This window comes from Vibrio sp. 10N.239.311.G01 (assembly GCF_041465805.1).
Classification (GTDB): Bacteria; Pseudomonadota; Gammaproteobacteria; order Enterobacterales; family Vibrionaceae; genus Vibrio; species Vibrio crassostreae_C.
In genome coordinates this window covers 13,785-129,127 of the sequence record NZ_JBFSRM010000010.1, presented here as the reverse complement: position 1 = coordinate 129,127, position 115,343 = coordinate 13,785, and the positions used below count along the sequence as shown (strand labels likewise).

The 115,343-nt window shown below is 44.6% G+C and carries 99 protein-coding genes and 2 pseudogenes (1 of these 101 only partly in view); 42 read left to right on the top strand and 59 right to left on the bottom strand.

Annotated features, from left to right (window positions below; all coding sequences use genetic code 11):
* Positions 1 to 727, top strand: the 3' portion of a protein-coding gene (locus AB6D06_RS10485) for a LysR family transcriptional regulator (RefSeq protein WP_017066099.1). It extends 164 nt beyond the left edge of the window; 727 of the gene's 891 nt are visible here — the last part of the coding sequence; the start codon falls outside the window, past its left edge; it ends in the stop codon at positions 725 to 727.
* Between the two features lie 89 nt (positions 728 to 816).
* On the opposite strand, the gene arsB is transcribed toward AB6D06_RS10485, so the two are convergent.
* The 5 genes from arsB to AB6D06_RS10460 form a co-directional block, all read right to left on the bottom strand.
* A complete protein-coding gene (gene arsB, locus AB6D06_RS10480) occupies positions 817 to 1,872 on the bottom strand; it encodes an ACR3 family arsenite efflux transporter (protein ID WP_372110178.1) in 1,056 nt (351 codons plus the stop codon).
* Positions 1,873 to 1,974: 102 nt separating this feature from the next.
* Positions 1,975 to 2,316 carry an ArsR/SmtB family transcription factor gene (locus AB6D06_RS10475; protein WP_372101106.1) on the bottom strand — a complete coding sequence of 114 codons (342 nt, stop codon included), beginning with the start codon at positions 2,314 to 2,316 and terminating at the stop codon, positions 1,975 to 1,977.
* A gap of 192 nt (positions 2,317 to 2,508) precedes the next feature.
* The gene (locus AB6D06_RS10470; protein ID WP_029235181.1) at positions 2,509 to 2,916 is read right to left on the bottom strand and encodes a glycine zipper family protein; all 408 of its coding nucleotides are present in this window, start codon (positions 2,914 to 2,916) and stop codon (positions 2,509 to 2,511) included.
* 31 nt (positions 2,917 to 2,947) lie between these two features.
* Entirely contained in the window at positions 2,948 to 3,610 is a 663-nt protein-coding gene (locus tag AB6D06_RS10465; protein ID WP_065583761.1) for an START domain-containing protein, read from the bottom strand.
* Entirely contained in the window at positions 3,607 to 4,770 is a 1,164-nt protein-coding gene (locus AB6D06_RS10460; RefSeq protein ID WP_017064013.1) for a glycosyltransferase family 2 protein, read from the bottom strand. The genes AB6D06_RS10465 and AB6D06_RS10460 overlap by 4 nt, the downstream gene beginning before the upstream one ends.
* 262 nt (positions 4,771 to 5,032) lie before the next feature.
* Between AB6D06_RS10460 and AB6D06_RS10455 the strand changes: the two genes are divergently transcribed.
* From AB6D06_RS10455 to AB6D06_RS10445, 3 genes are all read left to right on the top strand, one after another.
* Positions 5,033 to 5,830 (top strand): Cof-type HAD-IIB family hydrolase, encoded by a 798-nt coding sequence (locus AB6D06_RS10455; RefSeq protein ID WP_017069716.1) that lies wholly within the window; start codon positions 5,033 to 5,035, stop codon positions 5,828 to 5,830.
* A 180-nt stretch (positions 5,831 to 6,010) separates the two neighbouring features.
* Positions 6,011 to 6,658 (top strand): DsbA family oxidoreductase, encoded by a 648-nt coding sequence (locus tag AB6D06_RS10450; RefSeq protein WP_017060931.1) that lies wholly within the window; start codon positions 6,011 to 6,013, stop codon positions 6,656 to 6,658.
* A 34-nt stretch (positions 6,659 to 6,692) separates the two neighbouring features.
* Positions 6,693 to 7,901: a winged helix-turn-helix domain-containing protein gene (locus AB6D06_RS10445; RefSeq protein WP_017072304.1), complete on the top strand. Its 1,209-nt coding sequence runs from the start codon at positions 6,693 to 6,695 to the stop codon at positions 7,899 to 7,901.
* A gap of 28 nt (positions 7,902 to 7,929) precedes the next feature.
* Here the strand turns inward: AB6D06_RS10445 and AB6D06_RS10440 are convergent, their stop codons facing one another.
* Positions 7,930 to 8,787 (bottom strand): LysR substrate-binding domain-containing protein, encoded by an 858-nt coding sequence (locus AB6D06_RS10440; protein WP_372110177.1) that lies wholly within the window; start codon positions 8,785 to 8,787, stop codon positions 7,930 to 7,932.
* A gap of 106 nt (positions 8,788 to 8,893) precedes the next feature.
* On the opposite strand from AB6D06_RS10440, the gene AB6D06_RS10435 reads away from it, so the two are divergent.
* The 4 genes from AB6D06_RS10435 (at position 8,894) to AB6D06_RS10420 (ending at position 13,345) form a co-directional block, all read left to right on the top strand.
* Positions 8,894 to 9,217, top strand: a complete 324-nt coding sequence (locus AB6D06_RS10435; RefSeq protein WP_017060928.1) for a putative quinol monooxygenase — start codon at positions 8,894 to 8,896, stop codon at positions 9,215 to 9,217.
* A 3-nt stretch (positions 9,218 to 9,220) separates the two neighbouring features.
* Positions 9,221 to 10,144 (top strand): Gfo/Idh/MocA family protein, encoded by a 924-nt coding sequence (locus tag AB6D06_RS10430; protein WP_372110176.1) that lies wholly within the window; start codon positions 9,221 to 9,223, stop codon positions 10,142 to 10,144.
* A gap of 199 nt (positions 10,145 to 10,343) precedes the next feature.
* Complete coding sequence (locus AB6D06_RS10425) at positions 10,344 to 10,682, top strand: Fis family transcriptional regulator (protein ID WP_372110175.1); 339 nt, start codon at positions 10,344 to 10,346, stop codon at positions 10,680 to 10,682.
* 431 nt (positions 10,683 to 11,113) lie between these two features.
* Entirely contained in the window at positions 11,114 to 13,345 is a 2,232-nt protein-coding gene (locus AB6D06_RS10420) for a hypothetical protein (RefSeq protein WP_372110174.1), read from the top strand.
* Positions 13,346 to 13,388: 43 nt separating this feature from the next.
* On the opposite strand, the gene AB6D06_RS10415 is transcribed toward AB6D06_RS10420, so the two are convergent.
* The 4 genes from AB6D06_RS10415 to ulaR all read right to left on the bottom strand — a co-directional run bounded on the left by AB6D06_RS10415 (position 13,389) and on the right by ulaR (position 16,311).
* On the bottom strand, positions 13,389 to 13,850 hold the full coding sequence (locus tag AB6D06_RS10415; protein WP_017064007.1) for a hypothetical protein: 462 nt from the start codon (positions 13,848 to 13,850) through the stop codon (positions 13,389 to 13,391).
* Between the two features lie 206 nt (positions 13,851 to 14,056).
* A complete protein-coding gene (locus AB6D06_RS10410) occupies positions 14,057 to 14,299 on the bottom strand; it encodes a hypothetical protein (protein WP_017065673.1) in 243 nt (80 codons plus the stop codon).
* 68 nt (positions 14,300 to 14,367) lie between these two features.
* Positions 14,368 to 15,435 (bottom strand): L-ascorbate 6-phosphate lactonase, encoded by a 1,068-nt coding sequence (ulaG, locus tag AB6D06_RS10405; RefSeq protein WP_017060922.1) that lies wholly within the window; start codon positions 15,433 to 15,435, stop codon positions 14,368 to 14,370.
* A 120-nt stretch (positions 15,436 to 15,555) separates the two neighbouring features.
* Positions 15,556 to 16,311 (bottom strand): HTH-type transcriptional regulator UlaR, encoded by a 756-nt coding sequence (gene ulaR / locus AB6D06_RS10400; RefSeq protein WP_017064005.1) that lies wholly within the window; start codon positions 16,309 to 16,311, stop codon positions 15,556 to 15,558.
* A 339-nt stretch (positions 16,312 to 16,650) separates the two neighbouring features.
* Here ulaR and AB6D06_RS10395 point away from each other — a divergent pair, with 339 nt between their 5' ends.
* The 6 genes from AB6D06_RS10395 (at position 16,651) to AB6D06_RS10370 (ending at position 22,183) form a co-directional block, all read left to right on the top strand.
* A complete protein-coding gene (locus tag AB6D06_RS10395; protein ID WP_017060920.1) occupies positions 16,651 to 18,489 on the top strand; it encodes a PTS ascorbate-specific subunit IIBC in 1,839 nt (612 codons plus the stop codon).
* Positions 18,490 to 18,555: 66 nt separating this feature from the next.
* Positions 18,556 to 19,023, top strand: coding sequence for a PTS sugar transporter subunit IIA (locus tag AB6D06_RS10390; RefSeq protein ID WP_017064004.1), 468 nt, complete (start codon positions 18,556 to 18,558; stop codon positions 19,021 to 19,023).
* Between the two features lie 10 nt (positions 19,024 to 19,033).
* Positions 19,034 to 19,732, top strand: coding sequence for an L-ribulose-5-phosphate 4-epimerase (locus AB6D06_RS10385; RefSeq protein WP_017064003.1), 699 nt, complete (start codon positions 19,034 to 19,036; stop codon positions 19,730 to 19,732).
* An 87-nt stretch (positions 19,733 to 19,819) separates the two neighbouring features.
* Positions 19,820 to 20,641: a pyridoxal phosphatase gene (locus AB6D06_RS10380; RefSeq protein WP_372100609.1), complete on the top strand. Its 822-nt coding sequence runs from the start codon at positions 19,820 to 19,822 to the stop codon at positions 20,639 to 20,641.
* A gap of 4 nt (positions 20,642 to 20,645) precedes the next feature.
* Positions 20,646 to 21,293 (top strand): 3-keto-L-gulonate-6-phosphate decarboxylase UlaD, encoded by a 648-nt coding sequence (locus AB6D06_RS10375; RefSeq protein WP_017064001.1) that lies wholly within the window; start codon positions 20,646 to 20,648, stop codon positions 21,291 to 21,293.
* A gap of 8 nt (positions 21,294 to 21,301) precedes the next feature.
* On the top strand, positions 21,302 to 22,183 hold the full coding sequence (locus AB6D06_RS10370) for an L-ribulose-5-phosphate 3-epimerase (RefSeq protein ID WP_017065671.1): 882 nt from the start codon (positions 21,302 to 21,304) through the stop codon (positions 22,181 to 22,183).
* 163 nt (positions 22,184 to 22,346) lie between these two features.
* Here the strand turns inward: AB6D06_RS10370 and AB6D06_RS10365 are convergent, their stop codons facing one another.
* Positions 22,347 to 22,556: a hypothetical protein gene (locus AB6D06_RS10365; RefSeq protein ID WP_009845895.1), complete on the bottom strand. Its 210-nt coding sequence runs from the start codon at positions 22,554 to 22,556 to the stop codon at positions 22,347 to 22,349.
* A gap of 245 nt (positions 22,557 to 22,801) precedes the next feature.
* On the opposite strand from AB6D06_RS10365, the gene AB6D06_RS10360 reads away from it, so the two are divergent.
* The 3 genes from AB6D06_RS10360 to AB6D06_RS10350 all read left to right on the top strand — a co-directional run bounded on the left by AB6D06_RS10360 (position 22,802) and on the right by AB6D06_RS10350 (position 24,498).
* Complete coding sequence (locus tag AB6D06_RS10360) at positions 22,802 to 23,401, top strand: HAD family phosphatase (RefSeq protein WP_017060914.1); 600 nt, start codon at positions 22,802 to 22,804, stop codon at positions 23,399 to 23,401.
* A 36-nt stretch (positions 23,402 to 23,437) separates the two neighbouring features.
* Positions 23,438 to 24,109 carry a ribulose-phosphate 3-epimerase gene (gene rpe / locus AB6D06_RS10355; RefSeq protein WP_102332372.1) on the top strand — a complete coding sequence of 224 codons (672 nt, stop codon included), beginning with the start codon at positions 23,438 to 23,440 and terminating at the stop codon, positions 24,107 to 24,109.
* A gap of 251 nt (positions 24,110 to 24,360) precedes the next feature.
* Positions 24,361 to 24,498: a hypothetical protein gene (locus AB6D06_RS10350; RefSeq protein WP_009845892.1), complete on the top strand. Its 138-nt coding sequence runs from the start codon at positions 24,361 to 24,363 to the stop codon at positions 24,496 to 24,498.
* A gap of 199 nt (positions 24,499 to 24,697) precedes the next feature.
* Here AB6D06_RS10350 and AB6D06_RS10345 read toward each other — a convergent pair whose 3' ends face one another.
* From AB6D06_RS10345 to yiaK, 13 genes are all read right to left on the bottom strand, one after another.
* The gene (locus AB6D06_RS10345) at positions 24,698 to 25,897 is read right to left on the bottom strand and encodes an MFS transporter (RefSeq protein WP_102332373.1); all 1,200 of its coding nucleotides are present in this window, start codon (positions 25,895 to 25,897) and stop codon (positions 24,698 to 24,700) included.
* 89 nt (positions 25,898 to 25,986) lie between these two features.
* Positions 25,987 to 26,310 carry a hypothetical protein gene (locus AB6D06_RS10340; RefSeq protein WP_108155357.1) on the bottom strand — a complete coding sequence of 108 codons (324 nt, stop codon included), beginning with the start codon at positions 26,308 to 26,310 and terminating at the stop codon, positions 25,987 to 25,989.
* Between the two features lie 10 nt (positions 26,311 to 26,320).
* Positions 26,321 to 27,190, bottom strand: coding sequence for an L-ribulose-5-phosphate 3-epimerase (locus AB6D06_RS10335; RefSeq protein ID WP_372100607.1), 870 nt, complete (start codon positions 27,188 to 27,190; stop codon positions 26,321 to 26,323).
* Positions 27,191 to 27,199: 9 nt separating this feature from the next.
* Positions 27,200 to 27,958 (bottom strand): IclR family transcriptional regulator, encoded by a 759-nt coding sequence (locus AB6D06_RS10330; protein ID WP_017058872.1) that lies wholly within the window; start codon positions 27,956 to 27,958, stop codon positions 27,200 to 27,202.
* Between the two features lie 7 nt (positions 27,959 to 27,965).
* Positions 27,966 to 28,610, bottom strand: coding sequence for a 3-keto-L-gulonate-6-phosphate decarboxylase UlaD (locus tag AB6D06_RS10325; RefSeq protein ID WP_017058871.1), 645 nt, complete (start codon positions 28,608 to 28,610; stop codon positions 27,966 to 27,968).
* On the bottom strand, positions 28,603 to 30,096 hold the full coding sequence (locus AB6D06_RS10320) for an FGGY-family carbohydrate kinase (RefSeq protein ID WP_017058870.1): 1,494 nt from the start codon (positions 30,094 to 30,096) through the stop codon (positions 28,603 to 28,605). The genes AB6D06_RS10325 and AB6D06_RS10320 overlap by 8 nt, the downstream gene beginning before the upstream one ends.
* Positions 30,096 to 30,584 carry a YhcH/YjgK/YiaL family protein gene (locus AB6D06_RS10315; RefSeq protein ID WP_017058869.1) on the bottom strand — a complete coding sequence of 163 codons (489 nt, stop codon included), beginning with the start codon at positions 30,582 to 30,584 and terminating at the stop codon, positions 30,096 to 30,098. The genes AB6D06_RS10320 and AB6D06_RS10315 overlap by 1 nt, the downstream gene beginning before the upstream one ends.
* A gap of 44 nt (positions 30,585 to 30,628) precedes the next feature.
* Positions 30,629 to 31,471: a Cof-type HAD-IIB family hydrolase gene (locus tag AB6D06_RS10310; RefSeq protein ID WP_372100604.1), complete on the bottom strand. Its 843-nt coding sequence runs from the start codon at positions 31,469 to 31,471 to the stop codon at positions 30,629 to 30,631.
* Positions 31,472 to 31,481: 10 nt separating this feature from the next.
* Positions 31,482 to 32,192, bottom strand: coding sequence for an L-ribulose-5-phosphate 4-epimerase (locus AB6D06_RS10305; protein ID WP_017058867.1), 711 nt, complete (start codon positions 32,190 to 32,192; stop codon positions 31,482 to 31,484).
* A 94-nt stretch (positions 32,193 to 32,286) separates the two neighbouring features.
* Complete coding sequence (locus AB6D06_RS10300) at positions 32,287 to 33,261, bottom strand: DctP family TRAP transporter solute-binding subunit (RefSeq protein ID WP_017058866.1); 975 nt, start codon at positions 33,259 to 33,261, stop codon at positions 32,287 to 32,289.
* A 21-nt stretch (positions 33,262 to 33,282) separates the two neighbouring features.
* A complete protein-coding gene (locus AB6D06_RS10295; RefSeq protein WP_372100602.1) occupies positions 33,283 to 34,563 on the bottom strand; it encodes a TRAP transporter large permease subunit in 1,281 nt (426 codons plus the stop codon).
* Positions 34,563 to 35,051 carry a TRAP transporter small permease gene (locus tag AB6D06_RS10290; RefSeq protein ID WP_017058864.1) on the bottom strand — a complete coding sequence of 163 codons (489 nt, stop codon included), beginning with the start codon at positions 35,049 to 35,051 and terminating at the stop codon, positions 34,563 to 34,565. Before AB6D06_RS10290 ends, AB6D06_RS10295 begins: the two co-directional genes overlap by 1 nt.
* A 24-nt stretch (positions 35,052 to 35,075) precedes the next feature.
* A complete protein-coding gene (gene yiaK, locus AB6D06_RS10285) occupies positions 35,076 to 36,077 on the bottom strand; it encodes a 3-dehydro-L-gulonate 2-dehydrogenase (RefSeq protein ID WP_017058863.1) in 1,002 nt (333 codons plus the stop codon).
* A 427-nt stretch (positions 36,078 to 36,504) separates the two neighbouring features.
* Here yiaK and AB6D06_RS10280 point away from each other — a divergent pair, with 427 nt between their 5' ends.
* The 3 genes from AB6D06_RS10280 (at position 36,505) to AB6D06_RS10270 (ending at position 40,522) form a co-directional block, all read left to right on the top strand.
* Entirely contained in the window at positions 36,505 to 37,707 is a 1,203-nt protein-coding gene (locus AB6D06_RS10280) for a glycerate kinase (RefSeq protein WP_372100600.1), read from the top strand.
* Positions 37,708 to 37,993: 286 nt separating this feature from the next.
* Positions 37,994 to 39,445 (top strand): catalase, encoded by a 1,452-nt coding sequence (locus AB6D06_RS10275; protein ID WP_372100599.1) that lies wholly within the window; start codon positions 37,994 to 37,996, stop codon positions 39,443 to 39,445.
* Between the two features lie 204 nt (positions 39,446 to 39,649).
* Complete coding sequence (locus AB6D06_RS10270) at positions 39,650 to 40,522, top strand: patatin family protein (protein ID WP_065583767.1); 873 nt, start codon at positions 39,650 to 39,652, stop codon at positions 40,520 to 40,522.
* Positions 40,523 to 40,642: 120 nt separating this feature from the next.
* On the opposite strand, the gene AB6D06_RS10265 is transcribed toward AB6D06_RS10270, so the two are convergent.
* From AB6D06_RS10265 to AB6D06_RS10255, 3 genes and pseudogenes are all read right to left on the bottom strand, one after another.
* Entirely contained in the window at positions 40,643 to 41,635 is a 993-nt protein-coding gene (locus tag AB6D06_RS10265; protein ID WP_372057839.1) for a 2-hydroxyacid dehydrogenase, read from the bottom strand.
* A gap of 201 nt (positions 41,636 to 41,836) precedes the next feature.
* Positions 41,837 to 41,917: pseudogene (locus AB6D06_RS10260) on the bottom strand (cytoplasmic protein); the annotation flags it as partial.
* A gap of 65 nt (positions 41,918 to 41,982) precedes the next feature.
* Complete coding sequence (locus AB6D06_RS10255; RefSeq protein WP_017063994.1) at positions 41,983 to 42,783, bottom strand: ferredoxin--NADP reductase; 801 nt, start codon at positions 42,781 to 42,783, stop codon at positions 41,983 to 41,985.
* 334 nt (positions 42,784 to 43,117) lie between these two features.
* On the opposite strand from AB6D06_RS10255, the gene AB6D06_RS10250 reads away from it, so the two are divergent.
* The gene (locus tag AB6D06_RS10250) at positions 43,118 to 44,062 is read left to right on the top strand and encodes an acyltransferase (protein ID WP_372100597.1); all 945 of its coding nucleotides are present in this window, start codon (positions 43,118 to 43,120) and stop codon (positions 44,060 to 44,062) included.
* Positions 44,063 to 44,167: 105 nt separating this feature from the next.
* On the opposite strand, the gene AB6D06_RS10245 is transcribed toward AB6D06_RS10250, so the two are convergent.
* The 3 genes from AB6D06_RS10245 to glgX all read right to left on the bottom strand — a co-directional run bounded on the left by AB6D06_RS10245 (position 44,168) and on the right by glgX (position 49,019).
* On the bottom strand, positions 44,168 to 44,896 hold the full coding sequence (locus tag AB6D06_RS10245; protein WP_372100595.1) for a tRNA (adenine(22)-N(1))-methyltransferase TrmK: 729 nt from the start codon (positions 44,894 to 44,896) through the stop codon (positions 44,168 to 44,170).
* 154 nt (positions 44,897 to 45,050) lie between these two features.
* Positions 45,051 to 46,793: a diguanylate cyclase gene (locus AB6D06_RS10240; protein WP_372100594.1), complete on the bottom strand. Its 1,743-nt coding sequence runs from the start codon at positions 46,791 to 46,793 to the stop codon at positions 45,051 to 45,053.
* Between the two features lie 231 nt (positions 46,794 to 47,024).
* Complete coding sequence (glgX, locus tag AB6D06_RS10235) at positions 47,025 to 49,019, bottom strand: glycogen debranching protein GlgX (protein ID WP_102332380.1); 1,995 nt, start codon at positions 49,017 to 49,019, stop codon at positions 47,025 to 47,027.
* 433 nt (positions 49,020 to 49,452) lie between these two features.
* On the opposite strand from glgX, the gene AB6D06_RS10230 reads away from it, so the two are divergent.
* Together AB6D06_RS10230 and AB6D06_RS10225 are read left to right on the top strand one after the other, a co-directional pair.
* Positions 49,453 to 50,796: a carbohydrate porin gene (locus tag AB6D06_RS10230; RefSeq protein WP_372100593.1), complete on the top strand. Its 1,344-nt coding sequence runs from the start codon at positions 49,453 to 49,455 to the stop codon at positions 50,794 to 50,796.
* A 76-nt stretch (positions 50,797 to 50,872) separates the two neighbouring features.
* Positions 50,873 to 51,709 carry a MalM family protein gene (locus AB6D06_RS10225; RefSeq protein WP_372100591.1) on the top strand — a complete coding sequence of 279 codons (837 nt, stop codon included), beginning with the start codon at positions 50,873 to 50,875 and terminating at the stop codon, positions 51,707 to 51,709.
* Positions 51,710 to 51,775: 66 nt separating this feature from the next.
* Here AB6D06_RS10225 and AB6D06_RS10220 read toward each other — a convergent pair whose 3' ends face one another.
* Positions 51,776 to 53,545 (bottom strand): alpha-amylase family glycosyl hydrolase, encoded by a 1,770-nt coding sequence (locus AB6D06_RS10220; RefSeq protein WP_372110173.1) that lies wholly within the window; start codon positions 53,543 to 53,545, stop codon positions 51,776 to 51,778.
* A gap of 156 nt (positions 53,546 to 53,701) precedes the next feature.
* On the opposite strand from AB6D06_RS10220, the gene AB6D06_RS10215 reads away from it, so the two are divergent.
* Positions 53,702 to 54,091, top strand: coding sequence for a DUF1294 domain-containing protein (locus AB6D06_RS10215; RefSeq protein ID WP_017064222.1), 390 nt, complete (start codon positions 53,702 to 53,704; stop codon positions 54,089 to 54,091).
* 55 nt (positions 54,092 to 54,146) lie between these two features.
* Here the strand turns inward: AB6D06_RS10215 and AB6D06_RS10210 are convergent, their stop codons facing one another.
* Positions 54,147 to 54,731: a LysE family translocator gene (locus AB6D06_RS10210; RefSeq protein WP_017058847.1), complete on the bottom strand. Its 585-nt coding sequence runs from the start codon at positions 54,729 to 54,731 to the stop codon at positions 54,147 to 54,149.
* Positions 54,732 to 54,872: 141 nt separating this feature from the next.
* Here AB6D06_RS10210 and AB6D06_RS10205 point away from each other — a divergent pair, with 141 nt between their 5' ends.
* Both AB6D06_RS10205 and AB6D06_RS10200 read left to right on the top strand, forming a co-directional pair.
* Positions 54,873 to 55,313, top strand: coding sequence for an Lrp/AsnC family transcriptional regulator (locus AB6D06_RS10205; protein WP_372110172.1), 441 nt, complete (start codon positions 54,873 to 54,875; stop codon positions 55,311 to 55,313).
* 26 nt (positions 55,314 to 55,339) lie between these two features.
* On the top strand, positions 55,340 to 56,269 hold the full coding sequence (locus AB6D06_RS10200) for a LysR family transcriptional regulator (protein WP_017064224.1): 930 nt from the start codon (positions 55,340 to 55,342) through the stop codon (positions 56,267 to 56,269).
* A 142-nt stretch (positions 56,270 to 56,411) separates the two neighbouring features.
* Here AB6D06_RS10200 and AB6D06_RS10195 read toward each other — a convergent pair whose 3' ends face one another.
* The 5 genes from AB6D06_RS10195 to dsrO all read right to left on the bottom strand — a co-directional run bounded on the left by AB6D06_RS10195 (position 56,412) and on the right by dsrO (position 63,739).
* Positions 56,412 to 57,473, bottom strand: a complete 1,062-nt coding sequence (locus tag AB6D06_RS10195; protein ID WP_102320676.1) for a c-type cytochrome — start codon at positions 57,471 to 57,473, stop codon at positions 56,412 to 56,414.
* Positions 57,474 to 57,482: 9 nt separating this feature from the next.
* Positions 57,483 to 58,124, bottom strand: coding sequence for a c-type cytochrome (locus AB6D06_RS10190; protein ID WP_017064226.1), 642 nt, complete (start codon positions 58,122 to 58,124; stop codon positions 57,483 to 57,485).
* Positions 58,125 to 58,650: 526 nt separating this feature from the next.
* Entirely contained in the window at positions 58,651 to 61,743 is a 3,093-nt protein-coding gene (locus AB6D06_RS10185) for a tetrathionate reductase subunit A (protein ID WP_372110171.1), read from the bottom strand.
* Between the two features lie 14 nt (positions 61,744 to 61,757).
* Positions 61,758 to 62,906 (bottom strand): NrfD/PsrC family molybdoenzyme membrane anchor subunit, encoded by a 1,149-nt coding sequence (nrfD, locus tag AB6D06_RS10180; RefSeq protein ID WP_372057825.1) that lies wholly within the window; start codon positions 62,904 to 62,906, stop codon positions 61,758 to 61,760.
* A complete protein-coding gene (gene dsrO, locus AB6D06_RS10175) occupies positions 62,903 to 63,739 on the bottom strand; it encodes a sulfate reduction electron transfer complex DsrMKJOP subunit DsrO (protein ID WP_229648270.1) in 837 nt (278 codons plus the stop codon). Before dsrO ends, nrfD begins: the two co-directional genes overlap by 4 nt.
* Positions 63,740 to 63,960: 221 nt before the next feature.
* Between dsrO and AB6D06_RS10170 the strand changes: the two genes are divergently transcribed.
* From AB6D06_RS10170 to AB6D06_RS10160, 3 genes are all read left to right on the top strand, one after another.
* On the top strand, positions 63,961 to 65,823 hold the full coding sequence (locus tag AB6D06_RS10170; RefSeq protein ID WP_372110170.1) for a PhnD/SsuA/transferrin family substrate-binding protein: 1,863 nt from the start codon (positions 63,961 to 63,963) through the stop codon (positions 65,821 to 65,823).
* Between the two features lie 11 nt (positions 65,824 to 65,834).
* Entirely contained in the window at positions 65,835 to 66,437 is a 603-nt protein-coding gene (locus AB6D06_RS10165; RefSeq protein WP_372110169.1) for a response regulator transcription factor, read from the top strand.
* A 321-nt stretch (positions 66,438 to 66,758) separates the two neighbouring features.
* Complete coding sequence (locus tag AB6D06_RS10160) at positions 66,759 to 68,003, top strand: tetratricopeptide repeat protein (protein WP_372110195.1); 1,245 nt, start codon at positions 66,759 to 66,761, stop codon at positions 68,001 to 68,003.
* A gap of 192 nt (positions 68,004 to 68,195) precedes the next feature.
* On the opposite strand, the gene sstT is transcribed toward AB6D06_RS10160, so the two are convergent.
* The 7 genes from sstT to malT form a co-directional block, all read right to left on the bottom strand.
* Positions 68,196 to 69,410, bottom strand: coding sequence for a serine/threonine transporter SstT (gene sstT, locus AB6D06_RS10155; RefSeq protein WP_017068938.1), 1,215 nt, complete (start codon positions 69,408 to 69,410; stop codon positions 68,196 to 68,198).
* A 391-nt stretch (positions 69,411 to 69,801) separates the two neighbouring features.
* Positions 69,802 to 70,866 (bottom strand): ribosome small subunit-dependent GTPase A, encoded by a 1,065-nt coding sequence (rsgA, locus tag AB6D06_RS10150; RefSeq protein WP_372110168.1) that lies wholly within the window; start codon positions 70,864 to 70,866, stop codon positions 69,802 to 69,804.
* Between the two features lie 507 nt (positions 70,867 to 71,373).
* Positions 71,374 to 71,832, bottom strand: coding sequence for a copper chaperone PCu(A)C (locus AB6D06_RS10145; RefSeq protein ID WP_372110167.1), 459 nt, complete (start codon positions 71,830 to 71,832; stop codon positions 71,374 to 71,376).
* Between the two features lie 83 nt (positions 71,833 to 71,915).
* Positions 71,916 to 72,512 (bottom strand): SCO family protein, encoded by a 597-nt coding sequence (locus AB6D06_RS10140; protein WP_004732104.1) that lies wholly within the window; start codon positions 72,510 to 72,512, stop codon positions 71,916 to 71,918.
* Positions 72,509 to 72,949, bottom strand: coding sequence for a hypothetical protein (locus tag AB6D06_RS10135; RefSeq protein ID WP_102448285.1), 441 nt, complete (start codon positions 72,947 to 72,949; stop codon positions 72,509 to 72,511). The genes AB6D06_RS10140 and AB6D06_RS10135 overlap by 4 nt, the downstream gene beginning before the upstream one ends.
* Before the next feature lie 203 nt (positions 72,950 to 73,152).
* On the bottom strand, positions 73,153 to 74,073 hold the full coding sequence (locus tag AB6D06_RS10130; RefSeq protein ID WP_017064236.1) for a DUF368 domain-containing protein: 921 nt from the start codon (positions 74,071 to 74,073) through the stop codon (positions 73,153 to 73,155).
* A gap of 573 nt (positions 74,074 to 74,646) precedes the next feature.
* On the bottom strand, positions 74,647 to 77,355 hold the full coding sequence (gene malT, locus AB6D06_RS10125) for an HTH-type transcriptional regulator MalT (protein ID WP_017067440.1): 2,709 nt from the start codon (positions 77,353 to 77,355) through the stop codon (positions 74,647 to 74,649).
* A 567-nt stretch (positions 77,356 to 77,922) separates the two neighbouring features.
* On the opposite strand from malT, the gene AB6D06_RS10120 reads away from it, so the two are divergent.
* The 3 genes from AB6D06_RS10120 to glgB all read left to right on the top strand — a co-directional run bounded on the left by AB6D06_RS10120 (position 77,923) and on the right by glgB (position 85,097).
* Positions 77,923 to 80,376: a glycogen/starch/alpha-glucan phosphorylase gene (locus AB6D06_RS10120; protein WP_136981738.1), complete on the top strand. Its 2,454-nt coding sequence runs from the start codon at positions 77,923 to 77,925 to the stop codon at positions 80,374 to 80,376.
* A 185-nt stretch (positions 80,377 to 80,561) separates the two neighbouring features.
* A complete protein-coding gene (gene malQ, locus AB6D06_RS10115) occupies positions 80,562 to 82,742 on the top strand; it encodes a 4-alpha-glucanotransferase (protein ID WP_372100576.1) in 2,181 nt (726 codons plus the stop codon).
* Positions 82,743 to 82,916: 174 nt separating this feature from the next.
* Entirely contained in the window at positions 82,917 to 85,097 is a 2,181-nt protein-coding gene (gene glgB / locus AB6D06_RS10110) for a 1,4-alpha-glucan branching protein GlgB (protein WP_017064240.1), read from the top strand.
* 98 nt (positions 85,098 to 85,195) lie between these two features.
* On the opposite strand, the gene AB6D06_RS10105 is transcribed toward glgB, so the two are convergent.
* The 6 genes from AB6D06_RS10105 to AB6D06_RS10080 form a co-directional block, all read right to left on the bottom strand.
* Positions 85,196 to 85,660: a TetR/AcrR family transcriptional regulator gene (locus tag AB6D06_RS10105; RefSeq protein ID WP_017061871.1), complete on the bottom strand. Its 465-nt coding sequence runs from the start codon at positions 85,658 to 85,660 to the stop codon at positions 85,196 to 85,198.
* Positions 85,661 to 85,883: 223 nt separating this feature from the next.
* Positions 85,884 to 86,723, bottom strand: coding sequence for an energy-coupling factor transporter transmembrane protein EcfT (locus AB6D06_RS10100; protein ID WP_372098644.1), 840 nt, complete (start codon positions 86,721 to 86,723; stop codon positions 85,884 to 85,886).
* On the bottom strand, positions 86,720 to 88,414 hold the full coding sequence (locus AB6D06_RS10095) for an ABC transporter ATP-binding protein (protein ID WP_372110166.1): 1,695 nt from the start codon (positions 88,412 to 88,414) through the stop codon (positions 86,720 to 86,722). The genes AB6D06_RS10100 and AB6D06_RS10095 overlap by 4 nt, the downstream gene beginning before the upstream one ends.
* Positions 88,415 to 88,420: 6 nt before the next feature.
* Complete coding sequence (locus tag AB6D06_RS10090) at positions 88,421 to 88,969, bottom strand: ECF-type riboflavin transporter substrate-binding protein (RefSeq protein WP_081229355.1); 549 nt, start codon at positions 88,967 to 88,969, stop codon at positions 88,421 to 88,423.
* Between the two features lie 302 nt (positions 88,970 to 89,271).
* Positions 89,272 to 90,402: an HlyD family secretion protein gene (locus AB6D06_RS10085; RefSeq protein WP_108151803.1), complete on the bottom strand. Its 1,131-nt coding sequence runs from the start codon at positions 90,400 to 90,402 to the stop codon at positions 89,272 to 89,274.
* Positions 90,402 to 90,797, bottom strand: coding sequence for a DUF3302 domain-containing protein (locus tag AB6D06_RS10080; RefSeq protein WP_372110165.1), 396 nt, complete (start codon positions 90,795 to 90,797; stop codon positions 90,402 to 90,404). The genes AB6D06_RS10085 and AB6D06_RS10080 overlap by 1 nt, the downstream gene beginning before the upstream one ends.
* Positions 90,798 to 91,047: 250 nt before the next feature.
* Here AB6D06_RS10080 and AB6D06_RS10075 point away from each other — a divergent pair, with 250 nt between their 5' ends.
* A complete protein-coding gene (locus AB6D06_RS10075; RefSeq protein WP_372110164.1) occupies positions 91,048 to 91,950 on the top strand; it encodes a DMT family transporter in 903 nt (300 codons plus the stop codon).
* 63 nt (positions 91,951 to 92,013) lie between these two features.
* On the opposite strand, the gene AB6D06_RS10070 is transcribed toward AB6D06_RS10075, so the two are convergent.
* From AB6D06_RS10070 to deoD, 4 genes are all read right to left on the bottom strand, one after another.
* A complete protein-coding gene (locus AB6D06_RS10070) occupies positions 92,014 to 93,594 on the bottom strand; it encodes a diguanylate cyclase domain-containing protein (RefSeq protein ID WP_372110163.1) in 1,581 nt (526 codons plus the stop codon).
* Entirely contained in the window at positions 93,594 to 95,063 is a 1,470-nt protein-coding gene (locus tag AB6D06_RS10065) for a hypothetical protein (protein WP_017072414.1), read from the bottom strand. The genes AB6D06_RS10070 and AB6D06_RS10065 overlap by 1 nt, the downstream gene beginning before the upstream one ends.
* Positions 95,064 to 95,249: 186 nt before the next feature.
* The gene (locus AB6D06_RS10060) at positions 95,250 to 96,719 is read right to left on the bottom strand and encodes a lactate dehydrogenase (protein WP_372110162.1); all 1,470 of its coding nucleotides are present in this window, start codon (positions 96,717 to 96,719) and stop codon (positions 95,250 to 95,252) included.
* Between the two features lie 82 nt (positions 96,720 to 96,801).
* Positions 96,802 to 97,512: a purine-nucleoside phosphorylase gene (deoD, locus tag AB6D06_RS10055; RefSeq protein ID WP_017061880.1), complete on the bottom strand. Its 711-nt coding sequence runs from the start codon at positions 97,510 to 97,512 to the stop codon at positions 96,802 to 96,804.
* Positions 97,513 to 97,858: 346 nt separating this feature from the next.
* Between deoD and AB6D06_RS10050 the strand changes: the two genes are divergently transcribed.
* The gene (locus tag AB6D06_RS10050) at positions 97,859 to 98,833 is read left to right on the top strand and encodes a L,D-transpeptidase family protein (protein ID WP_372110161.1); all 975 of its coding nucleotides are present in this window, start codon (positions 97,859 to 97,861) and stop codon (positions 98,831 to 98,833) included.
* Positions 98,834 to 98,990: 157 nt separating this feature from the next.
* Here the strand turns inward: AB6D06_RS10050 and AB6D06_RS10045 are convergent, their stop codons facing one another.
* Positions 98,991 to 99,257 carry an Lpp/OprI family alanine-zipper lipoprotein gene (locus AB6D06_RS10045; RefSeq protein ID WP_017064250.1) on the bottom strand — a complete coding sequence of 89 codons (267 nt, stop codon included), beginning with the start codon at positions 99,255 to 99,257 and terminating at the stop codon, positions 98,991 to 98,993.
* 361 nt (positions 99,258 to 99,618) lie between these two features.
* On the opposite strand from AB6D06_RS10045, the gene AB6D06_RS10040 reads away from it, so the two are divergent.
* Positions 99,619 to 100,950 (top strand): DEAD/DEAH box helicase, encoded by a 1,332-nt coding sequence (locus tag AB6D06_RS10040; RefSeq protein ID WP_017061883.1) that lies wholly within the window; start codon positions 99,619 to 99,621, stop codon positions 100,948 to 100,950.
* 115 nt (positions 100,951 to 101,065) lie between these two features.
* Here the strand turns inward: AB6D06_RS10040 and AB6D06_RS10035 are convergent, their stop codons facing one another.
* A complete protein-coding gene (locus AB6D06_RS10035) occupies positions 101,066 to 102,313 on the bottom strand; it encodes an SGNH/GDSL hydrolase family protein (protein ID WP_372110194.1) in 1,248 nt (415 codons plus the stop codon).
* A gap of 557 nt (positions 102,314 to 102,870) precedes the next feature.
* On the opposite strand from AB6D06_RS10035, the gene AB6D06_RS10030 reads away from it, so the two are divergent.
* Positions 102,871 to 103,812, top strand: coding sequence for a lipase family alpha/beta hydrolase (locus AB6D06_RS10030; RefSeq protein WP_372110160.1), 942 nt, complete (start codon positions 102,871 to 102,873; stop codon positions 103,810 to 103,812).
* 38 nt (positions 103,813 to 103,850) lie between these two features.
* Positions 103,851 to 104,738: a lipase secretion chaperone gene (locus AB6D06_RS10025; protein WP_065583797.1), complete on the top strand. Its 888-nt coding sequence runs from the start codon at positions 103,851 to 103,853 to the stop codon at positions 104,736 to 104,738.
* A gap of 107 nt (positions 104,739 to 104,845) precedes the next feature.
* On the opposite strand, the gene AB6D06_RS10020 is transcribed toward AB6D06_RS10025, so the two are convergent.
* A complete protein-coding gene (locus AB6D06_RS10020) occupies positions 104,846 to 106,489 on the bottom strand; it encodes a methyl-accepting chemotaxis protein (RefSeq protein WP_372110159.1) in 1,644 nt (547 codons plus the stop codon).
* 465 nt (positions 106,490 to 106,954) lie between these two features.
* Between AB6D06_RS10020 and AB6D06_RS10015 the strand changes: the two genes are divergently transcribed.
* The 5 genes from AB6D06_RS10015 (at position 106,955) to AB6D06_RS09995 (ending at position 113,017) form a co-directional block, all read left to right on the top strand.
* Complete coding sequence (locus AB6D06_RS10015; protein WP_017064254.1) at positions 106,955 to 107,776, top strand: phosphate ABC transporter substrate-binding protein; 822 nt, start codon at positions 106,955 to 106,957, stop codon at positions 107,774 to 107,776.
* A gap of 111 nt (positions 107,777 to 107,887) precedes the next feature.
* Positions 107,888 to 108,817 carry a phosphate ABC transporter permease subunit PstC gene (gene pstC, locus AB6D06_RS10010; protein WP_050643356.1) on the top strand — a complete coding sequence of 310 codons (930 nt, stop codon included), beginning with the start codon at positions 107,888 to 107,890 and terminating at the stop codon, positions 108,815 to 108,817.
* 15 nt (positions 108,818 to 108,832) lie between these two features.
* Positions 108,833 to 109,696, top strand: coding sequence for a phosphate ABC transporter permease PstA (pstA, locus tag AB6D06_RS10005; protein WP_017064256.1), 864 nt, complete (start codon positions 108,833 to 108,835; stop codon positions 109,694 to 109,696).
* Positions 109,697 to 109,786: 90 nt separating this feature from the next.
* A complete protein-coding gene (gene pstB / locus AB6D06_RS10000; RefSeq protein ID WP_004737715.1) occupies positions 109,787 to 110,536 on the top strand; it encodes a phosphate ABC transporter ATP-binding protein PstB in 750 nt (249 codons plus the stop codon).
* Between the two features lie 336 nt (positions 110,537 to 110,872).
* Positions 110,873 to 113,017, top strand: a complete 2,145-nt coding sequence (locus tag AB6D06_RS09995; RefSeq protein ID WP_372074476.1) for a GGDEF domain-containing protein — start codon at positions 110,873 to 110,875, stop codon at positions 113,015 to 113,017.
* Positions 113,018 to 113,086: 69 nt separating this feature from the next.
* Here the strand turns inward: AB6D06_RS09995 and AB6D06_RS09990 are convergent, their stop codons facing one another.
* Together AB6D06_RS09990 and AB6D06_RS09985 are read right to left on the bottom strand one after the other, a co-directional pair.
* The gene (locus AB6D06_RS09990; RefSeq protein WP_372103930.1) at positions 113,087 to 114,766 is read right to left on the bottom strand and encodes a BatD family protein; all 1,680 of its coding nucleotides are present in this window, start codon (positions 114,764 to 114,766) and stop codon (positions 113,087 to 113,089) included.
* A gap of 2 nt (positions 114,767 to 114,768) precedes the next feature.
* Positions 114,769 to 115,343, bottom strand: a pseudogene (locus tag AB6D06_RS09985) (hypothetical protein); the annotation flags it as partial.

The following is a 115,343-nucleotide window of genomic DNA, read 5'->3' as shown; positions in this document are numbered from 1 at the left end:
GCCTTCACTAACCAAAGCGGGCGAGCAGTTATTTAAACAGGTGAAAGCGATCGTGCTTCAGGTTGAAGATCTGAATGTGACGGTTAGTGCGATGGGCAGTGGTGAAGAGGGGCTCATCAAAATTGCATTAGATGATTCACTATTGGTCCCGAATCTATCTAAGATCCTTAGTCAGTTCAGTCAACAATTCCCTGCGACTGAAGTGGAACTGGTTGCGTGTACCACGACAGAGGTCAATCCGTTAATTATCGAAGAGAGGGCCGACATTGGATTAATGTTTACTAACTTGGCTTTTGATGTCGGTTCTGAGCCTTGCTTTATCGGTCACTTACCGTTTATTGCTGTGTGTCATCCAAGTCATGCGCTCGCAAAAACAGGTGTGGCGAAACTCTCTGACTTACTCCCGCATCGTCAGTTAATGTTGAGGGGAGACAAAGGTAAGGTGATGGATCAGTTTCCGCTGATTGCCGGAAAGGTATGGTGGTCAAACAGCTTTATCGTCATTAAAGAGATGATTCTTGGTAGCGATATCGGTTGGGCATACTTACCGAAACACCTTGTTGAAGAAGAGCTTATTAAACAGCGCTTGGTAGAGGTGAATGTGTCATTTGACCATAAAACTTGGTCGCCTCCGGTTGATCTTGTTCTGTCTAAAACACGCTCAAAAGGTCCTGCATTACTTTGGCTTGAACAAGCATTGAAAGGCCTATTAGACGAAACTGAATAAAGAAAAGGCTCACCGTTTAACGTGTGAGCCTTTCTGTTCAAAGTGATGCTGCTTTTTGTTAGTTCTAGTTCTAGGTGTAGACGTAGATGCTATACGCTAGGTTTAACCGTCTGACCGTTGTAGTACTTGTCTTTCATCTTAAGCGCCACGTTCACAAGGTAAATCAGCACAGGGACTTCAATCAGTGGACCGATAACGCCTGCAAACGCTTGGTCTGAGTTGATACCGAATACTGAGATAGCCACGGCAATCGCTAGCTCGAAGTTGTTACCTGTTGCTGTAAATGCAATTGATGCGTTCTTGTCGTACTCGATGCCCATCTTTTTACCGATGAAGAAACTGATGAAGAACATCGCAGTGAAGTAGATAGTCAGTGGAACCGCAATTAATAGAACGTCCATTGGCAGTTCAACAATCATTTCACCTTTCAGGCTGAACATCAGAACGATAGTCGCCAGTAGTGCAATCAGTGTGATTGGAGAGATGCGTGGAATAAATACGTCGTTGTACCACTGCTCGCCTTTCATCGACACAAGGATCTTACGGCTTAGGAAGCCCGCTAGGAATGGGATACCTAGGTAGATAAGTACACTGTGTGCAATGTCGATCATCGAGATATCAACCAACATGCCTTCGTAACCAAATACTGGTGGAAGAACGCTGATGAATAGCCACGCCATGAAGCTGTAGCTCACCACTTGGAATGCACTGTTTAGAGCAACCAATGCCGCGCCGTACTCTTTGTTGCCGCCACCGATGTCGTTCCAAACTAGAACCATTGCCACACAACGAGCAAGACCAATCAGAATCACGCCAACCATGTAACCAGGGTGATCACCCAAGAAAGTTAGTGCCAATACAAACATCAGAATTGGACCAACGATCCAGTTCATGATCAAAGATAGTTTGATCGCTTTCTTATCTTTTACCACGGTGCCTAGCAGGTTGTAGTTAACCTTAGCCAGAGGTGGGTACATCATTAGGATAAGGCCAATTGCCAGTGGAATGTTGGTTGTGCCAACAGACATTGATTCGTTCCACTGTTCGATTTGTGGGAACAAGGTGCCAAGCAGTACACCAATGCCCATGGCGATGAAGATCCACAGCGTTAAGTAGCGATCGAGAAAACCTAATTTTGGTTTCATTATATTATCTCTTTGGTTGCTATCGTTAATCGTCGAAAAACGATATTTAAAGGCAAAAAATACGCTTAGTTTATTGTGTTCGACAAACTAAGCGTGGTTAATCTATTTTAAAATGGTGTCGATAAGCGATTCAAATTGCTGAATATTATCTCGGTTAATGCGATAGCACATCTTCGGCGGAATCGACTCAGCCGTAATAAAACCTGAGGCTTTCAATATTCTTAAGTGCTCTGATACCGTTGATTGAGCTAAACCCAATTCACTCACCAGATCACTGTTCAAGCAGCCGCCCGATTTTTCTAACGTGGAAAGGATACTCAATATACGTATTCTTGCTGGGTGAGCGAGTGCTTTCGCCAGTGCGGCCATTTGCTTTTCTGCTTTAGCATCACCGTGTTCGATGGGCAGAGAACAGCCACCAGATGTCGAGCAAGTTGAGTTCATATTGACGTCTCACCTTCATTAATCGTTAAAAGACGATTAATGATAAGCCTATTTTAAATAGGGGTCAATGCTCACTGTCTATTTGAACGAACTTTAAGGTGGCGATTCAGGGACTATGGTTGAACTCTGCTTTGACTCAGCTACGCAAAATGGCGTGAACATCGATTAAACGCCATTTTGCTCGGTTATCCGCTAGTTAAGAACGGTATAGCCTCGGTTGATCATACAGTTACGATTCACTTGAAACTTCTGCTGCTCAGATAGCTCGGCGGATTGTCTTTTTTGAGCACCGTGCTTTAAAGCGCCGCTGATAATACCGATGCCAGCACCAATTTTTGCACCATCATGACCACTCCCGCCAGAGACGGCTCCACCAACCGCACCCAGCGCTGCACCCTTAGCGGTTGAACCGACAATATCGCTGCCAAGAGAATCGACCTCTTCAGGCTTCACTTGTTGAGCGTATTGCTCACATTCATACAGATCGGCGTGATACTGTGTTTCATCAACACCTTTAGTATCGACAATGATTTGATTAGCAAATACTGAACTTGATGCTACAAGCAATATCGCTGCGATTGGAGAGAATGGAAATTTCACAATATAGACCTCTAGAGTATTCATTGCATTGTTAAAGTGACGTGTAGTTCTCGATGAAATCAAGGCGACGATCGGTGTACTCACCAGAATCCAACATCTTAGATAACCCGCGAAGCGTGTTGTAAGGCTGAGAAACGGCCACCATGTTAATGAGCCAATACGGAATATCGCCACCTGGATCACTCAATACTCGATAAGAGATATGGGTGGTGTTTTCGTCGATTGGTGTCAGGATCCAACTCGCCTCTAATTCAGCCACTCTGATGATTTTTTTATTATTGTTTGGCAGGTAATCAGGCCTACCATGCTGATCAATGGTGACAACCATCGTCTCTGGATCTTGAGTGATGACGTTCTCTACGATAGCTTCACGATCGGCAACCGGCCAAGGTGCCTTGGTATAGGTTTTGGTGATCGTGTGCGCCGCACTAAAATGCTCTATTTCTTCCATGTCATCGATGTTTTCTACCCATTGCGTGCCAACAGAGGTATCGATAAAGAGTGCGATAATAGAAGTGAGGGACGCGTTGATGTCGCCTTCTGCTCGAAATTCTTTAAAGTGACTGCCTTCAATTTTACGGTTATAAACCTCGATGCCTTTTTTATCGCGTGCCAGTGACCAGCCATCGGTGTCTGATGCAAACACCGAAACTGAACAAGCAAGAAGAAGCAAAGTAATAATCTTATTCATCATGTTAATGAGCGCCCTTTCCAGCTGATTTTATTGGTTTTAGATAAGCGGTAACTGTTCAGCACGAGTAGGCTTTGAACACAAATACCGAAGGGTACGGTTAACGCAAATTTTGCGGGAACAAACAGTTCCTTAACCAAAATGAAGTAGGTGACGATCGACACCAAGAGCATCACAGAGCTGACAATGAGCGAATAAGCATGAATGGCAGACATGTCACTGATGAAGGCGTTCGCCGATACCAGCATCAAAAGCGGTCCCGCCCATGCGATGATGTTGGCTTTGATGAAGACTTTTAAAGCTTGTGCTTGCGATTGACAATTCACAATAAGATTCATGTTTTTGGAAAAGCCAGCCCAGATTGAGTTGAAGTCTGAATACATGTGCGTACTCATTAGTTTGTCTGCAAATGCCCAGAAAATCTTAAATCCATTGACCTTCATGACTTTTGCAAAGGCGATGTCTTCCGATATCGCGTTTGCTACTGCGGCGTGTCCACCGACTGCGTCGTAGGATTTTCGGGTAAACAACATCGCCTGACCGTTAGCAATCGCTTCTTCCTTAGTCATGTCGTTCGAGTTTTTAAAGTTCATATAAGATGCGATCGATAGAAAGATGCCCGGCAAGGTCGCTTTTTCTGCCACAGACGCAAAAGTTTGTTTTGGATTAAACGATAAGAGATCAGTTTTTTGTTGGATAGCAAAGTCGATAACGCTCTGTAGCATCGCGGGTGCTGAATCGGTATCTGCATCAATGAAATACACATATTCACCGCTCGCGTTGAGTGCGCCAGCCATACATGCATTGCTCTTACCAAGCCATCCGGTCGGTAACGTTCTACCTGAAATACAGCGCGCGTTAACGTCGAACTTACTGATCAATGCTTCTACTTTTGCACGGGTTGAGTCAGTAGAAAAGTCATCAACAACAATGACTTCAAACTTGTCTTTTGGGTAGCTCTGCTTCAATAGAGAGCCAAGGCTGATTTCAATATTGTCTTCTTCATTTCGCGCAGGAATAATGACGGAAACAGTCGGCCACTCAGTTCTTTTGAACGATATTTTAGGTTCAATGTGAATACGATGGCGCTCTAAGTTCGCAAGTGTGATTAGAAACTTGACGGTAACGATGCAAAGCAAGGTCGTAATAATAGCTAAAATCATAATGACTGTGGTCGGAATAAAGTGATGGAGAGACGGGAAAGAATATAGTGGAGTGTGATCTAACGCACATCTTGTATGTAGGACTTAACCCTTCAAACTGGAATGCGCTTCTGTTAGCGTTTGCCTTGGAAAGATGTGAAACAGTGACTGACAGGCGGTAAAATAAGCATTGTATTCACCAGCGACTCTAGCGATATAATCGAACCCAGAACCGTTACTCAAGATAACGAATGATCATAATCCAATAATAGGTACGCCCGACATGCCCCAACAAAACATCAAATTTATCGCGACTGATATGGATGGCACCTTACTCGATGAGCATGGAAAGCTCGACCCTGAGTTTTTCAATCTTTATGAGCGCTTAGAAGCGCAAGATATTATTTTTGCTGCCGCGTCTGGCCGCCAGTATTACAGCTTGCTAGAAACATTTTCCCCGCTTAAAGATCGCATGATGTTTATTGCTGAAAACGGCACATTAGTGATGCACAAAGGCCAAGAACTTTACAGCTGCTTGCTTGATACCGATGCCATTAAAGAGATCATTAAAGAAGCTCGAGCTATTGAAGGCGCGCATGTGGTGCTATGCGGTAAGAAATCGGCATACATCGAAACCAAAGATGAGCGTGCTCTGGCGGAGATCTCTAAGTACTACCATCGCCGTGAGCAAGTAGAAGACTTACTGGCGGTAGAAGACGATTTCATCAAGGTGGCTATCTGTCACTTCGACGGTTCACAAGAGAAAGTGAACCCAACTATTGATGCCAAATTCGGTGAGAACTACCAAGTGGTTGTAAGCGCAAAAATTTGGTTAGATGTGATGAACGCTGAAGCGTCAAAAGGTGCGGCGATTAAACATCTACAGAACACATTAGGTTTCACTTACGAGCAGACCATGAGCTTTGGTGATTACCTAAATGACTTGGAAATGCTTAAAGAGAGCTACCACTCTTACGCGATGGAAAACGCGCATCCAAAGTTAAAAGAGATCGCGCGTTTTGGCGCGCCAAGTAACGTTGACGCGGGTGTGTTCCAAGTACTTGAGAAGTTGCTAGCGTAACGCTCTTAAGCTAGATTCGATTTTTATCAAAGCCAACTCGTGAAAATGAGTTGGCTTTTTTGTTGGCTGCTGTTGTATTGAGTTAAATTTGAACGAGTGTTCAGCTTGTTGTAGTCTAACCAGAAAGATGGGTATTCACTTTGAATTGGATACGCCTTAGTAACGATATTTGGAATGATTATGAGCAAGAAACTTCAACTTGATATTATTTCTGACGTAATGTGCCCGTGGTGCGTAGTCGGTTACAAAAACTTAGAGCTAGCCGTTGCGGAACTTGGTTTAGAAGACCAGATTGAACTTGAATGGCAGCCGTTTGAGCTTAACCCTGACATGCCGCAAGAGGGCGAAAACCTGCGTGCCCATATCATGAGAAAATACGGTTCTAGCGCAGAAGAGAGCCAACGTTCACGAGAACAGCTTTCGGCTCGCGGCCAAGCGGTTGGTTTCGATTTCAATTTCTATGACAGTATGAGAATGGTCAATTCACGTCATCTACATGTACTTCTCGATTTTGCACTAGCGCACGGCAAACAGACTGAGTTAAAGCTACGCTTCTTTGCTGCTCACTTCACAGAGCAAAAAGACCTGTCCGATCTTGAAGTCATTGCACAAGAGCTTGAAGCGGTTGGCTTAGACTCAACGAAGGCACTGAAGCGCCTAAAGAACACCGACAACTTGAAGCAAATTGAAGCGCAAGAGTTTGAATGGCAACGCATGGGGATCTCTGCGGTTCCTACTGTGGTGTTCAACCGTAAGAGTGCAGTAACGGGCGCGCAGACGGTAGAAACCTACAAGCAGATTCTTCAAGAGCTTATTGCTGAATCATAAACGGATCATTGCTATCAATTAGAGTCTGAATTTCATGGAATCACTGTCACTCGCTCAAGCGCAAAAACTGGTATTGCTTTCGCAAAAGCTGCCGCCTAAGAAGTTGCCACCTAAAAAGCAACGCAATGGGGGCGCTTTGGCGAACACGTTGTCTGCGATTGAAAACCTTGGCTATGTGCAAATTGATACCATCTCTGTGATTCAGCGAGCTCACCACCACACGCTTTGGAATCGCAATCAAGATTACCAACTGAACCATCTTGATAAGCTGTTAGAGCGTCGAGAAGTATTTGAGTATTGGTCGCATGCCGCCGCGTATTTACCCATGCGTGACTTCCGATTCAGCCTACACCGCAAGAATGGCTTTGCGAGCGGTAAGCTCAAGCATTGGTATAAAAAGAATGACGCACTGATGGCTCATGTTCTCAAACGTATTGAGAATGAAGGGCCGTTGATGGCGAAAGATTTTGAAGGGGATAGGCCAAACCCCGGCGGTTGGGGCGGTAAACCGGCCAAGCAAGCATTAGAAACATTGTTCATGCAAGGCGACTTAATGGTGCCAAGCCGAGTTAACTTTCATAAGGTGTATGACCTAACCGAGCGAGTTTTACCGAGCGGAATTGATACCTCTGAGCCGACAGAACAAGAGTACATCGAGCATCTGATAACACGTTATTTAGAGGCTAACGGAGTTGGAATAGCGTCGGAAATGAGCTACCTACTCAAGAACACAAAGCCTTTGATTCAGAGAGCACTCCAACAGATGCTTGAAGATAAGCAGGTTCTGAAAGTAGATATTCAAGGCTCTGATTACTATGTCCTGCCAGGTGCTTTTGAACTGCTGAATCAACCTCTTTCCAGAACCAAGCTTAAGATACTGTCTCCGTTTGATAACCTGCTGATTCAACGAAAGCGAATGCAATCATTGTTCAACTTTGATTACCTCCTAGAATGCTATGTTCCAGAGGCCAAGCGTCAGTTTGGTTATTTTAGCTTACCGATTCTGTGGCAAGGTGAGCTGGTGGCACGAATGGATTGCAAGGTCGACAGGAAGAGTGGTTTGCTCAATATCCGTAACTTGGTTGTGGAAGAGCGAATTAAAAACCATGAGTTGTTGGTTCATGCTTTATGCGATGAACTAAAACACTTCATGGTGTTCAACCAATGTGATGAGATGATCGTCCATAACACCACGCCCTCTGATCTTGGCAAGCGCTTGATGAGCCAATGGCAAACAGTCTAGCGGTCTTTGTTGTTTAGAAAGCGCTTAGTTACTCAGCAAACGCAGCTAACAAGAACTCGACAAAGGTTCTGTTCTTCAACGACAGTTGCTTGGTTTTGTAGAGCAAGTGAATCGGCTTTGGTAACGGCGCCATGCCGGGTAGGATTTCCAACAGCGCTCCACGATCAATCTCTTCTGCGACTAAGATAGTCGGTTGCAACAACACGCCCACACCCTGCAGGGCGGCATACCGCAACACATCACCATTATTCGACATCAAGCGCACACGTTCTTTATTCGGTGTGGCGTGAGGAGCTTGGCTGCTGTAACTGAATCCAAGCGATGGGTGTTGTGCCAAGTCTTCTAATACTCTGATCTGAGCATGTTGGTTAAGGTATTCGGGCGCCGCGCAATAACACATCTCATATTCCCCTAAGTATCTAGCGACTAAACTGGAGTCAGACAGGTCACCAATCCGCACAATCAGGTCAATGTCGGATGAATAAGGGTCGACAAGGTCATTATTCAACATCAGCTCAACGTTGATGGTTGGGTGATGTGCGAGAAATTTGGCCACGATAGGGGCGAGCACCTTGTTTCCATAGGTAACTGGGCAGTTAATTTTTACCGTGCCTTGCGGTTGATTTTCTAAGGTTTGAATCAGGTTCTCTGCATTGCTGATGTCTTCGAGAATTCGCTTACACTCACGATAGTAGAGCTGCCCTGAATCGGTTAAAGACTGCTTACGCGTAGTACGATGAATCAGTTGAGAGTTGAGGCTCGCTTCAAGGTGATGGACATGTTTACTGATCATGGTCGCCGACAGGTTGAAGTGGTTGGCGGCGCTGCGAAAGCTGCCTTGTTCCACTACGTAAACGAAGACTTTCATGCTAGTTAACTTATCCATTAAACACTCTTGGTTGATAAACAATAAACAAAACGTGAGTTTATCAATTATTAGGGGTTAATTATATTAATGGCAAACCGATAATTAACTAAAATAAGAGCGTGCAATGCCTCAAACGAATGAAACTATCTTTGTTACTGCCGAACTTAAGATCAAAACCAACATAGAACGAGCAGCTGCGCTCGAAGCTATCGAACAGTTTTGTTTAGACATGCAAAGCGAACGGGGCTGCCTACAAGCAATTGCAACCTATGATCAAAGCCAAAGCGATCGTGTGATCTTGCTTGAGCAATACGTAAACCGCGAGGCGATCAATCAGCACTTTGTGATGCCTCATACCCAAGCGTTTATTGAGCGTGATATTACCGAGTTGGTTCAAGCATTCGAAACGCAACGTGGACCTATCAAAGCACAAGAGCAGGAGATCTAAGACATGAAATGGGGAATCCTAGGAACCAGCTTTATCTCAGGCGTAATGGCGGATGCGATTAAAGGCGATGCTCAAAGTGAGCTGTATGCTGTTGCTGGACGCACAGAGAAAACACTCAATGAGTTTGCTGCCCAATACCAGCCAACACGAACCTTCAACAACTATGAAGCCTTGATTGAAGATGAGTCGGTCGACATTATCTACATTGCTCTACCAAACCACGTTCATCATGAGTATGTGATTAAAGCGGATCAAAAAGGCAAAGCGATCTTGTGTGAGAAGTCTTTGTCGGTAGATATGGAAAAAACCGAGCAAGCTTTACTAGCCGTGAAAGAAGCGGGCGTATTCTTTGCTGAAGGTTTGATGTATTTAAACCATCCACTTATCACCAAGCTTCATCAAGAACTGGCAACTGGTGAGATTGGCGAAGTGCGTTCAATTCAAGGTTCCTACGTTGCGGCGATTGATCAGTTCGTGAATCCTGCGAGCAAAGGTGCGCTATACAACCTTGGCTGTTACCCAATGTCGCTGATTCACTCTGTTGCGCAGCAGCAATTTGGTGAGAGCGTGTTCGATGACGTGCAGATCTCAGCAATCGGTCGACGAGGCGAAGATGGCAATATCTGTGAATCGTCGGCGATGATGCTTTTCAACGACCGTTTTACCGCGCAAATCCACACTGCTGAAGACCACGGTTTAAAGCATGGTTTTACGATCCTAGGCAGCAAAGGCTGTATCACGCTAGATACTAATCCATGGCTACCGACGGCAGAAAACATGTTTACGGTAGAGATCTATGAGACGTCGACACGTGAAGTGAAAGTCGAAGCGCAAGGTGATACACAACTTGCTGCGCCAATGGCAACCCACCAAGACTCTCGCGTAATCATGAAGTTATTAACTGATTGGGAACAAGCGGCGAGCTAATGTTTTAGTAAATTCTATACTCGTCTCATGTTTGATCGCCTCGTAAGCTATCAAACATGAGGCGTTTCCTCTATATCTTCCAGTCGACTCTCCCCAATAAATACTTTGCATTTGAAACCGCCACAGTGTCCAATATCAGGTAGTACGAAACTGACCGAAAAACCTTATTTTTTAAGGTGTTAAATAGGACCTTTGCCGCATGCGTAAATCAGATAAGAAAATCGAGAATCAAATCAGAGACGTGTTAACTGACGTTTGTGAAGACACGCTGAAAGGCTTCGATGGTTTTTTATGGGTGACTCACTCGGTCAACTTCTCATCTTTTCCGCAAAGTTTGAAAATTGTCTGTGTATTCGATACCAATCAGGATAGAACGAACTTCTTAAGTGGCGAAGGTCAACAGAGTGCCTCTGGGGCTATTCAACAAGCGTTCAATCAAGTTGGGATTCAACTGAAGAATATCGATAAGCATGTTAGTTACGATACACAAGAAAATTGCGACCGTGACCACCAAGGGAAGTGGAACAAGAGGCTTTAAGGTGCGTTGTCATCGTTCTTGTTTAGACAGCCTATCCAAATTGAGTTTCAATAGTGTGGCGCTCAAACTGAGATTCGATACAGCAAATCCAAGTCCTATTCTGAGTTCTAGGCTCTGATAACTTCTCATCTTCCAAACCGTATTATTCTCATTTTGAGAAAATCTGAGCTGATTTCTCGTTAGCCGGAGATACTTGGTTTCCAAATAAAATTAAAATAACAAAAACTTATATTTTCCTTAATGCATTGATTTTGAATCGGCATTTGCTCGTTTTACTTGCCACCGATGAAACAAGACAGACGAGCACTTGAACAATAGAGCCATGTAGTCGATACTTTTTTCGTATTTTGATTCCTAAATTGACACGTAAGTTGGCTGACTTTTCGTCTTGTGATTTAAGGCATGACAGTATCGATTAGGAAATTTGAATCATGAAAACCTTCATTTCTGGGCTGCTCGCACTCATACCGTCATGTTTAATCGCTGGTTACGCTTTTGCTGTTGGTACAGCGGTTGTGCTGCCAGGGCAACATGAAGTTGGTGTTGATCTTTCGGGCTCTCCACTATCTACGAATGCCGTCATTGATTGGGAAATTTCCAATAGTGATATTGTGTTCGGAGCTTATGCCGACAAAGCCGACAATGAGCGGGCTACGACAATTGGTTATATGTACAACCAAGTCATGGCGATGAACTCGGGTTGGTTGGAGAACGATCTCCGTAACCAAGCTGAGTTAGAAGGCCTCAATTTCGAAGACTATTTTCTGCACTTTTCTGAAGATACTGTCATTGCCGAAGTTGATAAAACTCACGGCGAAAAGACTCTTTTAAACCGAAAGCCTATGATCTTGGGTTATACAGCCAATGAAGACCATGCTGGCTTTTGGCTGTATCAAGAGCCTCCGTGGGATGCCGATGTGTTTGAGAATTTCGAACAGGGCGGGGCTTTGTATGTCTATCATGCTGAGCAGTTCGAACGGCTGACCTTTAAGTTCTCACAGTTTGCTGGCAGCGGCGAATTCTGGATTGAATACCCAACGGCTATTGATTCTCAGGGTAGGGTTTCACAATGGGAAAGGCTTGATGTAAAGAAAGACAAAACGCTCAATATGACCAAAAACCAATCGGTGATCTGGAACCTTCCGGATAACTGGTTAAGAGCTACAACTCATGATGGGAGCGGTGCGAGTTATGGCGGCGGCCAGTATTTTGGTTCAACCTTTTTGAGAGATGGTGGGCGCTTATACGTTGTGAGAGTTCGTTGGCAAAGTGAGAATGCCGACGACAGGCCGCGTTTAAAAGAAGTAAAACTCAAAAACAGTTTTCCAACCGTCAAGTTAACCGATGCTCCGACTTCAACCCCGGACGGCAATGCTATCAGCCAATGGCGAAAAATCCGTGGTTTTGATGTGTCTGCAGACCTAGATGGTGATAACTACTTGTCGCCAAGCGAGTATCGAAATCGAACCAATAAGAACGCGACAGCACGTTTTCGTTGGGAATCAAGAGTGGTGCCATTTGGTCGAATGTGGAGCGCTAACTCATCTTGGTCGCTAACGAACGTCGCAAACGCGGATTATCTATCTGCTATTCATCGCTACTACAAGCAAAGCTGGGCAAGACAAGGTTTGAATGGTGCGTACAACGACGACACAAATAAACTCATTGGCTCGAACCAGTTCTATGTTCACTCTGGCGGGCATGTTCAAGAGTTAGGAGCTGTTGCGGGTTCGAATCAAGCGGATGATCTCTACAAGCAACAATTTTCAGCGTTTCTGAAAAATCTATCTGCTTTAGAAAGTGATGCGTCGATTGGGTTGAATATCGGAACCGCGAACTTACTGGGTCGAAATGGACAGTCTCATCTTAGCGAGGCGGGCTCTCTGTATTTACGCGAGCACTACATTTTTCCGTCTACTGGGTTTAGTGGTTACTCGGGGATCTCAAAATTCTGGGATAATTCTGCGCTCGCCTACAATGGGCAAAGTGTTATTTTTCAGGCGACAACGCGTTATGGGCGAGTTCAGTATCTTGGAAATAGTGAAGATAATTGGAAGCAAGACCAATACTCGACCCTAGCGATCTACCACCTCAATCGACACGCTCAACATAGCTACTTTAATCAGTGGAACAATGGTTACGTCTATGGAAGTGGCAATACGACGGCTGACACTTTCTGGCAAAGTGGTGTCCCTAAAAACATCGCCTACCAACCCAGTTCGTTATTGGCCGTTGACTTGGGAGAGCCGAGTCATCAAATCCCACATGGCTTTGCGCCGATTCCTTTGATGCTTTCGACAACGACACCTCAGCCTGCTGACTACACCATCGTTGGCGATTCCTCGATGAACGAAATGGTGCATGCTGATCTGCCCAATGGTATCACTCACGTTCTACCGACGTTCACGTACTTTATGTATCAATCTGAAAATCAGGTGGTTGCTGGTGGCCCTGAGGACATGGTGTTAGCGAGAGAGTTCAGCAATGGTCGTGTGTTGTATCGCACGGATTTCCACGGTAAGAATCCGAGCTTTTATGACGCGGCAAAACTCACCATCGCGCTGGATGTTCCAATGAAACCTGTTGATGCTAACGGTAACGTTGGTGACTATGTGAGTGAAATAGAAATTGGCGGTTATGAAGGGCTGTTCTTACTTTATTAGAACTAATGCGAGTGAGCACTCTCGAACCAGAGCAGACTAGAGCTTAGGTTCGGGATATGAGCTTATTCTTTTTACACTGCTTAAATTCTTTGGCGATCCACGATTGCTCGTTTAAACCATTGTCGATTAGAGCAAAAAGGTAGCCATCGACTTTGCCTGAAGCCGCAGGATATTCTTGAAAAGCGTGCTTAGGGTAGCCGGGGTAATCCATCTCGTATTGAGCGTCTAACTGCTTACCGAGTTGACGCCATTTTACGAATAACTCAGAAGAAGATGTCTCAACCTTATATTGGCCCAAAATGCGTTGGTGATGGGTTAACGCCACTTTAGCGCAGTGATTGGTCTGTACGACTTTTTGTATCAATTCAACTTGTTCTTCACTCATGGTTTTCGCCAGTACATTCTCTTGTTCGATGCGCGCCATTCGCTCACCAAATGTTTCAGCATGGATGGGAAACACAAAAGTAAGCGGTAAAGCCAATACCAAAAGACGCTTGTAGAACATAACCAAACTCGTTAGAAGGATTCGCGGCTATTATGCCGCCCGCCGCCAATATTATTAATGAATATAAACGCTTAATTGTAAGAATTATTTTTATCGAGTGGATTAATAAATGCTTTCTGTTTTCTTTTATTCGCTAGGCGAATGGTTTGCTTGTTCCGCTGGAATAACGGCTCTCTCCGATCTTAATTTAATCGGAATATGAGCGGTTAGAGATGTTGGATATCGATCGAGTGGTAAGGAAAGCCGATCGCTTTAGCGGCGTTCAACAAAGCTTGTTGAGTCTTGAATACCCTGGGTTGCATTTTTCTGTCGGATTCAAGAAAGCTGTTTACTCCCCACTTATGACTTTTGACCATTAAGTAATAACCATTAGCTCCAGGGGACACGACACCAATTGCTGCTTTCAGGTCGCCACGACTGAAATGTTTTTTGAACTCACGTAATACCATATCAACATCCTTATTCGATGATAAAAAAAGGGAGCGCATTGCTCCCTAGTTAGTGCTTTTCTTAATGTTTACAAGAATGCGCGGTATGGCAGTTCTGGGTCATTTGTGAAGATGTCTGCAAAGCCACGGAAGTGCTGGTAGTGCATGCGGCCTTTATCTGTTGGGTATGTGTATTTACCACCAACTTGCCAGAAGAAAGGTGCGAAGCCGTATTGAAGACGTTCTTTCTTCATGTTCCACAGCATTTCGATTTCACGCGGGTCATTTTGGAAGTTAGCCCAAATGTCGTGGTGGAACGGAACAACTACTTCACAGTTCAAAGACTCAGCAGCACGAAGAATGTCTGAAGATGTCATTTTGTCTGTTACGCCACGTGGGTTCTCACCGTAAGAAAGCAGTGCAACGTCGATCTTGTGGTCATTACCGTGTTTAGCATAGTAGTTTGAGTAGTGAGAATCACCAGAGTGGTAAACTGAACCGCCTGTTGTTTCTACTAGGTAGTTCACTGCACGGTCGTCCATTCCGTCTAGAATTTCTTTGTCTAGGGAAGATGTTCCTTCAGGAAGTGTCACTAGAGCTGTACGGTCGAATGCGTCAAGAACCTTGATGTTCACGTCTTTGATTTTGATCTCGTCGCCAACTTTAGCAATAACACACCGATCTTCTGGCACACCCCATTTCATCCATAAATCAACACACGCTTTAGGGCCAATGAATTTAACGTGGTCGCCGCAGTTTTGTAGAACTGCCGCTGCAACGTTGATATCAATGTGGTCGCCGTGGTCATGAGATGCCATAACTGCATCGATCTCTTTGATAGCGAAAGGGTCCAATGGGAAGATCGCGGTACGTAGGTTTGGTTGAAGTGCTTCCACACCGCCCATACGCATCATTTGGTGCTGGTTTTTCATTTTTTGAACGGCTTGTGTTTTTTTACCAGTACCACACCAGAAGTCCATTGATAGGTTTGCACCTTCTTCTGATTTTAGCCAAATACCTGTACAACCCAGCCACCACATAGAAAACGTACCCGGTTGCACAACTGTTTGTTCAATCTCTTCATTTAACCATGTGCCCCACTCAGGGAATGTATTTAGGATCCAAGACTCGCGAGTGATTTCGTTTACATTGCTCATGATAATACCTTTTATTTCAATAATTTGATTAATTTTGGATGTAGGGAGCCGAGCGCCTTAATTTGGATTAAGGCACTGAGCTAAATTTATTATTATTGGTGGGCTAGTTAGCCCTGCGATTTAAACTAGGATGACTTGCGTCCCTTGAGCTTCAATCAGTTTTACGACTTCGGGATTGGCGTCTTTACCGGTGATGACGATGTCTATTTGCTTGGTGCTGCAAAAGAGCATTCCGGTACGTTGTCCAACTTTTGAGCTATCGACCACGACGACAAGCTTATCGACCTGTTCGAGCATTTGTTGTTCGGCTACGGCCGTTAACATGTCGGCTTTGTACAGCCCGGCATCGGTTAAGCCTTTACCTGAGGTGAACATCCAGTTTCCCGCATAGCCGCCTAATGAATTAGGGGCAGGGTTTAGAAAGATGTTCTGCGCTTTGTTGTATTGACCACCAATGATGATGACATCGTCATGATCTTCGTTGATCAAGTAGCTTGCGAGTGGAAAGTAGTTCGTTACGATTTGAACGTCATCGCCACATAATTGCTGACCGAGTAGGAAAGCCGTCGAACCACAGTTGATCACGACTGTATCGCCAGCCTGACAAAGCCCTGCAGCTGCTTGAGCAATCTCTGATTTCTCTTCATAGAACTCAGTGCTGTTGATATTCAGTGGTGACCACTTTCTCTTCTGAGTTTCTACTCGTTCCGCACCATTTCGAATTTTTCTAAGTCGGCCAACTTCATCTAACTTAGCGATATCGCGCCTAGCAGTAGCAGGAGAAACGCTAAATTTATCAATAATATGAGAGACGTTGATTGTCTGCATATCTTCTAACAGCGACAAGATGCCGTTATGTCTTTGTACTTCATTCATATTTATCACTCTTTTTGTCGTTGTGACAATTTAATGATTACTTTTGATTTGTTTTGATTCTAATAATCACCATCATGATTGTCAAACCACATCGCTATAAAAACCAGACATTAATCACAATTTTTTATAAGTGGTTGATTTTATTGTATTTATAATTTTTACGTGTGATCTAAAGCTCAATTAAGCACATTCTGGGTGTGGTTAATTGATATAAATCAAAGTAATCACAAGTGAGCATTGAATGATTACTTTTGATTGGTAAAGTCTAGTTCGTGAGCAAAACTAGAATCATCACATCCTACAAATCATTAAAATTAAAAATCAATCAGGGGTAAAGATATGGAATTCTTATACGATATTTTCTATATTTTTTACAGTCAGGTAATGACCAAAGCACCGTTGCTACTCGGTCTTGTTACTTGTCTCGGCTACATCCTTCTAAAACGTGACGCAACAACTGTTATCTCCGGCTCTATTAAAACCATCGTTGGTTTCATGATAGTGCAGGTAGGTGCAGGAACATTGGTAGCGGGTTTTAAACCGGTTATTGAAAAAATGAGTGAAATACATGGATTAACGGGATCGGTAATTGACCCGTACACCTCCATGATGTCCACCATGGAAACCATGGGCGACAACTACTCTTGGGTTGGGTATGCAGTATTACTGGCTCTTGGGCTAAACATTCTACTTGTTGCCTTCCGACGTATTACGGGTATCAGAACCATCATGCTGACTGGGCATATCATGTTCCAGCAAGCTGGCCTCATTGCTGTTTTCTACTTCGTACTTGGTGCAGGTATGTGGGAAACCATTATTTATTCAGCAATATTGATGGCGTTGTACTGGGGTATCTCCTCAAACATCATGTTCAAGCCGACTCAAGAAGTCACTGGTGGTGCGGGTTTCTCGATTGGTCACCAACAACAGTTTGCTTCATGGGTAGCCACCAAGGTTGCACCGAAGCTTGGCGACAAGAACGACAGTGTTGACCACATCAAACTGCCTAAGTGGTTACACATTTTCCACGACAGTATCGCTGCAACAACGTTAGTAATGACTGGCTTCTTCGGCATTATTCTTCTTTCGTTCGGTCTTGATAACCTTCAGGACATGGCAGGTAAAACGCACTGGTTTATCTACATTTTTGAAACTGGTTTGAAATTCGCTGTTGCCATTCAAGTCATCGTTACTGGTGTTCGCATGTTCGTTGCGGAACTGTCCGAGGCATTTAACGGTATTTCTCAACGCCTTATTCCTAACGCTGTTTTAGCAATCGATTGTGCGGCTATTTACGCCTACTCTCCTAACGCAATGGTATTTGGTTTCATGTGGGGCGCAGTGGGTCAATTCACCGCTGTTCTTGCAATGCTAGCGTTTGACGCACCAATCATGATCATTCCTGGCTTTATCCCAATGTTCTTCTCGAACGCCACTATCGGTGTGTTTGCTAACCACTTTGGTGGCTGGAAAGCGGTGATGAAGATCTGTTTCGTGATGGGCATCATCGAAGTGGTTGGCTCTGCGTGGGCAATCCATATCTTCGCTCAATCAGGTACTGAGTTTAATGGCTGGATGGGCATGGCTGACTGGGCTCTGGTATTCCCACCAATCATGCAAGGTATCTCAAGCTCTAGCATGTTCTTCTTTGTGATTTTGGCTTTGGCTGGCATCTACATGTACTTCGCTTCTAAGCAACTACGAGCTGAAGAAGACGCAGAAGCTGCTGCTGAAACAATGACCGCAGTAACGCCTGAAGGTATTGAGGTTGAAGTCGCGGTTCCACAACAATCGACAGCAACCGCTGAAGCACCATCTGTTTCAACAACGGCAGCTTCTACAACATCAGAAACTCGAATCTCACCAGCCGCTGACCAGAAACCGGTTCGTGTCTTAGTGTGCTGTGGCTCAGGACAAGGTTCTTCAATGATGTGCTCTAAGAAAATCAAAGAGTATTTGGACAAGAAAGGCATCCCCAGCTCGACCTTTAACAGCGCCATCACTGATTACAAATCACACCTTGGTTCATTCGACATCATCGTTACTTCGGTTGCTCTTGCAGCGAAGATCACGGGTCTGCCGGAAGGTAAGCAACAGTTAGCGGTTAAGAACATGATTATGGTGAAAACTTTCGGCGACGAACTTGTTTCCATCATCGAGAACAACTTCCATAAATAATTAAAAACGGCTCAGTGGTGTCGCACTGCTGAGCCAATAAAAACAATTATATAAGTGAGCAATAACATGAACTTAAAAGAATCTCTTATCAAGAATAACTCTATCCTACTGAACGCAAAAGCAGCTGACTGGAAAGCGGCGATCAAGCTTGGGACTGATGCATTGGTGAAAGCGGGTATTGCAGAAGAGCGTTACTACGACGCGATTACCAAAGCGATTGGTGAAGAAGGCCCTTATATCTGTATTCACGATGCGTTCGCACTGCCACATTGCCGCCCTGAAGACGGTGTTATTCGTACTGGGTTTGCGCTAACCGTGCTTGAAACGCCAATTACGTTTGAAGGTGTTGATGAGCCTGTAGATGTGCTGATAACACTAGCGGGTAAGGACTCAGAAGAGCACATCGAAGGCACCATGCAAGTGGCGAACTTGATTGAATTCGATGAAGACTTCTCAAAACTTCGCGCGTGCAAAAGCCCAGAAGAAGTGGCGCGTTTAATTGATGCTGCATTGCTTCAAGCGGAAGCGGCGTAAGGAGGCAACGATGTCTAAATATAGCCAATTGAAACAACGTGTTTTAGAAGCCAATTTGCAACTTCCGAAATACGGTTTGGTGACATTTACTTGGGGTAATGTCTCTGAGTTTGACCGTGTTAACGGAGTGATAGCGATTAAACCATCAGGTGTCGAATACAGTGATATGACGGCTGAAGACATGGTGGTCGTCGATCTCGAAGGCAAGGTTGTTGAAGGGAAACTCAATCCTTCAAGCGATACCGCAACGCACTTAGAGCTCTATAAAGCTTTCCCTGAAGTGAGTGGCATTGTTCACACGCATTCACGCAGTGCCACCATTTGGGCACAAGCGGGTATCGACATCCCAGCCTTAGGCACCACTCACGCTGATTATTTCTACGGTGACATCCCATGTACACGTCGATTGTCTCACTCTGAAATTTCTGAAGAGTACGAGAAAAATACTGGCTTGGTGATTATTGAAGAGTTCAAGCAACGTCGAATCGATCCAATGGCCGTTCCAAGTGTGATTGTTGCAGGACATGCGCCGTTCTCTTGGGGCAAAGATGCCAACGACGCCGTTCATAACGCGGTGGTATTAGAAGAAGTGTCGGCAATGGCGTTGGCAACGCGCACCTTGAATAGCGGCATCAAAATTCAGCCAGAACTATCCGACAAACACTACTTACGTAAGCACGGTGAAAATGCTTATTACGGCCAACAGTAAATCGGATTTCGTTTAAGTAAGTCGTTTCTATTCGAAGTAGCTTCAATATTGATTAGGCCCGACTTCAGGGAATAAGTAGAGGACTCTATGTATAAAGTGCTGGCGTTAGATCTCGATGGAACCGTGTTAAAGGATGATCACACGATTCATCCAGAAGTAAAAAAGGCGATCCAAGAAGCCAAACAAAGTTGTCATGTCGTGATTGTGACTGGTCGACACCACACAGCAGCACGACCTTATTACTACGAATTGGGGTTAGATACGCCAATCATTTGCTGTAACGGCACTTATGTTTATGACTATCAAACTGAAACGGTATTGACTCAAAACGCCATAGAGAAAGATAAGGCACTTACTTTCATTAACATGGCTGACGAGTTTCAGCTCAAGATGGTGATGTATATAACTCATGCCATGACGTACTCACAGTACAACCCATTTGCCTACATGTTGGCATTGGAAAGCTGGGCTGAAACGGCACCAGAGCAACATCGCCCACAAATTTACCAAGTGGAATCATTCATAGAAACAGCTCAACAAGCTGAACACGTTTGGAAGTTTGTGGTAGAGGGGAGCCAAGATTCCGTCGACCGTTTAATGCAACACCCATGGATAGGAGAGAACTTCAACGGTGAGCGTTCTTGGTCAAACCGAATCGACTTTGCTGCAAAAGGTAACAGTAAGGGCCTACGCCTTGCTGAATACATCGCAGAACTCGGTTATCACGCCGATGACGTCATTGCCGTCGGTGATAACCACAACGACATATCCATGATTAAGTACGCCGGATTCGGTGTAGCGATGCTCAATGCTGATGACATCGTCAAATCACACGTTCAACGCGTGTGCTCAACAGATAACAACCATGATGGCTTAGCCCGTCTAATACGTGAACAAATTAAAGGATAACAACATGACTAAACCAATGATTCAGATCGCCCTAGACCAAACAAATCTTCCTGCCGCAATTGAAGTGGCAAACAACGTTGAAAGCTTTGTTGATGTGATTGAAGTGGGCACTATTTTGGCTTTTGCTGAAGGTATGACAGCGGTTTCTACCCTTCGTAAAAACCACCCAGACCATATCCTTGTGTGCGATATGAAAACCACCGATGGCGGCGCAATTTTGGCTCGAATGGCATTCGAAGCGGGTGCTGATTGGATAACCGTTTCTGCGGCTGCACACATCGCAACCATTGGTGCGTGTAAGAAAGTCGCTGACGAATTTAACGGTGAAATACAAATCGAAATTTACGGCAATTGGACAATGGACGATGCTCAATCTTGGGTCGACCTAGGTATCTCTCAAGCTATCTATCACCGTTCTCGTGACGCTGAATTAGCTGGTGTGGGCTGGACTGAAGAAGATCTTGTGAAGATGCGTGCATTGTCTGAAATGGGCATCGAGCTTTCTATCACAGGTGGCATCGTGCCTGAAGACCTTTACCTATTTGAAGGCATTAAAGCGAAAACCTTTATTGCAGGTCGCGCACTTGCGGGTGAAAAAGGTAAAGAAACAGCAGAAGCACTAAAAGCTCAGATCGACCGTTACTGGAATTAGGAGGCGTTATGTACCAAAACTTATTACGCCACCGAGTAGGGCTTTATGAGAAGGCCCTACCTAACGAACTCAGCTGGGAAGACAAACTGGCAACAACCAAAGAGCTCGGCTTTGATTTTCTTGAGATATCGGTAGATGAATCAGACGAGCGCCGTAGCCGTTTGGATTGGAATGACGATGAAGTGTATGTCTTACGTCGCCTGTGTGAAAAGCATGGTGTACCGCTGCAATCCATGTGTTTAAGCGCGCATCGCAAGTTCCCATTTGGATCTGCAGATCCGGTGATTCGTGAACAAGCGGCTATCCATATGGAAAAAGCGATCTCACTCGCTTACAAATTGGGTATTCGTACCATCCAATTGGCTGGGTATGACGTTTACTACGAGCCTGCGGATAAGGTGACTCACCAGAGGTTCATTGAAGGCATGAAGCTTTCTGCGCAGTTGGCGGAAAGGTCGGGCGTTATGCTCGCTGTGGAGATCATGGATACCGATTACTTGAACTCTTTGAGCAAGTTTGAAGTACTGAGTCGTGAAGTCAATTCACCTTATTTCACGGCGTACCCAGATGTGGGTAATATCTCCGGTTGGAATTACGACATAGTAACGGAACTGAAGTTGAGTAAGCCCCATATCACTCAGATTCACCTCAAAGACACTTATAAAGTGACTGACGAATACAAAGGTCAATTCCGAGACCTAGTAATTGGTGATGGTGAAGTCGACTTCAATGCCATTTTTGAAACGTTGAAAGAGACTGAGTGCGTCGTACCACTCGTGATTGAGATGTGGGCTCAAGATGAACGTTGGAAAGAGAATATCCTTACGGCACAAAAACGACTGAATGATGTTTGTGTGCAAACGGGTGTTCCGATGTTGTTTGACCACTAACTCTACTTAGAATTATTAACTAGTTTCTCTTTGCGTTCTCGGTGCTCCTAACGAAAAGAGAAAATGCAGCATATTGCCCCCCAATATGCTGCATTTTTATATCAACATGTCGCTCTAAACTGTTGAAGCTGAGGTTATGTCAATTTCGAAATAGTGGCTGTTCTTAAACAGCAATAGTCACATGATCACGGCCCACTTCAGCCATCTGAATCAGGTAGTCTGTGTGGTACTTCTTTTTGATGACGATTTGGCTACCGATTTCAGCAACAATCTTTACCACTTCCAACGCATCAGAAGGATGCAATGAAGAGTCTTTTGAAATTTCGATATTAACGCCTAAATTTGCCAATTTGATGATGTCGCTAGAATGCATGGTCATGTCCAAGGTATTTGATTTTGGTGGACTATATCATCTTCAATTTATGCATCTCTAGTTCGTTTAAGTAAAAATGGGTGAGATGTGCTCAAAATATGATTTCAATAGTAAAACAACGGCTTTTATTGCATCACTTCGGTTAATTGTCGGATTGTTGAATAAGATCATATTAAGAAGATCATGAATAGGTTTTATCTAGTGCGATTAGTACTATGAGTCTCAAAACAGATGAGAGATTGACGATGCCAAAGTTAGATAAATATAAAGGAATTATTTTTGATCTCGATGGGACTCTGGTCAATTCTATGGTGGCACATGCTCATGCATGGCAACAAACTTGTGAGAAGTTCGGCATTCCCTACGACAAAGAATGGTTAGATCAACTTGGTGGAATGCCATCGAGAAAAGTCACGCAAGAGCTCCTAAAGCGTTACGACCTAACATTGGATGCCCAGGAAATCACCTCGGATAAAATCGCCAACTTCGAAGCCATTGAGCACAAAGGCGATGTTATCCCTGAAACTTATGCGCTCTTGCAGCAACAGTATCAATTGAAAAAAATTGGAATTGGCACTGGTGCGCAGGCAAAGCATGCGAGGGCGATTCTCAAGACGACGGACATCCCTTCAATGATACGCACAATAGTGACTTCGGATGACGTAGAAAATCATAAACCTAACCCAGATACTTTCTTGAAAGTCGCAAGGCAGCTAGAACTTGATCCGACGGATTGTGTGGTATTTGAAGATACGATCATTGGGCAACACGCTGCAACGGCTGCAGGTATGGATTGTTATATGGTCGAGGATGGGCGCATAACCCAGTTTGTTCCAGCTAGCTAAACAGAATTTAACGATACAAAAATAACTAGGAAAACAATGAAACAATATCTTATCGCACCTTCGATTCTTTCTGCTGATTTGGCTCGCCTTGGTGAGGACGTAGAACGTGTTCTCGCGGCTGGGGCTGATGTTATTCATTTTGATGTTATGGATAACCACTATGTACCCAACCTGACTTTTGGTGCGCCAGTATTAAAAGCACTACGAGATTTTGGAATTACAGCGCCGATTGACGTGCATTTAATGGCAAAGCCTGTTGATCAACTGGTGCCTCAATTTGCTGAAGCGGGTGCGACGATGATTACGTTTCATGTAGAAGCGTCAGAGCATGTTGACCGTACTTTACAGTTAATTAAAGAGCACGGGTGCCAAGCCGGAGTTGTATTAAACCCTGCAACGCCGTTGAGTCATCTTGATTACATCATAGATAAAGTTGACCTGATATTAGTGATGTCGGTGAACCCTGGCTTCGGCGGTCAATCTTTCATCCCAGCTACGCTTGATAAGCTACGTTCAATCCGATCACGCATTAATGAATCTGGGCGTGATATTCGCTTAGAAGTCGATGGCGGTGTGAAAGTTAACAACATAAAAGAGATTGCTGAAGCGGGTGCGGATATGTTTGTTGCTGGCTCGGCTATTTTTGATAGTGAAGATTATGGACAAGTCATCGGTTCAATGCGCTCGGAGTTGGCTCAATTGAATTAAGTTGTGTACCTATTGCCGTACAAAGGCTCGAAGTGTTCTGTGTATCAGGCTTCGGGCTTTTTTTTGTATCTAATGGATGTTGATTGAATGAAAAATTACGTGGAGTAAGCAGAGGTTTCGAGGCGTTGTTTGGTTGGTGTGCTCTTCAATTGGAGTTTAGATTGTTGTGTAATAAAACTACAGTTATTATTGACTTTGGTCACATAATGGCGCAAAATTGACCTCAGATCACACAACGATGAGAACACAGTATGAACGCTACAGTAATCACAAATGAAAACAACGCATCACTAGCAAAACCTTCAGTAATGAATGAAGTTCTATTTTTTGCTAAGTCTACCGTTATCATGGGTGCAATTATCCTACTTGTTGCTTCTGCTTGGGTTTAATTTCTTAAATAAACCTGCGTTAAGTGTGATCAGTGGTGGTGATTAGCCACTCACTGACACAAATTAATATCAGAAGCATTACATCCATTCTCTGTATCTTTTTTCTCACCTCTAAGCCATTCAGGCCGAATTTCTCGCTATCGATTGCCCCCTAAACTTCTTTACTTCTTCAAGCCAAGCGACGTATCAAACCGATGGTTCAAATACGATGTTTTAAGCTCGCCCAATACAAAGCCACCATCAATAGATACGCTAATGTAGGCGCAATATAACTCGTGCTCAGCGACATCTCATCAATCAAGCTCGCCTGTGCGAATGGCAAAATAACCCCTCCAATGGAACACATGATTAGAATCGCTGCCCCTTGTGAGCTTTGCTTACCGGACGCATGTAGCGCTTGTGCGTAAATGATAGGGTAGAGAGCTGAATTACATAGCCCGATGAAAAGCATTAAATAGCCTATCCAAACATGATTTTGATACATCGCAATGGCACTAATCAAAGCTGCAATTACGCAAGACAGTGAGAATAGATAATGTTTGTTTACTGTATTGCCGAACTTTGCGAATAGCACTCTGCCAACAAACATGAATACCCAATAAAGAGCGATGATCTGTGTTGCGGATACCAAACCAAGGCCGCCATATTGCTGATCGGCAAGGTACGTAATAGTAAAGGTTCCAAAACTGACCTCGACACCTATGTACAGCAAGAGTACCAACGCTAACTTCATAAATTGCTGATTTTTAATTAGAAGTGTTAACCCTCGCCAAAAGCCGGTCATCTGTTTTGGTTTGATATCTGGAAGCGTCATTTTGCTAAAAAATACCAACAAGCCGAAAAAGAACAGGGCGATGAGTAAGAACAGATACGACACTTGATGGGCGGTGTTGTCGACGTTAAAACTTGTCGCCACGAGGATCACTGCGGTAAGTACTAACGGGCCAAGCACAGTGCCAACGGAGTTCGATGCTGTCGCCACACTTTGACGTATAACGCTCTTATCAGGTGTCGAGAGTAGTGATACGTAAGGTGAACTCACAACTTGAATGGCCGATACTCCTGAAGCCATCAACAAGATACCAAGCAGGGTTGTAACCAGTTGTTCTCCTCGGACCAAATATGCCATCGTTAGGCAGCCGAAAAGGCACCACATCAAGCAGAACTTCAATGTACTTCTATAACCCACTTTCGCCATCACAAATGACGTTGGAAGCGAAACTGTTATTCGCGTTATAAAAAAGGCCATGGGGAAGAGCATCGCCATTTTATAATCGAGAGAGAAAGCTTCTTTGTAATAGGGAATGAGGGAGTTACTTGAAACGGTAATGAGTCCCCAGATAAAAAATATCAGAGACAGCAAAACCAGTGGGGCATCTTTTAACGGGAATACTTTCATAGTGATTCCTTATCAATAGCGATAAAAAAAGCAGAAGATGATCTTCTGCTTTTCGATTGAGACTTTACGGTGTATTGCCTATTCAGCCGTTAATCACGAACAAAATTGATGTGATGAACATGAATTTTGTATTTCTCAATAATCACTTTGGTCGCATGCATACTTTTGATTCGTTGCTCAGAATCTAAAGCCGCTGCCATTGCTGACTCGTTCTCGTAACTGTGTTGCATCATAAGCAGTAGGTTTTTATGGCTTTCAGTTTCAATCGCTTCAGGCTTATTCAGCGTTAACCCTTGGTTATTCGGGAATGTGCGAATAATAGGCGCGACTTCATTTTCCATGTATTGATAGAAGTCTTGCTTTTGTTCTTCAGTTAAATCAGCTTCAAAAAAAGCGGTGCGAAAAATAGTCATGGTCGTTTCCTTACAGTTCAAAGCCAGATTGGTTTGCGATAGATTTCAATGTTGCTTTCGCTTGTTTGATATCTTCGAACCAGTTGTCATTTTGAGCCCACATTTCAATCACTAATGGTGCGCTGTAATCAATTTCAGCAAGTGTTTTGAAAATAGCAGGGAAGTCGACTTGGCCTTCACCAATCACCAGATCTCTGAACTGACCTTTACAGGTTTCTGAAACTCGTAACGTGTCTTTAAGGTGAACTTGTACTAGGTGATCGCGGCTCAATTTTAGCTCGGTACACACGTCGTAGTTCCAACCAGAAATATTACCTACGTCTGGGTAAGCCATGAAGTAAGGTGATGGGATTTCACGCTTAAGTACTTCAAATTTGCTCAGAGAGTTAAGGTACGGGGTATCCATGATCTCCACACCTAACATGATGCCTGCACGCTCCGCCATTTTGGTGGCTTGTTGCATGCCTTCAATGAAGCGAGCGTGAGTTTCAGCGGATTGCGGCTCGTAATACACGTCGTAGCCCGCCATTTGAATACAACGAATACCCAGTTTGTATGCTAATGAAATCGCTTTCTCCATGATGATCAGCGATTCCGTGCGAATAGCTTCATCCATAGAACCAAATGGGAATTTACGGTGCGCGCTTAAACACATCGATTGGAAAGGCACTTGGTGCTTTTCACAAAGGCGACGAAGCTCGTAAATTTCTTCATCAGACCAATCCAAACGAGCGCGTCGCTCATCGGTCTCATCGACAGAAATTTCCACAAAGTCGAAGCCCGCTTCTTTCGCGTGAATCAGGCGCTCTTCCCAAGTAAGGGAAGTTGGCATCGCTTTTTCGTAAATACCTAATCTGAATTTGTTTTTAGAATCAAACATTCTTTTTCCTTAAAAGAGTTGTTGTTCTATACGCGTTGTAATGTCTTGAATTCTGCTAGCAATTTCTTCGTAGCCGAGTGCTTTCATTTTGGGCGTAAGCGACGAGACACTTACCGCGTATACAGGAGATTTGTTCTTGTCAAAAATAGGAACAGCAACACAAGAGATACCCGCTTCGTTCTCTTCATCATCAAGCGCATAACCACGCGCTTTGATTTTATCGAGAACATCAAAAAACTGAGACTTATCGAGAATCGTATTCTCAGTTAACGGCTTCATCGTGCTGACATTGCGTTGCCAGTAGGTTTCTCGAACGCTCTCTGAGCTGAATGCGAGGTAACATTTACCTGCAGCAGAGCAGTACATTGGTGAATGCAGCCCGACGTAGGTTCGAGTTCTAAAGGCAGAGTTAACGGGTTCGAACTTGTCTTTAAAAATGATGTTGTCAGCATCAAAAGAGAGAAAGTTAACCGTTTCATTCACATCGTCGAGCAGTTCAGATAGATATGGCTTAACCGTGCCAGTGACATCAGAGTTGATAGCAGCATGTCCTAGCTGAACCAACTTCATTGTTAAGCGATATTCTTTACCTGAACACATTTGAGCAACATAACCAGAGGCTTCAAACGTCGCTAAAATACGGTGGACAGAAGACTTGTTGAAGCCTGTCCCTTCAGACACTTTTTGTAGAGAAACTCCATTCGGGTAGTTCCCAAGGAATTCCAATACAGTCAGTGCTTTAGACAACGATTTAATTTGCTCACTCATATATGTGCTACCAGTGTTTACCTATTTCAGTATGGAAGTTTTCTGCGATGTCACGGCCATTGCTACCGGCTAATGCACGACCAGCAATAAATGACTTTGCAGACAGATTCTTAAACAAATGCAGATCGTCTGGCACAATACCACCAGTTATGGATAGTTCAATTCCAATATCCGATAATTTCTGCATTTTTATCAAATCTTCTTCGGTCCAGCTCACACCTGCGAGCTCAGCATCACGTGAGCGGTGATAAATTGCTTGTTTAATACCCATGTCGACCCATGCTCTTGCGTCGTCTAGAGTCCAGTGTCCATAGAGCTCAATTTGTACCTCGCCACCAAATTCGTCAGTCACTTTTTTGGCTGAACGTATTGTTTCGATATGAGCCGCTGCACTCACGGTTACCCAGTTGGCCCCCGCTTCCATTGCTAGACGCGTTAAAATAGCGCTGGCATCGGTGATTTTCATATCACACACAATGATGTGGCTTGGGTATTTTTCTCGTAGGATTCTTACGCTATCTACGCCGTGGGCGAAGGCTAAAATCGTCCCGATTTCAATCACATCTAACTTATCTGCAACATGCTCTATTGAGGCTAATGCAGTGTCGATATCATTGGCATCAAGTGCCATTTGTAATAAGGGCTTAGACATTCATTTCATCCTCAAATTGTTTGAACAACTGCACCAGTCTTTGATAGTGCTTATATTTTGTTTGGTATAGGTCGTAATGTTCAGGATTTGGTTCAACACGTGATGCAGAATTGGTAATGGCTTGCGTGCATTCTTCTAGTGATGTGAATTCGCCTGCTCCCACCATCGCCATCATGGCTGCGCCTAATGAGCCCGTTTCATCAACGTCTGATATTTCAACCGTCATACCGGTTAGGTCAGCCAGCATTTGCATCCATACAGGACTAGACGCAGGGCCGCCGGTCACTTTCAATACGTTTGCTTTCGGAAAACGCTGGCGCATACGTTCAAGATGTATGTTGTGACAGAACAAAATACCTTCCCAAATCGCTTGAATCAGGTGACCTTTTGTATGGTGCGATTGCAGCCCGTAGAAGCCTGACTTCAAGCCGAGACCTTGGTTAGAACCGTAAAGAAATGGCACGAAATAGAGGCTGCTTGATGCCGTGTCTAATGCTTCAACTAATGCTTGGTTTTGCTGGTGGTCGAGTTGACCATTGTCACCAAGGTAATCGGCGAACCATTCGTAATTGCCCGCTGAGGTAGGGCTTGCTTCATGAATGATGTATTCACCATCGACAGCGTAATGGCCATAGACAAAGTTGTGCGTCTCTTGAGTGACTTGCTTTGAGATACCAGACGTGACCGCCCAAGTACCCATTACGTAATTCAGAGTGTCTTCAGAAGAGTTGATTCCAGAACAAATCGCGGTTGATACCACATCAAACAACCCGCCAAATACAGGAGTTCCAAGTGCAAGACCTGTCTCTGTTGCGACTGCCGCGGTGATTTTTCCTGCTTGTTGCTGAGGTTTCACAACCGGAGGGAGCGCATCCCAAACTTCTTCGATACCAAATGTTTTTAAAAGGGCTTTGTCATACTCACCAGTGATGGAGTTGAAAAAGTTACTTTCTGAAATATTGGTTAGTTCCGCGGCCACTTCGCCCGTTAGACGATAGCGAAGATAGTCGTGAGACATCATCACTGCGCCAATGTTGTTATAGCGTTCTGCATCGTTGTCTTTGATCCAACGAATGATAGAAACCGGGTGACCTGTCCAAAGTGTTTGCAGTGTGGTTGGGTAGATCTCTTGTGCTTTGCCTTGTTCGAGCCACTCTTTAACAATAGGTAGCGAACGCGAGTCTGAAGACATAATGCCATGACCAAGGTTTTGTCCCGTTTTATCAAGCAGATAAACGCCTTTGCCTTGGGCTGAAATACTTAAGCCTTTGATGTCTAATGGATCGACTTTTGTGGTATCTAGAAGCTGTTTAATGACGTCGACCGCGTTTCCCCATAAGGCATCAAGATCGCGTTCTACCCAGCCTTGCTTCTCGTTAATGACGCTCGCCGATACGCGAGCAAGGCCTTGTTGCTCACCTTTTTCGTTAAACAACGCGGCTTTCATAAAAGTGCCGCCAGAATCAATTCCAATGTAGTAATTCATTACTTGGCTTCCAGTAAATCGTTGTGAATCTTCACCACCAGTTTTCTTACTGGTTGGCTGTCATCATTTTCAATATTGGTGATGTGCACGATATTTGGCGTGAACAAATAAAATTGATTGCGTTTTGCATGGATGAAGCTCAGTTCAATTCCCGGATATTCGTAGAATTGAAGATCACGTTCTTGGTTATAAGGCTGCGCGTTGCTGTGTTCGCCTGTATCGATTGCCCAAGCCATCACCTCAGAACCTTCCAGAATGATCTGCAGATCAGAATGGTATTTATGGACTTCAGGTTGGAAGTTACCTAGTGGCTCTTTGTCATATTCCAGTACAACAAACCATGCCTGTTTTGAATCAAAACCTGGCAGTTCATGGCGACCTAGAGCGAGTTGTTCTTTGTCGATGCTGTTCAAGTACTCAAGCACGTTTTGAATAACGACAGGATACGATTTACTGATTTGAGTAAGTTGAGTATTTCCGACTAACATAAAATTCTCTTATAAAATAAACGGCTATCAAGAAACGAGCAGGGTTAGGTAAATAAGCGGTGTAAGAGTTCAGCGAGCCCTGTCTCATCATCGTTATTTTTTTGTGTGATCAGGTTCGCAGCACCCTTTACCGTGTCGTCGGCATTTTGCATCGCGACGCCGAGCCCAACGACCTTAAGCATTGAGATATCGTTATGGTTGTCTCCTACGGCGATGCACTCATCTAGATCGATCCCTAGAGGTTCGATGTAGCGAGTCAACGCATTACCTTTGCTGTTTCCCGTTGCGGCGAAATCGACCCGGTCAATCCAAGACCGTTCGCCATTGAAGTTCTCTTTTACGAAAGGAACCTCGGCAAACGTGTTTACTTCGCCTTCCACAACAAATTTCCACACATAGTCAGAGCTTTGAGCCTCATACTGGAAATCGTCGACTTTTTGAATATTGGGGCGTTGGCTTTCCGGGAAGGTTTGAGACCACGTCAACAGGGCTTCCATGTATTCAATTGGACGAGCTCTTGAATAGAGCATGGCATCACGAACGTACATCACCATCTTTAAGTTATGTGCTTGAGAAAGCGTAATAAATTCGGCTGCGATGGCCTTGTCTATGGCGTTTTCTTGAATGACAGTATCGTTCTGATAATCAAAGATGTAAGTGCCGTTGCAACAAATTATTGGGGTCGATAAGCCAAGCTGGTTGTAATAAGGCTTCGCCGCAACATGGTGGCGCCCGGTAACGATAACCACATGAGTGTGCTGAGCGATCTGTTTGATCGTCTCGACTAACTCTTGGCTAATCGTGTGCTGTGAATTAAGAACGGTACCATCGAGATCGAGTGCCAATAGCTTGTGCTTAGATGACTGATGCGTAAACAGCTGATCCATGTGTGAAACCTTACTTCTGTCCGTAGTATGAGTTCTTACCGTGCTTACGGTTGTAGTGCTTATCGAGCAGTTCTGGTTGAATAGCGACTTCTGGGCTGATTGAGCGAGTGGCGGTTGCCATAGCTGCAATCTCTTCCATTACTACCGCGTTGTGCACTGCGTCTGAACCATCTTTGCCCCATGTGAATGGCGCATGGCCCGCGATGATCACGCCTGGCATTGCTTGTGGGTCGATATCACGTTGGTTGAATTCTTCAATGATCACTAAGCCCGTATTTTTCTCGTACTCAGACTCAATTTCAGATTTAGTGAGTAATCGAGTACAAGGGACATCGCCGTAGAAGTAATCGGCGTGTGTTGTGCCTAGTGCTGGAATATCTCGGCCTGCTTGTGCCCAAATGGTCGCGTTGCGAGAGTGCGTATGAACAATGCCGCCAATGTTTGGGAAGGCTTTGTAAAGCTCAACGTGGGTTGCTGTGTCACTTGAAGGGTTTAGCTTGCCTTCAATACGGTTGCCTTCTAAATCCAGTACCACAATGTCGTCTGCCGTCATTACATCGTATTCCACACCAGATGGTTTGATGGCAATAACGCCGCGTTCGCGGTCAATCTCAGAGACATTGCCCCATGTGAAAGTAACTAAGCCATATTTAGGAAGTTGTAAGTTTGCTGCGAACACTCGTTCTTTTAATTCTTGATACGCGTTTGGTTCTTGAGACATGGTATTTGCCTATGTTGTATTGAGTTGAAGTACGAGTTGATTGCCTAGCTAAATTCTTAGCCAAAAACGCGCTAGGCAATCGCACTCAATCGCGTTACTTAGTGGCTAGCTTGATCTTGTTGATCATGACATCGCCATTTTTCTCGATGTAAGCGCTCCATACTGGCTGAATTGCTTGTTGGAAAGCTGCGCCATCAACATCACGGTTTACTTGCATACCGTTCGCTTCTAGCTGAGCAATCATCTTGTCTTCTTTCTGGATGCTTAGCTCTCGCTGCATTGCCACGGCTTCAGCAGAAACCTCTTCGATGATTTTTTGCTCTTCCTCAGTTAGCTTGTCGAACTTACGTAGGTTCATAGTAAGAACCAGTGGCGAGTATGCGTGTTGTGTAAGGCTTAGGTATTTTTGTACTTCATCAAATTTGAAAGACAGCGTTACAGAAATTGGGTGGTCTTGAGAGTCAACAACGCCTGTTTCAAGTGCAGTATAAAGTTCAGATACTGGAAGTTGCTGCGGGTTAGCCCCTAGTTCATTGAACATGTCATTCAGTGCTTTCGAGCCGTTAACACGCATTTGTAGGCCTTTTACATCTGAAGGTAGACGAATCGGCTTCTCGTTGTTGGTCATGTTGCGGTAACCATTTTCTGGGAAACCAAGGCCTTTAAGACCGAATTTCTCGAAGTTCGCTAGCACTTCTTTACCCGGTTCGCCGTCTAGTACTTTGTAGGCTGTTTGACGATCTGGAAACATGAATGGGAGTGTGAATGCTGCTGATTCAGGCATTAGACCGTTGTAGTTGTTTAGGCCAACCATCGCTAAATCAACGATGCCAGCGCGTGAGCCATCGATCATTTGCTTATCACTGCCCAGTTGACCTTGTGGGTATACGTTTACTTTGATTTCGCCGTTTGAACGAGCTTCTACTTCTTTCTTAAAGAACAAAGATAGGTCTTGTTGCAAATCTGACTCTGGTGCAGCGTGCGCCAGTTTTAGAGTGGTTGTTGCAAGCGCGTTTGAGCTCAATGCAATCGTTGAAGCAAGTAACGTAAGTTTTAGTAGGGATTTCATTATTATTTTCTCCGTCGAGGATTAACCAATGACAAACGACATTGGCACAGTGATAATGCTTGGGAAGATGACAAACAGTGTGAGCAGAGCCATGTACGCAGCGATGAATGGCAATACACCTTTCACAGCCGTTGACATAGGAACTCTAGCTACACCACACACTACGTTCAGTACGGTGCCTACAGGAGGCGTAATCAGACCAATTGAACAGTTAATAACGAACAAGAGTCCGAAGTACGTTGGGTCAATCCCAGCCATCTTGATGACAGGCATTAATAGAGGTACAAGAATCAGAATTGTTGGGCTCAAGTCCATAACCATGCCAACACACAGCACAAGCAACATAATCACTGCCATGAGTAGACGAGGGCTATCCACTAGTGGACCTAACATTTCTGCGAGTTGTTGAGGAAGTTGAGCAACAGTAATTAGCCAAGCTGCAACCATTGCACAACCTACTAAGAACATTACCATTGCGGTCGAACGACCTGCGTTCAGTACGATGTGATAGAACTTCTTAATGGTGAGTTCTTTGTACACAAACGTAGAGATAAAGATTGCGTATGCCGCCGCAACGACTGCCGCTTCTGTTGGGGTGAAAATACCAAAGCGAATACCAACAATGATGATGACTGGCAGCATCAATGCCCAAACACCATCTTTCAGTGCTGCGCGCTTTTCTGCTTTTGTCGCTTTTTCTGAGGTCGCTAGATTTTCTCTACGAACCGTCCAACGCCAAACAAACATCAATGTCATACCCATCAACAGGCCTGGAACAATGCCGCCTAGGAATAGGTTTTTAATTGAGATACCGCCAGCAACACCAACCAAAATCAAAGGTATTGAAGGTGGGATAACAGGTGCGATGATACCGCCGGATGCCAATAGACCCATTGAAGGTGCTTCTGGGTATTTCGCTGCTTTCATCATTGGGTAAAGAATACTTACCAAGGCTGCGGCATCTGCTACAGCGGAACCTGAAAGGCCAGCAAGTAATACCGACGTCATGATTGCGACGTAACCTAAACCACCTTGACGATGCCCAACGTAAGTGGTCGCTAAGCGGACAATACGCTGTGACAAACCACCCGATGCCATTACTTCTCCTGCAATAAGGAAGAATGGGATGGCAAGCAAAGTAAAGCTGTCGACACCATTAATTAAAGACTGCGCAAGAATGTCTGCACTAAAGAAGTCCATATGAAGCATCAACGCCATTGAAGACAACAACAGTGCAAATGCGACAGGAAGACCAAGTAAGATTGAGACAATCAATACCGATAAGAAAATGGCTAACGTCATTATTCTTTCTCCTCTTCTAAGCTATCTAGCTGCCAGTCTGGTTTGAAGATTCGTACAAAGGCAATCACACCCATTAACGCGCCTGATACCACGCCAGCTAAGTAAAATAATGCTGAAGGAAGCCCTGTTAGTTGAGAAATATCTGACCAGTTGGACATCATTTGACGGTATGAACCAACGTAAAGCATGCCAACTGATATCAATACAATTACCCAACAAATTCGTCTTAGTACGGGTACTGCTTTAGGGAATAGTCGTTCAGAGAATTCCGAAACCGCGAGGTGCTCACCTCGGCGCAGCACAACGGCTGCACCAAGCATGACAATCCATACAAGACCAAGGCGAGATAGTTCTACAGAGGGACGAAGACCAGAAGAAAAGCCGTAGCGTAAAACTACGTTTGTAAATACGAGAATAATCATACAAGTCAGAATGACCGCCATGATGACATCGATACTTTTCCAAATACTCTTAAATACACTTTGCATAAAGCTTTCCCTACCTTTGGCAAATTACAGAGATGTAATCTGTTCCCAAATTCCATCATTGATTTCAATGCCGCCAGCTGCTTCGTGTTTCTTGATGAAGTTTTCAATTTCAGAACCAGCAATCATCACTGAGCCAGTTTCTGCAGGCTCTGATTCAAGTACGTAGTCACGAATGCGCTTCATCTCTTGTGCGTAAGTGCTTTGGTCCATTGTCTTGCTTAGGTCGATAGCGATAAGGAATTGAGATACACCAAACTCACCACCCATATCTTCAGTTAGTGCGGGTACTGAGTGGCCGCCAGTGATGGCAGTTAGCATCATGTCTAGCACGATTGCCATTGATGAACCTTTCCAAAAGCCCATTGGAAGTAGACGTTTATTTTCCCAAAGTACATGTGGGTCTTTGGTTAGTTCGCCGTTATCATCGAAGCCGCCGACGACAGGCAGTTCTTTGTCAGCAAGGACGAAATTTTGAAGTTGGCCGTAAGAGAATTGAGTCATTGAGCAATCAACAACAACAGGTGGATCGCCAGCTACTGCCATGATTAGAGGGTTTGAACCGACACGGTGATCTTTACCACCCCATGCTGGCATTACTGCTATTGAGTTTGTCGATGCAATCCCTGCGAAACCTTCACGAGCCATTTTTAATACGTAAGCTCCGCCACGCATCCAGTGGTTCGAATTACGCATACCGACCATGCCGATACCGTAGTCACGTGCTAATTCCATTGCACGTTCTGCACAGATAAGACCATTAAGAACGCCAGGTCCGTAGTTACAATCCCATTGCTCTAGTGCTCCCATGCTGTTAACACATTCTGGCTCGGCATTTAATTTGATTTGACCTTTATCTACTTGGTCAATGAATACCGGAAAACGGTTGATGCCATGTGAGTAAGTGCCTTCGTTTGCCATTTCAACAAAACCTGCAGCAAGCTTGCTTGCCATCTCTGGTTTCATGTCTCTAGCCAAAAGGATTCGTTCATATTCTTGTTGTAGTTTCTCTGTAGATACTAAAGGCATCAGTGCTCTCCGATAAGTTAAATTCCATAATGCGGAATCAATTATTGTTGTTATTCCGAAAATATTCTGTGAGCAAAGTTGCGAAATATTTCCTTATTAAGTTTTTCTCTGATAACTGTTAACTGGTTAAAAAGTGAAACAAAAAGATTTCATGATTCCGTAATGCGAAACAAAAAGCGTGTTCAGGATCTGGTTTCTAAGACTAAATCTAATGAAATTCGATAAGTTCGGCGGAATAAACTTGTCAAATTATGGAATTCGAGCAAACAGTAACTTTACTGAATATAAAATAGTGGCGTTGAAATCTGAGCGAAGGGTCAAATTTAGAGAGGGAAATCCGTACAGTTGAGCAGTCTTCTATATAGTGGTTTTGTTGTTTTGGAATTATTTCTTGGTCGATATTCGTTAAGCATTGGAGCTTACTTCTATGAAAATTGTTATTGCACCAGACTCGTTTAAAGAATCTTTATCGGCTGTATCGGTGGCGGCGTGTATTGAAAAGGGCTTTCGTGAAATCTTCCCTGACGCTGACTATGTGATCTTACCTTTGGCCGATGGCGGTGAAGGTACGGTAGATGTATTACTGCAAGGCTTAGCAGGGCAAAAGCGAACACATCAAGTCGAAGGGCCGTTAGGGCAACAAGTTAATGCTGAATGGGCGATGCTTGAGTCATCCAATAGCAACCCGAACAAAACGGCACTGGTTGAAATTGCTGCTGCATCGGGTTTGGACTTGTTGAAACCAGAGCAGCGTGATCCATTGATTGCTTCTTCATTCGGAACGGGGCAATTGATTTTGGAGGCGATAGAGCAGGGCGCTCAAACGATTATTCTTGGATTGGGTGGCAGTGCAACTAATGATGGCGGTGCAGGTATTGTTCAAGCATTAGGTGGACGCTTGTTAGTTAGTAAAGGGCAAGATGGCAAAGGGCAAGATAGTACTGGACAAGAGCTTGGCCGAGGTGGTGCTGCACTTGCAGAATTAGCATCAATAGATCTTACAGGTTTGGATTCGCGCTATGCAGATGTCGAGTTGATTGTGGCATGCGATGTTGATAATCCATTGTGTGGCGATAACGGTGCCAGCCATGTATTTGGTCCGCAAAAAGGAGCGACACCTGAACAAGTCTTAATGCTTGATAAGGCGCTTGCGAATTTTGCTCAAGTCGCAGAAACGCAAGGTTGTGTAGACGGCGGTGAATCCGTTCAAAAGCGTATGGGTTATGGTGCGGCTGGTGGCTCGCCGATGGGACTTGGTTTGCTATTCAACATGCAAATTAAACCCGGTATCGAGATGGTACTGGACGTTTTGCAAGCCGATGATGTGTTGAAAGGTGCCGACCTTGTGATTACCGGTGAAGGGCAGATGGACAATCAAACTCTGCAAGGAAAAACACCTTATGGCATTGCCAAACGTGCGAGCTTACAGGGCATTCCAACCATAGGAATTGCCGGATCTTTAGGCACCGAAGTAGAAGCGCTTTACGGCGAAATGAGCAGCTTGTTTGGAACTGTAAGATCGCCACAAACTTTAGAAAAAGTATTACAAGAGGCGGAGCTTAACTTAACAAGAACGGCAAGAAATATCGCAGCGACTTTACGGTTAGGTCACAAAATATCTCAAAAATAGTGGCTTCTACGAGGTAGGCTGCGCCTAGCTTTGGTTTTCTTCGTGTTGTAAGTTCATGATTATTATATTGTAAATATTATTGTCAATATTGAATGATTATGATTTAGATCATTAATTTGATAGGTTTTATCCATGATAACGATAAATACAAACGATTATATTTTACTTTAGCCCAGGCGTATTCTATATCCTTAATTACTGCGTGGTTTTGTGTGATGAATAGCCACCATTCAGAAGTAAAGATGCAACAAAGATGGTGCATCTAAAAGGTAATAAGGAATAGATGATGAGTAAAAAATTAACTACAGCTGCGGGTTGTCCTGTTGCTCATAACCAGAATGTTCAAACGGCGGGCAAACGTGGTCCACAACTTCTTCAAGACGTTTGGTTTTTGGAGAAATTGGCCCATTTTGATCGTGAAGTGATTCCAGAGCGTCGTATGCACGCGAAAGGCTCAGGTGCTTACGGCACATTTACCGTTACACACGACATCACAAAATACACCAAGGCAAAATTGTTCTCTGAAATAGGTAAAAAAACCGACTTGTTTGCACGTTTCACAACAGTTGCGGGTGAGCGCGGTGCTGCCGATGCTGAACGTGATATTCGTGGCTTTGCATTGAAGTTTTATACTGAAGAAGGCAACTGGGATATGGTGGGCAACAACACGCCAGTATTCTTCCTTCGTGATCCTCTTAAGTTCCCTGACTTAAACCACGCGGTGAAACGTGACCCACGCACCAACATGCGTAGCGCGAAAAACAACTGGGATTTCTGGACTTCTTTGCCGGAAGCTCTGCACCAAATTACTATCGTAATGAGTGACCGTGGTATCCCTGCGACTTATCGTCACATGCACGGCTTTGGTAGCCACACGTTCAGCTTCATCAACGCTGATAACGAACGTTTCTGGGTGAAATTCCACTTCAAATCTCAGCAAGGTATTAAGAACCTTTCTGATGCAGAAGCGGCACAAGTGATCGGTGATGATCGCGAAAGCCACCAACGTGATTTGCTAGACAGCATCGATAACCAAGATTTCCCGAAATGGACGTTGAAAGTACAAGTGATGCCAGAAGCGGATGCAGCGAAGGTTCCATACAACCCGTTCGATTTGACTAAGATCTGGCCTCATGCAGATTACCCGTTGATCGAAGTGGGCGAATTTGAGCTAAATCGTAACCCGCAAAACTTCTTCGCAGAAGTAGAGCAGTCAGCATTCAACCCAGCGAACGTAGTTCCAGGTATCAGCTTCTCGCCAGACAAGATGCTGCAAGGTCGTCTGTTTGCTTACGGTGATGCACAACGTTACCGTTTGGGTGTAAACCATCAGCACATTCCAGTGAATGCGCCTCGTTGCCCAGTACACAGCTACCACCGTGATGGCGCGATGCGTGTCGATGGTAACTTCGGTGGCACATTAGGTTATGAGCCAAACAACGAAGGTCAATGGGCTGAGCAACCAGACTTTGCAGAGCCAGCATTGAACTTGGATGGTGCTGCAGCGCACTGGGATCACCGCGAAGATGAAGATTACTTCTCACAACCGGGAGACCTATTCCGTCTGATGACACCAGAAAAACAAGCGATTCTGTTTGATAACACAGCTCGTAACCTAGGCGGCGTGCCTAAAGAGATTCAACTGCGTCACCTAAGACACTGTTACAAAGCCGACCCTGCATACGGCGAAGGCATTGGTAAACTGCTTGAAATCGATGTAAGCGAGTTTAATTCGTAATCGATAATGTAATTGGTTAATCAATAGGCCGTTGAATGATGCACTCACGGCCTTTTTTGATCCTATGGCTTAATAAGCTATTGAATCTTAGTTGATATTTAATGATAGCTTTTGCCTATTAAGTTAATAAACTCAGCCCATTATCTTTGTAAGAGTGATCGAATTATTCTACGACCATCAGTTTATAAAGTAGAAGAGTTTGAGATGAATAAGAGCGCATTAATCGTTGAAGGTGGAGCAATGAGAGGCATTTTTGCTGCCGGAGTTTTAGACGCCTTTATGCAAGACGATTTCCGTCCTTATGACTTTGCCATCGGCGTATCTGCAGGTGTGTCGAATCTGGTTGGCTACTTATCTCATGCACCAAAACGCAGTTATGATGTGATCACCACGATGGCGACGGATAAGACCTTCTTTAACCCTGCTCGCTTTGCCAAGGGCGGTAACTTAGTGGACGTTAAGTGGTTATGGAACGAATCCAATCAACGTTATCCGCTGGACTGTGGCGAGCTATTTTCAAGTATCCCACTCATTGCTGCTGTCACAAATGTCGATACGGGCAGTGCAGACTACTACCATATTAAGCCAGAAAACCTTTCTAATGTTGTTGAAGCAACAACGGCTTTACCTATCGCTTACCGTGAAACTCCGTGTTTCTCTGGTGGCTGTTATACCGATGGCGGTGTAGCCGATTCGATTCCGGTTCGTGAAGCATATCGCCGTGGCGCACGCGATATTACCGTGATTCTGTCTCACCCATTGAGCTACCGAATGAAGCCTCAAAAGCACCAATGGATGTTGAAGAAACTATTAAAGAAATTCCCAAATATTGCTGAATCGATGGCGGTGCGTGCTGAAAACTACAACCAGTCTCTGGAGTTCATTCGTAACCCACCCAAAGATGCGACTATTAAAGTGATAGCGCCACCTGAAGCCTTCGCGGTTAAGCGTTTAACTATGGATCAAAGTACTCTTAATACAGGTTACGAGATGGGCGTCAAAGCCGGTGAAGAGCACCTTGCTATTAGAAAAGGCGTTTATGGTTTAGACACTGAAGATTGTCATTTCTGCGTCTAGGAACGGTTTTAGAATACTGAATAAACGACGAAGCCACGCTGTTCACTTCAGAATAGCGTGGCTTTGTATCTGTAGACCTAGTTTGTTTTTAACTCAGCCTGCTGTTAACTCAATCTGTTATTAAACGAGTTCGTTGCCGCTGGTGTTGCCAGCAAAGAAAGCATCAACACTGGTGAGTGTTGTGTTCGCGATATTGAACAGAGCATCTTTGGTTAAAAAAGCTTGGTGACCTGTGAACAGCACGTTGTGACAAGCAGATAGACGGCGGAACACATCATCGACAATCACGTCATTTGATTTGTCTTGGAAGAACAGCTCTTTCTCGTTGTCATACACATCAAGACCAAGTGCGCCAATCTTACTCTGTTTAAGCGCTTCGATAGCAGCTGTGGAATCCAGTAGTTCACCACGGCTGGTGTTGACAATCATCACGCCGTCTTTCATCTTCTCAAACGCAGTCGCATCTAATAGGTGGTAGTTCTCTTTACTCATTGGGCAGTGTAGAGAAATCACATCAGACTCTTGGTAAAGTTCGTCGAGTTTAACGTATTTAGCGCCTAACTCAACAGCTAACGGGTTTGGATATGGGTCGTAGCATAGGATATTCATGCCTAAACCTTTCAGAATTCGCATCGTCGCCAGGCCAATCTTACCCGAGCCAATCACACCGACCGTTTTACCGTGGAAGTTAAAGCCTACCAAGCCTTCAAGAGAGAAGTTCGCATCACGAGTACGTTGGTATGCCTTGTGTAGTTTACGGTTCAAACACATCATCATGCCGACTGTGTGTTCTGCTACTGATTCTGGTGAGTAAGCCGGAACGCGAACCACTTGCAGCCCAAACTCTTTGGCTGCGTCTAGGTCTACTTTATCAAAGCCCGCACAGCGCATCGCGATCAGCTTGGTGCCGCCTTGAGCAAGAATCTCTAACACGTCTCGCGATAGGTCGTCGTTTACAAACGCACAAACCACTTCGTTGTCGTACGCCATTTTTGCTGTTGTTGTGGTGAGTCGAAAATCGTGAAAATGAAACTCAGCGTTGAGTTCGCCTTTTGCCAGTTCGAATGATTTTTCGTCGTATGATTTTGAGCTAAAAAAAGCAATGTTGAGCATGGCTTCCTCTCTTACCTAAAATATAAATAACCCACTAATTCATTCTCTGAAACGGGATTAAAACTAATAACTCTATTCAGTGTGCTAGAGTTTTTTTCTCTTGTCTATCACCATTAGTCATTGTAATTGCTATGGTTATTTGATCTTTTGTCTTCACTTATTGAACATTAAAAATCACATTACGAGGTTGCTTGCTTATAAGTTCATCAATATTGAATGAATATTACTTTCGGGTGTGGAACGTTGAATTTTCCAGTGTGACGGAATACGTAAATGACTCATATAAAACCTCTTCTCTAACTGTTCTTTGAAAGTTGTGCTTCTGTCTAACGAGTGGCGGTTGTTATTTACCAGTAGTTCTCACTGCTGAATTGACCGGGTTTTCTGCGTAAGTGCTTTTCGAAACCTAAGCTAGTTAGCGCTTCGCTTGTGTCACGAACCATTTGCGGATTGCCGCAAAGGTAGAAAAAACTGCGGGTTTGATTGAAAGCGACAGACGCGGCTTGCTCGAGGTCGCCTCCAAGTAACAAATTTGGGATTCGTCCGCGCAAAGTTCCGGTAACTGATTCTCTAGAAATAATTGGCACATATTTAAGTCTCCCTTGAAAGTGATTAACGAGTTGAGTGATACGATCTCGATAAGTCAGGTCTTGCTCTGTTCTTACAGCATGCACTAGAACCAGATTCTTGAATGAAGAGGCTTTGTCTGAAGCCAACTCATTTTGCTGTATCTGCATGCTCTCAAGTATTGAGATAAATGGGCCTACCGCGGTTCCGGTTGAAAGCATCCATAGATCGTCGGCGATCTCTGGGATCTCATCTAATGTCATAAAGCCACTTGGGTCTTTCCCGACAAAGATGTCATCACCAGCTTGCAATTCGTGAAGTTGAGGCGAGAGCTGACCGTTCTGATCCTTAATAATCAAAAACTCTAGATGCTGATGTCCTTGCTCATGCTCTGGTGCATTCACCATAGAATAAGCGCGTCTCACAAACTCACCTTCGTTATTGAGCAAGCCAAGCTTAGTAAACTGACCTGCCTGATAAGAAGAGACAGGTGCACTAACCTGGAGTGAGAACAATTGATCTGTCCATTCTGTTTTGTTTAGGACTTTGCCTGTAACTAAACCATGAGGAATATCTGTCATATCATCCACCTTTAAGAAGAGAAGTTATCTCATTAAGGATACTCAACTATCTTACTTTTTGGAGTTGCATGTACCATGCCAATAATGAGAATGCTTATCAGTACTAATTCTTTAGTGGGATATAGGTTTGATTGAGTCAGAAAGACTAGATTATTTTGGTGTCCAAAAGACTCTATTGTGTTTTTTTTGTTTCTATTAGCGTTCTGAGAGTTAAGTGAGCCATGTCCGAGATCTGTTGAGTGGTTCGACCCTTAGGATATTCCACCAATAACTAAAGAGAATAATTTGTAGATGCGTATAATGGCGGCTTTCGATCTCAATATAGCCGTGTTTTATGCTTGATAATCTTCGTATGGCCTTGAACGTGTTGTTCGTGACCATCAATACTGCAATGACTGCGTTTACCGTAAGCTTCTTTGGCCTCATTAAACTAATTCTTCCAATCCCTGTTGTGCAGAAGTCATGTACTCGTCTCGCTAACTTCACATTCTGGTGTTGGGCTTCTCTTAATTTATGGATGTTGAACGCCAATAACGATATCGAATGGCAAGTGGAAGGGGGGGAAGATATTTCGACCAAGCAGTGGTATTTGATGATGTCTAACCACCTAAGCTGGGCAGATATTGTGATTTTGTCTTCAATCCTAAAAGACAAAATGCCGATGACGAAGTACTTCTTGAAACATGAATTGTTGTACGTACCATTTGTTGGCTTGGCCTGCTGGGGCTTAGATATGCCATTCATGAGACGCCACTCTCGTGAGTTCCTATTACGCAACCCAGAACGCCGTAATGATGATTTTAATGCAATCAATAAAGCGTGTACTAAGTTCAAATTAGCACCGACAACATTGGTTAATTTTGTTGAAGGGACTCGTGCAAACCACGAGAAACTGGCGTCAGCAAAGACCCCTTATCGCCACTTATTGAAGCCGAAAACCGGGGGCGTGGCGTTTGCTTTATCTGCAATGGGCCCAATCTTAGATGGCATCGTGGATGTGACGCTAGCTTACCCTGAAAACCAAACCTCTCCGTTTGAAGATATGCTGAAGGGCAAAATGACGAAGGTCGTTGTGCGTATTAAATTGCATCCAATGGATGAGAACGTGAATGGTAATTACTTTGAAGACAAGGCATTTAAACGTCGCTTCCACAATTGGTTGAACAACACGTGGAAAGAGAAAGACGCCTACCTTGATACGGTCTATGGGGTTGAGAAGCCTTCTGAGGTAGAGACAGTTGATGAGGCTGATAAGCTTTATAAGAAACAAGAACAGTAAGCTGAAACTGAATCGATATTATTAAGAAAGCCGATAGCTCATTGAACTATCGGCTTTTTTATTAATTTGACTTTCTTAATATTCAAACCATTAAGTTAGTACTTACTATGGCTTAACCGCCTGGTAAGCATCAATAATATGCTTTACTTGGCTAGGTTTACCTTGTTTCTCCTGGCCTTGGTGGATACGCAAGTAGTGCTGCAGTGTTTTGGCTTTGTACTGCTGAGATACTTTAATCTGCTCATCGCTGTTTGGAGTCCAGATCTTGTCACCGACGTTTGAAATCTCGCTTGCTGTTGAAGTATTTTCTCTTTCGCCTCGGTTATTACTGACCAATAAAATTTCGTAGTAGCGGCGATTCTCTTCAATCAACACTTCATCAATAAGACCAAATTTGAGCGATTGTAAGTGGCTTCTCAACTCGAATTGCTGATGCACAGGGCACAGCAAGAAATCGATCGCTTTGTCTGGGTGTTGGCGATGAATATCATCTACGAGCTTTTGAGTAAGATCGCCACCGACGCCCGCAATAATCACCAGGTGTTTGCCAGTATGTTTCTCAAGCGGGATAGCGGCGACATCCATGCAGTAGACTTGCCATTGGCTGGTAACCGTTTGTTGCTCTGAATTATCTTGGGGAAAGTAACGCGTTAGCTTGCCTTCCAGTTCATTCATCAGAGACGGGACAATATCGACAAAGTGAATGTGAGGCGCTTTGTTATCCGCCAACAGTTGGACACCCAAGAAACCGTGATCACAACAACAGTCCCAAATATGTTGGTAGTCATTGCTGACAAGGGAATGGAGAGTTTGCAGTCGGTTACTTAGCTTCATAAGGCTCGTGTCGTTAGAAATGAGGTATTGTCTTGTTGAACGCGCATTGTAATGACTTTCCATAAAAACAAAAGCACCTAGGGTATGAATCCTAGGTGCTTTGTTGTTATCGGTATCATACCAAACGGTGCGATATGAGTGCGTTAGCTATTGCCTATGATGCTTTAGCAACTGCCCTGATGTGGCCTTCCACTCGGTTCTTACCAAGTTGTTGCGCGATAAGTTTCGCTTGTTCCGCCAGCGCTAAAGCTGAGTCTGTTTCACCCTCTATTTGCGAGTATCCCACGCTAACCCCTAGCGATAAGGTGATATCTGGAGTGACGATGGTTTTCTCCGCGATTGCGACTCTGCACTGGTCTAGCTGGAATTTGGCATCTTTCACATCATTGGCTTTGAATAATACTGCGAACTCCTTTCCTCCAACACGAGCCAAGCAAAGTCCCTTTGGCTTGGGGAAGTAACTGCGTATCGATTCTGCAGTCAGCTTGATCATCTTGTCGCCCACCGCTTCACCGTAGGCTCGGTTTACGTGGTCGAAGTTATCGATATCAAGCAGAGCGACATAGGTATCGGGCTCGCTCACGTAGTTTTCGATGGCGATGCTGAAACTGCTCTTATTGTCTAACTGCGTCATCAGATCTTTGCTGCTCAATTGATGTTGAAGCAGTAAGTTAGACAAAGAGACTTCAGTGTAATCACGGATCATTCGTAGAATACTCTGGCTGATCGGTAAGTTTACGTTTACGTACAACACTGCGATCAACTGCTGACGAGAGTGCAAAGGAATACAGTAATGACGTTGGTGTATTTTGAGTTTACACGCCAGTGGATCGGCGTACTTACCACTTCGGTAAGCCATAGTGTCCGGTGTAAATCGCTCTGCAAGGGCTTTGTCACAATGTACCGTGGATTTGTTTCCGTGATAGTCGATGGTACTGAATGCGTGGTTCTCAAGCTGATAGAGACAGAATTGAATGCCTTTTTGGTAGGTGAAACTATCCAGTATGGATTTTAACTCTCGCTTAAAGCTTACAAGGTCATCGACTTTATTCAGTTGTGACAAGGACACGTTCAAACGATAAGCCAGATAGTTGGCACCAATCCACAATAGCAGGAGTGAGCCCAGTACTAAGCCCGTCAACGTAAATTGATGTGAGCTGGTTAAGATGTCATGGCGGTCAGTGCCCGCAATGAACACCCAATTTAAGCTGTTGTCTGCGTCAAATACCGATATTTTGAAGTTATCTTGATAGTAATATTCGTGCTTACCAACGGTTTCACCTTGTGAGAGTTGGTGGCTGATCCCTGCATGGAAGCTGATGGATTTAGAACCGATACGCTGTGGATCCGGGTGGAATACCAGTCGCTCTGTTGCTCTGTCTACAACAAATACATAGCCATTATTAAGCGTTTTTAAATCTCTTAAACCTTGCGTGGTATGCATTAAATCAAACTCAATCCATATTTCTTCGTTGAGCTTTTCTGCAGTGTGTTTAACGGCGAAAACCCATCGTCCATCGGCTTTTTGGTAAACGGAAGAGATGTAAAAATCTTCTACAACACCGTCTATTGAATGCCATTGTATTACGGCGATTTGTTCGCTCGAAAGTGGAAGGCCTCGAATGGAAATATAATTTTGAGATTGCGGTTTGTATCGAACGATATCTGAGAAATTGGGTGTTCTTTTTAGGATATTATCACTGATTTCGCGAAATTTTTTGTCATCAAAGCTGGATGCCTTAGGTAAGCCTAAACTGGTCTCAAGAAAGTAAAGCTTGCCGAAAACGGCTTCGATATTTGAGCGAATAGTGGAACTAGCGATACGAATATTTGATGATGATTGGTTAGTTGCTGTAGTTTCAACTTTCTCTAGTTGAGCGATAGCTAAATAAAGCATTCCTCCGGTTAGTAAGAGTATGTATGGTTTGAAAAGCCGAATAAGTGTTTTAGGTAAAGCCATGATATCCAAGACGTTATAGATTCATTTTTATAGTACGGCAATACTAAACAGTTTCATCCATCACATCAATGCAAATGATTCCATATAAAAGAATGATTTATGTGGTATTCAGCTAATAAAAAAACCAGCTATAAATATAACTGGCTTTTATGGTTTTTTGGCGTTTTATTAAGCTAGCTTAGCTTTTACTTCAATCAAATCAGTGTTATCTGGCGAGTAGTGCAAAATTGCCATCGAAGTCGGCGATAGCAGCATTTCACCTTCTGCATGACCTGGTTTTACATTTCGTAAGTTGGTATCACAAATGGTGACCCAGTTTTGGTCGCGATCAGTCGGTAACGAGAATCGAGCGGGTGCGTTGGTTTGGTTTATCAAATAAATCAATTCGTCACCGTCTTTGCCAATACCTAAGTGCAGCGCAACAGAGCTTAAACGATTCCAATCATCATGCTCCATGAGTGTGCCATCGACACGGCTCCAGAAGATGCGGTTCGAGTTGCGTTTTTCTCCGCTGAACGCCTTAATAAAAGGCACCATATATTGTTGACGTGCAGAGATCATTTCAGCTAACCAAGTCTTGAAATAAGTTTTTCGCTCAGAATCTTCCCAGTTAATCCAGCTAGTTACACTATCTTGACAGTAAGCGTTGTTGTTGCCTTTTTGAGTGTGAGATAACACATCAGCTGTCAGAATATGTGGAATGCCAAAGGCAAACAACAGACTCGCCATGAAGTTACGTTTCTGTTTTTCGCGTGTGGCGACAACCAATAGGTTTTCGGTTTCCCCTTCAACACCGTAGTTATCAGAGCGGTTATCACCGTGTCCATCTCGGTTGTTCTCGCCGTTATCTTCATTGTGCTTGTGTTTGTAAGAGACAAGATCTTGCATTGTGAAGCCGTCGTGATACGTGATGTAGTTTACGGTTAGTCTGTATGGCCAGTGTGCTGCGCTGTAGATATCGCGAGATCCCATTAAGCGCGTCGCAAACTCTTTTAGATAGCCTTGATCACCGCGCCAGAAGCTACGTGTGATATCACGCAGTTTGTCGTTACATTCATTCCAGCCTAGTGGAAAGTTACCTACTTGATAACCGTTAGGGCCAATATCCCACGGTTCTGCAATCAACTTAGTTTCTTTAAGTACAGGGTCTTGAGCTACGGCTTTAAAGAAAGCAGCCTCAGGGTTGTAGTTGTCACCTTCGCGCCCCAGTGTCGCTGCCAAGTCAAAACGGAAGCCGTCGACTTGGAATTCGCTTACCCAGTAACGAAGCGTATCCATGACTAGGTTGAGTGCTGGCTGGTGGGTAAGGTCGACGGTGTTTCCACAGCCAGTGAAGTTCGCGTAATGGCAGCCATGTTTAATGTAGTAGCGGCTATCGAGTGCTTTTAGGTTGAAGGTGGTTCCGCCTTCGCCACCTTCTGCTGTGTGGTTGTACACCACGTCTAGAATGACTTCGATGCCATTGCGGTGCAGTTCGCGAATCGCAGTCTTTAACTCGTTTACGGCATCTTTCTCTGCGTAGCGAGGGTCAGGCACCATAAACAAGTATGGGTTGTAACCCCAATAGTTCACTTTACCCATGTCTAATAGGTGTGGTTCATGCATGCATGCGGCAATGGGCAAAAGCTGTAGAGAGTTGATATTTTGCTGTTTGTAGAACGCAAGCATTTCAGGGCTCACTAACCCTAAGTAGCGTCCTTTAGTATTGGCAGCCACTTCTGGGTGCAGTTGAGATAGACCTTTTACATGCGTTTCAAAAAGAACGGTATCTTCGCGGCTAATGCGTGGCTTTTCTACATCTTGCCAATCGAAGGTGTCATCAACAACGACACATTTCGCCATAGCAAAGCTTTTTTCATTGGTATATGGCGTGACGTAATCGAGCGGTTCGCTTATTGCTTTGGCATACGGGTCTGAAAGCAGGATAGGGCCATTGTCCGTTTCGGCAATGAAGCCGTATTTTTGCCCCGCTTTAATACCATCAATAAAGACATATCTGATATCAGCGTATTCATTTTCCAATTTATAAGTGGTGAATTCGTCGTTCTCGTCAAAAAGAGCGAGTGAAAGAGATTTACAGTCAGGAGAATAAATAGAGAAGTTGCAGCCAGTGTTACCTAGCGTTGCGCCTAGCGGATAAGGGCGAGCGAGCGTTCTAGTCATTGCTTGATTTCTTGTTCGTTTATCGACATCAGTGAACTATAAGTAAAAAGCTTTGTCACAATAAGGTCAAGCAACTTCACAGATTAATTACGGTAAAAAAATAATTCATCGATGAAGTTCAAATTATATATTTGAGCTAGATCTCACTTATGTTGAATAATTAGATCTGTGTGCTGTCTACTCCTCCTATATTAAGTGATCTACCTCTTTAAAACACCATTCTGTATATTTTCTACTCCCTTCTCATCCCCCTTAATTTAGTTCAGGGCGGAGGAAGTCAAACTTGTCATCCCCTCTTAATATTGACCCCGTTGAAACGAATCAGGGGAAACCCTAAACCTCTCTATCTTACGACTACCATTACTGCCTTTGGTTGCCGCAAGAGAGCAAAAATATAAAAACCTAAAATAAATCGTCCTTAATGGAGTTGAGAATGAAAAAAGTAAGTTTGATTGCTGCTGCAGTGGCAACTACATTAGCTGCTGGCTCTGCGTTCGCTACCGAAGATAAAGTTCAACAGGGTTGGCAAGTGAATGGGTATGGTCACCTTTTATATAATGTGGGTGAATCTCTTGATACTAGTGAAACATGGGCTCATAGACGAGACTATCGTGCGGCGGGTGCTGCATTCTCTGGAAACCCAAACCAAGTTGAGTTTACGGTAAGTCGTGGGGATAACTATGACAACGGGTCATGGTCTAAGTATGTTTTAAAGACTGAATATGGTAACCACGAAGGAAGTGGCGGTAGAGGTTTCTATACATCTTCTGGTGGTAACGAAGGCCATCTTCAAACAGGCCAATTGGAATTTAAAGAAGCTTATGTAGAGTTAGGTGATCTTTCTTTCTTTAAAGAAGGTACGAGTATTTGGGCTGGTCAACGTTACCTTAATCGACAAGCTGGTATCATTACTAAAGAGTTTTGGAAGCAATCATCAGGTTTAGGTGGTGGTATTCAATACAATAATATGGGGTTAGCTATTGTTTCTGCAGACGCCGGCGATGGTTCTTGCTACAAAGACGGTAGCGGTACTTACAATTGTAAAGGTGATAATTTAGATGACGAAGGTCGTAGTAAAACAATGACCTCTGTTGACCTTTACTTTTATGGTGTAGAAGCGCTTGGTGGTAAATTTGATTTTGACGCTAAATATATGATGCGTGAAAATGTGGATACTACTAGCAGTACCGCTGCTGAAGATGGTGTTGGTTTATCTGTAACATACTCAAGAGATTATTACGGTTTTGATGGTTGGTCACTGACAGCCCTTACTTACGGTAAAGGACTTGCGGGAACTAAAGGTGTTAACTTTGGTTCTTGGAACGGAGGTTGGGATGAAAGTGACGAATCTATATTCTTAACCTCTTATGGTGTATTGAATATTACTGAAAATCTTCAACTTGGTTCTGAAGTTGTCTATTGGTCTCTTGATAACTCAGATGATCGCCAAGTTTGGGGACAAGATGATGTACAACGCTTATTTATTGGTGTAACACCATCGTACAAAATAAATGAAAACTTTAGATTAGAAGCCGTACTGACTTATGCTAACGAAATGTTAGCAGATGGCTCAAGTTGGGGACGTGAAAAGGATGATACTTCATTCATAGCTGCGACTTTAGCTCCTGTTTTTACAGTCAATGCTGATTATTTTGGTCGTCCACAAATTAAACCTTACATCACTTACATGACTTCTTCTGATGATAATTATGATTGGTCTAAGAGCGCGAAAGGTGATGAAACAAGAGTTGGTATTGAAGCAGAGATTTGGTTCTAATTTGACAGAATCCTAATATTTGATTTTAAAAGGCAATCTCAATGGTTGCCTTTATTGCTATCTGAAGGAAATTGAAGTGAAAAATAGTCTATTACTCGTATCGAGCATCGGTTTATTTGGTTGTGCTTCTACTAGCATAGAGGCTCCAAGTATTGCCCCAATTAATGACATGGTTTGTTGTGCTTCAGAGCTAGAGTATCCTTGGGTGCGACTGGATCGGACACAGTCTTTAGACTTTATTATCGATAAGTCTTCCCCTGTTGGATTATTTGTGTCAGGTAAAAGCTACTTTTCTGCTTTTGCCTTTAATGAGCAATCCAAAAATGTAGACCTTTTAATTCGAAGTAATATGCTAGATGGGCATGTGGTAATACCAAGGGTTGATCTACTAAATAGCCAATTTGAGTTGGTTGAAACTATTGAACCAGAAGATTTCAATATTCTATTCTCGGATGCTTTTGCTAGAAATAGATTTGAATTTAAAGCTAAAATTAACGCTATTGAAACACCATATTTTGTGATTTATGCTGACTCTGAATCGTTCGGAAATAAAGTCGTAGTGCCCCACCCTGCAATACTCCGAGCTCAAGAGAGTGGGGAACCTATGCCAATTGCAACAAATCCAACATATACCTCTTCAAATTCTGGACAATTTTCGCTCGAAGTTCAAACGAAGACCCTACAAGGGTACTCAAAAAAATCAGCCCTTTTAGCTAAGGTTGCAAATTCACCTAAAAATAACTTAGATGATGAAGTATTAAGTCAAGAGCAGAAAAATTTTTATCTCAATAGTATTGAAAGTGCGGTTAGTGTTGGGATGATTGATAAAGCGTTAGTGTTATTAGATGAAGCAAAAGCACTAGGTATTGAAGGCGCACAAGAAGTATTTGTAAAAGCCGTTAATAAAAAGTAGCAATAGACCCCTAACACCCGAAGCAATTATAGATTTTGGCTAACTTCGGGTGTTTCCCTTCTTCTTTTATTCAGTTTTTAGTACCCAAACCAAAGATGCGAGCGGTTTTAATTCGATATTAAAATTGCCGATGCTATTTTCAACGGTGAATACTTGTTGGTGAACGCCTTCAATATATTCATTGAGTATGTAACGACCATCAACTAATTTGAGTTTTTGGATTACATCACTTGGAATCTTTAAGTGAATATTTTCAGTGGTATGTTGGCTGAAATTAGCTGCAACAATGGTTAGCTCTTGGTGGTCAGAGCGCAGAAATGCGTAGACTGAATCACTTAAGTTACAGCACTGGTGTAAGTCTTGGTAATCACCTGTCATCGACGAGTGCTCTAGCGAAAAGTTCATTACCTTTTGATAGAAGTGACGCAGTTGCTTTTCGTTATTGTTTAGTAACTCACCATCGAACGCACCATTATTCATCCACTTTTGGTGTTGTGGGACGCCAATGTAGTCAAATATGGAAGTTCGTGAGGGCTGTCCAAAGCCTACATTCTCCGCACCGGGTTCTCCGACTTCTTGCCCAAAGTAGATCATGGTTGGAGAGCTGCTCAATAGAGCGCTAACTAGCATCGCAGGCTTTGCGATATGTGGATTGCCTACAAACTCTGGTGAGGCGATTCGTTGCTCGTCATGGTTATCCAAAAAATGCAGCATATGATGTTCAATGTCGTGCATTTGATGTTGGATTTCAGGGATGATTGCCGTTGAAGCCTTGCCTTGCATGATGGCTTTGAGGCCGTCGTACAGATCTACCTTGTCATAGAGGTAGTCCATCTTGCCTAAGTGGATATAGTCGCGATATAAGTCCGGTTGGTACACCTCAGCCATTAAAAAGGCATCTTGGTTTTTCATCTTTATAGATGAATTAAGGTAGCTCCAAAATTCGACTGGAACCATCTCAGCCATATCGTAGCGAAACCCATCAACACCTTTATTCAACCAAAACAAGGCGATATCTCGGAATTTAGCCCAAGAGTTAGGCACATAAACAGATTCCCAGAAACGGAAATGATCCATGTAATTGCGTTGAGCATAGTCACTCGGTAGTTCAGGGAAGTCTTTTGAACCGTCTGGTCGCATGCCATAATTGATTTTCACCGTTTCATACCAATCATCGAAACTAGGCTTGGCTAAACGTGAGCCGTTACCTGTCCATTTGGCGGGCGTCTCTATAAACGGGGAGTTTAGGTTGGGATGCTGTTCACCACCTAGCGGCGTAAAGGCGGGCTCTATGTCTGGCAATTCAAAGGTGCTGTTGGGAATGTAGTAGAAGTTATTGTCTTTGTGGTATTCCAGCGTTGTGTCATCTTGAGCGCCGAAGTCACTGACACCTTCTGGGTTGTTTAAGCCTTTATAATGACGCGCAACGTGATTCGGTACGATATCGATAATCACTTTTAAACCATTGTCGTGACTTCTTTTGATTAGTGCCTCGAACTCCTCTAGTCGGCATTCAGGGTTGTCTGCGAGATCTGGGTTTACGGAATAGTAGTCTTTGACGGCATATGGTGATCCTGCACGGCCTTTTACCACGCTCGGGTGATCGTCTGAAATCCCGATGTGTTTGTAATCATTGATGATGGCGTGATGTGGCACTCCGGTATACCAAATATGAGTCATACCGAGTTTGCGGATTTCAGACAGCGCTTTGTCGGTAAAATCACTGAACTTACCGACGCCATTTTGCTCGATTGTGCCCCATGGAACATGTTGGGTGTTTTTATTGCCAAATAAACGCGTAAAAACTTGGTAGATGGCGTACTTTTGGTTGTACATATTTATAATTCCTTTAACTTCCATCATGTTATGTAGGGATGAAAGGGCTTGTTTATTCTTTGCAGGCTAACCGAATTACAATATGCCTTGCTCATCCTTATCAAAATCTACAGGGCGTAATTGCTACAGTATGTGAGCTGTTGCTCAAAAGGAGTCATGTTGTCTTCATCTATTCAAATCGTTATCACCTATTTGGTTCTGGTGGCGGTGTCTGTGTTGTTTGCGGAAAGTTCTAAAGCGCTGTTGGTGTGGTATTTGGTTATCGGTTTCGTGACGTTTTTTGTGTACGCGAAGGACAAGCGAGCAGCGATCAATGGCAATTGGCGTGTGCCAGAGAAAACTCTGCATATTTTTTCTGTTGCTGGTGGCTGGCTAGGGGCGTTGATTGCTCAAGATAAGCTGCGTCATAAAACGCAGAAGCAGCCGTTCAGAGCCATATATTGGGTGACAGTGGCAGTGAATGTTGCGGCGTTTGTGTGGACGTTAACGCCGAGCGGGCAGACGATGTTTGGTCGTTGGCTTAGTGAACTTGTGGGTTATTTATAAAGAGAATAACGGTTAGCACAGGAGTACCAACCGTTAAAATACAGAAGTTATTCGACTAGAGCATCGGAATGGTCGATGCTAGAAGCAAGCCAGCCATACCGTAGTTGAAGCTTTTAATGCGGACTGGTGTTGTTAACCAGTGTTGTAGTTGCTTGCCTGCTGCCGTCCAGAAGGTCACAGAAGGCAAGTTGGCTAGCGTGAAGATACCTGCGATGATTGCAAGCTCCCACCATGAACTGCCGCTGCTATAGACTGAAATTGCCGTCAGCGCCATCGACCAACCTTTCGGGTTTACCCATTGAAAACTTGCCGCGCCGATGAAGGTCATTGGCTTATAAGCCTCGGTGCTTTTGGCTTTGCCGCTCAATGCTATCTTGATTGCAAGGTACACGAGGTAAGCAAGGCTCAGGTATTTCAGTATTTGGTGAGTAACTGGGTACGCGTTGAAAATGCCCATTAAACCGAAGCCAACCAGCAGCAACATGGCTGCAAACCCTAGAGCAATGCCAAGCATGTGTGGAATAGTACGGGCAAAGCCAACATTTGCTCCTGATGTCATGAGCATGATGTTATTTGGACCTGGTGTGAAGGTCGAGACAAACGCAAACAAGGCAAGTGCGCTAAGTTGTTCTAAAGGCATTATGGTTCTCCAGCAGTAAAATGAACGAAGTGACTGACCGGTCATGACTTTCACGTGTTGAGAAACATAGTAGGTGGAAAGTGAGGCAATTATGTGCTTTTATTTCCTCAATTATCACTTAATGCACAATAATAAGTACTTATGGATAGATTTGACGAAAGGATATTGCAAGAGCTTAAATTGGACGGCAGAATCTCCAATATTGAGCTTTCTGAACGAATTGGTTTGTCGGCTTCAGCGACCTTAAGGCGAGTACAAGATCTCGAGCGTAAAGGGATCATTCAAGGTTACCGTGCAGTTCTGGATAATGGCCTGATGGGCGTTGGCTTTATTGCTTACGTTTCGATTGGTTTATCGAGCCACAGCAAAGCGGCTCAACTAGAGTTTGAACAGCATGTCAGTATGGAAAAAGAGGTGATGGAGTGCCACAACATTACCGGTGCCAACGAGTACTTGCTAAGGGTAGAAACCAAAGATCTACCGGGCTATAAGAAGTTTCATGCCGATGTGCTTGGGGAATGTGCTCAGGTGCAATCTATTACGACTATGGTTGTGATGGATACCCCTAAAGACGAACGCTAGTCGAGTTTTATTTCAGGAGAGGCGCAGTGCCAAATACCAATCAGTTGTTATTGTTCTTAGATGTGGTTCAACAAGGGTCGTTTACCAAAGCGGCAACCTTGCACGATATGGACAACTCATCACTCTCTAAACAGATCAAAAAGCTCGAGCAAGATTTAGGTGTTCAGCTGCTTAACCGCTCTACACGCTCGTTTTCGTTGACGTCGGCCGGGGAAGATATTCTCGCACAAACCTATGTGCTGAAAGACACTATCAATCAGATCCAAGGAATTGCAGATTCATACCAGTCTGAACCCAAAGGTGTGCTACGAATTACTTCACCGATCTATTTTGGGCAGCAATATTTGCAACCTATCATCACTCAGTTCATGAGAAAGTACCCAGATGTTCAGATCGTACTTTCACTAGACGATAAGATCGCCAATATCATTGCAGGGCAGTTTGATATCGCGTTTCGCTTCAGTAAGCTTGTTGAATCGAATTTGATTGCGAAGAAGATTGCCGACAGTAATTTCATGTTGGTCGCGTCAAACGATTTTGTGAAGCAGCACGGTGAACCGAAAACGCCACAAGATCTACTCGCTCTACCTGCGGTGATTTATACCAATGGTGATATGACGGTCGACCATCTGCGCATTAGTGAAGAGCCGGGAGGTAATACCTTCCAGAGCCTAACGATTCGTGGCAACTATAAGGTGAGTGATGTTCGTACTATGGTGTCTTGTGTGAAAGATGGTCTAGGTTATGGCTTCCTTGATCAATCAAACCTGTATGCCTCAATGAAAGAACTTGGCTTGGTCACTTTACTGCCGGATTATCCGATCTCTACGATTGATACCGCAATCTACGCTGTCTATCCGCACCGTAAGCAAACCAAACTAGTCAAAGAATTCATCACTACGGTTCAAGACTATATTGGCTCTCCGACCATTTGGGAAAAGATGCAGCAAGATTAGCTGAATCTCTAATCGTTCAAACATAAAAAAGGAGCCAGAACGTCGAACGATCTGGCTCCTTTTTATTCCTCCTGCTATCACTGATTTACAATGTAAAGCTTAGCTATAGCTGGCGTGAACGGCTCATATTCACTAATACCTATTAATGCTCATGAATCACTTCTTTACCACTCGGATAAGCTTTGGTACCTAGTACATGACCATCAACTTCTTTGCCATAGTAACCTTGGTGATTGTGGTAGCGCTTAGCATTGCTAGCAACATCACCCTTGTATCGAGGATCTTGTGGGCGTTCATGACTATTCACAAATGCAGCCACATCCCATGCATCTTGAATCGAAAGTTGCTGGCTCTTTCCAAGCGGCATGTTTTCATAGATGAAATAGGCAGCGGTGTTCACCCGGTGCATACCCGCGCCCCAGTTATACGCGTTTTCGCCCCACAATGGTGGAAAGTATGAACGTCCGTCAGCCCCTTTAATACCTTCACCATTTTGACCATGACAGGTTTGGCAGTTGGTTTGGTAAACCTTTTCACCACGCGCTATCGATGGCTCTTGTTCAGGATTATCAATCTTAGGATAGCCACGCCCTGCCAACTTACTGCGGCCATCGATTGGGTATTTGCTTAACAGCTCTTCAGGGAGAGGGAAGCTTTCCGCTTTACCACCGACTTGTAAGTCGGCATCGCTAATCTCAGGAACGGGTGTATCTTGCATGCCGTTCTTGTCTAAGATGCCGCCCATCGCCAGCCAGTATGAATACGCCGTTAGTGCGACCATCTCTTTTGAACCCTCAGCCGGTGGCAGACCATTCATTGAGTAGGTGAAGCAACCTTGGATACGTTCTGCGTAGCTGTTTACCTTGTCATTCTTAGAACGATACGCAGGGTAGGCCATGTACGCACCCCAAAGAGGGGCAGCGTTAGGCTTCATGCCCGCTTGCATGTGGCAGTTGACACAGTTTTGTTCATTGCCGACGAACGTACCACGCATCTGTTGTGAATCGACAAACAGCGAATAACCCAATTTTACTTTGTCGCCAAATTCCCCAGCAGGGATATCAACCAAGTCTCGTGGCACCAGATATTTGTTATCTTGAGGCTTCTCAACGGCTGGCAGTTCGGTTTGGCGATCGGGCAACTCTGCTTCGGCATAAGCGATTCCAGAGGCAAGGGTTGCGGTAATTAGAAGTAATGTTTTCATGCGAGCCCTTTAGTATCGGAAAGAGGCGAAGTAGTAAGACAGGTTTTTGATCTCATCGTCGGTTAACTTGCCCGCGATATTACCCATCATGTTCAAATCATCACCCTTACGAGTGCCATTTTTCCAAGCGTTGAGCTGAGTTTGAATGTAGTCGGCATGCTGGCTTGCTAGGCGCGGGAATTTGTCCACGCCCATACCGCTTGGCCCATGACAGGTTGCACAGGCTGGAATGTTTCTATCCCAATCGCCTTGGAATACAAGTTTACGATAGGGGTTATCGATATCAGCCTGTGAGCCGCGCTGCTCTAAATCGGTAAATTCGTATGAAGGTAGTGATGCAAAGTATTCTGCGACCTCACGACGAACAGCGGGATCAGATACACCGTCAGCCATTCCCTTCATGATCGCGCTTTGACGCTCACCACTTGAGAACAGAACCAGTTGATGTTCTAGATAGTCAGCATTGAGCCCTGCAAGCATAGGGGCAATGTTGGGCATGCCTTTACCGTCGGCTTGATGGCAGCCGCTACAAGTTTCTGCGGCTTCTGGCATTGGATTGGGTGCTGCTTGTGCAAAAGCGGATAAAGAAAGGCTTCCTAGAGCAGCGATGCAAAGCGTTAGAGTTTGAGTTTTAATTGTCAGCTTAGTCATGAGGCGTCGCTATTGGTTGTAATGCACGCATTTTCGACATAATTGGTTGTTCGCGCTATTGTGGATTTCCACATTAATTCACTTGGAACTTGAGGTGAGTCTCACATTAATAACCTCAGTTACCATAATGGTATTGATGTGAACTTCTATAGGTTGATCCAACTGCCGTTTATGAAATGCAAGGGAACTGCCATGTTCGCCTCGGTATAACTGCTTGTTAAGGCTCTTTTATGGCACCGATTGTATAAGCATAGCTGCTTTATGGATGCGGGCTAAAAAAGTTGTGGTGAAATGAAGATTACCTAATGGCTTTGGGTTGATTACTCTATCTAGAGCGGATGCTTTATCTAGATTGGGTACTTTATGTAGATTGGACGTTTATCCAAATAGCCTGCTTTTCTAGATCAAGGGGACGAAAAAGCAGAGCAACCTCGAATGACGAAGTTGCCCTGTTGTGTTCTCATCTGCAAATCAGATAAGGAAGTGTTTTGAATGAGTGATTAAGTTATAGCTTGCTGAGTTTAAGCTAGACCTTGTAGATCTTAGCCGGAAGCGCTTGCCTTGCTGCTGCCCCCACAACCCAATCCAACATGACGCCTTTGCCTTCTCTCGTCGGGTCGATCAAGCCTATATCATTAATGTTAACGCCATCGTTCGACTTCATCTTCACCGGTTGTTGTGTATTACCGATCCAGTGCGCACGCTCACCGAGTTCTTTATGACCAAAGCCGTGTTCAAAGCCTAATGTGCCCGGTTTGATGCCATCAATCACCATCGCCAACGCATGTGTGGTTGAGCTCGGTGTTTCAATAGCAAACACGTCACCGGTTTTGATACCCACAGAAGAGGCGTCTTGCGGGTGGATGTAAACAGGGTTTACTCCTTTAATCGATTCCAAGCGTGGTGACAAATTAGAGACCGCACTGTGAATGTTGGATTTAAAGTTGGTTAGGGTGAACGGCCACTCTTTTGCTGGGAACTGCTCTGCTAGTGGCGTTCCGTCCGCGAGTTTTTGTGGATACCATGTAGGGCAACCCATGTATTGCTCGCCACTGATGGTGTTGCGAGAAGTACCGAGCTTTTCATTCCAGATAGCCAATGGTTTGGTCCATTTGTACTTCATGGTTTCATTGGTATACGCATTGGTTGCGTCTTCAAAACGGCCGCCACGCGCAAAAATGTACGCTACTTTGAGCATCTCTTCAGGCTTGAGCGTTTTGTTCATCACAGGGACTAGGCGTTCTAGACCAGACCAAACAATATCTTCCGCATCGACATTCGGCACGCCACCTTTTACGAACGCTAAGTTAGCAGCCGAGCGCAGGTAGAAGTCTTCAGCGCTATGAATACCGTGCCAGTTACCTTGATTGTCTTTGATTACGTTGTCGCCGAAGCCACCTAGGCCAAGCGTTTTCGCTAGATCAATAAAGAAGTTCTCTAGGTTGATGGCACGTCCGTCTTGAGTGCGGGAAGTTTTAGGCTCAACAATCGGCCAACGAGCGGTGATCGCTTTGGTCGCGACACCATGCCAAGGTGTTGCCATGCCCCAGCTCTCGTAGGTCACTGTGTCTGGCACTAGGTAATCCGATAAGGCAGTCGTTTCATTGATAAAGGCATCGATAGACACGATCAAGCCAAGCTGTTTGGGATCTTTAAGCTTCTCGCCTAGCAGGTTGTCTAAGCCTGGGACACCATATAGTGGGTTCGCCATGTGGTTGATCCACGCTTTTGCACGGTAAGGGTAACCGTCAATCGCAGCTGATAAGTGCTCAGTTAAAAGCGGAGCTGATATTGGGTACCACGGCGCGCGGGTCGGGTAAGGTGACTCGCCTGCGGCAACGCGACGTTTGTATTCGCTAGTTTTTTGATACGGGAACTTGCTGCGGGACAAGAATACACCTTGAGGCTTAGTCTTACCTTTAAACTTGGTAAAGTCGTAACGTGGACCAGCAACCGAAGTCGGGTAGCCGCCCGCTTTCGCCATCGCACCGCCTTTCGCGTTGATGTTACCGATCAGCGCGTTCAGCATCAGAATAGAGAACGAGTTGTAGAAGCCGTTGGTGTGCATGTTTCCACCGTGAGTATCCACGACTGCTTTTGTACCGTAACTGGTGAAGCGTTTTGCCAGTGCAATAATCTGGTCTTGTGGGATCTCACACTGCTCACTGTAGTAAGCAAGGTCGTATTTGAAGGCTTCTTCTTTCAATCTTTGCAGAGAAGATTTAACGCGAACAGTCTGACCATCGATTTCTACATCTTGATCGACGAACAGAGCCGCTTCATTCACCTGAATATGCGATGATAATAGTGACGTGGTCACATTGAGTGCGATGAATCCGTCATCGTCAGACATCGGTTCGCCTGTTTCTAGCAACCCTATATCCGATGCACGAAGCATACGCCCATTTTGTGGGTGCGACTCGTCACTGATCACAAGGTGAGATGCATTACACCAGTGTGTGGTGCCTGCTTGCTTCATCGCTTGCGCACTTGGGCGAGACAAGAAGTCGTGATTGTAGCGCTGGTTGTCGATGATCCATTGGATCATGCCCAGAACTAATGCTGAATCGGTGCCCGGTTTGATCGGTAGCCAGTTGTTGCGATCGCCCGCCGCAAGGCTTGACGATCCTGCCGGAAGGCTTGGAGTCACAATGGTGTAGCTCAGTTTTCCGTTGGTACGAGCCTCAGCCAATTGTCTCGCTTGGCGCTTAAACGGGTTACCCGCTTGAGCTGGAGACATGCCGATGAAAAGAATGAACTCTGCGTTGTTGAAGTCGGGTTTTAGGTGCGAGAACTTGTCTAGATCGTTCATGATCGCGCCAGAACCTGCACGGAATGCGTAGCCACAGTAAGAGCCGTGGTGACCGAAGTTTCGTGTACCATAGCTGTTGAATGCAAAGCGCTTCAAGATGTCATCACGGCCTTCATTACCAGCATTCGTCACCAACAATTGGTTGGCTTTGGGACCGTATTCAGGGTTGTTTGGATCAAGTGGTGTTTCGATATCGCGAATCGATCGTAAGCCCTCAACTTTACCTTCACCGAATAAGTCACCACCCTCGGTGATCTCAGAGATAAGTTGTTCGTAGCTGATCGGCTCCCACTTGCCTTCACCTCGTTTACCAACACGTTTTAACGGTTGAGTGATTCGGTATGGGCTGTTTTGAATCTCCAACATGCCGTTACCACGGGCACAGGCTGTCGAGCGGTTATTGATGCCTGACTCACCAGACAAGCCAATGTAGGCGTCTTTTACCGGTGTTTTGAACGGGATCTGCTGATCACTTGATAGTGGGTGATACGGATTACCTGAGATACGCAAGATCTCGTCATTGCGATTATCGATACGTACACGCAAGCCACACAGTGTCCAGCAACCAAAACACATTGATGGTGCAACGCGTTGGTTTGGATTCGGCGAGATCTTACCTTGCTCATCGACACTGTATTCCGTCTCTAGCGAATTACCGTGATGGATGTGGTTGGTTTTCTTACCCGCGGTGCCATCGATAGCACCGTGAACCATGTGTTTTGTGGTTGTCGCATAACCTGCAGCAAAAGCTCCAGCACCACCGGCAGCAAGGCCTGTTTTCAAAAATTGACGACGTTTGTTATCCATGATGATTCCTCAGACTACAAGCTATGTGAGCGGTTAAGTGGTGAAGGTGTATTTTGGTTTGGCTTCGATGTTGTCTTTGGTGCAGAACCAGTTGTTCGTGTAGAACCAGTAGACACGATCTCAGAGGCGAACAACGCAAGTGCTAACCAAAGACCACACATACCAACAATGCCGAGTAATCCTGCGCTACCCATCGGCAGTTCATAAGGGAATGGGCCAACATCGAAACGTGGAATGGTTTGAACTTCCATCATGGTGACCCAACGTACCGCCCATGCAGAAACTATGGTCGCAAGCGCAACACAGATAATTCCTAGCTTACTTTGCGATAGGCGTTGCAGTGGTAGAACCAAGATCATGCACAGCAAAATGCTGGTGGTCATGATGCCTAAATTGATGCCCCAAGCGTCGTTCTCATACAGATTGAAGTGACCATGGTTAGATGCCCAAATCGACGTAAGAATGATGGCAAGGCCACCTGTTAACGTAATGGTTCTTTGTACTAGAGCGAGGTCTGTTGGTTTTAAGCTTGGTTTGCTTGAAGGCAGCAGAGCCCAAATCAACAGCGTTAAACCTGTAGCAGCAAAGAATGCGGTCGTGAACCAAAGTAGTGGAGAAGCCGGTTGATGCCAAAGCGGTCGGCTCGCCAAAATCGCAATCTCTGCGCCTGTATAAAGCGCGATGCTTAGGCCCGAAATAGCCGTCACAGCAGCGAGTGCAATCATCAGCTTTGATGATATTTGCCATTTACCTAGCGTCAGCCAAGACAAACGTTTTAGAAGTGGGTTTTCACTCTCTTTGAGCTGTGCGATGTCATCACGCAGGTAAACCCAAGCAGTCGCAACAGCCAGACCAGAAAACAAAGGTAGAAACAGAGAGCCCAATGACATCCATGACCAAGGTGTGATGTGAGCATAGAAGTGCCACGCACGTCCGGGTTGATGCAAGTCACCAGTAAGTGCTAATGGCCCAACAATCGCGCCGATGGCCATCACAAGCACAAGGGCAGAACGAAATTGGTGGCTGGTTGAGTTCTTGAATATCAGTGCAATCAAAAACAGAATAGCGGCCGCGTAAGCCGAACCAATGTAGAAGAAATATTGAACCGCCCACGGTAGCCAAGCGATCTCTTGAGCGGGAACTAACACCTCAGTGATATTCATGCTGTCTCTCCTTGTTTGCCTTGTGTCGCGATTGCCAATTCTTGTTTGCTAGAGGATGAGTTATCGATGGCGGCTGGATCATAAATCGCAGGTTGGCCTTCAATGTGGCTAACGAATCGCTCATTCATGCCGATATAGAAAACATGTGGGTTGGTATTCTGCTCTGGTTTAAGCACTTTTATGTCGTCTTGGTTTTCATTGAGCAGGCGGTTAATTTCGCTGTTTGGGTCTTTGAGGTCACCAATGACACGCGCACCACCAACACAGGTTTCTACACAAGCGGGCAGTAAGCCGTCTTCAAGGCGGTGTGCACAGAAGGTACATTTGTCTGCGGTAAGGGTGTCGTTATTAATGAAACGAGCATCGTAAGGACAAGCTTGAATACAGTAAGCACAGGCTACGCAGCGTTCATTGTCGACCATGACAATGCCGTCTTCGCGTTGGAAGGTCGCTTGAACTGGACAAACCTTGATGCAGGGAGCGTTGTCACAGTGATTACAGAGGCGAGGTAACATGAAAGATTTCACGTCTTGTTGAGCAGTCGAACCATCATCAAGGGAGACTTCATACTGTTTTACGGTGGTTCTGAACTGGCCAATTGGTGCTTGGTTTTCAACGCTACAGCCAACAGTGCACGCCTGACAGCCAACGCACTTACGTAAATCAACCGCCATGGCGTAGCGTTTACCTACTTCGCCTTTGCGGTCAGGTTGGTTGTTATTGCGAATGGCTGTGCTTGCGACTACGGTGTTGATTCCGGTGATGGGAATGAGCGCAGCACCAGCGGAAACCTTGCCGAATTGGCTGAGAAACCGTCTTTTCAATGAGTCCATGTTGGTACCTATAAATGGGTATTCTATCTGTTGGGCTCATTGTCAGATTTTGGGCGTACGCGGGGTATTGTGGATTTCCACATACCCAGATCAAAGTTGATCTAGAACAAATGTGGTTTTACCAATCTAGCTGTTATGCTTTGTTTAAAGGCTCTATTTAACGTGTCGTCAATGCGTTATTCGAGTGTGAACATGCCATCAGTGTGGAGAAAGAGATTTTAGTGACAGTCCGAAACCTAATATCAATCGTTAGCCTTTGTTGGTTGAGTCTAACTGCAGGAATCTGTTTAGCCGCTCAAGCGGAGCAAGAGATTACAACATCAAACACTGTTGAGTCGGAACAGGTGATTGAGGTCGGTGTGCTGGCTATTCGAGGCAAGCTTTCCGCGCAGCAGCGTTGGCAGCCGACGATGGATTGGTTGTCGGAGCGCATTCCCGGCAAACACTTTGTTCTCAAGCCTTTCAACTTAGAAGAGATGGCTGATGCGGTAAAAGGTGTTGAGGTCGACTTTGTCATCACCAACCCCGGTCAGGCGGTTCGATTAGGACGCCAGTATGCGCTTTCTTGGATGGCAACCATGACCAGTCACAATTACGACGATCAAGGTGTGAGCAGCACGCGCAGTATCGGTTCTGCATTAGTGGTCAGAAGAATGTCACCGTATATCTCGTTTGAGCAACTTAGTGGAAAGCCGATTGCTGCTGTCTCTGAAAATGCGTTTGGCGGTTACCTCACCATGCGCTATCAAGTGATGCAGGAAGGGCTGAACCCTAACCAATTTTTCTCTAATACTCATTTCTTGGGCTTCCCAATTGATGCGAGTCTGTATCAACTGCGAGAAGGCCATATTGAAGCGGCAGTGGTTCCTGCCTGCTTGGTTGAAAACATGATCAGTGAAGGTTTGTTGGTGGCTGATCAATATCGTGTTATCGGCAACAAAGCCCCTGAAGGATTCCGATGCCAAGTGTCTACACCTCTGTATTCCAACTGGTCATTTGCCAAAACGGAGCGAGCTTCTTCTGCACTGGCTAAGCAAATGAGTCAGGTGCTATTTGCGATGCCAAAAAGCAGTGTGCCAGCGATTGCGGCGAATGCCTCGGGTTGGACATCACCAACCAGTTTGCTGCCTATCGACAAGCTCTACCAGCAACTCGACATGCATCCACTACAACAACCTTGGTGGAAAGAAGCGTTAATCTGGCTTAAGTACAATCAGCAATGGGCCTGGGCGTTTTTCTTGTTAGTGGTGTTCTTGAATGCTTACCACTTTTGGTTGGAGTACAAGTTCAGCCGCAGCAAAAAGCAGTTAGAAGCGACACTTAACAAGTTAAAGAGTAAGAGTGAACAGCTAGAGCATTCTCAACGCATCGCCGTCGTGGGCGAACTGGGGAGCAGCCTAGCGCATGAGATCAATCAACCTTTGGCAGCGATTCGCAATTACAGTGAAGGTGGTCTGCTACGCATTTCTAAAAACAAACCACTCACCGATATTGAACCTGTGTTTGAGAAGATCCAATCGCAAGTGGATCGAGCAGACGCGATCATTCAGCGCCTAAGAAACATGATAAAGAAACGCTCAGCAGAGAAGTCAAAAGGCGATATAGAGCAGTTGCTCACGGACACTATTGAACTGTTGCAATTCCGTCTCGAACAGCACCAAATTACCATTGAGCGTTACGTCGTGGGTCAACCTGTTGAGCTCTATATTGACCCTGTGGGCCTGCAACAAGTGATAGTTAATCTCATCAACAATGCGACCGATGCGTGTAACGCCCAACAGCAGCGTGCGATGTCTGATATTGATAATAAAAACCATGAGCCAGCGACAATTAAAGTGATTACCGAGTATCAACCCGATAAAATGATGATGTCGGTTATCGATAATGGCACGGGATTAGATTTTACCGAGCATCAAGTGACTCAAGCTTTTGTGAGCAGCAAAGAAAACGGCTTGGGGCTGGGGCTTGCGATATGCCAAGACGTAATTGAAGACCACAGCGGTCAAATGAGCATAACGTCTCTCACGCCACATGGCTGTCACGTCGCGGTGACGTTACCTTTCTCTCTTTCAAATGATTCATGAGGAATCTTGTTATGTCTGAACTTCATCAAACGTTGCCGGTCTATGTGGTTGATGACGATGAGTCAATGCGTGATTCATTGGTGTTCTTACTGGAAGAGCATGATTTTAAGGTGTCAGCCTATCAAGATGGCCCGAGTTTTCTAGATGCCGTTGATTTAAGTGCGACTGGGTGTGTGGTGCTCGATAGCAGAATGCCTGAGATGAGAGGGCAGCAAGTACATGAACTGATGTTGAAAGCACAGAGCCCGCTTTCGGTTATCTATCTCACTGGTCATGGTGATGTACCTATGGCGGTTGAAGCCTTACAAGCCGGCGCGGTGAATTTCTTTCAAAAGCCAGTTAAAGGCAATGAGTTAGCTGAGGCGATCAAGCAAGGTTTGGACGCTTCAGAAAAGCACTTACACATGAATGTGTATCGCCAAGCGTACGCGTCGTTAACCGAGCGTGAGATAGACATCCTCAAACAAATTATCGACGGTAAGCGTAACCAGAAAATAGCCGATGAATTGTGCATTGCAATGAGAACGGTAGAAGTACACCGAGCGAGTTTAATGAAGAAATTTTCTGCTAGAACGGTTGCTGAACTGGCTTACATATACGGCCAACTGAACTAACTACAGCGACATGAAATTGCTGATAGGTATTCATCAATTTCGTTGTCGTTTTTTAAGATTATTTTGCTCAAAGGTGGTCTTCATTATCGAACTCTATTGAAGCAAGATCACACCATTTATGGAGTGCATAAGGATAGGTCTTAGTAGACTTTTTATCGCTATGTATTCCTGAGATACTGAACTAAGTTCATTTTAAGGCGGAACGTGCCAGTAACTGCACTTTTCCCTGTAATTCGAAACATAACATTCACTATGGGTAGAACACACTCTCAACGTCGAGTCTTGTATCTGCCGAGTTAGGTTAAATATTTTATGAGTACAATGGGAATCGCAATTGGTGCGACGGCTCTTTCGTTAATACTTGTCGCCGTGTGGCTGATCTCTTTATCGCTAAGAAAGCAGCGCTTGGAACAAGAACGTAAGGCTCGTGCTGTCGCTTACCGAAAAGCGATTGAAAAAGCGCGCATACAAGAGCAAAAAGAGCGTCACTTCAAAGCCGAAACCGGTCATGTACCGTCGATTCTGTATTTGGCAAAAGAAGCTGAACGTAACAATATAAAGGAAGCTCTGTATTGGTACGACAAAGCAGCGCAACTCGATAATATCAATGGCATGTACGGCATTGTGCGCCTAAGCATGAAGCGTAAAGAAGACCTGATTTTAAGAGAAAAAGCCAACTTTTGGCAGCTTGCGATATCCGCATTGGACAATGACGTGTCTGCGAAATTTGAGATGGGCAAAGCGCTTGTCTTTGGTCGCGGAACCGATAAGAACATCCCTAAGGGTTATACCTATATTGAAGAGTCTGCGGCTGGTGGTAATACTGAAGCGATGCTGTTCATTGGTGACTGGTGTCTAGATAAAGAAAACCCAGACTACTCTGCCGAAAGCTCTGTCGAGTGGTACCAAAAGGCCTCGGAAAAGAATAGCTTAGACGGCAAGATCAAGCTCGGTATGAGTTATTTGAACGGTGTTGGTGTTGAGCCTAACCATGGTGAGGCTGTTTACTGGTTTGAGACGGCCGCAGAAAAGAACAGTGCAGAAGCCATGTTTAGAGCAGGTGAAGCTTGGATTGACCATGGTGAACACGGTAACGCTATCGCTTATATCTGGCTATTTCTATCGGCTCATTTTGGTTACTCAGAAGCCAAGTATTTGAGGGATAAAGTAGGCGGTGAACTCGGTGTGGATGCCGTCGTGGGCTTACAAGCTCTGACTAAACCGATAATGACCAAGCTGACACAAGAAGCAATCACTAAGCACTCAATCATTAAGGCGCTCAACAAGCTCTACAAACGCAATGTCCCTGTCCCTAAGAAGGTTAAAGAAGCGTCCGATGAAGAAGGTGAGGAGTTAAATGTCGATGGTAGTCATTTAGAGACCAAAGCGTCGAGTGAGCAAGGTTCTAACGTCGATTACAGCCAGCAGGCGACGCCAAACCATGATAGCGGTGCTGCGAATCAAGGGTCATCCAGCGATCAAGCAACGCATAACAAAGAAGCAAGCCCTAACTCTCTAGATTTCAGTCAGGCAGCCGTGGATCCAAGCTGGAAAAGCAACCACTAAAACGTGTTGGTTAGCTTTGATGAGTTAGACAAGAATGACTGAAGCTATAAATCTATAAATCTATAAATCTATATAGCTTCTAACCGTAATCTAGAAAACCAAGACAACAAAAAAGGGAAACGAATGCTTCCCTTTTTATTTGTGTGCTATTTGCTTTTAGAGCTTAGAGCTAAAGCCTAATACCAAGAGCTGTTAAGCTTTGTTTTGCTCAGCTTTACATACAGCCGCAGTGAACACGACGTCAGTTGAGCTGTTAAGCGCTGTTTCAGCAGAATCTTGAATCACACCAATGATGAAACCAACCGCTACAACCTGCATCGCTACATCGTTTGAGATACCGAATAGGCCACAAGCTAGAGGAATCAGTAGCAGTGAACCACCGGCAACGCCTGATGCGCCACATGCTGAAATTGCAGCAACAAGGCTTAGTAGAATCGCAGTGAAGATATCAATCTCAATACCCATTGTGTGTACAGCTGCAAGCGTTAACACAGTAATGGTGATTGCAGCACCTGCCATGTTGATGGTTGCGCCTAGAGGGATTGATACAGAGTAAGTGTCTTCATCTAGCTCTAGCTTCTTACAAAGGTTCATGTTCACTGGGATGTTTGCAGCGCTTGAACGAGTGAAGAATGCCGTTACACCAGACTCACGAATACATTGCAGTACAAGTGGGTATGGGTTCTGTTTTGTCTTTACAAAGACAAGCAGTGGGTTAACGACAAGAGCAATGATAAGCATTGAGCTTAGTAGAACCGCTAGCAGTTGACCGTAGCTTGCTAGTGCATCGAAGCCCGTTGTTGCGAATGTAGCCGAAACAAGACCGAAGATACCGAATGGCGCAAGACGAATAATGAAGCGAACAATGTGTGAAACACTGTGGCTAAGGTCTTCGAAAACCGCTTTGGTTGTTGCAGATGCGTGGTGCAGTGCAAGACCAAGACCGATTGCCCAAGCAAGAATACCGATGTAGTTCGCGTTCATTAGTGCGCTAACTGGGTTATCTACAAGCTTGAATAGAAGCGTATGAAGAACTTCTGCAATACCTTGAGGAGGGTTAGCACCTTCAGCGCCAGCAACCAGTGTCAAAGTGGTTGGGAACATGAAGCTCAGTACTACAGCAGTCAGTGCTGCAGAGAACGTACCAATCAGGTAAAGCACAATGATTGGACGCATATGAGTATGCTGACCTTTCTTTTGGTTTGCGATAGAAGCTGCAACAAGAATGAATACTAAAATTGGGGCAACAGCTTTCAGAGCACCAACAAACAGACTACCTAATAGGCCTGCATCTTGAGCTGCTGAAGGAGAAACCATGGCGAGAACGACACCGAAAACAATACCAGCAAGGATCTGTAGAACGAGATTTCCACGAGCGATGCGGGCGAGCATGTTGTGATTTTGCATAAAATACCTGCAATTGTTAATTTATTATAGTGATGTATTTTTTTATAAAGTTGTACCAAATCCAACTATACACTAGTGGAATGGGCGGTCATATTAGCGGGATCTAAGAGGGTGTCTAGGAATAGTTTACTTTTAGGGTGATTGTTTGCGCTACGTGGTGTTTTTAGAGCTAAATGTTAATCAAATGTGTTTTGATTGAGCTATAAATCTACAAAATGACATTTAATAGACTCAATATACTGTAAATTTGGAAATGTAAACGACTATTGGTAAGAACATTGTGTGCATAAATAGTCACACTAAGACCAAATTGAAACAAAAAGCCCCACGTGTTTAACACTAAGGGGCTAAGCTTGTCTCAAATACAACTTATAGTCGTTAACTTAAAGGTTTAGTCAGAAGCTTTTTTAAGATTTCGACTTTCTGATTGAACGGTTTTGTACATCTTCGAAAGCTGCTTATTGTTAGCGCGTTGCTCTGCAAGAGAAGCGCCGTTTCTTGCTTGCTCTCTCAGTAGCTTTTGATAGTTAGTAAATCGTCTTTCAGACAGTTCACCACTCTCAATGGCAGCCCTTATCTTGCATCCCGGCTCTGATTCATGATGACAATCAGAGAAGCGGCAGTGCATTGCTAACTCTTCGACGTCTGAAAAAGTTTCACTCACGCCTTCAGCGCAGTCTGCAAGTTGTAGCTCTCGCATTCCTGGAGTGTCGAGAAGCAAGCCACCTGATGCGAGCAAGTGGAGTGATCGTGATGTGGTTGTATGACGACCTTTACTGTCGTCTTCACGAATACCACCAGTTGCCTGCGATGCTTCACCTAGCAATGAGTTAACCAAAGTCGACTTACCCACACCAGAAGAGCCCATTAGCGCGACGGTCTTGCCGATTTTACACCAAGGTGAAAGTACTTGGGTTGAGTCTTGATCTAGGCTGTTGACCGCTTCGATCATCAGCATCGGGTCTAAGCTTTGTACCTGTTGTACTTTGTCTTCGTAGTCGTCACACAAGTCTTTCTTCGTCAGGACGATAACCGCTTCAACTTGTGCTTCATTTGCGAGTGCCAGGTAGCGTTCAATGCGACTCAGATTAAAGTCGTTGTTCAATGAAACCACGATAAACACTGTGTCGATATTGGCTGAAATATATTGTTCAGCCACACGACTGCCCGCAGCTTTTCGGCTAAAGAGCGATTGGCGTTCTAGTAAGCGATCGAATTGCAGTTCAGAGTTCAATATTACCCAGTCGCCAACGGTCATTGCCGGTTGGTTTTGGTGGATGGGTAGAACAATTTCACCTTGCTCTGACGCTAATGTATAGCCATTGCGGTGATGTGCGACGATACGAGCAATGACGGAGTGATCATAGTCTTCGAGTGTCAGTTGTTGTTGGAATACAGGTTGCCATCCAAGTTGTTGAAGTGACATTGGATGAGAAAATGCGTTTTGTGAATTCATGTCTATTTACCCAGACGTGCGAGCTTTCTTTTCTTGTGAGAGCATTAAAGTCTTATCAGTGCATTAAAGTCTTATGAGAGCATTAACGTCTTGTAAGATCTCAGGTTGTCGATGAGATCGAAAAGCGTTGGTCAGTTCAAAAAGCGTCGAGACGTCAAAAATGTTTGAGCTTGGGTCGAATTCAAAATCGATAGGACCCCGGATTTGAGTCATGCTTTACAGGCATGCAGATATTGATCACTTACGATCAACAGTAAACCGGGTAAAAGTGTGCGGTAGCCAGCTGATGGCTTAATGTTGGTAGTTCGAGATTAAAGTTTGATTAACCAAACAAATTAACGCGTTACTTTTACTGCCAGTTTTAGTGTTTTCATTACAATCATCTTCTATTCTCCTTGGTTTATTAATGTGTTCAGGCTTTGAATAAAAAGCGCGCTCAGTTTAACAAAAAGCCACGATGGCGAGAAGTCATCGTGGCTTAAATTATTTTATCAATTGTGAATACGATTAATGATGGTCGTGATTCATCTTTTTCATGCCGCTCATCACTTTCTTCACTGGTGCGTCGAAGGTCTGTGTTTCACCATTGGCAAAGGTCAGTATCATCTCGATTTGCTCACCTTCTTTTAGGCTACTTTTTAGGTCGAACAACATGATGTGTAGGCTGCCAGGTTTAAGTACCGCTTCACCGTTTGCAGGGATGGTGATTTCTTGAACTTGGCGCATTTTCATAACATCGCCATCAATGATTACATCATGAAGTTCTACTTTACCTGCTGCAGGTGTTGTTGCAGAAACAATAGCGCGATCTTTATCGCTGTGGTTCATCAGAGTCGTAAATACCGCGCTGTTCACTGCTGAAGGCGGGGTTGCACGAGCGTACGCGTCATGAACCATAATATCGCTATTGGCGTGAGCAAGGGGAGTGAGCAATAAGCCGGCTAGAGCAAGTGCTTTTAACTTCATGTTGTTGTCCTTAATTTTTATGTTTTTGGTCTGGGACCTGACTTTTTTTGAACTTTATTGAGTAAGTTCTTTGTTTTTACGTTTTACTGCGTCAGCTTGTTGATAGCCTCAACAATTGGCGCTGGCGTCAACGTGTGCGGTACTTTGGTAATCAAGGTACCGTCGGGCTTTAAAAAATAAAAATATGAGCTGTGGTCTAGGGTGTATTCCAACTCTGAACCTTCAAGCTTGGTCTTTCTGAAAATAACGCCGTAGTTATGAGCCAGAGTCGTGGTGACATCCAATGGACCACTTAGTCCTTCCATCATCGGGTGGAAGTATTGCGCGTATTCATACGAGGCTTCTGCTGCATCACGCTCAGGGTCAAGAGATACAAACATTGGGCGAATCTTGGCTTTTGCTTCATCAGAAACTTGGTTAAGTGCTCCGGCCAACATAGCCAAAGAAGTAGGGCATACATCTGGGCAACGTGTGAAACCGAAGTAAACGATGCGAATTCTGTCATCGGTTTGGTCAAAGATTTCCGTTGGTTGGTTGTCTTTGCCGAAAAGAGTCGTTGCGGAGAACTCTTGTTTTGCAGCGTGTTGTTCTTGAACTTCGTTTTGCCCATCAAGATAGCTTTTGACACCAAAGCCAAGTACAAAAGCGACAACCAATGCTAACGACCAATTTCTACTCATCTTGCCATCCTTATTGCAGGGTTTACAGTATCGACACCATCAGTGAGTTCACCGATCCATGTCATTTTATCTAAAGTACATACAGGTAAAATCACATCACCTTCATAGGTATTGTTGCCAATGCTCTTTAATTGAAAACGCGCTGATCCCATTTCCATTTCTAAACCGGTGAGCGATAACATCAGTGTCTCAGATGCAGCACCTTCCCAAACGACCTTTATCTTTGTGGGTAGAAGAGGTTGCGCGGTTTCGCGATCAAGCGACATTGAAATGGATTCCTGCTCACACGATATGGTTGAAAGCATGCAGTAGTCATCCAAGTTGACTTCGGCAGTTGAGTGCTCAATGACCGACTTAAATTTTTGAAATACTTGCGGCCCATAAAAACCTGCCACGAGAGCAATGCCAAGAGCCACCACCTTTAATGCTGGGTGCATGTCGTGTTCTCATCTAATTTTATAAGAGCGGCGATGTTATCATACCCCTCAATACGTGCCTGTATCAAAAAGCAATTTTGTGCGTATGGTAGAACTAAAAAAGCGAAGCCATTGGCTTCGCTTTTGTCTGTTTAATCGAGAAGTGAGCTTAGTATTTCTAAGCATTATCCGTTCTAAACGCTTTCCAGAAGCTGGCTGAATGATTAGTCAGCATTACGCTCTGCAAACTTCTCCAGGCCTAAAACCAATGCAATCGCAGCAAACATCATCACAATCGCCATGACCAACTGAGAAGGCTGAGAGGTTACCGCTTCAAAATCAAACGGTGATAGGTTTTCTTGAATCAGAGGAACTTGTTCACCTTTTGAGTTTGTGCGCCAGCTGATGGTCTCTTTCCAAGGCCAGATCTTAGGCAGCGTACCGATCATCAAACCGGTTAAGAATACCAATGTGAAGTCGCGGAATGAACGCAATAGCCAAGACAGTACATGTGAGAAAGTCAGCAGTCCGATCACACAGCCCGCAAGGAATAGCGCAAGTACATCGACTTGAAATGATTTAACGGCGCCAAGCACGGGGCCATACATGCCAATCAGGAGCAGAATAAAGCTGCCTGAAATACCGGGTAAAATCATCGCGCAGATAGCAATCGCACCCGCAATCAATACGTTGATGCTGGTTGGTTCCATTTGCAGCGGTTTAAGCACGGTAATGCTATAAGCGAAAGCAACGCCAAGCAGCAAAAACACGAAGCGAATCATATCGCGTTTCTCTACTTGCTTAAGAATATGGAAAACCGAGACCAAGATCAGGCCGAAGAAGAAAGACCACAGTGGAACAGGGTGGGTGACTAATAACCAAGAAATCAATTTTGCGAATGTCGCAATGCTCGTGAATACGCCCGCGAACAGTGAAATTAGGAAGAAACCATTGATGTGATTAAACGCGGCTTTGAAGCCTTCGCGTTTCCATAAGCCAAGTACGCTAGGGTTAATTCTGCGAATGCTTTCTAGCAGCGTATCGTAGATACCAGTGATGAATGCGATGGTTCCGCCCGACACGCCAGGAACAACGTCTGCTGCGCCCATAGCCATGCCTTTGAAAAAAGTACTTAAGTAGTTCATTGCTTCATAGAGTTGAGGATGATTTTGTGCAGTATACAAACTTTAGTGTAAAAAAAGTATGAATATGCTTTTGGGGAAGGGCTTTTATTACTCTATTAATTGTAAGGCAATAAGTTGAAGTGAATATTTGCCTAACATTTAGATAACAACCATTTAGTGATTTGTCATTAACAGCAGCGATGAAACAGATCTCTTATCGATATTGCATCTTGGTTGCATTATGCAAATGCACTTTGCAATTCGCATGACAAATTCATGGTTTTTATGCGATGCAGGGCTTATAAAACGTCGAATAAAAGTTGGCACGCTAACTGCATTATATACATTGACCCTTCTTAAGCCGAGGGTCACCTAGCCAACTGACGTTGTTAGTGAACTTATGATTTGTTCACAAATATATAGAGCCAATCGCGATTATTGCGGTTGGCTATTTTTTTGCCTGTCGTTTGGTAAGTTGCTATTTTCCCATGTCCCAAGCAAAAAAAAGCTAGCCACCATTGGCGACTAGCTTAAACTTTTCTCGAATCTCGAATCTCGAATCTCGAATCTCGAATCTCGAATCTCGAATCCGCTTTAGTATCCCATCAACTGCAGCAAGTTTTCCGCTGTGCTGATTGCTTCTTTACGGTTAGCAATGTTGAGCTTTTGGTAAAGGTTACGGATGTGAGTCTTGATTGTGGTACCCGCTACATCGAGTTCTTGAGCGATCTGCTCATTACTGAATCCTGAATAGATCAGACCAAGCACTTGCCATTCACGCTGAGTGAGTGGGCTAGTACGCACCAGCTCAGGAATATTCGGGTGATTAACCAAGTTCTCAACAAAGTCTTCATCGAAATGCACCGAACGACTGCGTTGCGTAGTTGAGATATCCTTCATGATTTGTTGTGCGCGGTGACGTTCTAAATCACCTAAGCCTGGCTTGTTGCTCAACTTATCTAGGATATGCCCGATGGTCCCACCGTCTACTAAGAAGTTACCGACCATACCGGTTTGGTTAGTCATATGAAGCGCTTCTTCAAGCAGTACTCGTGCGCTGTCTTCATCGTTAATTTGTGTACGTAACACGGCTTCAACGATCAAGTTGCGGTTGGTGTCTGTAATCAGGTGCGAACGCTGGGCTTCACTCTTAAGGAAAGTTAGCGCTTCTTCTGCGTCTTCATACTGCTCAAGGATGATGTGAGCACGAACGATGTTTCGCCACTGAAGTTGGCAGAAGTGGTTACTTGCCGATTCAGGTCGAACAGCCACACTCAGCCAATCACGGATAGCTTCTTTATCGCCTTTTACTTGCCAGAACAGAATCAAAGAAAGAGAAGCATTTGCCGTCCAATCTACGTGGTAAGTCGATTGACGCAATAGGTGCTGAATCTGGTCGATAAATTTCGACGCTTTATCAATCTCACCACGGCTCAATGAAATACGAGCCAGCATTGAGTAACTGTGCAGGTGTTTACTTGGTGAGTGGTGACCAAGGATATCTAAGCCCTTGTAGCAACACTCTTCCGCTTCATCTAGTCGGTTCCAGCACCAGAAGATCTGAGCTCTAACACGGAGCAAAAATTCATGCAGAGGCACGTATTGAAGCTGATGCTCTTCGATCAATTTGAATGCGCTGTCTTGTAGCTCAAACGCAGCTTGAACATAACCTTGAGCAATCAGGATTTCGCTCTGTTGCAGAATCGCCCACAGAGCTTGATGGTAAACTTGATACTGACGTGCAAGCTTTTCAGTTTGCTGCATCATAGGCAAAGCACGGCTCAGGTTGCCCATTACGTGGTTTACTTCACCGACAACAGAGGTCGCAACAATGCGGCTACGATAAACGGTTGTGTTAAGCTGGCTTAACGAAAGCTCAGCCAATTCCAATGCTTTCTCAGGCTCATTGCTGTTGATGGCAACTTGGGCGCGCAAGGCGTTGTATTGGCCTTGCTGCTGAGTATCAAGTTCAATGTTTCGAGCTTGATATTGAGTCTCAGCCTCTTCCAACAAAGTCCCCACTTGATCATACCGGTGCTGACTTTGTGCCAGCCAAGCGCGCAGCATTGATAGCTTCGGCTCACTGTATAGTTGATCCGTAGTCAGTTGCTTGATCGCCATCTCTAGAGATGAAAGTTCGCCCTGGTTGAACATCGGCCAACCGTGTTCAGTCAGGATTTGAATGATCAGTTCTGGATCTTCAGCGCGCTGTGCGTGACGTAGTGCTTGGTGCGGTGTGTTTTGCTTGATCCACGCTTTTGCAGCACTTCGATGCAGTTCTGCTTCTTGCTGAGGAATTCGAGCTTGGCGCTCATGTGCGAGGAATTCACCAAACAGGTTATGGAAGCGATACCAGTTTTTTTCACCTTCAAGCGGGTAGATGAACAAACCAAAACGGTTGAGTGATTCGATCATACCTAACGCATCTTCACGCTGTGTAAGTGCACACACAAGTTCATCGTTGAAGTGATCAAGCACGGAACATTGCATCAAGAACTGTCGGGTTTCTTTGTCTAGCAGGTCGAATACTTCTTCAACCAAGTAGTCCCAAAGATGGGCGTGATTAAAGTGAGAGAACGACTCTGCGGACTGTGCAAGAGTGCGTTTTTGGTGTTGTGCTTGTAGCGCGATAAGTTGCAGTGCAGAAGGCCAACCTTCTACATAACTACAAATGCTATCTGCCGTCGTGTCATCAATGCCGTCGGCTACGCGTTGGTTGAAAAAGCGTGTGGTTTCTTCGGTATCAAACGCCAACGAGTCATTACCTAATTCGATCATTAAGTCACGAACGCGCAGGTTTGCTGTACCAAGTGGTGGCGTACCACGACTGGTGACAACCAACGTTAGGTTATCGGGCATGTGTTTGAGGAAGAAGCGCATGGCTTCGTGGATGTCGTCATTGTTGACCAAGTGATAGTCATCCAACACCAGAAAACACTCGTGATGGAATTCCGACATCTCGGCAAATACTTCACTTAATAAAGAATGCAGCGATGAAAACTGTCGTTTTTCTGCCAGCTTTTGGGCATTCGGACAGGCATTTTGAGTCGCTTTATTAAGTGATTGAAGTAGGTAGTTGATAAAGCGGAAGGCATCGTTGTCGCTATCATCAATGCTGTACCAACCCACATTGGGTTTATCTACCAACCATTGTGCAGCCATGGTGGTTTTGCCGTAGCCCGCTGGAGAGCGGAACAACACAAGCTTATAGCAATCTGCATTGTGAAGCAGATCGAGAACCCTAGGTCGTAGGATTGCATTATGTAAGCGGCCGGGACGAGTCAGTTTCGAAGGGATCCACATATCGAAGTTTTACACCTATTCCGTGGCTATGTTCTGGAATATCCCAATCTATCGTTGAGTGCACTCCAATGACATTAGCCTAATTACTTAAGTCTTTACTCATATTACGTGAAGCCAAACGTCACCGACTATGATCCTCCTCAGAAACCTTGCGCTCCTGCATGTTTTTGGGTGTCTACGCCCTTTATTTGAGACTTTGCTCACGTTGCGGGTTGGTTTGTGAATGTGACTTCGTTCATCCCTACACGGGAATCTATGCAAAAGATGAGAGTTGGAAATTATTTTCGTGATCTGAGTATCAGATTTGACAATGACTTTAATCTGGTTAAATAAAAGTCACATCAATTGAAGTTAAGTTATCGAACGGGAGCTTGTGATCTTAGTCACTCCAAGTTTTTGTTCTCAGTCAGAACATGAGAGTCAGATCACTAACCCTAAGTCGGTACGCCCCCTACGCCCTCCCATCTACTCCTAGTCAGTTGCATTAGCGGGAGGATGTTTAGTTTATGGTGACCATGCACGATATGTCACAGATGAATTAGAACTATTAAAAGCGAGATTTCTGAAATGAAACCAACTCAGCAAAAAACTTTCGATAAAGTGTCATTCCAAGAGAGTGTTAAGAAACATTTATCTGCAACCTACGCAACAACCGTTGAAACAGCAGACAGCCGTTCATGGTATCTAGCAATGGGTCGTGCTCTTGCAGAGCTAACGACTTTTGACCTGCTAGAAACTGAAAATGATGAAAAAATTAAGAACGCTAAGAGCGTTAACTACCTATCACTAGAGTTTTTGATTGGCCGTCTAACAGGTAACAACCTGATCAGCATGGGTCTATACGAACAGATCACTCATGCAATGGAAGAGCTAGGTCAAAACCTAACTGACCTTCTAGAAGAAGAACGCGATCCATCACTAGGTAATGGTGGTCTTGGTCGTCTAGCTGCTTGTTTCATGGATTCTTGTGCCGCTCAAGAATACCCAACAGTAGGCTACGGTCTTCACTACGAATACGGTTTATTCAAGCAGTCTTTCCAAGACGGTCGCCAACAAGAAGCACCTGACGCATGGCGCGGTGTTGAAGGTTACCCATGGGAAGTGGCTCGTCCAGAACTAGCACAACACATTGGTTTTTACGGTCATGTAGAAGTTGAATTCATCGACGGTAAAGAAGTACGTACTTGGGTTCCAGGTATGGAAGTGAAAGCAATGCCTTGGGATCTACCTATCGTAGGTTACGAGTCAAACACGGTTTACCCATTGCGTCTTTGGGAATGTCAGGCAATTGCACCATTCTCACTAGCAAGCTTTAACAACGGTGACTACTTCGAAGCGCAACACTCGCTAATCGATGCAGGTAACATCACTAAAGTACTTTATCCGAACGACAACCACGAGAAAGGCAAGACTCTGCGCCTAATGCAGCAGTACTTCCACTCAGCAGCGTCTGTTCGCGATATTCTACGTCGTCACGAAGCAGCAGGTTTCTCTCTAGAAGATCTGCCTAAGCAAGAAACGATTCAGCTTAACGATACTCACCCAACGATCGCGATTCCTGAGCTAATGCGCATCTTGATTGACGAGAAAGGTCTATCTTGGGATCAAGCATGGGAAATCAGTGCTCACACGTTCGCTTACACGAACCACACACTACTTCCAGAAGCGCTAGAGACTTGGTCTGAATCTTTAATCAATCGTCTTCTTCCACGTCACATGGAAATCATCTTTGAAATCAACCACCGCTTCATGCAAGAAGTTCGCAAGATGTGGCCTGGTGATGGTGAGAAGCAAGCGAAGCTTTCTATCATCCAAGAAGGTTTCCACCGTATGGTTCGCATGGCAAACCTATGTGTGATTGGTTCTTACAAAGTAAACGGTGTAGCTGCGCTTCACTCTCAACTGGTTAAGAAAGACTTGTTCCCTGAATTCAACGAAATCTTCCCAGGTAAACTGACTAACGTAACGAACGGCATCACGCCACGTCGTTGGTTGAAGTTCTGTAACCCAGGTCTATCTGCGCTAATCACGGGTAAGATCGGCACTGAATGGCCAGCAAAACTTGAGCAGCTAGAAGGCATCGCTAAGTTTGCAACAGACGCGAAATTCCAAAAAGAATTCATGGCTGTTAAGAAAGAAAACAAACAGCGCCTAGCTGATTGGGTTCAAGAGAACATGGGTATCGAGCTAGATACTAACGCTATCTTTGACGTTCAAATCAAACGTCTTCACGAATACAAGCGTCAGCACCTAGATTTGCTACACATTCTATCTCTGTACCACCGTATTCTTAACGAACCTGGTTTCGAGTGTGAGCCACGCGTATGTTTCTTCGCAGCGAAAGCAGCACCGGGTTACCACCTAGCGAAAGAGATCATCTTCGCGGTTAACAAGATTGCAGAGAAGATCAACAACGACCCTCGCATCGGTAACAAACTGAAAGTGGTATTCATTCCTGACTACCGTGTAAGCATGGCTGAAATCATCATCCCTGCAGCAGACGTTTCTCAGCAAATCTCACTAGCGGGTAAAGAAGCATCTGGTACGGGCAACATGAAGATGGCTCTAAACGGCGCGCTAACTATCGGTACGATGGATGGTGCAAACGTTGAGATTCGTGAAGAAGTGGGTGATGAAAACATCTACATCTTCGGCCTAGACGTTGATGGTGTTCAAGCTCTGAAAGCTCAAGGCTACAACCCATACGACTACTACAATGCAGACCCACTACTGAAAGCATCTCTAGACCTACTGACTGGCGATGAGTTCACTCCAGGTCAACCAGGCCTTCTACGTGCAACGTTTGATAGCCTGCTAGACGGTGGTGACCCTTACCTATGTCTTGCTGACTTCGCATCTTACGTGAAAGCGCACGAAGACATGGGCACGCAATACAAAGACCAAGCAGGTTGGGCTAAGAAAGCAATTCTTAACACAGCATTGGTTGGTAAGTTCACATCAGACCGCTCTATCCGCGACTACGTGAACAACATCTGGAAACTTGAAGCGGTTAACCGTTAATACTTCCAAAGTAGCCAAGGCAGTTTCTGCCTTGGCTCAATTAGCTTGTGAGCAAACGAAAGGCTTAAAGGTTTCGTTTATAAACAAGCTGCTTACAAACCGATTGTCACAAGCTAATTGATTAGTAAAAATTAAATTAACAACCCTACAAAATAGAAAGCGTCAGAACGTTTTCGGAGAGAGCGATGAAAGAACAGACCGTATTAAAACAAGTCGCAGAAATGGCAAACATTGCCGACAGTTACGTTAGTGCGTGGGGCGATGAAGCACAAGTATCAGACGAGACGATCACGTCTCTATTGGCTTCGTTGGGCTACGATACAAGCAGCGATGATGCACTGCTTAAGTCAGCAGAAAGAAAACACAAAAAAGATGTACTAGACCCAGTTCTTGTCTTGCGTGACGGTGAGCCAGTAGAAGTGGCGCTTAATCTAGGTGTAAGTGCTCGTGAAAGTGAGTTCAGCTGGCGCTTAGAAACCGAGCAAGGAGAGGTACTTGAAGGCTATCTTCAATCTCAAGTCATTCGTGACGAGCGTGCCGAGGGTGGCCCTTTAGTGTTTGCATTGCCAAGTGATTTGGCATGGGGTTATCACAAGCTCATTGTGAGCCGTAAGCGCCGTAAGAAGCCTTACGAGATGACACTGATTATTACGCCAAAAGCGTGTTTCAAGCAGTCACCAATCGAGCAAGGCAAAAAGCTTTGGGGACCCAGTGTTCAACTTTATACCCTAAGAACTCAGCATAACTGGGGTATTGGTGATTTCGGAGACCTAAAACAGCTTGTTGCGGATATCGCTTCTCGTGGTGGTGACTTCGTTGGTCTAAACCCAATTCACTCATTGTTCCCTGCGAACCCTGAAGGTGCGAGCCCATATAGCCCATCTTCTCGTCGCTGGTTGAACATCTTATACATTGATGTGAGTTCAGTTCCTGAATTTGCACTAAGTGCAGAAGCACAACAAACAGTCGGCAGCGCAGAGTTCCAACAGCGTCTACAAAAAGCGCGTGAAGCACACTGGGTAAACTACACCGAAGTGTCTGAGCTTAAGATGAGCATCTTGCCTCTGCTATTCGCAGAATTTAAGACTCGTCATCTAGACAAAAACAGCGACCGTGCACAAGCGTTCTTAGCCTTCGTAGAAGAGGGTGGCGATAGCCTGATGCATCAAGCGGCGTTTGATGCTCTACATGGTGAACTGCATGAAGAAGATTCTGGCATGTGGGGATGGCCGGTATTCCCTGAGAAGTACCGTACATTCGACAGCCCAGCGACACAGAAATACATCAAAGAGAACTTAGAAAACGTTCATCTGTACATGTACCTGCAATGGCTAGCAGATTGCCAGATCAACGATGCACAGTCTCTTGCAGAAGAGAAGGGCATGGCTGTTGGCCTGTACCGTGACTTAGCGGTAGGTGTTGCAGATTCAGGCAGCGAGACTTGGGCTGACGAAGGCAACCTAGTGATGGATGCGAGCATTGGTGCTCCACCTGATATTCTTGGTCCTTTGGGTCAGAACTGGGGTCTACCTCCGCTAAACCCAGAAGTGCTTCGAGAAACAAGCTACGACGCTTATATCAAGCTACTTCGTGCAAACATGAAGCATTGTGGTGCACTGCGTATTGACCACGTTTTAGGTCTACTGCGCTTGTGGTGGATTCCAAAGGGTGAGAACGCAACTAAGGGCGCGTACATCTACTACCCAGTACAAGATATGCTGTCTATTCTGGCGCTTGAATCTCACCGTTACCAATGTAGCGTTATCGGTGAAGATTTAGGAACGGTACCGGATGAGATTGTCGACATCCTTGCAGATGCTGGCGTGCACTCTTACAAAGTGTTCTTCTTCGAAACATCAGAAGATGACGGTGGTTTCATCTCACCAAAACACTACGCATCACAATCGATGGCGGCACTGTGTACTCACGATATGCCAACGCTTCGTGGGTTCTGGCACTGTGATGACCTGAAAATGGGCCAAGAGATTGGCTTATACCCAGATGCAGAACAATTAGAAACCTTGTTCGATGACCGCCTAGAGTGCAAGCAAGGTATCTTAGATTCAGTAGCATGGCATGGTTTCCTACCAGAAGGTGTGGGCCGCGATGCGAGCCAAGTACCGATGGACTCTTACCTTGCTGAGGCACTTCAACTGCACGTAGCGGCTGGTGGTTCAACACTACTGAGCGTTCAGCTAGAAGATTGGCTAGAGATGGACAAGCCAGTAAACATTCCTGGCACGGTTGATGAATACCCTAACTGGCGTCGTAAACTATCAATGAACTTGGACGAAATATTTGCTCACGAAGGCGTTAATCGTATCGCTTCTAAGCTGACTGACGTTCGAGAAAAAGCCGCTAAGTAATGACGTGAGTGACTTGAAATTAGGTGGTTTTTTGCTTACGCCGTACGAAACTACAACCTCGGTCACTCAATAATGAATGCTCATCTGGTAGAATAAACCGTCGTTATATTGCCCGCACTAATAGCGGGCATTTTTGTATTATGTTTTTTGGATGTTTGGTTAGGGAGAAACGTTTTGGAACTAAGTTCGATTTCAAAGCAAAAACAAATATATACCCAACTATCACAGGCTTGTTTCACAGACCCATTCGCGTTTTTAGGGCCATACCTACCTTCTGAGCAAGGTGCATTACGTGTGTGGATTCCTGGGGCAGATAAAGTCGAGTTGATTGTTGGAAAGGAACCTCGTATTGAGTTAGCGCGAGAGGGTGAAAGTGGTTTCATTCTTAAGCAAGAGAGAGACTTACGTTTTACTCACTATAAGCTTGCGGTTGATTGGGCTGGCGTAGAACAGATCATCGATGATCCTTACCAGTACCACGATCTGTACGCGAGTTATGAAGATCTTCATACACCTAAAGATATGTATCATCACATGGGGGCTCAGTTTATTACGCTAGAGCGTGATGGACAGACGATTTCAGGTACGCGTTTCTTGGTGTACGCACCGCATGCAACTGCGGTAAGCTTGGTGGGTAACTTCAACGCTTGGGATGGTCGCCGCCACCCAATGCAACGCCTAGATTACGGTATGTGGGGCTTATTCATTCCTGAACTGGAAGAAGGCGCTCAATACAAGTTTGAATTAAAAGGACCAAATGGCGAAGGCTTACCACACAAAGCTGACCCATGGGGTTTCTACTCTGAGCAATACCCATCGTTCTCATCTGTAACTTACGATCACGCTCGTTACCAGTGGCAAGATACTCAATGGCAAAATCGCCCGGTAACGCAAAAGCGCAAAGAAGCGCTTTCGTTCTATGAATTGCATGCAGGTTCTTGGAAGCGTAACGCTGAAGGTGAATTCTTAAATTATCGCGAGCTTGCGGCAGAGCTGATCCCATACCTAACGGATCTTGGCTACACGCACGTTGAACTAATGCCAGTTTCAGAACATCCATTCTACGGTTCTTGGGGCTATCAGCCTGTAGGTCTATTTGCACCGACTAGCCGTTTTGGCTCTCCAGATGATTTCAAATACTTCGTCGATCAATGTCACCAAGCGGGTCTTGGCGTTGTTCTGGACTGGGTTCCTGCTCACTTCCCAAGTGATGATCACGGCCTAGCAAACTTCGATGGTACGCCATTATTCCATGATCCAGATCCACGTCGTGGTTGGCATCAAGATTGGAACTCGTACATTTACGATTTAGGCAAAGAGCATGTTCGTCGTTTCTTAGTTTCTAATGCACTGTACTGGTTCGAGCAATTCCACATTGATGGCATCCGTGTTGATGCGGTTGCTTCGATGTTGTACCTCGACTATTCGCGTAGCCATGACCAATGGATCCCGAATGCGGATGGCGGCAACGAAAACTACGACGCTATCGCAACCCTTAAGTGGATGAACGAAGAAGTGTATAAACACTTTCCGAATGCGATGACGATTGCTGAAGAATCAACGGCTTTCCCTGGTGTTTCAGCACCGACTTTTATGGGCGGCTTAGGTTTTGGCTTTAAGTGGAACATGGGTTGGATGCACGACAGCTTGTCTTACATTCAAGAAGACCCAATCAACCGTAAATATCACCACGATACGATTACCTTCCCACTGGTTTACGCACACAGTGAGAATTATGTATTGTCTCTGTCTCACGATGAGGTGGTTTACGGTAAAGGTTCTATCCACAACAAGATGCCTGGTGATGAATGGCAGCAAACGGCAAACCTACGTGCTTATATGGGTTACATGTATGCGCAACCAGGTAAGAAGCTGAACTTCATGGGTGCAGAATTTGGTCAGACGGCTGAATGGAACCATGACGACCAGCTGCAATGGTTTTTGCTGGATTACGAGCGTCATCAAGGTGTTCAGCGTTTAACGAAAGACCTGAACAATCTGTACCGCTCTGAAGCTGCAATGCACGATCTTGATTTTGATCCGAAAGGCTTTGAATGGCGTCTACAGGACTCTGCTGAAGCGAGCATTCTTGCGCACGAGCGCATCAGTGAATCTGGTGAGCGAGTATTGATAGTGTCTAACTTTACGCCAGTGCCTCACGAGCATTTCCGCTTAGGTGTTCCTGCAAAAGGTGAATACGCATTGTTGTTGAATACAGACTCTGTCGACTATGCAGGCAGCGGTTTTGAAGTGAAGCAGACTGCTGAGATTGAATCTGTAGAAAGCGAAGGGCTAGACACATCGATTGAGCTGCGTTTGCCGCCGTTATCGACCGTTTTTTACAAGCTAAATTAGGTCTATAAGTTGAGCAGGTCATCGCTGCTCACTTTTCTGAAAGTCTAAAAAAGGGAACCCTAGGGTTCCCTTTTTCTATTTCAGTAAGCTGGTTAGCGTTACTTGAAGTTGGTGAGATAGAACATTGAGCGTCCGACTACCATTTCAAGGATTCGAACTGAGTTGTTGCCGAAACTGTCCAACATCTTTTCACGAAATTCGCCGTTCGAGCTGAGGTTAAATTGCTCAGGATTCTTGATTTGCGAAGCATGGAAAAACATCAATTTAATCACGTATCGAAACTGCTCATTATCTAGAGCGGCTTGCCAAGATTGGATAAAAAGCGCTTCCGATGAAAAGTCTAGACTGTCTATAACGATCGATAGCATGTGTTCGTGAAGTACTGAGCGAATAGCGCGGGTCGACGGATAATAGCCCTGAAGCGTCGTTAAACTAATGCCAATCTCTTGAGCAATCCTTGCATAAGTTAGTGCTTCATGTCCTTCAGCCAGAAAAAGGTTTAGTACGATCTCATCGTAGTTTTTTTGATTTTCTAGTTTCTGTACTTGAGTAATTCGAGCCATTACAAATCTCTATTGAGTGTAACATTCTGTAAACGAGTATATTAAGAGCTTCTGAATTAAATCTCAAACTCCAAGGGTAAATAACTGGTCAATTTATCGTTAAATATAGTCAGTATTGTGTCATTGGTTCAATTATCAATCAGATTTTGGCATAAACAAAAACACCGCCCTATTGAGCGGTGTGTTATTTAAAGTCTTTGTTTATCTATGCTAATTCAGATGACTAGAACGGATACCAAAATAACTGCGGCTCTAGAATGCGTTTCGCAATGGCTAACACCACGATAAAAGCGATGACACCTAAACAAACAAAGTCGATACGTTTCAAAGGTGCATAGCTATACCAAGTGCGAGCTTTGTGTCGGCCAAAACCTCGTAACGTCATTGCGTTAGAGATCTCGTCTGCTCGGTCCAAGCTAGAGAAAATGAGCGGGCCTAGAACCTTAGCCACATTTTTGATTCGAGTAATTAGAGGCGCTTTCTTTGAGAGCTCTACACCACGAGCCTGTTGAGCATGCATGATATTGATGAAGTCTTTCTTAACTTCTGGCAAGTAACGCAGTGTTAAGCTGACCGCATAGGCGATCTTGTAAGGAACACCGATACGGTTGAGGCTAGCTGCAAACTCAGTCGGATGCGTTGTGAAGACAAAAATCAACGCTATCGGGAACATGCTCATGTATTTGAGCGTCACAGTAACCAAGTAAAACAGAGTCTCTTGGCTCAACGAGTAGTTACCCGGCAATGTCAGCAATAAGGTTTTGCTGCCGATGAGCTCAGTACCTTGCTGTGGAGCCAGCAGATACATGAACAAAGCATTTAGGCTCAATACACTCGCCGTACCCAATAACAGAGGCTTATATACGCGTACAGGCACATTGGTGAGCTTTAGCAGGTATAAACCAGTCACAATAAGCAGCGTAATCAATCTTAGGTCGAACGTAGTCAATACCACGGTTACCCAAGCTAAGAAGAGCGCAAATTTGGTGATGCCGTTAAGTGCATGAAGCGGTGATTTTGTATCAATGTAATTGATGCCGAATTTTACTTTTGATGCGTTCATTGAGCGCTTCTCTCGTAGTCGATGAAGTACTGCATAAACGCATTGGTGTCGTCGATTTTCATCATAGTCGCGAGTTCATAAATGCTGGTGGTACAAAGATTTGCACGTTCTAGAAGTGATGGTTGGCTAAATACTTCCGTCATCGCGGCATTGGCAATCAACTTGCTGTCTGCGATTACGATTGAACGTGTGGTGTACTCGAGAACGAGGTGCATGTCGTGTGAGATGATCACAACGGTAATACCCAAATCACGATTAAGCTTTTGGATGAATGCCAGCATAGATGTGTAGTTACGGTAGTCTTGACCTGCTGTCGGCTCATCCAAGATAAGAAGCTCAGGCTCCAGCACCAAAATAGAAGCGATGGTTACGCGTTTTTTCTGACCGTAGCTTAGCGCTTCGATTGGCCAGTGGCGGAACTTGCTCAAGCCACACAGCTCAAGAACGTTTTCCACCTTCTCTTTGATTTCCTGCTCTGCAACCCCACGATTACGCAGACCGAATGCAACTTCATCAAAAATCATATGATGAGAGATCATATGATTTGGGTTCTGCATCACGACACCGACTTTCTGGCTTCTTTCAAAGATAGAAAGCTCAGATAGGTCTTCACCATTTAGATAGGAAGAGCCTGAATCGGCATCGATCACACCCATGATGAGTTTAGTGATGGTAGATTTGCCTGAACCGTTTTTGCCTAAGATTGAAACGAACTCACCCTTACCAATCTTAAAGCTGACATCTTCGAGAGCGTTCTTTTCACCATCGTAAGAGTAAGTCAGGCCGTGGACCTCAAGCAAAGGTTGGTACTGCTTCTCGGCAACTGGAGTCGGGCGCTCTGCAAACCAAGCCTGAACCGCAGGGCGGAATCTTTTGTAATCGAGAGCTTTGAGGTTTGATAGCTTATCTTCACTGGTCAAAGGTGCTTTCGCTGCCTTCAGAGCAGATAAATAAAGTGGTTCACGAATACCGTGTGTTTCAAGCAGTTCAGAAGCTAAGATTTCATCGGGTGTCATGTCCGCGACAATTTCACCGCGCTCCATCAAGATCACTCGATCGATATCGCGATGTAGTACATCTTCAAGGCGATGCTCGATGATGACTATAGTCTTGTTGGTTTCTTTATGAAGTTGGTCGATGATTTCGATAGTCGCTTTACCCGTTTTCGGGTCAAGGCTAGCCAAAGGTTCATCAAACAACAGGATGTCAACGTCATCAACTAAGATGCCCGCTAATGACACGCGTTGTTTCTGGCCGCCGGATAAATCATGTGGCGAGCGATCAAGCATATCTGCTAAGTCGACCATTTTTGCTGTCGACTTAACCAGAGGGTACATATCAATGTTCGACACTAACTGATTTTCCAGTGCGAATGCGATGTCTTCGCCAATACTCAAACCGACAAATTGGCTATCAGTATCTTGTAATACTGTGCCAACCTGCTCGGTATAGTCGTGCATAGAAAAATCAGAAATGTTCTTACCGTTGATCTCTAGAGAGCCAGTCACCTCACCTTTGATAGCATGAGGAATCAGACCGTTAAGGCATTGACCTAGGGTAGATTTACCACTACCGCTTGGTCCAATAATGACGATTTTCTCTCCTTTCTCTATCCTTAGATTGATATTTTTTAGCGTCGGTTTATCCAGCGACTCATATCTAAAAGAGAAGTTCGAAAATGCTATAGTCATTATCGCTTATGCCTCAGTCAGGTTACGGCTTTGTTTGTTGCGTTTAGCGACTGATTTTAGGATCAGTAAGCCAACAACAGCGATCAGAACGGTGTTACCCGCAGCAATGATAGAGAGTTGAGTGAAGACTTTAGTAAACGGTTCTGCATATAAGATAGTATCTAGGAACGCAGAGCAGCCATAGCCTACAACGTTACCTGCAAGGGCCAGTATCACGAACAATACAAAATCTTTCATTGGCAGTTCGCCTTGTTGAAGACGGTTCTTAGTCATCATAGGGAATAAGCCGATAACCATACCTACGATACCTGAGCCTAGTACCCAAGTTAACCAAACGCCCCAGCCTGCGAACAGATCCGTTACCCAGTGACCGATAAAGCCAACCAAGAAGCCAACAATTGGGCCGAACAAAACAGAAAACAGTGCTAGGACTGCCATCGCTGGTTTCAATGTCGTGTTCGCAAACACTGGGACACCAAACATAGGTAAACCACCAATGCCGTACAGTGCCGCGCCAATGGCAATAACGACCACTGTTTTAGCTGAAAAGTTCATAGATAACCTCGAATACTGAAAGATAAAGCTTAATAAAGAACGAATATTCACCATTATTAATATGCGTCTCAATGAGAACGTTTTTTGGGCAAATATAAAAAATAAGGCGCGCATTATACAGTAGAACGCTTCCATAAGGGAAGGTAAGTGTCTAGATGTCTAAAATTCCATCTGAACACTTAAATATCGTGTAAAAAGCGCAATTTTACGGATAATCAAGCAACAAAAAAGCCAGAGCGGGTCTGGCTTTTTCATTCGTCTTAACAATGTGTTAAGCGGGTTCGTCACATATCTACGCCCGTTTAGTGGTCTAGGTATAGATAGTTTTGCCAACTCTTCATGCGAATAAGGACCTTACGCATGATAGACACGTGAGTGAAGCTGTCAGAATAAACGGCAACTTCAACCGCGGTACCCATAGGTAAATGGTAGTCAGACAGATCATCAGTGATGCTCAATTTAACAAACACACGACCACTGGTACGCAACGCATCAGTACCTAGAAGCGCGCCTCTAGCTTGGAATTGGCTCTCACCAATAGCTGGAATCACTTCATCAATACGTCCTTTGAATATCTTCCCTGGCAATGCTCTAAACAAGAACTCAGCTTCGTAACCCGGTTGCAGGCGTTGTAAGGAGTTTTGTCTGAACGCAGCGGTATAGAATTGTTCTTCTGTGTGAACAAACGTCATTACCGGAGCTAAAGGAAGCGGCACAGCCATAACGCCTGGGCGCAATGCTAGCTGCGTAACGTATCCGTCAGTGGGAGCTCGAACCACGGTTTGCTCTAAATCAAACTGAGCTTTACGCAATTCAGCCAGTAAGCTTAAAACCGCTGTATTCTCGCCACCTATTTCAGAGTTCAAGGCGATCTTTGTTTGTTCTAGGTTTGCATCTGCAACTTTCACGGCCGCTTCCGATGCTTTGTAAGCTTGTCTGCGAGTATCCAATTGCTGCTCGGTAAAAGCGCCACTGTCGTAACCGCGCTTGTAACGAGAAAACTCACGTTGGGCTTTATCTCTTTCTGCGATGGCTTTGATTTTTGCAGCCTCTGCTTCAACCACTTCAGATTCCATTCCAAGAGCACCTTGGCTTGCTTCTTTTACCTTGGCTTCTAACCTTGCGACTTCAGCTTCGAATGGAACTGGGTCTATTTTGAAAAGAATATCCCCTTGCTTCAGAGGTTTGTTTGCTTCTACTGGCACTTCGATAACTTTACCCCTAACGCCTGAAACGACTGGCGTTGTTGAGTAAACTTGGTTACCGATTTGTGTAAATGGATGGTTGTAGTTCATTAGTAGAATTAGGGTACCTACTATGATCACACCTCCAAGTACGGCAGTAGGTACTGTCCATTTATTTAGCGGTATATTGAACACCTTGAAAATAGTGATACAAAGCGCTGCATAGGTCATTATCAGCAGTAAATCCATTACTTAGCCTCCTGATCTTGAACGTTGTTTGTCTCTTTCTCTGGACTGCTTTGCTCAGCACCTGCTTGCTTGAGCTGTGCGATTTCATCCTGAAGAGTACTCACTTGATCGATGAGAATATCGACGCGATGATGAATATCGTGTTGTTCTTCTTCTAATTTAGCGAAGCCCCAACCACGATCTTTGCGCCATAATGTTGCCCAAATCCAAAGAAATGGCCAAATAGTATGTAAGGTGAATAGGCTAACCCAGCCTGAGACGTGAATAGCATCTTGATGAGGGTGATTGCGTTCTTTCGCAATTTCATAGGGAATATCGTGAATAACGATGATGCCGTAAAAGATTACTAATGCTACGAAAATAAGTAAGCCGAGCGCAAAGTAGTCTAAAAACATAACAGATCCTTGTAATGTTAGATATTAGTTATAAATATACTACGCTATCATCCAAGTAATTGTTATAAAAATGATTTACCGAGTTGAAAATAATGTGTTGTCGCTTCTAATGCGAATAAAAGCATTGATGAATCTTATAAAATCTCATCGCGTTTGAAGAGGCTATTTCGGCTTTCTGGTTGATATTTCAGCTGAAATGATGACAGCTACGATTCTAAATGACGTGCATAACCACAAGGGATAAATACGGATGTATATAGGTGAATTGGCGGCCATTGGCGCTGCAATTGTGTGGGCATGTGCGACATGGATCTATGGGCAATTTGGACATCGCTTCTCTGCGATGCAATTGAACATTGTTAAGGGTGTAGTAGCCTCTGGCATGATGCTGTTGGTCATGCCGTTAATACCGATGCCTGAATTTGAATTGAGTACCAACCATTTTCTGATATTGGCAATTTCAGGTGTGATTGGCATTGCGATTGGAGACAGCGCCTATTTTGCGGCGTTGAAAAGAATCGGTGCCAATAAGACGCTGTTACTGGAATCTTTAGCACCACCTCTTTCTGGTGTGCTGGCATTAATGTTCCTTGGCGCTGTATTGACAGTACAAAGTTGGCTCGGTGTCGTGATTACAACACTAGCGGTGACCTTCGTTGTCTTCCAGCCATCAAAATCGGCGAGCGGTGAATCGAATGATAAAGCGCAGTCGGGTGGCATTGGTTATGGGCTTGTGGCGAGTGTTTGTCAGGCATCCGGTGTGGTGATTTCTCATTACGCGTTAGTGGCGGGTGATATCCCACCATTATTAGGTGCACTGATTCGTCTCACGATAGGTGTGTTTGCAGTAATGCTGATTATCCCTTTTGTTGAAAAGAAGCCGTATTCATCGATAAAAAGAGATTTATGGGAAATGACCAAGCTCGATAAACTTTGGTTATTAGGGGCAATCTTTGTCGGAACCTTTTTGGCATTGTGGCTTCAGCAAGTGGCATTGAAGAATGCGAACCCTGCGATTGCACAAACATTGATAGCGACCAGCCCGGTCTTTATTTTGGTGATTTATGCGTTGAAAGGGGAGAAGGTGTCAAAACAAAGTGTCATCGGGACTCTTGCCGCCCTTGTTGGTATTTCTCTGTTCTTTTATCAATAAGATGCAGGCTTAGCTACAGAGCTACAGAGCTACAGAGCTATAGAGTCGCAGAGTTACATGCCACTACTCTGTACACACTTGATTACGGCCATTGGCTTTAGCTCGGTATAGCGCTTTATCGGCACGGTAGAAGGTACGCTGAGTATTTTCTCCGTCGCGATGTAAAGTGATACCGATACTCACGGTTAAACCGCGTTCTCCGAGTATTTCATGCCATCCGAATTGGAAGATGCGCTCTCGATAATTTTCAGAGTGCATTTCTGCTTTCGCAAGATCAGTGTTTTCAAGGATGACTAGGAACTCTTCCCCGCCAAACCTGACACATGACGCGCCTCTAAACTTAAAGTATGAACGTAGCTCTTGAGACACACTAACAATCGCTTTATCGCCCACTAAGTGACTCAGTTCATCATTGATAGACTTGAAGTGGTCAATATCAATAACCATCAGTGCGAAAGAGGTATCGTGCAACAGCATGTCTTTCAATTTCACATCTAACCAGCGACGGTTGTGTAACCCTGTCAATGGATCGGTGAATACGTCTTGTTGAAGCTGAGCAACCGCATTCTTGTGTTGTTCCGTTGTCTCTTTCAGCTCTTTGTTTTCTTGTTCAGAGAGAATGAGTTTGAGTTGTAATTCAAAACGGGACAGGCGGCGTAGTTGGCTTGCACCGAGTTCACTGATCGGGATCTGCTTCATCAGATCGGTTTCAATTCGGTAGCCTTTTTTCTCATAGCTTAGCGCTTCTTGAAAACGCCCTTGATTCATACACACATCACTCAGCGAATCGTAGAATCGTTTTGCAAGTACTGGCGACGAGTAGGCTTTCACGCGTTTGTCTGTGCTCGACAAAATCATGCTCGCGTAGTCTTGCTTGCCGGTTGCACTTAGGCAATGTGAGAGCTCTAGACGAGTCATGGTTGCAAGCCAGCTTGCTTGAGTGCTGTTGGCTGGGTATTGAACCTTAGACAGACAGCGTAGCGCTTCATGGTGTTTTTTCTTAGCGCGCAGTACCTTTGCTTGGTAAAGCAGTATTTGAGCTGTGAGCAACTTGTCACTGACCAAAATACTCAGTTCTTCGCACTCATTCAGTAAATCGCTGGCTGCTGTAATGCGATTGAGTAGAAGTAGGCTTGCTACCATATGCAGCTTGAATTTGAGGCGAAGTGAGCGACTGCTTATCGCATGGTCTATGCTGCTGATTTTTTGGTAGTAACGAAGTGCTCTGTTGTGATCGCCATAGGAATCACACAGGTTGCCCATGCCTAAAATAGCTAATACATACTCATCGATATGACCGTGTTCAACCGCGATAGTCGATGAACTGACGAATTCATTGAGTGCTGAGGTGTAATCACCAGTTTCAACTAAGCGGTCACTTAAACTGGTTTTGACTGTCAGAATATCTTCGATATCGGCAGGAAGGTGGAGCAGATCGAGTGCTCGTCTCAACTCTTCGATACAGGTTTGATTTTGTTGTAACTCGGCACGGTATTCAGAGCTAATGATATAGCAGTGCGCTTGCTCTGTTTGCGTTGTCGAAACGTGCTGACGAATGTGGTTCCAGAAGATGATCGCTTCTTCACCTGATACTGATGAAGGGTCTAAACCGGCGTCTGTGATCTTGCTTAATAGAGTTTCCATTATTCTATTACCTCAGCATCGTCTTCTTCTAATTGTTCAAGCGTGAACGGGAACGTCAAAATATCATTGAGGCTGACGGTCGGTTTCGAACCCTTTAGTCCTTTTCTATGCCATGGATAGATATCAAGCATGGTGCTGAGAGTTTGGAAGGTTTGCTCTGCGGCTTCGCCTTTTTCGGAAAGCATAAGGGCCACACGTTCAGAACTTAGCCTTGCGATGAAGTCATTCTGGTTACATAAAGCATGAGCAATCTCGGTACAGACATCTAAGTAATCAGTATCGACATGATGGAACATAATGATGCTGTGGTTTGAACGTTTAAGCTCTGTCTTGAACAGCACCAACTTTTCCCACCAAAAGGTTTCAGAGACAACGTAAGAGAGGTGCTTTTCAGGATCGTACTCGTGCTGACCGCGAATACGATTAATCAGTTTTCGTGCTCTCTGTTCAAGTTGGCGTTTTGAACTGCGTGCTTTGTCCAAACCGACACGTGTCGTTTGCTCTTTGAGCATGCCGATAGAATATTGACGGTACTTTTTAAAGGCGACGAGCGCGGCTTGGAAGTCTTGGTTTTCTTCCGCCACCAAGGATTGTTGGTAACAGATTTGGCTCAGCAACTCGCCATTATCGAACTCGTTTGCGGATTGTTCTGCGAGCCTCAGTAATTCCGCCGCTTGTTCTGGTCTTTTTCTCAGGAGCTCCAATCTAGCTCGGCTGATGTATGAGTGCGCCTTCATCCAAACTAGGTTGTGTTCAACTGCCAGATTGTGCGCTTTGGCCGTGGCGCGCTCCGCGTCATCTAAGCGTTCAAGACCAAGTAGGGCAAGGCCTCGAAAGTCCCATACCTCTGCATGCCAAGTGTTATCTTTATGGTCTTTTAATGCTTCTTCTGCACCGTCCAATACCGACAGCATTTCAACATAGTTGTTGAGCAGGTAGTAATCCCACGCAAGCAGTATTCTGGCTTTACCCTCTAACCAACCAATGCGGCTGTTGTTAGCAACTTTAACGGCAAGCTGGTGGGTAGAACGTGCAAGTTTATATTCGTGGGTCATCCGCCAAATATTGCCAAGGCCAATGAGGCATTCAATTTGAATTTCGACTTCATCAACCAACGCGGACTGCTCTAAAGCATTGATCCAGAACTGTTGGGCGGAATAGTACTTGGCTTGTCCCCAGAACTGGAGCGCGTGTAAATGGAGGATTTCGGGCAGAAAAAGATCGGTATCTAATCGGCTTTGGCGCTTGTAGGCTTCCTTGATGTATTTTAAACCTTTTTGGTAATCCATCAGGTTCCAGCTACATCTTGCCATTAACATTAATGACTGGATGGCGCCCTCTTCAAACAGAACTTGCTCTGATCGGACTAGGCACTGCTGGGCAACCTCTAGGATCACCGATGGCTCAGAGTCGACACGAGTTTTAAGTTTTTCTAATTCTGTTTCAAGAAGGTACTGATTTTTGTCCAAGACTTACATCCATGATTATCGAACATATTGATAACACAATCATTATAAGAGTGTGATTTGAGATAAGCACCAATTATCTTTCCTAGAGCGTCAAAGGAACATCGATCTTTTCTAATTATGGGTGTTACCTCATGTTGTTGCTTTAAAATCAATGAGTTCCCGAATAATTATCTAAAGGCTTTGTTGCTATGAAAGTAGTTGCTTTAGAGTTAATGGCAGCTCTGCTACGCCTAAGCGCTGTGCTGCCGTGAGCCCTTGCTTATTTTGGTAGCACAGATTGTGCCAAGCTCTAAATATGTCGAGCAATGGAAGAATGCCCCCAGGACGAAGCTTACGTCTGGGCTCATTAATAAAGCTATCAAATAACAGCTGAAAGCGTTGTTGATAGAACTTAGTTTGTTGAATTGAGGCCGTGTTAAACCACTGTTTTGGTTCTGGATTGTTACCGGTTAGGTAGCAGATACCTTTCTGGTTATCACCTTGATTGGCAATAGCCCAGCGATCGCGCCACCAACTCATGTGAACGATGTCGATCTTTTCAAAACTTTGATCGTCTTGCCAGCCTGAATCTTCCTCGACGTACATAAGGTCAATATTTTGACTCTGAATACGCGGCAAACATACGCTTAAAGCGGCAGATCTTAGTAATGGATCTTGTGGCATATAGATGGCGACATGCTTGTCTTCGTTACACATATCCAACACATGTAAGAAGTGAGCATAAGAGGTATAAGGCGGTCGAATGAGTGCGCCTTTTGAAGGGTAGCTAAATGTGGTGAGGTTACCCATAGGGTCCTCAACGTTACCTCTCGCAAGAATCACTTGGTATTGCTGTTCAATGCGCTCTTTTAGTTTGTCTGAGGGCTGAGGCAGTTCGAGATTTGCTTCTGAAGAGTGCTCCTTGGATACAAAGCGTGCCACATCATCATAAGGGTTGTGGTCGACGTTTCCTGATGGTTCTTCATTTTGAGAGTAGTTGACGTGCTGGCAAAGGATATAACCAGAATGCGCCTCGCCCGTCGCTATCCATACCACACCGTTGTTACTTTGTGGTTGCAGACGCTGGTAGTGAGATGCGAATTCGTAATCTTTTGCATGGTTAACCCATCGTGCATCGATCATCGCTAATTTACGACGACAACGGCTCGCGATATGGTCAACATGATCATAGAAAGTCTTTGGGTTGATCTCTAATTTTCGGCAGATTTCACGTACAGAATAGCCCATGAACAGTAAGCCCATGAGGTTCTCTTGAAATTGGAGTTTTTTGTTGGACCCAGACCATTTATCAACGAAGGTTGATTGGCAGTCTTTGCATCGATAACGCTGCCTGTCGCCACTGTAGCCGAAGGCATGATAAAGATGTTTGTGGGTATGAACCGATAAGCCGAAGTTATCGCAGTCATCATTACGACAAGCAGGGAGCCCGTCGCTGTGAAGTTGTCTTAGGCGATGAAGTTCGCTTAACACTTCACGATTGTTAAGTAAGGGGGGGAAAGCTCCACATTCACGACAAACCATCGCTGGACGCTTAGGGTTCGCGTGTTGCAAAACATACCGTTTTGCATCGCTCAAGCCAAAGTTGTCACACGCCAATGTTTTACAAAAGTTGAGTTGCAAACCATCCGCATCTTTTGGCAGCTTGTCGTTAGACACGATCTCCCCCTCGGGATTATTTGAGCAGCCAAGCGAGCCTGGCTGCGGGGTAACGCTTTTCAATGTATCTTTTATCAAATCGTTAGATGTTGATTGCTGTCTCTAGAGCAACTTTCATCATGTCGTTGAAAGATTTTTGACGCTCTTCAGAACTTAGTTTTTCACCACGGATGATGTGGTCAGATACTGTTAGGATAGTTAGTGCTTTAGCACCAAGGTCTGCAGCAACGCCGTAAATACCAGCCGCTTCCATATCAACACCTAGGATGCCTAGCTTTTCCATTTTTTCGAAAAGGTCAGCTTCTGGAGTGTAGAAAAGGTCTGCAGAGAATACGTTACCAACTTTAACTGGAACTTCTTGTGCACGAGCTTGGTTTACTGCTTCTTCTAGAAGGCCGAAATCAGCGATAGCAGCGAAGTCGTGGTTGTTGAAACGAATGCGGTTTACTTTTGAGTCAGTAGATGCACCCATACCGATAACAACGTCCATTAGTTTAACGTCGTCACGTACTGCGCCACAGCTACCAACGCGAATTACGTTTTTCACGCCGAACTCAGCGATTAGCTCGTGTACGTAGATGCAGCATGATGGGATACCCATACCGTGGCCCATTACAGAAACTTTCTTACCCTTGTAAGTGCCTGTGTAGCCAAACATGTTGCGAACGTCACAAACTTGCTTCACGTCATCAAGGAATGTTTCTGCAATGTATTTTGCGCGAAGCGGGTCGCCCGGCATAAGTACTGTTTCTGCGAAATCACCAGCTTGAGCATTAATATGAGGTGTAGCCATGGTCGTTCTCCAAAGTTTAAACGGTAATTATAGGAACAGGATTTAATCAATTACCGATTCTGTTGAATTGAATTCGTTTTGTTGAGGCAATATTAGCGAGTTAGAACGTGGCTCCATGAGACTTTAGTCACAAAACAGGTCTGCCATTATAGTTTTATTAATATTGATAACTAAATCTGTTGAAAGCGTAAAGGCAATCGATTTTGTATGGGTTAATTGCAAGCGAATGAGAGGAAAAGGCCCACACATAAACTTGTTGTCTATCAGTTTCGAGACAACAATACGTTGTAGAGACGTTTGATCAGAGATAATCTAAACTTTGATAAAAGACAAACCAAGGATTTGTATGTCGCATTGCGCTAACTCGACGCCTTTGCCGTCAATGAAAACACGACTTCACAGGGCGGCGTCGCTTGTTGTAAGAACTACTTTGCTTGCCAGCGGGATAGCTTCATCGTGGGTGTCTGCTGCAACCTTTGAATTGCCACCAACGGAAAGCCGCATTGTGGGCAGAATCCAGCAGCATGAAGTGGCGGCGGGCGAAACCTTGGCCATCATTGCCAAGCAATACGATATTGGTTTTCTCTCTTTAATGGCAGCCAACAAAGGGGTGGATCCTTTTCTTCCCGCGGAAGGCTATGTGTTAAGCATTCCAAGCCGCTTGATTTTGCCTGACACCCCAAGAAAGGGGATTGTCATCAATCTTGCTGAGTTAAGGTTGTATTACTTTGAGCCTGAGAAAAATCAGGTGCATGTTTTCCCTGTCGGCATCGGTCGAGTGGGGCGTGATACTCCCGAGATGATCACCAAGATAAGCCAAAAAAGACCGAATCCAACATGGACGCCACCAAATTCAATCCGCAACGAGTATCTTGAAAAGGGCATTGAATTACCGAGAGTGGTTCCTGCCGGGCCGGAAAATCCATTGGGAGAGTACGCTTTGAGGCTTGCTTATGGCGCTGGCGACTATTTGATCCATGGTACAAACAAAGATTTCGGGATAGGTTTACGAGTTAGCTCTGGTTGTATCCGAATGGAACCTAAAGACATTGAGTGGCTGTTTGAGCAAGTGAACCGTGGTGAACAGGTCACCATTATCAATGAGCCGATTAAGGTGTCATTAGAGCCTGATAGAAGTGTGTTCGTAGAAGCGCACGAGCCATTAACTCGAAGTGATGGTTCAAAGAAATCATTACAGATCCCTGTGGAACTAAAATGGTGGCTTGAAGACGCAGAACTGCCAAATTCAAAGGCGAAAGCGGTTATCTTTGCTCAAAACGGCGTACCTGTAGAGATAGCACCACCTGTGATTGAGTTTTAATTCGATTGCCTCTTCTGCAACAAGGGGCGGTTTTATCTTGTTTACTCGCATTAGTGTCACCCAAAAAAAGCACCACATCCGATAAGAAGTGGTGCTGTCTATATACTGCTTTTTGCGACTTATTTAATCTACAGCTTAATCGCGATTAGATCTCAAACTACTTAGTGTAAGACTCAGCGATGTTGTCGATACGGTCGTTAGCACGGTCCGCTTCTTCTTTCGCTGCCATTGCGGCTGCTTCTGCTTCTTGAGCCTTCATTTCAGCGGCTGCTTTGTCACTCTTAAGTGCTTCAACTTCGCTTGTTAGTTGAGCGACTTGGTTAGTTAGTTGATCCATTTCTGACACTGCAGCTTCTTCTGGCTCTGAAGAACAACCGGCTAAAATGAAAACTGAGGCTGCAGCTGCGATTAACGTCTTATTCATAAAAACTCCTTGCTTATTTATCATCAAAAGATGCGCTATACATTCTTTATCATATAGTCGCTTCATTAATGATTGTAGCGACTAATTTTTTAACTGCAAAAACAATAACTAAAGAAATTGCTAAATTTTTGAGGTAATTAGCTAAGTATCACGTTGTGTCTCATTTATGAGATGAAGGATTTAGAGACGACTTGAAGGTGTTTTTGGAGAGCTATCCCTTTGCTAGCAATGCATACGTTGTTCTAGCTAAAGATAGATAAAGGGATAAATTTACTGTGATCTCTATCCTTATAAAGTACTTTCGCGGTATCATGTCACGTTAAATTAATTTTATTCAATACCATCATGACTGGAGAGTCCTTTGCACTTTAAAGATTTAGGCTTAGATAACCGCTTACTGAAGAACTTAAAACATTACGACTTCAAGAAGGCGACAGAGATCCAATCAAAAGCGATCCCTGTTGCTATTGCTGGTAAGGATCTATTGGCTTCATCAAAAACGGGATCAGGAAAAACATTGGCGTTTGTGTTGCCAATGATACATAAAGCATTAAAAACAAAAGCGTTTTCTGCTAAAGATCCTCGTGGTGTAATTTTGGCTCCTACTCGTGAGCTAGCGAAGCAAGTTTACGGCGAACTGCGTAGCATGCTTGGTGGTCTGTCTTATGAAGCGGCGCTTATCTTAGGTGGTGAGAACTTTAACGACCAAGTTAAAGCACTGCGTAAGTACCCTCGTTTTATCGTTGCGACTCCAGGCCGTCTTGCTGACCACCTAGAACATCGTTCATTGTTCCTAGATGGTGTTGAAACGCTAATCCTTGATGAAGCGGACCGTATGCTTGATCTGGGTTTCGCTCCAGAACTTCGTCGCATTGCCAATGCAGCTAAACACCGTCGTCGTCAAACGTTGATGTTCTCTGCAACGTTAGATCACGCTGAAGTAAATGGCATTGCAAATGAAATGCTAGACGCACCTAAGCGTATCTCTGTTGGTGTTTCTAACGAGCAACACTTAGATATCACACAGAAATTCTACTTATGTGATCACCTAGATCACAAAGAAGCGATTTTAGACCGTGTACTGGAAGAAGCTGAATACCGTCAGGTAATGATCTTCACAGCAACACGCGCTGATACTGACCGTTTAACAGATAAGTTGAACGAGAAGAAGCTTAAAGCGGTAGCACTGAGTGGTAACCTAAACCAAACGCAACGTAATGCTATTATGAGCCAGTTCGAGCGTGCGGTTTACAAGATCTTGGTAACTACCGATGTTGCTTCACGTGGTATTGATATTCCAAACGTGAGCCACGTTATCAACTTTGATATGCCTAAGCATACGGAAGAGTACGTGCACCGTGTAGGTCGTACTGGCCGTGCGGGGAACAAAGGCGATGCGATTTCTTTGGTTGGTCCAAAAGACTGGGACAGCTTCAAGCGTGTTGAACTTTACCTTCAACAAGATTTGACCTTCTCTGTACTTGAAGGCCTAAAAGGTAAATTCAAAGGCATTAAGCCACGTAAACCTGCGTTTGCTAAAGGCGGTCCTGCTAAGAAGAAGACCAACACTCAAGCGAAGAAAACGCCGAAGAAACCAGTTAAGCGCGATAAGAGCTTCCACCAAAATGTGGCCGTGGGTGATACCGTGTTTATCCCTAAGAAGAAAGTCGCACCAAAAGTGGACGACGAGTAATCACCAGCCAGTTTTAAAGCGTTTGCTAGTAAAACTGACATAAATAAAAACCGCCAATATTAGGCGGTTTTTTTGTATCTCGACCTTGGCTCAGCCATTACTTTTCGATATTTAGTTAGAAATTGAACGTCGAGAACGAATACGCCAAGATGTGGTCGGCAATGTATTTATGAGTAGCTGTAGTTGGGTGTGTCACGCCCCAAAATACATAACTGTCTGAACCATAGGTGGCACAGTCATTGGTTAAGCTGTGGCTTCGCAAGTAGTCCGCGGCTGAGCTTCGATTGATATTAAGACAAGCATCGCTCGCGTTTCGAAAGCCATGTTGTTCTGGGTTATCGGTAATGCTGGCGAACAACGCACTTGCATCGAACAACACCACGTTTTTCCCTATACCTTGGTAATACTCGGCTTGAGCTTTGATGAACTGGTTGAATTCTAAGATCTTGCCACGAACTTTTATTATCTCTTGTTCGGTAGAGTATTTGAATTGAGGGGCTTTGGTTGCATCGGGTAAGGTGAACAGCAGGATATTGTTCGCACCAGATTCTGTTAAGCGGATCAGCGCGCTGCTAAAGTCAGCCTTTACATCGGCGACTTCTCGGTTGTAATTCATGAAGTCATTGAGGCCAAACTCTAAAGTAAACAGTGAGTTTTCCGGACGATAGTTTTTGGCGACTTTCATGTAGGTCAGATAAGAGGTGACTTGATCATAAACACCAGTCAATGCCACGTATTGGTTGGTACCTGCGGCGCCACCCACAGCCCAGTTATACAGAGGAACGTCTTTGGCTTTTGCTAAATATTCGGTCCAAACCAAACCGTTTGAAAAGTGCCCTAGAAACCATGAGTTTGCATTTGGGAAAACCCATTGAGAGCCATTAAATAGGTTCCCAGTGTCAGAGAGGCTATCACCAAAAGTGACAATGCGATTGATGCTATTGGCCTGGAACGCGTTATCGTTGGTCCAGATGGAGTGGTTGTAAGAGAAGCGATTATCTGCGGCAAAGTAGGTAATGTCAGCTGCGTCATGTTGGATGCCGAGAGTCTGTTCGCAACGCTGTTTGATTTCAGACTGTGGGGTATCACTGTAGAACATGTTCTTGAAAGAAACAGAAGACCACCAATATCCGTTGATCGTGTAATCGTCGCCGTTTTCTTTTTTCGCCCACTTCCAGTCGGTGGCTGCAGAGTCGTGCGATGCATCGGTTCGATACCAACATCGAACATAAGAATAGGTCTCAGAACCTTGTGTACTGAGCACTTGTGCGGATGTCATCGATTCTGGTGTCGGTATGGAGTCATCTGCAGCATAAGCCCCAAATGGTATGGTTAACGCGAGTATTAAAGCCGTATTTTTCATCACTGTATTCTCTTTTGTATTTAGTGAGCCAAACAAAACGTTGTTGCTTGTTGTCTATTTCTTGTTGCCTCTTGCTTGTTGATAAGTGGATAAGTAAATAACTGGTACGACCTATATCTAGGAGCAATAATTCTCGTCAATACATTCAGGTTGTTGGCGTTTCATAATTGGTATAAGTATCAAATTTTCAACGACTTTCTGGTTGAAAAGTAATCAAGTCGAAGCGAGGGATTTATCATTAATATTCGATTTTAGTGGGCTATGACTTGCCAGTTTGTCGCCGCAGATCTAAATGAGATAAATTATTTTGGGAATGTTGGTTTTTATTTGGTCAAGATAATTGAAGTTATAGCTTCATGGTTTTTTGTTAAATATTAATTTAATCAATAGCTTATTGTGGTTATGCGTCTGGTCTGATTTTATTTTTCTAATGTTCATCACAACTGTTTAATTCAAGTTCGCCATCACAAATATGAAGTCGTTACTTTCTGTTTTATAAAATCATCATCTACGGTCCTTTTACTCATCAGAGGTCTAATCTGTTTAAGGAAAGAGCATTGAAAAAGATATTAATTTGGACGATAGCCTGCCTATCCAGTTTTGGCGTATATGCCGGAACGAGCGCATCAGCATTAGAAGCCAGCGGATACACTGAAACGAAATACCCCATTATGTTGGTACATGGTCTGTTTGGTTTCGATACATTAGCGGGCGTTGACTATTTCTATGGCGTACCTGAATCCCTAACCAAAGATGGCGCGAACGTATATGTCGCTCAGGTCTCTGCAACCAACAGTTCAGACGTCCGTGGTGAACAGTTACTCAGCCAAGTTGAAACGCTGTTAGCTGCAACAGGAGCAAGTAAGGTGAATCTGGTTGGTCATAGCCACGGTGGGCCTACGGCTCGTTATGTTGCGTCAGTTCGACCTGATCTTGTTGCTTCAGTGACCAGTATTGGCGGTGTGCATAAAGGTTCTAAGGTCGCTGATCTCGTTCGAGGGAACGTATCTGAAGGCTCTGTCACAGAAGGTATCGCGGTTAAATTAGCAGGTGGATTAACGACACTGATTAACCTTTTATCTGGTGGAACGGATCTCGACCAAGACGGCCTCGCTTCTCTTGAAGCATTGACCACAGAAGGCTCGCTAGCCTTCAACCAGTTTTACCCTGAGGGCGTTCCGACGTCTGAGTGTGGCGATGGTGAGTGGCAAGCAAGTAACGGCGTTTATTACTATTCATGGACAGGGTCTTCCACTTTTACCAACCTTCTTGATCCTACCGACGGAGCGATGACAATCCTAGGCTTAGCCTTCAACGAACCTAATGATGGCTTAGTAGGAGCATGCAGCGCGCATTTGGGCAAAGTGATTGGTGATGATTACAAAATGAACCACCTAGATGAGATTAATGGGTTATTGGGAATTCACCACTTGTTTGAGACAGATCCTGTAACTCTATATCGTCAGCATGCCAATCGATTGAAGTTGGCTGGCTTGTAGTCTGCAAAGCCGTTTAACAAGAAAACAAGGGAAGTATGATGAAAAAGACCGCCATTTTGTCGATAACCACGATAGCCCTGATGAGCACAGCGGCGGTCTTTTTATATCTAAATAATCAAGATACACATACTGACGACGAACAACGCGTCTCCTCATTGAAAGTCACCTCTCAGCAAGATACCGACATCGATAACGCATCAGCAAAAGACATGATGGAATATTTCGTGTCAGGTAATACAGAATTAACCCTTGAAGATATTCGAGACAACGTGGCGAAACACCACGAACAATCATCAACAACCGTGGTTGATGAAGCACTGTTTGCCAAATATCTTGAGTATAAGTCGGCACTGACATCGTTGGACGTGCAGTTCGGTACCACATCCATTTCCGCTGATGATCTACGTGCACTCAATCAAGCGCTCCTTGACCTCCAAGCTCAGTTTTTCAGTGAGAGCGAGATAAGTATTCTGTTTACGCACGACAACAGAATGAGAGAAATCGCCTTAGAAAAGTTACTTCTGAAACAGGAGGGATTAGAGGATGAAGAATACCAACAAAGACTCGAATCCTATCTATCTGAGCAACCTGATTATGTTCAGTCGAGTCACCAGAATCAGGTGTTACTCCAACAGCTCTCTAGCTCTGAAGGTCTCGATGAACAGGGTAAATACTTAAAGAGAAGCGAACTTGTCGGTGAAGAAGCAACCCAGAGACTTGAAGCACTTGATAAACAAAGAGCGGCCTTTGAAGACTCGTTAGAGGTCTACTTCGCAGAACGAAATGATGTCTTGAAAGATTCATTCCTATCAAAAACCGAACAACAAGAGAAGATTGCGCAACTTAGGACTGAACATTTCCTACCAGAACAGCTTAGAAGGGTAGAAGCGATTGAAAGAATTCGAGCGGCTGAATCTCGTCAGTAGTGTCTAAAAGCGAAAAACCAGCCATGATGGCTGGCTTTTTGTTTATCGGCGAGTTCTAAAGAGCATACAGCCTGAATCTGTTTGCCTTGAACTTCGTACCTTGAAGCCTATACCTTAAAGTAATCCAACTGCTGCTTCTGTTGTTCTGCTAGGTTAGAAAGCTCGTGGCTTGCTGCAGCGGCTTGAGTAATGCCGGTAACGTTTTGGCTTACTAGGCTGTAGATGTTTGAGATGTTACGGTTGATGTCTGAGGTTACTTGGCTTTGTTCTTCTGCGGCAGAGGCAACCTGAGTGTTAATCTCAGTCATGTCCGTTACCGAGTTAGCAATGCCTGAAAGCGCCGCGCTTACTTCACCTGCAAGAGTTTGGTTGTGTTCCAGCATAGCCAGTGAGCTGCTCATGCTTTCATTCGCGTTACCGGATTGAACCTGCAAACCTTCAATGATGCTTTGGATCTCTTTGGTTGAATCTTGTGTACGTGCCGCTAGCATTCGAACTTCATCAGCAACCACTGCGAAACCACGACCGCTTTCACCTGCACGAGCGGCTTCGATTGCTGCGTTAAGCGCAAGCAGGTTAGTTTGTTCAGAGATACTTTGAATCACCTCAATCACTTTACCAATCTGTTCAGAGTGCTCTTTTAGCGTGCCCACAACATTTGCAGCTTCGCTTAGCTGAATCGCCATCTGTTCGTTAGCTTTGTTGCTTTCATTAAACAAGCTCATGCTGTGTGTCGCCATTTCGTCAGCTTGCTTAGACGCTGAGTCGGCTTGTACTGCGTTCTCATTAACGTGTGCTGCTGTGCTTTCCAATTGGTTCACAGCAGAAGCAACTTGCTCCACCTCTTGCTTCTCTTGGTCTGAGTTAACGCTGGACTGTGTCATTACAGCCGCTAGCTCTGTCGACGCAGAAGCCACTTCGATACTGATTCGAGACAGCGAGCTTACCGTGTCACGCAGCTGTTCAACAGACTGGTTTACGTCTTGCGCTAGGCGTGAGATTTCGTTGTCGCCATACTCTTCTGCTTTAACTAACAAGTTACCTTTTGCTACTTTCCGCATCGTTTCTTGAATGTTGCTGATCGGCTTAACAATGATGCCAGCCAGCGTCCAACTGATAATTAGAGCTACAGATAGGATCACTAGAAGCGCAATGGTTGCGGTATCGAGTGTGCTGGTGTGTTGCTGACCATTGATGTCGACTTCTTGAGTCGCAAGCAGATTCAACTTTTTAGAAAGCGTGTTGATCGCTTGCACCATGTCATTACCCGCGTGTCGGTATTGGTCGATTGCGATCTGGTAGCGGTTTTCAAAATCTGAAGAGAGTGATGTATCGCCGTGTTTCGCTCTTAATAGAGGAAGCATGGTGGTGCGAGAAAAGTCGACATAGTGATTCATCGCTTTGTTCATCGCGGCCACTTCATCTTGCATGCCTGGCACTGTGTCTAATGAATTCAGTAGGCGAGTATTTTGGTCGCGTTTTTGGTTTAGTGTTTCAACCAGTGTTTTTACGTCATCAGCATTGAATAGACTGTAAATCGCTTTGATGCGCATGCCATAGCTGTTGTCGACGATTTCGCTTAGTTCTTCTTTATGTAAGATTAACTGGTCGGTCGCTACTGATACATCTTTGAATGCACTTTCTAGCTTTTCACTACCGATAATGACACCGGCTAAAAGTAAAACGACGGAAAATAGTACGGGTATAAGAATTTGTATTTTGATTGATAAGCCACTGAGAAGTTGGCGCATGTAATGTCCTTCTTGAATAAAACAAATAGATGAGAATTATTATTATTAGAATTAGTTGGCGATTCTAACTAATGAGACTGACAATTCAATCAGTAATGAATTCGATTTTGATATATGAGATAGATATTTGATAAATTTTGAATATTTATTGTACAAACAAGGCTTTAGCCATTTTTAAGGTAGGGTTATTTGGCACAGAACCTTGTGTGGTATTAGGTAATAAAAGGGATGGCGAGATATTGAGCGGTTTAGCTTAAGTAGGTTGGAATGAATATTCGGTGCCTATGAGTGGGGCTAATTTATTACTTTAAGGCTAATTGGTAGGGGAGAAACAAGAAAATAAATTGCAGTTGTCATATAGGCTTCAATTAAGTGAAACACAACTGTCATATTCGGATTCTAAAGTAGGCCTCGTTCAAGCAAAACACAACATTACGGCAATAACGCCACTAAAGGAAATTTGTGATGAAAAAGACAGTTATCGGTGCAATCGCACTACTAGGCGCTCTAACAGTGAATACAGCTTCAGCTAAAGAAACTATCTCTGTAGTTGGCTCTAACAGTGCTTCTCCACTGGTTGAAGTTTTTGCAGAAACCTACATGAATAAAGGCGAACCAGTGTTCATCGAAATTCAAGCACCAGGTTCTTCTGCAGGCATCAAAGCAGCAAAAAATGGAAGTGCTGACCTTGGTATCTCTTCTCGTGACCTAAAAGAAGAAGAGAAAACAGCTGACCTGAAAGAGCTAGTTATCGCTCGTGACGGGATCGCAGTTGTTGTAAACCCAAATAACGAAGTATCTGCTCTTACAGCTGAGCAAATCACTTCAATCTACAAAGGCGATATCACTAACTGGAAAGATGTTGGCGGTGCTGATAAGCCAATCGTAGCAATCACTCGTGATACTGCATCTGGTACACGTGGCGCATTCGAAGACATCATGAAGCTTAAGAAGAAGATTGGCGATAAGAAAGTATCGGCTATCTCTCAACGTGCACAAGTTGCAAACGGTAATGGCGCACTTAAAGTTTCTGTAGCAAGCAACCCATACGCTATCGGCTTTATCTCTCTAGGTACAGTTGACGAATCTGTTCAAGCTCTAACTATCGACGGCGCTGCTGCGACTGTAGACAACGTTAAGAACGGTTCTTACAAAGTTGCTCGCCCATTCCTAGTTCTTTACAAAGCCGGTGCTCCAACAGCTGAAACTCAACAATTCCTAGACTGGATGGTTGCAGATGAAGCTCAAGCTATCGCTGGTAAGAAAGGCTACATCACAGTTAACTAATCTTAACTGACTCAATCTTAATTATTGCTCAGCCTGCTTTAGGCTGAGCCTTTTCTTTCAACTTTGTTTATTTCGAGCTCTTATTGAGCCACAAAGTTTGAGATTTTATATATGACCATCGCAAATAGTGAAAAGCTTATGAATACTGAAGCGACTCAAATCAACAAGCCAAGTCTACGTGCTAAGAAGCGCATTGACTGGAGAGAAAGAATCTTCCACGGCTTGTTCTTATCGAGTGCTATAATCGGCATCGTATCACTAGCCGTTATCGCTTACTTTATCGTTGCAGAGAGTATCCCTGCATTCCAAGAGGCCGGTGTTTCTGGCATCGTTCTGGGTGTTGACTGGTTACCTCCAGCTCTATTCGGTGTTGCAACTATGATTGTTGCATCGATTGTTTCGACACTTGGAGCTGTAGTTGTTGGTGTACCGGTAGGTGTATTAACCGCTATTTTTATTGCTGAGATTGCTCCCAAGCGTCTTGCAGATATTATTCGACCAGCAGTTGAGCTTCTAGCGGGTATCCCGTCGGTAGTTTACGGCTTCTTCGGTCTAGTAATTATCGTTCCAATGATTCAGAACATTTTTCAAGTACCAGCAGGTAACACTATCCTGGCGGGTATCATTGTTCTGGGTATCATGATTCTTCCTACCGTTATAACGGTTTCTGAAACTTCGATTCGTGCTGTACCTCGTACATACAAAGAAGGTTCACTTGCACTGGGTGCTTCGAAAATCTACACGATTTTTAAGCTACTCGTTCCGGCTGCACGTTCAGGCATTATGACTGGTGTGATTTTGGGTATCGGTCGCGCACTTGGCGAAACGATGGCAATCATCATGGTGATGGGTAACGCGCCAGCAATGCCAGAAGGTATTTTGGACTCTGCACGTACGCTAACAGCAAACATTGCAATTGAAATGTCTTACGCAAGTGGCGTTCACGCTAACGCACTGTACGCAACAGGTGTTGTACTTCTAGTGTTCATCATGATGTTAAATGGTGCTCTACTTTATCTTAACCGTGAAAAAGCGAAGTAGGCGAGGATAAGTAATATGGATCGCGTAAAACTAAAACAAGCACGTCAAACCAAAGATAACATCCTAAAAGGTTTTATCTGGGCAGCTGCAGCTGTAACCGTTGGTTTCTTATTCTGGATTATTTGGTACATCCTATCGAACGGTCTGCAATACGTAGATTGGAACTTCATCACTGACGATTACACTCGTACTGGTGAAGAACGTGGTATTTTCCCAATGATCATTGCCACGATCTACATGGTAATCGCATCGATTGCGGTAGCCGCGCCACTGGGCATCATGACGGCGATATACTTAACTGAATATGCGAAAGTAGGTAGCCGATTGGTGAAAGTGATTCGATTCTGTACTGAGTCGTTAGCTGGTATCCCATCGATCATCTTTGGTCTGTTCGGTATGACCTTCTTTGTTTCGATTCTTGGTCTTGGCTTCTCGATTCTGTCGGGTGCACTAACGCTAAGTATCCTGATTCTTCCTGTAATCATTCGTACTACAGAAGAAGCATTGATGGCAGTGCCACAAACTTACCGCGAAGGCTCATACGGCCTTGGCGCTTCAAAAATCTACACTATCTGGCGTTTGATCTTACCAAGCGCAATGCCAGGTATCTTAACTTCGGTCATTCTTAGTATTGGTCGTGTAATTGGCGAATCAGCACCTGTATTTTTAACAGCAGGTATGGTGGCACGTGTTCCTGAGTCGGTATTCGATTCTGGCCGTACACTAACGGTTCACCTATATAAGCTGACAACAGAGCTATTTACTATCGATGAGTGGAACCAAGCCTACGGCACGGCGACAGTCCTAATCGTACTGGTTCTCTTGATCAACATGGTTACAAAACTGATTGCGAGACGCTTCAACACGGCAACTTACTAAGCTCATTAGCTGGCTCATAAATAAAGCGAGCCCCCGTGATAAAGAAAGCATCAAGTTAGACACGAATTTAAGAATTTAGAGATTACGAACATGAATAAATTTGATATTGAGAACCTAGATCTGTTTTACGGCGACAACCAAGCGCTTAAATCTATCAACCTGCCAATTCCAACTCGCCAGGTTACTGCTCTGATTGGCCCGTCTGGCTGTGGTAAATCAACACTATTGCGTTGTTTGAACCGCATGAATGACCTAATTGAAGGCGTTACGATTAAGGGTAAGCTGGATATGGATGGCACTGACATCTACGGTAATATCGATGTCGCTGACCTACGTATCCGCGTAGGCATGGTATTCCAAAAGCCAAACCCGTTCCCAATGAGCATCTACGAGAACGTGGCATACGGCCTACGTGCTCAAGGTATCAAAGACAAAAAACACATCGATGAAGTGGTTGAGCGCTCGCTACGCAGTGCTGCACTGTGGGATGAAGTAAAAGACCGTCTTAAAGCGCATGCATTTGGTCTGTCTGGTGGTCAACAACAGCGTCTATGTATCGCACGTACCATTGCAATGGAACCAGATGTAATCCTGATGGATGAACCAACATCGGCTCTAGACCCAATCGCGACACACAAGATTGAAGAATTGATGGAAGATCTGAAGAAAGACTTCACTATCGTTATCGTAACGCACTCAATGCAGCAAGCGCGTCGTATCTCAGACCGCACGGCTTTCTTCCTAATGGGAGAGCTTGTAGAGCATAACGAAACCAGCGTTATCTTCAGTGAACCAAAAGATGATCGTACTAAAGGTTACGTAAACGGTGACTTCGGTTAATCGACGATTTACGTGTGGTATTTAAGCGATTAGATACCTTTACACACTAACTGAAACGCAGGTTAGATAATCGAATAGAACAACAGAATTATCACTATAACTATAAGCGATGGAAGTTTTGCCCCACTATAGGTGGGGCTTTTTTATGTGTCTAAAAAATCCCCAATGTCGATGTGATTTTGGGCAGAGAATCCCATTTTTGTCGTCCTTCTCATGCTTATGATAATGTTAAAGGTGAAACTGCGACCCGCTTAACATCTCATTTTTACTTACATTGATTGCATATCAAGCCTTCTGTATTTTTGCTTTATTCTTAATCGCCAATGGAAGGAAGCTGTGCCTGTTAAAGCCTTTGCAAAACAAATATCTGCGACACGCGACCATCGTCTGTTGGCTGAGTCTCTTTTTGACTATCTGGTTAAGGTACTTACTCCAAAAGGGATAGGAATATTTGCTGAACCGACGCCGGAGAGCGACGCATTACCGCTTTTTTCTTATGGCGACCTAACCTCATTGGCGAGCTACCCCTCTACATTTTGGCCGTGGGTCTCACAGTTTGATACCGCAGACGGGGTTTTGCCAATGGCTATCAACACCTGCAAGTGGGAACACATGAAAGTGCTTGGTGGGGAGTCGTTTATCATGATGCTCGACAACGCACCTGCCTCCAGAACTTATTTAATTGTTCAAAATTGCAATGCTGAGAAGGTTAATCAAACCTTTGACCAAGATCTTGATGTGTTACAGCTCGCGGCTGCCCGTTGGCAATGTATTCGTGCCGAAAAGAACGCGGCGCTAGAAATCAAACACAGAGACACACGTGAAGCTCAATACTTAGATGAGATAAAGTTACGTGAGCTGTTTGTAGAGAACATGAAGCTGGTTCATCAGGTCGCGCTTGAGCTTTCTAACCCTGAGTCACTCGATGCTTTGTATAAAGCATCGGTTGAGGCTGTGCGAGACAGGTTAGGGTTTGATCGTGCGATCTTCATGTTGCTTGATATGAAAAAGCGTTGTTTCAGCGGCACTTATGGCACTGACGAAGCGGGTAAAACCAACAGTGAACACCACACTCAATACGATTTGCACCAACTTGAAGCGGAATACATTGAAGCGCTGTCTGATAACCATACTAATCTAGTCATCATCGATAATGCGCCCCTGTATACAGAAGGTAAGGTGGTCGGGCAGGGGTGGAATGGCATGCTTATCTTGCGTGAAGGCGACAAACCTGTCGGCTGGATCGCCATGGATAACTACATTCATCGCTCACCGATTACTAACTATCAAAAGCAGATGCTTGAGTCTTTTGGCTCTTTGCTTTCTCAAATCTATATTCGCAAGCGCCAAGAGCAGAACATACGTATGTTGCACTCGAGTATGGTTGAGCTGTCTCGATGCGATAGCGTCAGTGAAGTCTGTAAGTCCGCGGTTAGTTTTGCGATTCAACATCTAGGTATCGATCGACTGGCTGTTTTCCTAACAGACAAAAAGTGCAGTTACATGCAAGGTACTTGGGGCACTGACATCAAAGGCGATATTGTCGATGAGTCCTATTATCGCTCTGAGCTGGTGGAACGTGACATTGTAGCCGCAGCTCGTGCTTGCCCTAATCAAGTTGCCTTTGAAGAATCAGTTCCTATCTATCACGATTTCAATATTGTGGGAGTCGGTTGGACGGCAATGACCATGCTCACCACCAATACGGGTGAGCCGATTGCGTTTATCGCTGCTGATAACCTATTAACTCGCAGTCCTTTAACCTCACAGCTTCGTGAGGTAATACGTATCTTTGCTTCGAGCCTTGCTGAGGTGCTGCAAAGAACCATGGCTCAAGAAGAACTGAAAAAGCTCAATGAAACATTGGAGCAAGAAGTCAGTAAGCGTACCCAAGAGCTTGAAAGAGCCAATGAACAGTTAGACATCATTTCTAAATTAGACCCACTGACGCGCCTTGGAAACCGCCGTATGTTGTCGCAGGTTCTAGAAGACTTGAACGGTGACGATCAAGGTGCCTTTGCCTTACAGAACGAAATTACATTTGGCTTGATTCTTGTCGACCTCGACCACTTTGGTTTGTACAACAGTGTCTATGGTCATACTGAAGGGGATGCGGCTCTGAGGACGGTAGGTGAGATACTGAATGCCCATGTTCACAATGATAAAGAAACCTTCTGCCGGATTGGCGGAGAGGAGTTTATGTTGTTGATGATTGGCACGAATCACTCAGAGACAAAGCAACGTGCAGAGTCGATTAGAAAATGCATTGAAGAGGCAAAAATCCTGCATTGTGAAAGTAGTACCAGCCCATATTTAACGGCATCCGTTGGCTATGCCTCGATAACGTCTGACCAGCATCAGTTCGATTTTGATTTGTTGTATGGCAAGGCAGATAAAGCCTTGTATCAAGCCAAAGACTCGGGGCGAAATCGAATTGTTTCTGCCTTAAAACGTAAAAAAGTCACAGCCTCTCTTTCTTAAAATAAAGGCCGTTGATCTCAAGATGATCAACGGCCTTTGTGTTTTACTGTTCTTGATGAACAGCGTCGACTAAAGATTTTCTAGCGAACTATTATGCTTTTTACTCGCAACTCTCTTGGGCTTCTTCACCGTTTTGATTGCCAGCTCAGGGCTCCATGTTTGGGCTGGTGAACCGGCTTCACCATAAAGGCTTTGGTTTAGCTTGGTGAGTTCGGCTTCAACGGTTTGTAACGTCTCATCACTTAGATCTGTATTTTCATATTTCCATTGCTCAAATAAGGTTCTGGTCATCACGCCATCTTTCGTTCTTAGAGCTTCAATAAGCGCTTCTGCGGTATCTGATTGACGTTCAACAGTGTGTGTTGGTTTTGTCGTTACACCGCGGCGTGACCAGAAGTAGAATGCCAATGCTGAGCTGATTAGCCACAAAGCTGCAAATAGGGCGGTGAGATAAGGCCAGATCCCAGGGCTATCCACAGTAACAACCGTCGGGCTTACTTGTTGGGCGGGCGTAGCAGTTACTGGTGGAGTGCTTGACGTTGCGCGATCACTTGCTTTTACCGCTAACTCTAGCCCCTGCGCTTTGCTTGTTTGTTCTGATTGCAAATCGGTGTTAAACCAAGCTTGAGACACATCAGGAAGCGAGATGTTTCCTGCCTCTTTCGGAATCAAGACTTGCTTGTAAACAACGACAGAATCACCTGACTGAGTTGTGCCAAATTGCGGCTTCTCTTCATAAACACGTACCGAATTAGGGTAGGTGATATTCAGTTTTGGCAGCTGGTGTTGCGTTAAGTTGCTAGCCGTCATCGTGATGGTACGAGTTAACGAATCACCCGCTTCCATTTCAATGGTTTGGTTGTCGCCTTCTAAACCATTACTATTTCCCAGTTGATTGCCTTGGCTATCTGACCATTGTTGAATCAGTTTGAAGTTTGATGTTGGTAACCACTCACCTTGGTAGCCTTTTGGTACGTCCTTCACAGTTACATCTAAGATTTCAACGGGCGTGTCGAGCTGGAACAGACGCGTTGTACTGGAGTTGTTGGTTGAGTAAACAACGGCTCCATTCAGCTTCGGTCCATTCAGCTTAAACTGTCCGGCCTTTTGTGAAGAGATACGGAAAGACTGTTGAACTACCGTCACCTCTTGTCCATTGAGAACATCTTGAAATTGCTTCGATTCACCAATAGGTTCCACATCTAAGCCCGGCGAGCTCGGTGGCGCTATTTTAGGATCTTGCAGCCTTCTTGGGTCAGCTTTGATGATGAGTTTTACATCAAGCTCAGCCACTTCTTCTGGGTACAGCGAGTTCTTGCTGAGATTAAGCTGGAACTCTGCCATATCATGTTGAGTTGGAGCGGCTTTGTTAATTGCAACATTGATGGTGATAGGCTTGGTTTTTGCCCCTTCAATATCAAAACTCGGGATTTGCAACTTACCCAAACGCAGTGGAGCAAGGCTAATGTTCCATTCACTTGATACCGAACGGCTGCCATTGACGATTCGCATCGAAGACCCAAAGTTTGGTGTGCCAACATAGAAATCCTGCTGGAGCGCTGTTAGATCTAGAGCATCAGAGGAGACCTTTTCATCGGTTGCAACTCTAAGAAGGAACACTTCATCTTTGGTGACACTGTTATGTGAAACGCTCGCCACGGCGTTTGCAGCCAATACTGAGAAGGACGAGAAAGCTCCCAACAACAATGTTAGGAGTACGGATAAAAATGGCTTGTTTAAAAATCGCATGGTTACCACTTTTTGTTCTGGTTGTTAGGAGCACTTTTTTGTCGTGCTTGTAAAATCATTTGCGCTTTAAGCAGTTGGCTCGGGTCACGGGCGCTTTCTACTTGCTCAAGTTTTCGCATGTCAGGGTCGCTCGACAGAGGTTGATCTGAGGTTTGTGCTACAGCTTGCTGACTACTTTGCTCACCATCTTCTTTTGAAGCTTGTTGTGCGCTAGCACTTTGAGGTGTAGCGCCTTCTTGGTCACTCTGTTTCGGCTGATCACTGTTACTTTGTTGCGTGGCTTGCTTGTCGTCTTGTTTAGACTTTTCAGAGTCAGAGTGATTTTCAGGTTGGCCTTGAGATGAGTTTTGGTCTTGGCTACCGCGTTGATCTTGGTTACTGCTTTGATCTTGCGACTTGCCACTGGAGCTTTGTTGTTGATCCTGAGAGCTTTGCGAAGAATCATTTTGCTGACCTTGCTGACCTTGCTGACCTTGCTGACCTTGCTGATTTTTGTCTTTGGAGTCAGAATCGCCTTGCTGTTGCTGTTGCTGTTGCTGTTGCTGTTGCTGTTGCTGTTGCTGTTGCTGTTGCTGTT

What these genes read in the sequence shown, in the direction of transcription:
- arsB (WP_372110178.1), bottom strand. Translation starts at nt 1,872, where the DNA reads ATGAAACCAAAATTAGGTTTTCTCGATCGCTACTTAACGCTGTGGATC.
- AB6D06_RS10475 (WP_372101106.1), bottom strand. Translation starts at nt 2,316, where the DNA reads ATGAACTCAACTTGCTCGACATCTGGTGGCTGTTCTCTGCCCATCGAA.
- AB6D06_RS10465 (WP_065583761.1), bottom strand. Translation starts at nt 3,610, where the DNA reads ATGATGAATAAGATTATTACTTTGCTTCTTCTTGCTTGTTCAGTTTCG.
- AB6D06_RS10460 (WP_017064013.1), bottom strand. Translation starts at nt 4,770, where the DNA reads ATGATTTTAGCTATTATTACGACCTTGCTTTGCATCGTTACCGTCAAG.
- AB6D06_RS10455 (WP_017069716.1), top strand. Translation starts at nt 5,033, where the DNA reads ATGCCCCAACAAAACATCAAATTTATCGCGACTGATATGGATGGCACC.
- AB6D06_RS10450 (WP_017060931.1), top strand. Translation starts at nt 6,011, where the DNA reads ATGAGCAAGAAACTTCAACTTGATATTATTTCTGACGTAATGTGCCCG.
- AB6D06_RS10445 (WP_017072304.1), top strand. Translation starts at nt 6,693, where the DNA reads ATGGAATCACTGTCACTCGCTCAAGCGCAAAAACTGGTATTGCTTTCG.
- AB6D06_RS10440 (WP_372110177.1), bottom strand. Translation starts at nt 8,787, where the DNA reads ATGGATAAGTTAACTAGCATGAAAGTCTTCGTTTACGTAGTGGAACAA.
- AB6D06_RS10435 (WP_017060928.1), top strand. Translation starts at nt 8,894, where the DNA reads ATGCCTCAAACGAATGAAACTATCTTTGTTACTGCCGAACTTAAGATC.
- AB6D06_RS10430 (WP_372110176.1), top strand. Translation starts at nt 9,221, where the DNA reads ATGAAATGGGGAATCCTAGGAACCAGCTTTATCTCAGGCGTAATGGCG.
- AB6D06_RS10425 (WP_372110175.1), top strand. Translation starts at nt 10,344, where the DNA reads ATGCGTAAATCAGATAAGAAAATCGAGAATCAAATCAGAGACGTGTTA.
- AB6D06_RS10420 (WP_372110174.1), top strand. Translation starts at nt 11,114, where the DNA reads ATGAAAACCTTCATTTCTGGGCTGCTCGCACTCATACCGTCATGTTTA.
- AB6D06_RS10415 (WP_017064007.1), bottom strand. Translation starts at nt 13,850, where the DNA reads ATGTTCTACAAGCGTCTTTTGGTATTGGCTTTACCGCTTACTTTTGTG.
- AB6D06_RS10410 (WP_017065673.1), bottom strand. Translation starts at nt 14,299, where the DNA reads ATGGTATTACGTGAGTTCAAAAAACATTTCAGTCGTGGCGACCTGAAA.
- ulaG (WP_017060922.1), bottom strand. Translation starts at nt 15,435, where the DNA reads ATGAGCAATGTAAACGAAATCACTCGCGAGTCTTGGATCCTAAATACA.
- ulaR (WP_017064005.1), bottom strand. Translation starts at nt 16,311, where the DNA reads ATGAATGAAGTACAAAGACATAACGGCATCTTGTCGCTGTTAGAAGAT.
- AB6D06_RS10395 (WP_017060920.1), top strand. Translation starts at nt 16,651, where the DNA reads ATGGAATTCTTATACGATATTTTCTATATTTTTTACAGTCAGGTAATG.
- AB6D06_RS10390 (WP_017064004.1), top strand. Translation starts at nt 18,556, where the DNA reads ATGAACTTAAAAGAATCTCTTATCAAGAATAACTCTATCCTACTGAAC.
- AB6D06_RS10385 (WP_017064003.1), top strand. Translation starts at nt 19,034, where the DNA reads ATGTCTAAATATAGCCAATTGAAACAACGTGTTTTAGAAGCCAATTTG.
- AB6D06_RS10380 (WP_372100609.1), top strand. Translation starts at nt 19,820, where the DNA reads ATGTATAAAGTGCTGGCGTTAGATCTCGATGGAACCGTGTTAAAGGAT.
- AB6D06_RS10375 (WP_017064001.1), top strand. Translation starts at nt 20,646, where the DNA reads ATGACTAAACCAATGATTCAGATCGCCCTAGACCAAACAAATCTTCCT.
- AB6D06_RS10370 (WP_017065671.1), top strand. Translation starts at nt 21,302, where the DNA reads ATGTACCAAAACTTATTACGCCACCGAGTAGGGCTTTATGAGAAGGCC.
- AB6D06_RS10365 (WP_009845895.1), bottom strand. Translation starts at nt 22,556, where the DNA reads ATGCATTCTAGCGACATCATCAAATTGGCAAATTTAGGCGTTAATATC.
- AB6D06_RS10360 (WP_017060914.1), top strand. Translation starts at nt 22,802, where the DNA reads ATGCCAAAGTTAGATAAATATAAAGGAATTATTTTTGATCTCGATGGG.
- rpe (WP_102332372.1), top strand. Translation starts at nt 23,438, where the DNA reads ATGAAACAATATCTTATCGCACCTTCGATTCTTTCTGCTGATTTGGCT.
- AB6D06_RS10350 (WP_009845892.1), top strand. Translation starts at nt 24,361, where the DNA reads ATGAACGCTACAGTAATCACAAATGAAAACAACGCATCACTAGCAAAA.
- AB6D06_RS10345 (WP_102332373.1), bottom strand. Translation starts at nt 25,897, where the DNA reads ATGAAAGTATTCCCGTTAAAAGATGCCCCACTGGTTTTGCTGTCTCTG.
- AB6D06_RS10340 (WP_108155357.1), bottom strand. Translation starts at nt 26,310, where the DNA reads ATGACTATTTTTCGCACCGCTTTTTTTGAAGCTGATTTAACTGAAGAA.
- AB6D06_RS10335 (WP_372100607.1), bottom strand. Translation starts at nt 27,190, where the DNA reads ATGTTTGATTCTAAAAACAAATTCAGATTAGGTATTTACGAAAAAGCG.
- AB6D06_RS10330 (WP_017058872.1), bottom strand. Translation starts at nt 27,958, where the DNA reads ATGAGTGAGCAAATTAAATCGTTGTCTAAAGCACTGACTGTATTGGAA.
- AB6D06_RS10325 (WP_017058871.1), bottom strand. Translation starts at nt 28,610, where the DNA reads ATGTCTAAGCCCTTATTACAAATGGCACTTGATGCCAATGATATCGAC.
- AB6D06_RS10320 (WP_017058870.1), bottom strand. Translation starts at nt 30,096, where the DNA reads ATGAATTACTACATTGGAATTGATTCTGGCGGCACTTTTATGAAAGCC.
- AB6D06_RS10315 (WP_017058869.1), bottom strand. Translation starts at nt 30,584, where the DNA reads ATGTTAGTCGGAAATACTCAACTTACTCAAATCAGTAAATCGTATCCT.
- AB6D06_RS10310 (WP_372100604.1), bottom strand. Translation starts at nt 31,471, where the DNA reads ATGGATCAGCTGTTTACGCATCAGTCATCTAAGCACAAGCTATTGGCA.
- AB6D06_RS10305 (WP_017058867.1), bottom strand. Translation starts at nt 32,192, where the DNA reads ATGTCTCAAGAACCAAACGCGTATCAAGAATTAAAAGAACGAGTGTTC.
- AB6D06_RS10300 (WP_017058866.1), bottom strand. Translation starts at nt 33,261, where the DNA reads ATGAAATCCCTACTAAAACTTACGTTACTTGCTTCAACGATTGCATTG.
- AB6D06_RS10295 (WP_372100602.1), bottom strand. Translation starts at nt 34,563, where the DNA reads ATGACGTTAGCCATTTTCTTATCGGTATTGATTGTCTCAATCTTACTT.
- AB6D06_RS10290 (WP_017058864.1), bottom strand. Translation starts at nt 35,051, where the DNA reads ATGCAAAGTGTATTTAAGAGTATTTGGAAAAGTATCGATGTCATCATG.
- yiaK (WP_017058863.1), bottom strand. Translation starts at nt 36,077, where the DNA reads ATGCCTTTAGTATCTACAGAGAAACTACAACAAGAATATGAACGAATC.
- AB6D06_RS10280 (WP_372100600.1), top strand. Translation starts at nt 36,505, where the DNA reads ATGAAAATTGTTATTGCACCAGACTCGTTTAAAGAATCTTTATCGGCT.
- AB6D06_RS10275 (WP_372100599.1), top strand. Translation starts at nt 37,994, where the DNA reads ATGAGTAAAAAATTAACTACAGCTGCGGGTTGTCCTGTTGCTCATAAC.
- AB6D06_RS10270 (WP_065583767.1), top strand. Translation starts at nt 39,650, where the DNA reads ATGAATAAGAGCGCATTAATCGTTGAAGGTGGAGCAATGAGAGGCATT.
- AB6D06_RS10265 (WP_372057839.1), bottom strand. Translation starts at nt 41,635, where the DNA reads ATGCTCAACATTGCTTTTTTTAGCTCAAAATCATACGACGAAAAATCA.
- AB6D06_RS10255 (WP_017063994.1), bottom strand. Translation starts at nt 42,783, where the DNA reads ATGACAGATATTCCTCATGGTTTAGTTACAGGCAAAGTCCTAAACAAA.
- AB6D06_RS10250 (WP_372100597.1), top strand. Translation starts at nt 43,118, where the DNA reads ATGCTTGATAATCTTCGTATGGCCTTGAACGTGTTGTTCGTGACCATC.
- AB6D06_RS10245 (WP_372100595.1), bottom strand. Translation starts at nt 44,896, where the DNA reads ATGAAGCTAAGTAACCGACTGCAAACTCTCCATTCCCTTGTCAGCAAT.
- AB6D06_RS10240 (WP_372100594.1), bottom strand. Translation starts at nt 46,793, where the DNA reads ATGCTTTATTTAGCTATCGCTCAACTAGAGAAAGTTGAAACTACAGCA.
- glgX (WP_102332380.1), bottom strand. Translation starts at nt 49,019, where the DNA reads ATGACTAGAACGCTCGCTCGCCCTTATCCGCTAGGCGCAACGCTAGGT.
- AB6D06_RS10230 (WP_372100593.1), top strand. Translation starts at nt 49,453, where the DNA reads ATGAAAAAAGTAAGTTTGATTGCTGCTGCAGTGGCAACTACATTAGCT.
- AB6D06_RS10220 (WP_372110173.1), bottom strand. Translation starts at nt 53,545, where the DNA reads ATGTACAACCAAAAGTACGCCATCTACCAAGTTTTTACGCGTTTATTT.
- AB6D06_RS10215 (WP_017064222.1), top strand. Translation starts at nt 53,702, where the DNA reads ATGTTGTCTTCATCTATTCAAATCGTTATCACCTATTTGGTTCTGGTG.
- AB6D06_RS10210 (WP_017058847.1), bottom strand. Translation starts at nt 54,731, where the DNA reads ATGCCTTTAGAACAACTTAGCGCACTTGCCTTGTTTGCGTTTGTCTCG.
- AB6D06_RS10205 (WP_372110172.1), top strand. Translation starts at nt 54,873, where the DNA reads ATGGATAGATTTGACGAAAGGATATTGCAAGAGCTTAAATTGGACGGC.
- AB6D06_RS10195 (WP_102320676.1), bottom strand. Translation starts at nt 57,473, where the DNA reads ATGAAAACATTACTTCTAATTACCGCAACCCTTGCCTCTGGAATCGCT.
- AB6D06_RS10190 (WP_017064226.1), bottom strand. Translation starts at nt 58,124, where the DNA reads ATGACTAAGCTGACAATTAAAACTCAAACTCTAACGCTTTGCATCGCT.
- AB6D06_RS10185 (WP_372110171.1), bottom strand. Translation starts at nt 61,743, where the DNA reads ATGGATAACAAACGTCGTCAATTTTTGAAAACAGGCCTTGCTGCCGGT.
- nrfD (WP_372057825.1), bottom strand. Translation starts at nt 62,906, where the DNA reads ATGAATATCACTGAGGTGTTAGTTCCCGCTCAAGAGATCGCTTGGCTA.
- dsrO (WP_229648270.1), bottom strand. Translation starts at nt 63,739, where the DNA reads ATGGACTCATTGAAAAGACGGTTTCTCAGCCAATTCGGCAAGGTTTCC.
- AB6D06_RS10165 (WP_372110169.1), top strand. Translation starts at nt 65,835, where the DNA reads ATGTCTGAACTTCATCAAACGTTGCCGGTCTATGTGGTTGATGACGAT.
- AB6D06_RS10160 (WP_372110195.1), top strand. Translation starts at nt 66,759, where the DNA reads ATGGGAATCGCAATTGGTGCGACGGCTCTTTCGTTAATACTTGTCGCC.
- sstT (WP_017068938.1), bottom strand. Translation starts at nt 69,410, where the DNA reads ATGCAAAATCACAACATGCTCGCCCGCATCGCTCGTGGAAATCTCGTT.
- rsgA (WP_372110168.1), bottom strand. Translation starts at nt 70,866, where the DNA reads ATGAATTCACAAAACGCATTTTCTCATCCAATGTCACTTCAACAACTT.
- AB6D06_RS10145 (WP_372110167.1), bottom strand. Translation starts at nt 71,832, where the DNA reads ATGAAGTTAAAAGCACTTGCTCTAGCCGGCTTATTGCTCACTCCCCTT.
- AB6D06_RS10140 (WP_004732104.1), bottom strand. Translation starts at nt 72,512, where the DNA reads ATGAGTAGAAATTGGTCGTTAGCATTGGTTGTCGCTTTTGTACTTGGC.
- AB6D06_RS10135 (WP_102448285.1), bottom strand. Translation starts at nt 72,949, where the DNA reads ATGCACCCAGCATTAAAGGTGGTGGCTCTTGGCATTGCTCTCGTGGCA.
- AB6D06_RS10130 (WP_017064236.1), bottom strand. Translation starts at nt 74,073, where the DNA reads ATGAACTACTTAAGTACTTTTTTCAAAGGCATGGCTATGGGCGCAGCA.
- malT (WP_017067440.1), bottom strand. Translation starts at nt 77,355, where the DNA reads ATGTGGATCCCTTCGAAACTGACTCGTCCCGGCCGCTTACATAATGCA.
- AB6D06_RS10120 (WP_136981738.1), top strand. Translation starts at nt 77,923, where the DNA reads ATGAAACCAACTCAGCAAAAAACTTTCGATAAAGTGTCATTCCAAGAG.
- malQ (WP_372100576.1), top strand. Translation starts at nt 80,562, where the DNA reads ATGAAAGAACAGACCGTATTAAAACAAGTCGCAGAAATGGCAAACATT.
- AB6D06_RS10105 (WP_017061871.1), bottom strand. Translation starts at nt 85,660, where the DNA reads ATGGCTCGAATTACTCAAGTACAGAAACTAGAAAATCAAAAAAACTAC.
- AB6D06_RS10100 (WP_372098644.1), bottom strand. Translation starts at nt 86,723, where the DNA reads ATGAACGCATCAAAAGTAAAATTCGGCATCAATTACATTGATACAAAA.
- AB6D06_RS10095 (WP_372110166.1), bottom strand. Translation starts at nt 88,414, where the DNA reads ATGACTATAGCATTTTCGAACTTCTCTTTTAGATATGAGTCGCTGGAT.
- AB6D06_RS10090 (WP_081229355.1), bottom strand. Translation starts at nt 88,969, where the DNA reads ATGAACTTTTCAGCTAAAACAGTGGTCGTTATTGCCATTGGCGCGGCA.
- AB6D06_RS10085 (WP_108151803.1), bottom strand. Translation starts at nt 90,402, where the DNA reads ATGGATTTACTGCTGATAATGACCTATGCAGCGCTTTGTATCACTATT.
- AB6D06_RS10080 (WP_372110165.1), bottom strand. Translation starts at nt 90,797, where the DNA reads ATGTTTTTAGACTACTTTGCGCTCGGCTTACTTATTTTCGTAGCATTA.
- AB6D06_RS10075 (WP_372110164.1), top strand. Translation starts at nt 91,048, where the DNA reads ATGTATATAGGTGAATTGGCGGCCATTGGCGCTGCAATTGTGTGGGCA.
- AB6D06_RS10070 (WP_372110163.1), bottom strand. Translation starts at nt 93,594, where the DNA reads ATGGAAACTCTATTAAGCAAGATCACAGACGCCGGTTTAGACCCTTCA.
- deoD (WP_017061880.1), bottom strand. Translation starts at nt 97,512, where the DNA reads ATGGCTACACCTCATATTAATGCTCAAGCTGGTGATTTCGCAGAAACA.
- AB6D06_RS10050 (WP_372110161.1), top strand. Translation starts at nt 97,859, where the DNA reads ATGTCGCATTGCGCTAACTCGACGCCTTTGCCGTCAATGAAAACACGA.
- AB6D06_RS10045 (WP_017064250.1), bottom strand. Translation starts at nt 99,257, where the DNA reads ATGAATAAGACGTTAATCGCAGCTGCAGCCTCAGTTTTCATTTTAGCC.
- AB6D06_RS10035 (WP_372110194.1), bottom strand. Translation starts at nt 102,313, where the DNA reads ATGAAAAATACGGCTTTAATACTCGCGTTAACCATACCATTTGGGGCT.
- AB6D06_RS10025 (WP_065583797.1), top strand. Translation starts at nt 103,851, where the DNA reads ATGAAAAAGACCGCCATTTTGTCGATAACCACGATAGCCCTGATGAGC.
- AB6D06_RS10020 (WP_372110159.1), bottom strand. Translation starts at nt 106,489, where the DNA reads ATGCGCCAACTTCTCAGTGGCTTATCAATCAAAATACAAATTCTTATA.
- AB6D06_RS10015 (WP_017064254.1), top strand. Translation starts at nt 106,955, where the DNA reads ATGAAAAAGACAGTTATCGGTGCAATCGCACTACTAGGCGCTCTAACA.
- pstC (WP_050643356.1), top strand. Translation starts at nt 107,888, where the DNA reads ATGACCATCGCAAATAGTGAAAAGCTTATGAATACTGAAGCGACTCAA.
- pstA (WP_017064256.1), top strand. Translation starts at nt 108,833, where the DNA reads ATGGATCGCGTAAAACTAAAACAAGCACGTCAAACCAAAGATAACATC.
- pstB (WP_004737715.1), top strand. Translation starts at nt 109,787, where the DNA reads ATGAATAAATTTGATATTGAGAACCTAGATCTGTTTTACGGCGACAAC.
- AB6D06_RS09990 (WP_372103930.1), bottom strand. Translation starts at nt 114,766, where the DNA reads ATGCGATTTTTAAACAAGCCATTTTTATCCGTACTCCTAACATTGTTG.